This is a genomic window from Bradyrhizobium sp. Tv2a-2, from assembly GCF_000472425.1.
In the GTDB taxonomy this organism is placed as follows: domain Bacteria; phylum Pseudomonadota; class Alphaproteobacteria; order Rhizobiales; family Xanthobacteraceae; genus Bradyrhizobium.
Genome location: NZ_AXAI01000001.1, coordinates 338,026 through 451,042, shown reverse-complemented (window position 1 = coordinate 451,042; position 113,017 = coordinate 338,026). Strand labels below are relative to the sequence as shown.

Annotated in this window: 110 protein-coding genes and 1 tRNA gene (2 of these 111 running past the window's edge); 72 read left to right on the top strand and 39 right to left on the bottom strand. The window is 63.3% G+C overall.

Annotated features, from left to right (window positions below):
• The 5 genes from A3AI_RS0102155 to serA form a co-directional block, all read left to right on the top strand.
• On the top strand, positions 1-194 hold the 3' portion of the coding sequence (locus A3AI_RS0102155) for a glutathione S-transferase family protein (protein WP_024513995.1). Its footprint begins 397 nt before the window's first position; 194 of the gene's 591 nt are visible here — the last part of the coding sequence; its start codon lies off the left edge, out of view; it ends in the stop codon at positions 192-194.
• A 17-nt stretch (positions 195-211) separates the two neighbouring features.
• Positions 212-676 carry a GNAT family N-acetyltransferase gene (locus A3AI_RS0102150; RefSeq protein ID WP_024513994.1) on the top strand — a complete coding sequence of 155 codons (465 nt, stop codon included), beginning with the start codon at positions 212-214 and terminating at the stop codon, positions 674-676.
• 103 nt (positions 677-779) lie between these two features.
• On the top strand, positions 780-1,067 hold the full coding sequence (locus A3AI_RS0102145) for a hypothetical protein (protein ID WP_024513993.1): 288 nt from the start codon (positions 780-782) through the stop codon (positions 1,065-1,067).
• A gap of 122 nt (positions 1,068-1,189) precedes the next feature.
• Entirely contained in the window at positions 1,190-2,362 is a 1,173-nt protein-coding gene (locus A3AI_RS0102140; RefSeq protein ID WP_024513992.1) for a phosphoserine transaminase, read from the top strand.
• 137 nt (positions 2,363-2,499) lie between these two features.
• Complete coding sequence (gene serA, locus A3AI_RS0102135) at positions 2,500-4,089, top strand: phosphoglycerate dehydrogenase (RefSeq protein ID WP_024513991.1); 1,590 nt, start codon at positions 2,500-2,502, stop codon at positions 4,087-4,089.
• A gap of 29 nt (positions 4,090-4,118) precedes the next feature.
• Here the strand turns inward: serA and A3AI_RS0102130 are convergent, their stop codons facing one another.
• Positions 4,119-5,144, bottom strand: a complete 1,026-nt coding sequence (locus A3AI_RS0102130) for an AraC family transcriptional regulator (protein WP_024513990.1) — start codon at positions 5,142-5,144, stop codon at positions 4,119-4,121.
• A 227-nt stretch (positions 5,145-5,371) separates the two neighbouring features.
• Between A3AI_RS0102130 and A3AI_RS0102125 the strand changes: the two genes are divergently transcribed.
• A complete protein-coding gene (locus A3AI_RS0102125; RefSeq protein WP_024513989.1) occupies positions 5,372-6,001 on the top strand; it encodes a response regulator transcription factor in 630 nt (209 codons plus the stop codon).
• A 126-nt stretch (positions 6,002-6,127) separates the two neighbouring features.
• On the opposite strand, the gene A3AI_RS0102120 is transcribed toward A3AI_RS0102125, so the two are convergent.
• Positions 6,128-7,096, bottom strand: coding sequence for an MBL fold metallo-hydrolase (locus A3AI_RS0102120; RefSeq protein ID WP_036047282.1), 969 nt, complete (start codon positions 7,094-7,096; stop codon positions 6,128-6,130).
• Positions 7,097-7,369: 273 nt separating this feature from the next.
• A complete protein-coding gene (locus A3AI_RS0102115; RefSeq protein WP_024513987.1) occupies positions 7,370-8,413 on the bottom strand; it encodes a C-terminal binding protein in 1,044 nt (347 codons plus the stop codon).
• Positions 8,414-8,824: 411 nt separating this feature from the next.
• On the opposite strand from A3AI_RS0102115, the gene A3AI_RS0102105 reads away from it, so the two are divergent.
• Complete coding sequence (locus A3AI_RS0102105) at positions 8,825-10,510, top strand: methyl-accepting chemotaxis protein (RefSeq protein WP_024513986.1); 1,686 nt, start codon at positions 8,825-8,827, stop codon at positions 10,508-10,510.
• Positions 10,511-10,562: 52 nt separating this feature from the next.
• Positions 10,563-12,248 carry a methyl-accepting chemotaxis protein gene (locus A3AI_RS0102100; protein WP_024513985.1) on the top strand — a complete coding sequence of 562 codons (1,686 nt, stop codon included), beginning with the start codon at positions 10,563-10,565 and terminating at the stop codon, positions 12,246-12,248.
• 46 nt (positions 12,249-12,294) lie between these two features.
• On the opposite strand, the gene A3AI_RS0102095 is transcribed toward A3AI_RS0102100, so the two are convergent.
• From A3AI_RS0102095 to A3AI_RS0102085, 3 genes are all read right to left on the bottom strand, one after another.
• Positions 12,295-13,284: a DMT family transporter gene (locus tag A3AI_RS0102095; protein WP_024513984.1), complete on the bottom strand. Its 990-nt coding sequence runs from the start codon at positions 13,282-13,284 to the stop codon at positions 12,295-12,297.
• Positions 13,285-13,325: 41 nt separating this feature from the next.
• Positions 13,326-14,168 (bottom strand): hypothetical protein, encoded by an 843-nt coding sequence (locus A3AI_RS0102090; RefSeq protein WP_024513983.1) that lies wholly within the window; start codon positions 14,166-14,168, stop codon positions 13,326-13,328.
• A 141-nt stretch (positions 14,169-14,309) separates the two neighbouring features.
• Positions 14,310-15,248, bottom strand: coding sequence for a DMT family transporter (locus tag A3AI_RS0102085; RefSeq protein ID WP_024513982.1), 939 nt, complete (start codon positions 15,246-15,248; stop codon positions 14,310-14,312).
• A 596-nt stretch (positions 15,249-15,844) separates the two neighbouring features.
• Between A3AI_RS0102085 and A3AI_RS0102075 the strand changes: the two genes are divergently transcribed.
• The 4 genes from A3AI_RS0102075 (at position 15,845) to A3AI_RS0102060 (ending at position 20,008) form a co-directional block, all read left to right on the top strand.
• Positions 15,845-17,137, top strand: a complete 1,293-nt coding sequence (locus tag A3AI_RS0102075; protein ID WP_024513981.1) for an adenylosuccinate synthase — start codon at positions 15,845-15,847, stop codon at positions 17,135-17,137.
• Between the two features lie 36 nt (positions 17,138-17,173).
• Entirely contained in the window at positions 17,174-18,844 is a 1,671-nt protein-coding gene (locus A3AI_RS0102070; RefSeq protein ID WP_024513980.1) for a hypothetical protein, read from the top strand.
• A 151-nt stretch (positions 18,845-18,995) separates the two neighbouring features.
• Positions 18,996-19,415 (top strand): DUF5413 family protein, encoded by a 420-nt coding sequence (locus A3AI_RS0102065; RefSeq protein ID WP_024513979.1) that lies wholly within the window; start codon positions 18,996-18,998, stop codon positions 19,413-19,415.
• Positions 19,416-19,471: 56 nt separating this feature from the next.
• Positions 19,472-20,008 carry a DUF4112 domain-containing protein gene (locus A3AI_RS0102060; RefSeq protein ID WP_024513978.1) on the top strand — a complete coding sequence of 179 codons (537 nt, stop codon included), beginning with the start codon at positions 19,472-19,474 and terminating at the stop codon, positions 20,006-20,008.
• Between the two features lie 218 nt (positions 20,009-20,226).
• Here A3AI_RS0102060 and A3AI_RS0102055 read toward each other — a convergent pair whose 3' ends face one another.
• The 12 genes from A3AI_RS0102055 to napE form a co-directional block, all read right to left on the bottom strand.
• Complete coding sequence (locus tag A3AI_RS0102055) at positions 20,227-20,514, bottom strand: hypothetical protein (RefSeq protein ID WP_024513977.1); 288 nt, start codon at positions 20,512-20,514, stop codon at positions 20,227-20,229.
• A 212-nt stretch (positions 20,515-20,726) separates the two neighbouring features.
• Positions 20,727-20,891 (bottom strand): DUF3309 family protein, encoded by a 165-nt coding sequence (locus tag A3AI_RS45930; protein ID WP_084800802.1) that lies wholly within the window; start codon positions 20,889-20,891, stop codon positions 20,727-20,729.
• Between the two features lie 298 nt (positions 20,892-21,189).
• Positions 21,190-21,426: a hypothetical protein gene (locus A3AI_RS0102045; RefSeq protein WP_245286808.1), complete on the bottom strand. Its 237-nt coding sequence runs from the start codon at positions 21,424-21,426 to the stop codon at positions 21,190-21,192.
• Between the two features lie 293 nt (positions 21,427-21,719).
• Positions 21,720-22,205 carry a cupin domain-containing protein gene (locus A3AI_RS0102040; RefSeq protein WP_024513975.1) on the bottom strand — a complete coding sequence of 162 codons (486 nt, stop codon included), beginning with the start codon at positions 22,203-22,205 and terminating at the stop codon, positions 21,720-21,722.
• A gap of 400 nt (positions 22,206-22,605) precedes the next feature.
• Positions 22,606-23,016 (bottom strand): peptide-methionine (R)-S-oxide reductase MsrB, encoded by a 411-nt coding sequence (gene msrB, locus A3AI_RS0102035; RefSeq protein ID WP_024513974.1) that lies wholly within the window; start codon positions 23,014-23,016, stop codon positions 22,606-22,608.
• 24 nt (positions 23,017-23,040) lie between these two features.
• Entirely contained in the window at positions 23,041-23,754 is a 714-nt protein-coding gene (gene msrA, locus A3AI_RS0102030) for a peptide-methionine (S)-S-oxide reductase MsrA (protein ID WP_024513973.1), read from the bottom strand.
• A gap of 294 nt (positions 23,755-24,048) precedes the next feature.
• Positions 24,049-25,167, bottom strand: a complete 1,119-nt coding sequence (locus A3AI_RS0102025; RefSeq protein ID WP_024513972.1) for an ATP-dependent DNA helicase — start codon at positions 25,165-25,167, stop codon at positions 24,049-24,051.
• A 97-nt stretch (positions 25,168-25,264) separates the two neighbouring features.
• The gene (locus A3AI_RS0102020) at positions 25,265-25,903 is read right to left on the bottom strand and encodes a NapC/NirT family cytochrome c (RefSeq protein WP_024513971.1); all 639 of its coding nucleotides are present in this window, start codon (positions 25,901-25,903) and stop codon (positions 25,265-25,267) included.
• A complete protein-coding gene (locus tag A3AI_RS0102015) occupies positions 25,900-26,403 on the bottom strand; it encodes a nitrate reductase cytochrome c-type subunit (RefSeq protein ID WP_156927595.1) in 504 nt (167 codons plus the stop codon). Before A3AI_RS0102015 ends, A3AI_RS0102020 begins: the two co-directional genes overlap by 4 nt.
• Entirely contained in the window at positions 26,376-28,880 is a 2,505-nt protein-coding gene (gene napA, locus A3AI_RS0102010; RefSeq protein WP_024513969.1) for a nitrate reductase catalytic subunit NapA, read from the bottom strand. Before napA ends, A3AI_RS0102015 begins: the two co-directional genes overlap by 28 nt.
• 27 nt (positions 28,881-28,907) lie before the next feature.
• Complete coding sequence (locus tag A3AI_RS0102005; protein WP_024513968.1) at positions 28,908-29,225, bottom strand: chaperone NapD; 318 nt, start codon at positions 29,223-29,225, stop codon at positions 28,908-28,910.
• A gap of 24 nt (positions 29,226-29,249) precedes the next feature.
• Positions 29,250-29,414: a periplasmic nitrate reductase, NapE protein gene (gene napE, locus A3AI_RS0102000; protein ID WP_156927616.1), complete on the bottom strand. Its 165-nt coding sequence runs from the start codon at positions 29,412-29,414 to the stop codon at positions 29,250-29,252.
• 242 nt (positions 29,415-29,656) lie between these two features.
• Between napE and A3AI_RS0101995 the strand changes: the two genes are divergently transcribed.
• From A3AI_RS0101995 to A3AI_RS48655, 8 genes are all read left to right on the top strand, one after another.
• A complete protein-coding gene (locus A3AI_RS0101995; protein WP_024513966.1) occupies positions 29,657-30,865 on the top strand; it encodes an LLM class flavin-dependent oxidoreductase in 1,209 nt (402 codons plus the stop codon).
• Between the two features lie 199 nt (positions 30,866-31,064).
• A complete protein-coding gene (locus A3AI_RS0101990; protein ID WP_024513965.1) occupies positions 31,065-32,021 on the top strand; it encodes an aliphatic sulfonate ABC transporter substrate-binding protein in 957 nt (318 codons plus the stop codon).
• A gap of 110 nt (positions 32,022-32,131) precedes the next feature.
• Positions 32,132-33,085 (top strand): sulfonate ABC transporter substrate-binding protein, encoded by a 954-nt coding sequence (locus tag A3AI_RS0101985; protein ID WP_024513964.1) that lies wholly within the window; start codon positions 32,132-32,134, stop codon positions 33,083-33,085.
• A gap of 2 nt (positions 33,086-33,087) precedes the next feature.
• A complete protein-coding gene (ssuD, locus tag A3AI_RS0101980) occupies positions 33,088-34,263 on the top strand; it encodes an FMNH2-dependent alkanesulfonate monooxygenase (RefSeq protein ID WP_156927594.1) in 1,176 nt (391 codons plus the stop codon).
• Positions 34,260-35,066, top strand: a complete 807-nt coding sequence (ssuC, locus tag A3AI_RS0101975; protein WP_024513962.1) for an aliphatic sulfonate ABC transporter permease SsuC — start codon at positions 34,260-34,262, stop codon at positions 35,064-35,066. Before ssuD ends, ssuC begins: the two co-directional genes overlap by 4 nt.
• Positions 35,067-35,074: 8 nt before the next feature.
• Positions 35,075-35,914 carry an ATP-binding cassette domain-containing protein gene (locus A3AI_RS0101970; RefSeq protein ID WP_024513961.1) on the top strand — a complete coding sequence of 280 codons (840 nt, stop codon included), beginning with the start codon at positions 35,075-35,077 and terminating at the stop codon, positions 35,912-35,914.
• Between the two features lie 10 nt (positions 35,915-35,924).
• A complete protein-coding gene (locus A3AI_RS0101965; RefSeq protein WP_024513960.1) occupies positions 35,925-36,503 on the top strand; it encodes a flavin reductase family protein in 579 nt (192 codons plus the stop codon).
• A 91-nt stretch (positions 36,504-36,594) separates the two neighbouring features.
• Positions 36,595-36,750: a hypothetical protein gene (locus tag A3AI_RS48655; protein WP_024513959.1), complete on the top strand. Its 156-nt coding sequence runs from the start codon at positions 36,595-36,597 to the stop codon at positions 36,748-36,750.
• A gap of 107 nt (positions 36,751-36,857) precedes the next feature.
• On the opposite strand, the gene flbD is transcribed toward A3AI_RS48655, so the two are convergent.
• From flbD to A3AI_RS0101920, 8 genes are all read right to left on the bottom strand, one after another.
• Positions 36,858-38,240, bottom strand: a complete 1,383-nt coding sequence (gene flbD / locus A3AI_RS0101955) for a sigma-54-dependent transcriptional regulator FlbD (RefSeq protein ID WP_024513958.1) — start codon at positions 38,238-38,240, stop codon at positions 36,858-36,860.
• Positions 38,241-38,321: 81 nt separating this feature from the next.
• Positions 38,322-38,672: a flagellar motor switch protein FliN gene (gene fliN / locus A3AI_RS0101950; protein ID WP_024513957.1), complete on the bottom strand. Its 351-nt coding sequence runs from the start codon at positions 38,670-38,672 to the stop codon at positions 38,322-38,324.
• 18 nt (positions 38,673-38,690) lie between these two features.
• Positions 38,691-39,302: a FliH/SctL family protein gene (locus A3AI_RS0101945; RefSeq protein WP_024513956.1), complete on the bottom strand. Its 612-nt coding sequence runs from the start codon at positions 39,300-39,302 to the stop codon at positions 38,691-38,693.
• Entirely contained in the window at positions 39,302-40,381 is a 1,080-nt protein-coding gene (gene fliG, locus A3AI_RS0101940; RefSeq protein ID WP_024513955.1) for a flagellar motor switch protein FliG, read from the bottom strand. Before fliG ends, A3AI_RS0101945 begins: the two co-directional genes overlap by 1 nt.
• Positions 40,382-40,387: 6 nt before the next feature.
• Positions 40,388-42,016: a flagellar basal-body MS-ring/collar protein FliF gene (gene fliF / locus A3AI_RS0101935; protein WP_024513954.1), complete on the bottom strand. Its 1,629-nt coding sequence runs from the start codon at positions 42,014-42,016 to the stop codon at positions 40,388-40,390.
• Between the two features lie 315 nt (positions 42,017-42,331).
• Positions 42,332-42,607 (bottom strand): CtrA inhibitor SciP, encoded by a 276-nt coding sequence (sciP, locus tag A3AI_RS0101930; protein ID WP_002714638.1) that lies wholly within the window; start codon positions 42,605-42,607, stop codon positions 42,332-42,334.
• 202 nt (positions 42,608-42,809) lie between these two features.
• On the bottom strand, positions 42,810-43,526 hold the full coding sequence (locus tag A3AI_RS0101925; RefSeq protein ID WP_024513953.1) for a flagellar hook assembly protein FlgD: 717 nt from the start codon (positions 43,524-43,526) through the stop codon (positions 42,810-42,812).
• Between the two features lie 10 nt (positions 43,527-43,536).
• The gene (locus A3AI_RS0101920; RefSeq protein WP_024513952.1) at positions 43,537-45,156 is read right to left on the bottom strand and encodes a flagellar hook-length control protein FliK; all 1,620 of its coding nucleotides are present in this window, start codon (positions 45,154-45,156) and stop codon (positions 43,537-43,539) included.
• A gap of 359 nt (positions 45,157-45,515) precedes the next feature.
• Between A3AI_RS0101920 and mnmA the strand changes: the two genes are divergently transcribed.
• The 6 genes from mnmA (at position 45,516) to A3AI_RS0101890 (ending at position 52,286) form a co-directional block, all read left to right on the top strand.
• Complete coding sequence (gene mnmA / locus A3AI_RS0101915) at positions 45,516-46,700, top strand: tRNA 2-thiouridine(34) synthase MnmA (protein WP_024513951.1); 1,185 nt, start codon at positions 45,516-45,518, stop codon at positions 46,698-46,700.
• 26 nt (positions 46,701-46,726) lie between these two features.
• The gene (locus A3AI_RS0101910) at positions 46,727-47,365 is read left to right on the top strand and encodes a class I SAM-dependent methyltransferase (RefSeq protein ID WP_024513950.1); all 639 of its coding nucleotides are present in this window, start codon (positions 46,727-46,729) and stop codon (positions 47,363-47,365) included.
• Positions 47,365-47,763 carry a hypothetical protein gene (locus tag A3AI_RS0101905; protein ID WP_502685721.1) on the top strand — a complete coding sequence of 133 codons (399 nt, stop codon included), beginning with the start codon at positions 47,365-47,367 and terminating at the stop codon, positions 47,761-47,763. Before A3AI_RS0101910 ends, A3AI_RS0101905 begins: the two co-directional genes overlap by 1 nt.
• A gap of 121 nt (positions 47,764-47,884) precedes the next feature.
• Positions 47,885-47,961: transfer RNA gene (locus A3AI_RS0101900), tRNA-Met, on the top strand.
• A 273-nt stretch (positions 47,962-48,234) separates the two neighbouring features.
• Positions 48,235-50,394 (top strand): AAA family ATPase, encoded by a 2,160-nt coding sequence (locus tag A3AI_RS0101895; protein WP_024513948.1) that lies wholly within the window; start codon positions 48,235-48,237, stop codon positions 50,392-50,394.
• Positions 50,391-52,286, top strand: a complete 1,896-nt coding sequence (locus tag A3AI_RS0101890; RefSeq protein ID WP_024513947.1) for a UvrD-helicase domain-containing protein — start codon at positions 50,391-50,393, stop codon at positions 52,284-52,286. Before A3AI_RS0101895 ends, A3AI_RS0101890 begins: the two co-directional genes overlap by 4 nt.
• 202 nt (positions 52,287-52,488) lie before the next feature.
• Here the strand turns inward: A3AI_RS0101890 and A3AI_RS0101885 are convergent, their stop codons facing one another.
• Positions 52,489-52,758 carry a transcriptional regulator gene (locus tag A3AI_RS0101885; RefSeq protein WP_024513946.1) on the bottom strand — a complete coding sequence of 90 codons (270 nt, stop codon included), beginning with the start codon at positions 52,756-52,758 and terminating at the stop codon, positions 52,489-52,491.
• Positions 52,759-53,102: 344 nt separating this feature from the next.
• On the opposite strand from A3AI_RS0101885, the gene A3AI_RS0101880 reads away from it, so the two are divergent.
• Positions 53,103-53,447, top strand: coding sequence for a hypothetical protein (locus A3AI_RS0101880; protein WP_024513945.1), 345 nt, complete (start codon positions 53,103-53,105; stop codon positions 53,445-53,447).
• A gap of 137 nt (positions 53,448-53,584) precedes the next feature.
• Here A3AI_RS0101880 and A3AI_RS0101875 read toward each other — a convergent pair whose 3' ends face one another.
• The 4 genes from A3AI_RS0101875 to A3AI_RS0101865 form a co-directional block, all read right to left on the bottom strand.
• Positions 53,585-54,436 (bottom strand): ABC transporter substrate-binding protein, encoded by an 852-nt coding sequence (locus A3AI_RS0101875; protein WP_245286807.1) that lies wholly within the window; start codon positions 54,434-54,436, stop codon positions 53,585-53,587.
• Positions 54,402-54,722 carry a hypothetical protein gene (locus tag A3AI_RS49155; RefSeq protein ID WP_245286806.1) on the bottom strand — a complete coding sequence of 107 codons (321 nt, stop codon included), beginning with the start codon at positions 54,720-54,722 and terminating at the stop codon, positions 54,402-54,404. The genes A3AI_RS0101875 and A3AI_RS49155 overlap by 35 nt, the downstream gene beginning before the upstream one ends.
• 65 nt (positions 54,723-54,787) lie before the next feature.
• Entirely contained in the window at positions 54,788-56,089 is a 1,302-nt protein-coding gene (locus A3AI_RS45055; RefSeq protein WP_502685723.1) for a M56 family metallopeptidase, read from the bottom strand.
• 417 nt (positions 56,090-56,506) lie between these two features.
• Positions 56,507-56,881, bottom strand: a complete 375-nt coding sequence (locus A3AI_RS0101865; RefSeq protein ID WP_024513942.1) for a BlaI/MecI/CopY family transcriptional regulator — start codon at positions 56,879-56,881, stop codon at positions 56,507-56,509.
• A gap of 272 nt (positions 56,882-57,153) precedes the next feature.
• Between A3AI_RS0101865 and A3AI_RS0101860 the strand changes: the two genes are divergently transcribed.
• Complete coding sequence (locus A3AI_RS0101860) at positions 57,154-57,894, top strand: GntR family transcriptional regulator (protein WP_024513941.1); 741 nt, start codon at positions 57,154-57,156, stop codon at positions 57,892-57,894.
• A gap of 122 nt (positions 57,895-58,016) precedes the next feature.
• Here A3AI_RS0101860 and A3AI_RS0101855 read toward each other — a convergent pair whose 3' ends face one another.
• Positions 58,017-58,439: a nuclear transport factor 2 family protein gene (locus A3AI_RS0101855; RefSeq protein ID WP_024513940.1), complete on the bottom strand. Its 423-nt coding sequence runs from the start codon at positions 58,437-58,439 to the stop codon at positions 58,017-58,019.
• A gap of 225 nt (positions 58,440-58,664) precedes the next feature.
• Between A3AI_RS0101855 and A3AI_RS0101850 the strand changes: the two genes are divergently transcribed.
• The 5 genes from A3AI_RS0101850 to A3AI_RS0101830 all read left to right on the top strand — a co-directional run bounded on the left by A3AI_RS0101850 (position 58,665) and on the right by A3AI_RS0101830 (position 65,609).
• Positions 58,665-59,840, top strand: coding sequence for an ABC transporter substrate-binding protein (locus A3AI_RS0101850; RefSeq protein WP_024513939.1), 1,176 nt, complete (start codon positions 58,665-58,667; stop codon positions 59,838-59,840).
• A gap of 60 nt (positions 59,841-59,900) precedes the next feature.
• Entirely contained in the window at positions 59,901-60,770 is an 870-nt protein-coding gene (locus A3AI_RS0101845) for a branched-chain amino acid ABC transporter permease (protein ID WP_024513938.1), read from the top strand.
• A 1-nt stretch (position 60,771) separates the two neighbouring features.
• Entirely contained in the window at positions 60,772-63,279 is a 2,508-nt protein-coding gene (locus A3AI_RS0101840) for a branched-chain amino acid ABC transporter ATP-binding protein/permease (RefSeq protein WP_024513937.1), read from the top strand.
• Between the two features lie 2 nt (positions 63,280-63,281).
• Entirely contained in the window at positions 63,282-64,511 is a 1,230-nt protein-coding gene (locus A3AI_RS0101835; protein WP_024513936.1) for an amidohydrolase family protein, read from the top strand.
• 171 nt (positions 64,512-64,682) lie between these two features.
• Positions 64,683-65,609: an N-carbamoyl-D-amino-acid hydrolase gene (locus A3AI_RS0101830; protein WP_024513935.1), complete on the top strand. Its 927-nt coding sequence runs from the start codon at positions 64,683-64,685 to the stop codon at positions 65,607-65,609.
• 10 nt (positions 65,610-65,619) lie between these two features.
• Here A3AI_RS0101830 and A3AI_RS0101825 read toward each other — a convergent pair whose 3' ends face one another.
• Positions 65,620-66,276, bottom strand: a complete 657-nt coding sequence (locus A3AI_RS0101825) for an aspartate/glutamate racemase family protein (RefSeq protein WP_024513934.1) — start codon at positions 66,274-66,276, stop codon at positions 65,620-65,622.
• Positions 66,277-66,431: 155 nt separating this feature from the next.
• On the opposite strand from A3AI_RS0101825, the gene hydA reads away from it, so the two are divergent.
• The 9 genes from hydA (at position 66,432) to A3AI_RS0101780 (ending at position 78,010) form a co-directional block, all read left to right on the top strand.
• Complete coding sequence (hydA, locus tag A3AI_RS0101820) at positions 66,432-67,901, top strand: dihydropyrimidinase (protein WP_024513933.1); 1,470 nt, start codon at positions 66,432-66,434, stop codon at positions 67,899-67,901.
• A 12-nt stretch (positions 67,902-67,913) separates the two neighbouring features.
• A complete protein-coding gene (locus A3AI_RS0101815) occupies positions 67,914-68,888 on the top strand; it encodes an NAD-dependent epimerase/dehydratase family protein (RefSeq protein ID WP_024513932.1) in 975 nt (324 codons plus the stop codon).
• A 1-nt stretch (position 68,889) separates the two neighbouring features.
• Complete coding sequence (locus tag A3AI_RS0101810) at positions 68,890-69,651, top strand: SDR family oxidoreductase (RefSeq protein ID WP_024513931.1); 762 nt, start codon at positions 68,890-68,892, stop codon at positions 69,649-69,651.
• Between the two features lie 166 nt (positions 69,652-69,817).
• A complete protein-coding gene (locus A3AI_RS0101805; RefSeq protein WP_024513930.1) occupies positions 69,818-71,251 on the top strand; it encodes an NAD(P)-binding domain-containing protein in 1,434 nt (477 codons plus the stop codon).
• A 240-nt stretch (positions 71,252-71,491) separates the two neighbouring features.
• The gene (locus A3AI_RS0101800; protein WP_024513929.1) at positions 71,492-73,111 is read left to right on the top strand and encodes an ABC transporter substrate-binding protein; all 1,620 of its coding nucleotides are present in this window, start codon (positions 71,492-71,494) and stop codon (positions 73,109-73,111) included.
• A 27-nt stretch (positions 73,112-73,138) separates the two neighbouring features.
• Complete coding sequence (locus A3AI_RS0101795) at positions 73,139-74,170, top strand: ABC transporter permease (protein ID WP_024513928.1); 1,032 nt, start codon at positions 73,139-73,141, stop codon at positions 74,168-74,170.
• A complete protein-coding gene (locus A3AI_RS0101790; protein WP_024513927.1) occupies positions 74,167-75,027 on the top strand; it encodes an ABC transporter permease in 861 nt (286 codons plus the stop codon). The genes A3AI_RS0101795 and A3AI_RS0101790 overlap by 4 nt, the downstream gene beginning before the upstream one ends.
• Positions 75,024-76,685 (top strand): nickel ABC transporter ATP-binding protein NikE, encoded by a 1,662-nt coding sequence (nikE, locus tag A3AI_RS0101785; RefSeq protein ID WP_024513926.1) that lies wholly within the window; start codon positions 75,024-75,026, stop codon positions 76,683-76,685. The genes A3AI_RS0101790 and nikE overlap by 4 nt, the downstream gene beginning before the upstream one ends.
• A 92-nt stretch (positions 76,686-76,777) precedes the next feature.
• On the top strand, positions 76,778-78,010 hold the full coding sequence (locus A3AI_RS0101780; protein ID WP_024513925.1) for an acetyl-CoA C-acetyltransferase: 1,233 nt from the start codon (positions 76,778-76,780) through the stop codon (positions 78,008-78,010).
• Positions 78,011-78,128: 118 nt separating this feature from the next.
• On the opposite strand, the gene A3AI_RS0101775 is transcribed toward A3AI_RS0101780, so the two are convergent.
• The gene (locus tag A3AI_RS0101775; protein ID WP_024513924.1) at positions 78,129-78,944 is read right to left on the bottom strand and encodes an enoyl-CoA hydratase; all 816 of its coding nucleotides are present in this window, start codon (positions 78,942-78,944) and stop codon (positions 78,129-78,131) included.
• A gap of 218 nt (positions 78,945-79,162) precedes the next feature.
• Here A3AI_RS0101775 and A3AI_RS0101770 point away from each other — a divergent pair, with 218 nt between their 5' ends.
• Positions 79,163-80,362 (top strand): ABC transporter substrate-binding protein, encoded by a 1,200-nt coding sequence (locus A3AI_RS0101770; protein ID WP_024513923.1) that lies wholly within the window; start codon positions 79,163-79,165, stop codon positions 80,360-80,362.
• Between the two features lie 37 nt (positions 80,363-80,399).
• Here A3AI_RS0101770 and A3AI_RS0101765 read toward each other — a convergent pair whose 3' ends face one another.
• Positions 80,400-80,921 (bottom strand): winged helix-turn-helix transcriptional regulator, encoded by a 522-nt coding sequence (locus tag A3AI_RS0101765; protein ID WP_024513922.1) that lies wholly within the window; start codon positions 80,919-80,921, stop codon positions 80,400-80,402.
• Positions 80,922-81,178: 257 nt separating this feature from the next.
• Between A3AI_RS0101765 and A3AI_RS0101760 the strand changes: the two genes are divergently transcribed.
• Complete coding sequence (locus A3AI_RS0101760; RefSeq protein WP_024513921.1) at positions 81,179-81,811, top strand: 2-hydroxychromene-2-carboxylate isomerase; 633 nt, start codon at positions 81,179-81,181, stop codon at positions 81,809-81,811.
• A gap of 54 nt (positions 81,812-81,865) precedes the next feature.
• Positions 81,866-83,065, top strand: a complete 1,200-nt coding sequence (locus tag A3AI_RS0101755) for a CaiB/BaiF CoA transferase family protein (RefSeq protein ID WP_024513920.1) — start codon at positions 81,866-81,868, stop codon at positions 83,063-83,065.
• A gap of 199 nt (positions 83,066-83,264) precedes the next feature.
• Here A3AI_RS0101755 and A3AI_RS0101750 read toward each other — a convergent pair whose 3' ends face one another.
• Positions 83,265-83,957, bottom strand: coding sequence for a glutathione S-transferase family protein (locus A3AI_RS0101750; protein ID WP_024513919.1), 693 nt, complete (start codon positions 83,955-83,957; stop codon positions 83,265-83,267).
• Between the two features lies 1 nt (position 83,958).
• Positions 83,959-84,699 (bottom strand): SDR family NAD(P)-dependent oxidoreductase, encoded by a 741-nt coding sequence (locus A3AI_RS0101745; protein WP_024513918.1) that lies wholly within the window; start codon positions 84,697-84,699, stop codon positions 83,959-83,961.
• A 226-nt stretch (positions 84,700-84,925) separates the two neighbouring features.
• On the opposite strand from A3AI_RS0101745, the gene A3AI_RS0101740 reads away from it, so the two are divergent.
• From A3AI_RS0101740 to pyrC, 8 genes are all read left to right on the top strand, one after another.
• Entirely contained in the window at positions 84,926-86,494 is a 1,569-nt protein-coding gene (locus A3AI_RS0101740) for a class I adenylate-forming enzyme family protein (protein ID WP_024513917.1), read from the top strand.
• A 41-nt stretch (positions 86,495-86,535) separates the two neighbouring features.
• Complete coding sequence (locus tag A3AI_RS0101735; RefSeq protein WP_024513916.1) at positions 86,536-87,273, top strand: SDR family oxidoreductase; 738 nt, start codon at positions 86,536-86,538, stop codon at positions 87,271-87,273.
• A gap of 48 nt (positions 87,274-87,321) precedes the next feature.
• Positions 87,322-88,332, top strand: coding sequence for an NAD(P)H-dependent flavin oxidoreductase (locus A3AI_RS0101730; RefSeq protein ID WP_024513915.1), 1,011 nt, complete (start codon positions 87,322-87,324; stop codon positions 88,330-88,332).
• A 31-nt stretch (positions 88,333-88,363) separates the two neighbouring features.
• On the top strand, positions 88,364-88,993 hold the full coding sequence (locus tag A3AI_RS0101725) for a flavin reductase family protein (protein WP_024513914.1): 630 nt from the start codon (positions 88,364-88,366) through the stop codon (positions 88,991-88,993).
• 119 nt (positions 88,994-89,112) lie between these two features.
• Positions 89,113-89,910 carry an enoyl-CoA hydratase/isomerase family protein gene (locus tag A3AI_RS0101720; RefSeq protein WP_024513913.1) on the top strand — a complete coding sequence of 266 codons (798 nt, stop codon included), beginning with the start codon at positions 89,113-89,115 and terminating at the stop codon, positions 89,908-89,910.
• Between the two features lie 2 nt (positions 89,911-89,912).
• Positions 89,913-91,178 (top strand): CaiB/BaiF CoA transferase family protein, encoded by a 1,266-nt coding sequence (locus A3AI_RS0101715; protein ID WP_024513912.1) that lies wholly within the window; start codon positions 89,913-89,915, stop codon positions 91,176-91,178.
• Between the two features lie 56 nt (positions 91,179-91,234).
• Positions 91,235-91,795, top strand: a complete 561-nt coding sequence (locus A3AI_RS0101710; protein ID WP_024513911.1) for a winged helix-turn-helix transcriptional regulator — start codon at positions 91,235-91,237, stop codon at positions 91,793-91,795.
• Positions 91,796-91,891: 96 nt separating this feature from the next.
• Positions 91,892-92,980 (top strand): dihydroorotase, encoded by a 1,089-nt coding sequence (gene pyrC, locus A3AI_RS0101705; RefSeq protein ID WP_024513910.1) that lies wholly within the window; start codon positions 91,892-91,894, stop codon positions 92,978-92,980.
• A gap of 37 nt (positions 92,981-93,017) precedes the next feature.
• Here pyrC and A3AI_RS0101700 read toward each other — a convergent pair whose 3' ends face one another.
• A complete protein-coding gene (locus A3AI_RS0101700; RefSeq protein WP_245286805.1) occupies positions 93,018-93,938 on the bottom strand; it encodes a helix-turn-helix domain-containing protein in 921 nt (306 codons plus the stop codon).
• Positions 93,939-94,066: 128 nt separating this feature from the next.
• The gene (locus A3AI_RS0101695) at positions 94,067-94,372 is read right to left on the bottom strand and encodes a hypothetical protein (RefSeq protein WP_024513908.1); all 306 of its coding nucleotides are present in this window, start codon (positions 94,370-94,372) and stop codon (positions 94,067-94,069) included.
• Positions 94,373-95,093: 721 nt separating this feature from the next.
• Here A3AI_RS0101695 and A3AI_RS0101685 point away from each other — a divergent pair.
• The 19 genes from A3AI_RS0101685 to yjfF all read left to right on the top strand — a co-directional run.
• Positions 95,094-96,350: a GTP cyclohydrolase II gene (locus A3AI_RS0101685; RefSeq protein ID WP_024513906.1), complete on the top strand. Its 1,257-nt coding sequence runs from the start codon at positions 95,094-95,096 to the stop codon at positions 96,348-96,350.
• Between the two features lie 10 nt (positions 96,351-96,360).
• The gene (locus tag A3AI_RS0101680) at positions 96,361-97,602 is read left to right on the top strand and encodes a DUF1688 family protein (protein WP_036047358.1); all 1,242 of its coding nucleotides are present in this window, start codon (positions 96,361-96,363) and stop codon (positions 97,600-97,602) included.
• Between the two features lie 78 nt (positions 97,603-97,680).
• Positions 97,681-98,004, top strand: a complete 324-nt coding sequence (locus tag A3AI_RS45925) for an ArsR/SmtB family transcription factor (protein WP_024513904.1) — start codon at positions 97,681-97,683, stop codon at positions 98,002-98,004.
• The gene (locus tag A3AI_RS0101670; RefSeq protein WP_024513903.1) at positions 98,001-98,411 is read left to right on the top strand and encodes an SRPBCC family protein; all 411 of its coding nucleotides are present in this window, start codon (positions 98,001-98,003) and stop codon (positions 98,409-98,411) included. The genes A3AI_RS45925 and A3AI_RS0101670 overlap by 4 nt, the downstream gene beginning before the upstream one ends.
• A gap of 73 nt (positions 98,412-98,484) precedes the next feature.
• On the top strand, positions 98,485-98,694 hold the full coding sequence (locus A3AI_RS0101665) for a hypothetical protein (protein WP_024513902.1): 210 nt from the start codon (positions 98,485-98,487) through the stop codon (positions 98,692-98,694).
• A 224-nt stretch (positions 98,695-98,918) separates the two neighbouring features.
• Complete coding sequence (upp, locus tag A3AI_RS0101660; protein WP_024513901.1) at positions 98,919-99,548, top strand: uracil phosphoribosyltransferase; 630 nt, start codon at positions 98,919-98,921, stop codon at positions 99,546-99,548.
• Positions 99,549-99,611: 63 nt separating this feature from the next.
• A complete protein-coding gene (locus A3AI_RS0101655) occupies positions 99,612-100,277 on the top strand; it encodes an HAD family hydrolase (protein ID WP_024513900.1) in 666 nt (221 codons plus the stop codon).
• Positions 100,278-100,286: 9 nt separating this feature from the next.
• A complete protein-coding gene (locus A3AI_RS0101650) occupies positions 100,287-101,240 on the top strand; it encodes a sugar-binding transcriptional regulator (RefSeq protein WP_024513899.1) in 954 nt (317 codons plus the stop codon).
• 149 nt (positions 101,241-101,389) lie between these two features.
• Positions 101,390-102,703: an ABC transporter substrate-binding protein gene (locus A3AI_RS0101645; protein ID WP_024513898.1), complete on the top strand. Its 1,314-nt coding sequence runs from the start codon at positions 101,390-101,392 to the stop codon at positions 102,701-102,703.
• Between the two features lie 99 nt (positions 102,704-102,802).
• Entirely contained in the window at positions 102,803-103,675 is an 873-nt protein-coding gene (locus tag A3AI_RS0101640; protein WP_024513897.1) for a carbohydrate ABC transporter permease, read from the top strand.
• Positions 103,676-103,678: 3 nt separating this feature from the next.
• Positions 103,679-104,509, top strand: coding sequence for a carbohydrate ABC transporter permease (locus A3AI_RS0101635; protein WP_024513896.1), 831 nt, complete (start codon positions 103,679-103,681; stop codon positions 104,507-104,509).
• A 15-nt stretch (positions 104,510-104,524) separates the two neighbouring features.
• A complete protein-coding gene (locus tag A3AI_RS0101630; RefSeq protein ID WP_024513895.1) occupies positions 104,525-105,529 on the top strand; it encodes an ABC transporter ATP-binding protein in 1,005 nt (334 codons plus the stop codon).
• A gap of 13 nt (positions 105,530-105,542) precedes the next feature.
• Positions 105,543-106,316, top strand: coding sequence for an SDR family NAD(P)-dependent oxidoreductase (locus A3AI_RS0101625; protein ID WP_024513894.1), 774 nt, complete (start codon positions 105,543-105,545; stop codon positions 106,314-106,316).
• Positions 106,317-106,344: 28 nt separating this feature from the next.
• Complete coding sequence (locus A3AI_RS0101620; RefSeq protein ID WP_024513893.1) at positions 106,345-107,994, top strand: FGGY-family carbohydrate kinase; 1,650 nt, start codon at positions 106,345-106,347, stop codon at positions 107,992-107,994.
• A 12-nt stretch (positions 107,995-108,006) separates the two neighbouring features.
• Positions 108,007-108,942 carry a carbohydrate kinase family protein gene (locus tag A3AI_RS0101615; RefSeq protein WP_024513892.1) on the top strand — a complete coding sequence of 312 codons (936 nt, stop codon included), beginning with the start codon at positions 108,007-108,009 and terminating at the stop codon, positions 108,940-108,942.
• Positions 108,943-109,210: 268 nt separating this feature from the next.
• Complete coding sequence (gene ytfQ, locus A3AI_RS0101610) at positions 109,211-110,176, top strand: galactofuranose ABC transporter, galactofuranose-binding protein YtfQ (RefSeq protein ID WP_024513891.1); 966 nt, start codon at positions 109,211-109,213, stop codon at positions 110,174-110,176.
• Positions 110,177-110,369: 193 nt separating this feature from the next.
• Positions 110,370-111,905, top strand: a complete 1,536-nt coding sequence (locus tag A3AI_RS0101605) for a sugar ABC transporter ATP-binding protein (protein WP_024513890.1) — start codon at positions 110,370-110,372, stop codon at positions 111,903-111,905.
• The gene (locus tag A3AI_RS0101600) at positions 111,902-112,915 is read left to right on the top strand and encodes an ABC transporter permease (RefSeq protein WP_024513889.1); all 1,014 of its coding nucleotides are present in this window, start codon (positions 111,902-111,904) and stop codon (positions 112,913-112,915) included. Before A3AI_RS0101605 ends, A3AI_RS0101600 begins: the two co-directional genes overlap by 4 nt.
• Positions 112,912-113,017, top strand: partial view of a galactofuranose ABC transporter, permease protein YjfF gene (gene yjfF / locus A3AI_RS0101595; protein WP_024513888.1) — the 5' end (the start) only. Its footprint extends 875 nt past the window's final position; only the first 106 of its 981 coding nucleotides appear in the window; the start codon lies at positions 112,912-112,914; its stop codon lies off the right edge, out of view. The genes A3AI_RS0101600 and yjfF overlap by 4 nt, the downstream gene beginning before the upstream one ends.

Genomic DNA, 113,017 nt, shown 5'->3' with positions numbered 1-113,017 from the left:
CGCTGGATCAGCTCGAGCAGCAGCTCGCGCGCACGCACCATCTCCTGGGCGACGCCTTCTCGCTTGCGGATGTCGCGCTGCTTGCCTACACGCGCCTTGCGCATCAGGGCGGTTTCGATATGGCGCGCTATGGTGCTGTCAGGCGCTGGATCGCTGACAGCGAACGTGTGCTGAAGCTTGCGCCGGTGCGCTGAGGGAAAGTTGGAAGATCATGACCGCAAACGCCATCACCATCCGCCGCGCCCGCCGCGAGGACGTTGACAAGATCGTCGCGATGCTCGCGGACGATGCGCTCGGGAAGACGCGCGAGAGGATCGAGGCGCCGTTGCCGGACAGCTATTTCCAGGCCTTTGCGCGGGTCGATGCCGATCCGAACATCACGCTCGTAGTCGCGGAGGAGGCGAGTGTGGTGGTCGGCTGCCTGCAGCTCTGCATCCTGCCGGGCCTAAGCTCGCAAGGTGCTTCCCGCGGGCTGATCGAGGACGTTCGTGTCGATGGCAGCCGCCGCAGCCGCGGCATCGGCGAGCAGCTGGTGCGCTGGGCCGTCGGTGAGGCGCGTGCACAAGGCTGCAAGCTGGTCGAACTTCTAACCCACCAAACCCGCGTCGACGCCCAGCGCTTCTACGAGCGGCTCGGCTTTGCGCGCAGTCACATCGGCATGACGATCAGGTTTTAGAGGACGGCGGAATTTGTTGAGTGATTGCCTCCGCGAGGTTGTCCACCTCTCTCTTCGGGAGAGGTGAAACCGGAGTTCGCGGCTGCCTTGGAGAACCGAAGCGATGTCGTCGATCCATCCTTTGACGGCGCTGGCCGTCGTGCTCGCCACGGCCGCGACTGATGCGGTCTATGTGATGTTCACGTCCTCGGTCGTGGCGCGCAAGCGCGTTCCGGCGGCGACCTGGAGCAGCATCTGGTATCTGCTCTCGTCCTTTGCGGTGATCAGCTACACGGAAAACTGGATCTATGTGCTGTTCGCAGCGGTCGGTTCCTGGATCGGCGCCTTTGCCTCGATGACGTTCCTGCACCGGCCGGGCGGCGCGACGCCGCCTGGGGCTCCGCCGGAATGATCGCCGCGGATCAATCGCGCGTGAGGAGCGCGAAGTTTCTTGACGATATCAGGCGATTCCCGTAACACCCGCGGCGGGACACCTCCCCCCAACGGGAGGCTTACTATCTGGAAGGGTAGATCATGACTGCAGCGAAGCCCGCTCAGCGGCCGTCCGTGCCGCATTTTTCATCCGGCCCCTGCGCCAAGCGCCCCGGCTGGACCCCCCAAAATCTCAAGGACGCAGCGCTCGGCCGCTCGCATCGTGCCAAGATCGGCAAAAACAAACTCAAGCTTGCGATCGATCTGACCCGTGAAGTGCTGGAAGTGCCGGCCGACTATCGCATCGGCATCGTGCCGGCGTCCGATACCGGCGCCGTCGAAATGTCGCTGTGGTCGCTGCTCGGCGCGCGGCCCGTCACTATGATCGCCTGGGAATCCTTCGGCGAGGGCTGGGTTTCCGACGTCGTCAAGGAGCTGAAGCTCAAGGACGTCACCAAGCTGACCGCGGGTTACGGCGAACTCCCCGATCTCTCCAAGGTCGATCCCGCAAGCGACATCGTCTTCACCTGGAACGGCACCACCTCGGGCGTGCGTGTGCCCAGTGCCGACTGGATCAGGGCGGACCGTCAGGGCCTGACCATTTGCGACGCCACGTCGGCTGCGTTCGCGCAACCGCTCGATTGGGCCAAGCTCGACGTCGTCACCTTCTCCTGGCAGAAGGCGCTGGGCGGCGAGGCCGCGCATGGCATGCTCGTGCTTTCCCCTCGCGCGGTGGAGCGGCTCGAGACCTACAAGCCGGCCTGGCCGCTGCCGAAGATCTTCCGCATGACCAAGGGCGGCAAGATCAACGAGGGCATCTTCGTCGGCGAGACCATCAACACGCCGTCGATGCTGTGCGTCGAGGACTATCTCGATGCGCTGAACTGGGGCAAGTCGATCGGCGGCCTGAAGGCGCTGATCGGCCGCGCCGATGCCAACACCAAGGTGATCGCCGACTGGGTGGCGAAGACGCCGTGGATCGATTTCCTGGCCAAGGACGTATCGATCCGCTCCAATACCTCGGTGTGTCTGAAGTTCACCGATGCCGCGATCACCTCGCTGAACGGCGACGCGCAGTCGGATTTCGTCAAGAAGCTGGTTGCCATGGTCGAGAAGGAAGCCGCGGGCTTCGACTTCGCCCATTACCGCGATGCGCCGGCGGGCCTGCGCATCTGGTGCGGCGCCACCGTTGAAGCAGCCGACGTTGCGCTGCTCACGCAGTGGATCGACTGGGCCTTTGTCGAAGCCAAGGCGCAGCTGGCGAAGGCTGCTTGAAGACAGCGTATCGAGGCCGCAGGTAAGGCGGCCTCGAGAGCGTTATTTCCAGTCATCATCGAACAAAGGTGAACCTGCGGGCGAGGCACGCAGGGCGCGACGTCAATCAAACGCATCGTCCACTGACGGATCACACCATGTCCAAACCCAAAGTTCTCATTTCCGACGCTCTGTCTCCCGCCGCCGTGCAGATCTTCAAAGACCGTGGCGTCGAGGTCGACTTCCAGCCCAATCTCGGCAAGGACAAGGACAAGCTTGCCGAGATCATCGGCGACTATGACGGCCTTGCCATCCGCTCCGCCACCAAGGCGACCGCCAAGATCATCGAGCGCGCCAAGCGGCTCAAGGTGATCGGCCGCGCCGGCATCGGTGTCGACAATGTCGAGATTCCGGCCGCGACCGCCAAGGGCATCATCGTGATGAACACGCCGTTCGGCAATTCCATCACGACCGCCGAGCATGCGGTTACTCTCATGCTGGCGCTGGCGCGCGAGATCCCGCAGGCCGACGCGTCCACACAAGCCGGCAAGTGGGAGAAGAACCGCTTCATGGGCGTCGAGATCACCGGCAAGGTGCTCGGCGTCATCGGCTGCGGCAATATCGGCTCCATCGTTTGCGATCGTGCGCAGGGCCTGCGCATGCGGGTGATCGGTTTCGACCCGTTCCTGTCGCCGGAGCGCGCCAAGGATATCGGCGTGGAGAAGGTCGAGCTTGACGAGCTGTTCAGGCGCGCCGATTTCATCACCCTGCACACCCCGCTCACCGAGAAGACGAAGAATATCATCGACGCATCGGCGATTGCGAAGATGAAGAAGGGCGTGCGCATCATCAACTGTGCCCGCGGCGGCCTGGTCGACGAGCAGGCGCTGGTCGATGCGCTCAACTCCAAGCATGTGGCGGGCGCGGCGTTCGACGTGTTCGTCGACGAGCCCGCGACCAAGAACGTGCTGTTCGGCCACCCCAACGTGATCTGCACGCCGCATCTCGGCGCCTCCACCAACGAGGCGCAGGAGAACGTCGCGCTGCAGATCGCAGAGCAGATGTCGGACTACCTGCTCTCGGGCGCCATCTCCAACGCCATCAACTTCCCCTCGATCACGGCGGAAGAAGCACCGAAGCTGAAGCCGTTCATCGGGCTTGCGGAGAAGCTCGGCTCCTTCGCGGGCCAGCTCACCGAGACCGGTATCAACAAGGTGCAGATCACCTATGAGGGCCATGTCGCGGAGATGAAGATCAAGGCGCTGACCTCGGCGGTGCTGTCCGGTCTGTTGCGACCTATGCTGGGCGAGGTCAACGTCGTCTCCGCGCCGGTCGTCGCGAAAGAGCGCGGCATGGTGGTGGACGAGGTGGTGCGCGCAGCCCAGAGCGACTATGAAAGCCTGATCACCGTCACCGTCGCCACCGAGCGGCAGGAGCGCTCGGTGTCGGGCACGGTCTATCACGACGGCAAGCCGCGCCTCGTCGACGTCAAGGGCATCCGGGTCGACGCCGAGTTCGGCAAGTCGATGATCTACATCACCAACGAGGACAAGCCGGGCTTCATCGGCAGGTTCGCAAGCCTTCTCGGTGACGCCAAGATCAACATTGCGACCTTCCATCTCGGCCGCGTTGCGCCCGGCAGCGACGCCATCGCGCTGGTCGAGGTCGACGGGCCGGTGCCGCCCGACCTGCTGGCCAAGGTGCAGGCGCTGCCGCAGGTCAAGCAGGCCAAAGTGCTGGTCTTCTGATAATCTGAGAGGCGCTGGCGTTCGACCGGTCAGGAGGAGCCACCGCCCGCAAGCGCGAGCGGCTCCGCCGGCCGATGCTCCTTGCGCCATTGCGTGATGCTGCAACCAAAACGTCGGCGAAACCAGCGCGCCATGGCGCTCTGGGCGGAGAAGCCGAGCCGCTCGGCGACGTCCGCGATCGGCGTGGCGGGATTTTCAATCAGCCGCGCGGCAAGCTCGGCGCGCTCGGTATCGACGATCTCGGAAAAGGTCGTGCCGCACTCGGCAAGGCGGCGGTGAATGGTTCGGCGGTCACAGGCGAGGTGCTCGGCGACACGCTCGATCCGGCAGTCGCCGCCGGACAACAGCTCGCGAACCAGTCCGCCCACTTTGGCATCCCAGCGATCGCGCCTCGCATAGAGCGCATCGACACGGCGTTGCACATAACGGGCGAGATCGGGATCGGCGTGCGGGACAGGCTGCTCCATGTCACTGGCGGCGAACACCACGCCGTCGATATCGCGATCGAAGAACACCTCGCAGCCGAAGAACTGGAGGTGAAATTTCCGATCGGCCGGCGGCGAATGCATCAGATGTACCTCCAGCGGCCGCCAGTCGGGTCCGTGCAGCGAGCGGATGACCTGATGCAGCGTCGCGACGACCGCTTCGGTCGCCTGACGCTCGGCGCGGCCGGGGAGCACCGGCGTAACGATCACGGTATTGTCGTGCCGCTCGATCGTCAGCCGCATACCGTCGTGATGGATGGGCAGGAAGCGGGACAGCGTCTCCAGCGCTTTGCCGACCGTCGGTTGCTCGCGGACGATGAGCGCTACGGGACCAAGATCGGCGAGGCCGCCACGCCCGGCCATCCTGAGGCCGAAGCTTTCGACACCCGATTCGGCTGCGGAGATCTCCAGGAGCCGACGTACGTTGGTAACGGCGAGGCGCAGGTCCGGACGCTCGATCGCGGTCAGCGGCAGCTTCGCTTTTCGGAGCATGGCCAGGGGATCAACGCCGACGGACCGAGCAATCTCGGCAAAATGCGTCAAGCAGCCGCTGCGAATCAGATGGGTCATTCGCGCATCCGAAAGCTCTGTCCCGAAATGTAAAAATTTTGTCCCGCCCGGTCAAATCCGGCGGAAGTTTCGGGTGTAGGGATTTCCGAACCGTCGGTGAAATGTGCGCGGTCAAGCGGGTGGTTCGTTCGAGACCCAGATAGGCCGGCGGCTTCTTTTGCAAATCAACTGAGGGCGATCGCCGATCTCAAACCGGTGATCGCCGGTATTTTTAGCTGGATTGAACGATGTCCGGAACGATCATTTCCAGAGGCGAAGTCTATGTCGTCGACGACGACGCAGCCACGCGCGAAGCCCTGTCGCGCGCGTTGCGGGATGCCGGGTACGAGGTGATCCATTTTGCCGACGGCGCCGCACTGTTGACGGAGACCAGGGTCCGCACGCCCGCCTGCATCTTTCTCGACGCCCATGTCGAGGGCAGGCCGCTCGAGCTCCTGAAGAAGCTTCGCATCGAGGATTGCCCCGCACCGATCTTCGTTGCCTCGGCGCAAGCCAATATCCCGCTGGCGGTCGATGCGATAAAAAGCGGCGCCTTCGACTTCGTCAAGAAGCCGTTCTGTGTCAGCGAAATCGTTGCCCGCGTCGATGCAGCGATCGGCGCCCAGATCCATATCGAGAGCCTGGAGGGCATCAAGCAGATCTCGCGGCGCCTGTCGGGCGAGGTCCGCCTCACCAAACGCGAGCGCGATGTGTTTGCGTTCATCGCCATGGGCAAGACCAACAAGGAAACGGCGCGTGAGCTGGGCTTGAGCGCGCGCACCGTCGAAGGTTACCGCGCGACGATCATGCGCAAGGTCGGCGCCAGGAGCGCGACCGATCTCGTGCGCCGCGTGCTCGACAACGGCCGAGGCGACTGAACGCGCGCTGTCGGGCCGCGAGGTGGCGGACTGGTGGAGCTGCCTTCTCCCACGAGGGGCGAGGGCACAACGATTGGCAGCGGGACACCGCGTTTCGGATTTTGCCAGAAAACCTGAGAGCTTGTGTCACACGCCCTCGTAGACGAGCCGCGTGAAAAAGCCGGGATCGATCAGGAACTGACCCCATTTCGCATCGAAGGCGGCGGTCGGTTTGGCGGCGACCGTCTCGTCGCGCGATTTTCCCTGGCCCTTCAGCTTGGCGACATTGTCGCGAATGGCGGCAAGCATGTCGCGATAGTCCTTCATCTCGGCCTTGTTGCTGACTGGCTGTCCGTGGCCGGGAATGATGATCGTATCGTTGCCGGCCATTGCCAGACAGGCGTCGCAGGCGGCGATGGTGCCGTTGATACTGCCGCCGGTGGAATAGTCGATGAACGGATAGATGCCGTTCCAGTAGATGTCGCCGACATGCAGGACGTTAGCCTCGGCGAAGGTGGCAGAGATGTCGCCGTCGGTGTGCGCCGGTCCATGATACTTCAGGTCGATCGTAGCACCATCGAGCTTCAGCTGATGCTCCCTGGCAAACACCTCGCTCGGAAGGGCGGCGCTCGGGGAGGGCAGGAAATTATAGTCCCAGTCCTCGACACGCTGGATGCCGGAAAGGTGCTTCTGGGTATTCTCGTGGGCGATGATCTTGGCGCCAGCCGAATGCACCCATTCGTTGCCATCGGCGTGATCGAAGTGCCAATGCGTATTGACCAGATGCGTGATCGGCTCGTTGCCGAGCCCGTCCAGTGCCTTTGTCAGTTGCGGACGCGATACCGCGATCCCGGCATCGATCAGCACCTTGCCGTCGCTGCCGGTCAGCACGGCGATGTTGCCGCCCGATCCCTCGAGTACGCTGATGTCGTTGCGCAAGCGGTGCGTCTTGATCTGCGCAGTTGCCGCGCTGTCCTTGATCAGGCTGACAATGCCGCGCGCTTCGGCAAAGACCTCGCGCGGCGTCAACCAGCCAGTGACGGCAGAAGCTGCGCCACCGATGCAGCACAGGCAGAAATGGCGGCGCGACAGCAGACTTTTCCCAGACATATCCATGGCATCCTCGCTGTTCGGCTGGAGGCTTCGTCAAGCCCGGCAAATTCAAGTTGGCCGCAGTGTAGCGCGATTGGTTGAAGGTCGTAAGATTAATGGACGTCGCAGCCGCGAACTGCTGCTCTTACCTCGCCCCGCTTGCGCGCGGAGGTCGGATCGCATCGAAGATGCGATGCGGGTGAGGAGGATTCTCCCCGCGCTCGGTCACTTGCGAATTTGCGGGCACAACCCCTCACCCTGACCTCTCCCTGCGAAGAGCGGGGAGAGCGACACCAGCTAACTATTCGGTCCGCGATCCATCGGCACGGGCTGCCAGCGCTGCAGCTTGGTATTTTGCAATACGGCCGGGTTGACGCAGCTTGCCGGCCATAGGCCCTGGAGCACCAGTGACAATTCGTGGCCGACGCGGCGCTTGCGCGCTTCGTCGAAGCGGGCGGAGGCGGACGCCACATGCGCTGTGAGCGTCACGTTCTCCATGCGCAACAGCGGATTGTTGTGCGAGGGCGGCTCCTTCTCCAGCACGTCGAGCGCAGCATGGGCGATCCAGCCCTCCTGCAGCGCCTTGATCAGGGCCTCCTCGTTCACGGTCGCGCCGCGGCCGGTGTTGATGAAGGTGGCGTTCTTCTTCATCTGCCGGAAATGCTCCTCGCCCAGCATGTGATGCACCTCGGGACGAGCCGGCGCATGCATGGAGACGAAATCGGATTGCGACAGCACCTCCGAGAGCGTCGCCGGCAGCACGCCGTGCTCCGAGATCAGCGTCTCCTGGATGAAGGGATCATAGGCCATCAGCCGCAAACCGAACGGCGCGGCGCGCTTGGCCACCGCCCGTGCCACCCGTCCGAAGGAGATGAAGCCGAGCGTCTGCCCCATCAGGCGCGGGATTTTGAGCAGCGCCGGCCGGCCCTCGGACCAGCGGCCCTCACGCACCATTTTGTCCTGCTCGACCAGGCGACGAAAACCGGCCAGCAGCAGCATCATGGCGTGATCGGCGACCTCCTCGATGAAGGTGTCGGGGATGTTGGTCACGGGAATGCCGCGTGCGGTCGCGGCCTTCACGTCGACGGAATCGACGCCGACGCTGCCGAGCGTGATGACCTTGCAATTCTCCAGCGCGTCGATGATGGTCTTGGTGATCGGAAGGCCCTTGGCGTAGATGGCGTCCGCCGTCTTTGCAGCGGCGATGAACTCCGCCTCATTGGCTGGTGCCTCGACAATCTCCGCGCCGATCGGGACCAACGCCTCCATCTCATAGGCATAGCCGCCGCCGGGGACCGTGAAACTCGCAGCCTTCGGCGTCACCACTCTGAATCTTGCCATTCGCTCGCTCCCGATTTGGAGGCCCCGTTTTTCTACGGGCCTGTTCTTGCTCGCCATCAAAGCACGGCTTGAGGAGATCGGGCTAGGCGGTGATCGCGCATGGCATGCCAGCGGCGCGCGCTTGTCCGTGCACCACAAAAGCGTCGTCGCCGGGATCTTCGCCCTCAGGGTGAAAGATGGACGCGGGCAGCGGAGCAACCAGGTCCGCCGCCAACTGCAATCAAAAATTGAGCGCGGCGGATGCGAGAATCGCGGTGGTAGCAGCAGCGCTCCGGGATGGCACAATCGACCGCATTAATACTGAGACTTCGTAACACGACGCTAAGGGATTTCAACGTAACGTGCCCGGCATCTCTCTCTCCTTTTACCGACCTGCCCCCACGTTTTTTTGGAATTGCCGGAGAAGACGCAGTGAAGCTGAACAATCTGAAGATCGCCCCAAAGCTCGGCATTGTGGTTGGGGTCTCCCTGTTTGGCCTTTGCGTCGCCGGTGCGCTTGCGCTCTACCTGGTGCGGCAGGAGATGTTCAACGCGCGCGTCGAGGAAATGCATGCGATCGTCGACATGGCGCGCAGCATGGCGCTGGGACTGCAGAAGGACGTCGAGGCTGGCAAGCTCACCAAGGAGCAGGCGATCGCGCAATTCGGCGCGCGGGCCAATACGCTGAACTACAACAACGGCACCGGCTACCTGTTCGGCAATACGTTTGATGGCGTCACCGTGCTGTCGCCGAAGGCGTCGGAGATCGGCCAGAACCGTGGCGACGTGCTGGTCAATGGCAGGAATGTCGGCAAGGAGTGGCGCGATGGCGTGCTGGCCAAGGGCGAGCACACCATGTTCTATGAGTATGTGAAGCCGGGCCAGGAGAAGCCGATCCGCAAGATCGGCTATTCCGTCGTGATCCCCGGCTGGAACATGTATATCGGCACCGGCGTCTATCTCGACGACCTCGACGCCAAGCTGTCGCCGATCGCCTGGCTGCTCGGGCTTTCCATTCTCGGCATTGCGATCGTCGCCGGCAGTATCGCCTGGATGCTCGGCCGCAGCATCTCCGCTCCTCTGAACCTGCTGGGTACGCGGATGCGGGGACTTGCCGACGGCAAGCTCGACGGCGAAATCCCCGGCGTCGGCCGCGGCGACGAGGTCGGCGCGATGGCGGCGACGGTGCAGATCTTCAAGGACAACGCCGTGCGCGTCCACGAGCTGGAACAGGCCGAGGCCGAGACCCAGAGGCGCGCGGCCGCCGAACGGCGCACGGCGATGGAAAATCTCGCTGCCGATTTCGAGCGCAGCGTCAACGGCATCGTCCGCACTGTCTCGACCGCGGCAGCCGGCATGCAGAGCACCGCGCAGTCGATGACGTCGACCGCCAGCGACGCCAGCACGCGCGCCGCGACCGTGAGCTCGGCCTCGCAGAATGCCTCCAACAATGTCTCGACCGTGGCTGCTGCCGCGGAAGAACTCTCGAGCTCGGTTGCCGAGATTTCCCGCCAGGTCACCCGTTCCTCGGAGATCGCGAGCAAGGCGGTCGGCGATGCCGAGCGCACCAATGCGACCGTCCAGGTGCTGTCGACGGGGGCGGAAAAGATCGGCGAGGTGGTGAAGCTCATCCATTCGATCGCGGCGCAGACCAACCTGCTCGCGCTCAACGCCACCATCGAGGCGGCGCGCGCCGGCGAATCCGGCCGCGGCTTTGCGGTGGTCGCATCCGAAGTGAAGGCGCTCGCCAACCAGACCGCGAAGGCCACCGAGGAAATCTCGGGCCAGGTCGCCGCCATGCAATCCTCGACCAATGATGCCGTCTCCGCGATCAACGGCATCACCCAGACCATTGCTCAGATGAACGAGATCACGGTGAGCATCTCGGCCGCCATCGAAGAGCAGGGCGCGGCGACGCGGGAGATCGCGCGCAACATCCAGTCGGTCGCGGCGGGATCGAACGAGATCAATTCGCATATCGGCGGCGTGACGACGGCTGCGGCTGCGACCGGCACGGCGGCCTCCGACGTGCTCTCCAACGCGCGCGAGCTCGACAACCAGTCCGGCATGCTGCGCAGCGCGGTCGACGGCTTCCTTGCCAAGGTCCGCGCTGCCTGACGACGTTTTGTTGTAAACTTGCTCCAGTCCTGAATTTTCCGGAGATGACCTCGTGAAGCTGAACAACCTGAAGATCGCCCCCAAGCTCGCCATCCTGGTCACGGTGGCCCTGGTCGGCCTCTGCATCTCCGGCGTACTCGCCATCTATATGATGAAGAACGAGATGTACAACGCGCGCGTCGACCAGACCAAGGCGATCGTCAGCGTGGTCCGCACCATGGCGGGCGAGCTGAAGCGCGAGGTCGATGCCGGCGAGATGACCAAGGACCAGGCGATGGCCTTGTTCCGCAAGCTCGGCAACGCCATGAACTACGATAAAGGCTCCGGCTACATCTTCGGTACGAGCTATGACGGCATCACCCAGCTCGCGCCCGATCCGAAGCAGGTCGGCACCAACCGCATGGAGGTGGTGACCAACGGCCGCAAGCTGTCCTGGGAGCTGATGAACGGCACCAAGGCCAACGGGGAGATCCTGCTGTCCTATGAATATGTGAAGCCAGGCCAGGAGACGCCGATCCGCAAGATCGGCTATGCAGTCGCAGTTCCCGGCCTCGACATGTATGTCGGCACCGGCGCCTATCTCGAGGATCTCGACGCCAGGATGTCGCCGATCACCTGGACGCTGGCCCTGTCGATCCTGGCCATCGCCATCGTCTCCGGTGCGGCCGCCTGGCTGATCGGCGGCAGCATCAGCCGTCCGCTGGGCCTGCTCAGCGCCAGGATGCGGGCGCTCGCCGACGGCAAGCGCGACGGCGAGATTCCCGGCGTCGGCCGCGGCGACGAGGTCGGCGCGATGGCGGCGACCGTGCAGATCTTCAAGGACAACGCCGTGCGCGTCCACGAGCTGGAACAGGCCGAGGCCGAGACCCAGAGGCGCGCCGCCGCCGAACGGCGTTCTGCGATGGAGGGCCTCGCCAGCGACTTCGAACGCAGCGTCAACGGCATCGTCCGCTCGGTCTCGACCGCGGCGGCCGGCATGCAGACCACGGCGCAGTCGATGACGTCGACCGCGAGCGACGCCAGCGCGCGGGCCGCGACCGTGAGCTCCGCTTCGCAAAACGCCTCCAACAATGTCGGCACGGTGGCGGCCGCGGCGGAGGAGCTGTCGAGCTCGGTCGCCGAGATTTCCCGCCAGGTCAGCCGCTCCAGCGAGATCGCTAGCAAGGCGGTCGGCGATGCCGAGCGCACCAATGCGACCGTCCAGGTGCTGTCGACGGGTGCGGAAAAGATCGGCGAGGTGGTGAAGCTCATTCACTCGATCGCGGCGCAGACCAACCTGCTCGCGCTCAACGCCACCATCGAGGCGGCGCGCGCCGGCGAATCCGGCCGCGGCTTTGCGGTGGTCGCCTCCGAAGTGAAGGCGCTGGCCAACCAGACCGCGAAGGCGACCGAAGAGATTTCCGCCCAGGTCGCCGCGATGCAGTCGTCGACCAGCGACGCTGTCGCCGCCATCAACGGCATCACCCAGACCATCGCCCAGATGAGCGAGATCACGGTGAGCATCTCGGCCGCCATCGAAGAGCAGGGCGCGGCGACGCAGGAGATCGCGCGTAACATCCAGTCGGTCGCGGCAGGATCAAACGAGATCAATTCGCATATCGGCGGCGTGACGACGGCTGCGGCTGCGACCGGCACGGCGGCCTCCGACGTGCTCTCCAACGCGCGCGAACTCGACAACCAGTCCGGCATGCTGCGCAGCGCGGTCGACGGCTTCCTCGCCAAGGTCCGCGCCGCCTGATCCCGATCAAATCTGAGACGAAAGCGCGGCTTCGGCCGCGCTTTTTTTATGCCTTCGCGCCACCCTGGCGCGAGGCGATGACGACGCCCGCGAGCACCAGCGCATAGCCGATCAGGTGAAATGGCCGCAGCGCCTCGCCGAGCAGGACGATCGCCATGACCGAGCCGAACACCGGCACCAGGTGAAAGAACGGCGCGGCCCGGTTCGGCCCGATCAGGGCGATGCCACGGTTGAAGAAGAGATAGGCGAGCGTCGAGGGAAAGATCACGACATAGGCGAGCGTCGCAAGCGACAGCGCATCTGGCTTCAGGGTGAAGCCCGCGAGGGATTCCCAGATCGCGAATGGCAGCAGCATGGCCGCGCCGCAGCCGGTGGTGAATGAGATCAGCGACAATTGATGCGTCACCGGCCGCCGGGTCATCAGCGCCGAATAGAGGCCGAAGGAGAACAGCGAGCTTGCGAACATCAGGTCGCCGCGGTTGAGGCGGATGCCGAGCAGTGCGGAAAAATCGCCGCGCAGGATGATGGTGAGCACGCCGAGCAGCGAGAGCATGATGCCGGCGCCTTGCGCGCGCGTCAGCCGCACGCCGAACAGCACCAGCGCCCACAGCGCGACGAACAGGGGGCCGGCAGACTGGATCAGCAGCGCATTCAGCGCCTCCGTGTATTGCATGGCCCAATAGGAGATGGCGTTGTTGTAGGCAAACCCGGTCGCCGACAACAGCAGCATCAGCGGCAGGTTCTTGCGCAGAACCGGCCAGTCGCGCCGCAGATGATCCTTCGCGAATGGCAGCAGGATCAGGAATACGCCGATCCAGCGGATGCAGGACGTCATCAGCGGCGGCACATGGCCCGCGACATAGCGCGCGAGCACGATATTGCCGGCCCAGAACAGCGAGGCCAGGCTGAGCAGGAGATAAGGCTGGTTGTTGAGCCAGCTGAGCGGGGAGTGATGCTTGGATTCGACGGACAATGTGGCGATATTTTGCGCTGGAACGGCCCGCCGCAGCAAGGCGGCGTGGCGTATTGGTGCCATGCTCTCCGTCGTCCCGCGAATGCGGGGCGACGGGAGAGGCGCTACTTCTGCGGCCCCGACAGCGGGATGTCGCGCTCGGCGCGGAAGACGTTGCTGTAGAGATTGGCGATCCACTGCCTGCCTGCAGAGGTGACGTTGAGATAGCCGATCGCCTTCCGCACATGTGGCGCGACGCTGTTCCAATAGAATTGCGGGTAGAGATTGACGACGTCGGCCGGCGAGGAATAGCCGAGCTGGCGGTTCAGCCCGGTCTCCTCGAACTCGTAATAGAGCGCGTTGGCCTTGCGGATGTAGTGCGGATCGCCCAATTGCCCGATCAGGTCGGCGGCGCGCAGCAATGCGGCCTCCTCGTCCCAATGTTCTTCCTCGCCGGGATGAGCGGGAAAGCGCGTGCCCTCGATGGCGCGCGCGATGCGCCGCTTGTCGAGATCCGCGATGCCTTCGACGCGCGCCATCGCAAACATCTTGGAGCGGTCGACGTGATAGGGCAGGAGTGCTGCGTCGGACGCGCCGCGCGGCAGCGTGATCTTGCGGCCCGAAGCGTCCACCAGATAGCCGTCCGCATCGTCGTCCGGCAGCAGCCCGCGCACATAGCCGATGTCATGGGTCAGGCAGGCGATGATCACATGCGCATAATCTTCCGCCAGCATATGGTGGCGCAGCGCGCGGCCGCGCATGATATCGTGACCGGCCAGCGTGACCAGCATGGTGTGCTCGACGTTGTGATAGAGCGCGTCGGAATTGCCGATGCACTCGATGGCGATGCGGGCGATCGAGGGCACCATCTCGGCGAGATGCGCCTGCGAGGAGCCGAACCTACGGCGCATGTAGCTGCCCAGGAATTCGCCGAGCGACTCGGCTGCAAGCTCCGGAACCGTCATCATGGCGAGTGACCCCGAACTTCGCTTTCGGCGGGCAGGATCGTGCTCAAGCAATGCGCCCGCGATCACCGGCAGGATAGCGTCGCGTTATGACATAATCGTTGCGCCGGTCGGGCGCACTCTCCTACCGCCGCGCAAGCTGTCTCACGCAAACTGCTTGCGGGCGGCGACGAAGACGCCGGTCAGGACCAGCGCAAAGCCGACGATGTGGAACAACTGCGGGTGCTCGCCCAGAAACACGATCGCCATCACCGAGCCGAACACCGGCACGACATGGAAGAAGGGCGCTGCGCGGTTGGCGCCGATCAGCTGAACGCCGCGGTTGAAGCAGAGGTAAGCCACGACCGAGGGAAACACCGCGACGTAGAACAGGCTCAACAGGTTCGGCCCATCGAGAGCCATCAGCGGGCGCGTACATAGTTCCCAGATCTCGAGAGGAATGAGCACAGCAGCGCCGGCACCGAAGGTGAAGGCGGCAAAGGAGAGGCCGTGGATCGGCGGCCGCTTCAAGGTCAGCACCGAATAGAGAGCGAAGATGATGAGCGCGACGGTGAAGATCAGATCGCCCTTGTTGAAGTTGATCGCAGACAGCGTGGTGACGTCGCCGTGCAGGAGGATCACCAGCACGCCCGCGAGCGACAGCAGGACGCCGAAAGCCTGCGGCAGCGTCAGCCGGACCCGGAGCAGAATCAGCGACCATACCGCGACGATCAGGGGCGCCGCCGACTGCAGCAGCAGCGTGTTCAGCGCCTGGGTATATTCGAGCGACCAATATTGCAGGGTGTTGAAGGCGCCGATGCCGGTGATGGAGATCACGATCATCAGCGGCAGGCGCGCGCGGATCATCGGCCAGTCGCGCACCAGGTGCTTCCATGCAAAGGGCAGGATCAGCAGGAAGGCGAAGGACCAGCGCAGGAAGGACAGCGTCACCGGCGGGATGTGCCCGGCGGCGAGCCGGCCGACAATGGCGTTGCCGGCCCAGCACAGCGCGGTGATGCTGAGCAGGATATAGGGCTGGTTGGCGAGCCAGAAGTGCGACGCGACGGGGGCGGTGGCGCGCGAGGTTTGCTCGGAGGCGGTCATTTCACTGGAGCGGGTCAATTGACGGCTCACTTGCCGGAGCCTTGTTTCCACGACGCCGCAGCCAACCGGCCGCGCATCGACTGCCCGGCCGGCTTGTTGACCCGGCCCATTTCAAAGACACGGATTCTCCGGCCGCAGCAATGGTGCTGGACGCATCGCGACCATGCGAAGGGACGTTTCAGGTGCCTCGACGTGGCCGCCGGTCATGGAACCGGCGAACGGCCACGGGCCGCCTCGGGCTCATGTGGCGGTCTGATTGGCGGACGCCCCGTGTGCCCGGAGGCCGGGCCGCCATTGGCTGGCTTAGACTTTCAGTCACCGCCATCTTGCGGACATAGATTTTACGGGGATATCAAAGGCTTGGGACGGTCCCAGAGGGCCCATAAAACCCCCTTCTTGCTTGCGTCGCCTGCCTGCTTCCTTTATCCGGGTGTCTGCCTCCCGGGCAAAGCGGCGGTCGATGCCGCGTGCCTTAAAGGGCAGGGGACGATCAAGGTGCCCGACCTCAAGAAAAAGCGGCAAGGGCCGGCTCTTTCAGGGAAAAATCGTCGGCGCATAAGCGATGTTACAAAAGTTACAAAAGGAAGTGTCCGCGCATGGCCAATGTTGTCGTCGTCGGCGCCCAGTGGGGCGACGAAGGGAAGGGCAAGATCGTCGACTGGTTGTCGGAGCAGGCCGACATCGTCGTGCGCTTCCAGGGCGGCCACAATGCCGGTCACACCCTCGTTATCAACGGCGAGACCTACAAGCTTGCGCTCTTGCCATCCGGCGTGCTGCGGCCCTCGAAGCTTGCGGTGATCGGCAATGGCGTGGTGTTCGATCCGCAGGCTTTCCTCGATGAAGTCGAGAAGCTGAAGGCGCAAGGCGTCGCGGTGAGCCCCAACAATCTGCGCATCGCCGAGAACGTCACCCTGATTCTGCCGCTGCACCGTGAGCTGGACGCGCTGCGCGAATCCTCCAATGCGGGAACGGCGATCGGCACCACCCGCCGCGGCATCGGCCCGGCCTATGAGGACAAGGTCGGCCGCCGTGCCATCCGCCTGATGGATCTTGCCGACCTCGACACGCTGCCGGCCAAGATCGACCGCCTGCTCGCCCATCACAATGCGCTCCGGCGCGGGCTCAATCTGCCGGAGTTCGACGGCAAGGCCATCCTGCGCGACCTCTCCGCGATGGCGCCGAAGCTTTTGCCCTATGCCGAGACGGTGTGGCGGCTGCTCGACATCAAGAAGCGCGAGGGTAAGCGCATCCTGTTCGAGGGTGCGCAGGGCGCGCTGCTCGACGTCGACCACGGCACCTACCCTTACGTCACCTCCTCCAACACGGTGGCGGCGCAGGCGGCGACCGGCACCGGCATGGGCCCGGGCGGCGTCGGCTATGTGCTCGGCATCTGCAAGGCCTATACGACCCGCGTCGGCCAGGGTCCGTTCCCGACCGAGCTCTTGAACGAGGTCGGCGAGGAGATCGGACGCCGCGGCAAGGAGTTCGGCGTCAACACCGGGCGCAAGCGGCGCACCGGCTGGTTCGACGCGGTGCTGGTGCGTCAGACGGTCAGGACCTGCGGCATCAACGGTCTCGCGCTCACCAAGCTCGACATTCTCGATGGTTTCGACACCATCGAGGTCTGTACCGGCTACAGGCTCGACGGGAAGGAGATCGACCATCTGCCGGCCGGCGAGGGGGCGCAGGCTCGCGTGGAGCCGATCTACGAGACAATCGAGGGCTGGAAGCAGCCGACCGCCAAGGCGCGCTCCTGGGCGGACCTGCCGGCCCAAGCCATCAAATATGTCCGGCGGGTCGAGGAATTGGTGGGTTGCCCAATTGCCCTGCTTTCCACCAGCCCCGAACGCGAGGATACTATCCTCGTGCAAAATCCGTTCGAGGCTTAATGAGATATTACCGGGACGTGCATATAGCAAACCAAAATGGCTGATTACTACCCGCTCATTGCCCGCGCGATCGCCGGACTGGACCCCAGTGCTCCCGGCGAGAGCCGTCGTGCGCTCTATGAGCGGGCTCGCGCTGCCCTGATCGCACAGTTGCGCAGCGTCGATCCTCCCTTGAGCGAATCGGAGATCACCCGCGAGCGGCTGTCCCTGGAAGAAGCAGTCCGCAAGGTCGAATCGGAAGCCGCCCAGCGTGCCCGCGATGCCACGCGCGCCAGCGGCGGCGGGGCTGGCTCCGTTGCCGCCCCGCGCGCCGGCGATGCGCTGCGTCGATCCGCGCCGCCGCGCCCTGCGGACGGCTCGGTGCCTGGTGGTGCACAGCAAGCGCCCAGCCCGGTGGCGCCCCGGGCGCGTCCGGCTGCGCCGCCCCCGGGCCCCTCGTCACGGAACGACCGGCCGCCCCTCATAACCGACGCTCCGCCGGCACCGGATCAAGGTACCCGGCTGCAGCGCAGTCCGCGCTCCGAGCCTCCTCCGCCGCCACCGTTTCCGGGCCGTGACCGGGCGCCCATGCCGCAGGCCGGCGCGCCGGAGGAGCCCCCGTTGCCGCCGCCCGGCCGTGACCGCGGTGGGCCGCCGCGCCGTGGCGCCGACACCAACGGCCCGCCGCCGGCCCCCGTGCGCGGCTTCCGCGACATCACAGCCGATACCGACGATCTCGGCCGCGCCGCCGCCCAAGCGAGCCGAGCTGCGCGCAAAACCTACGCCAATGTGCCATCGCCGGAGTTCGAGCGCATCGAGCCGAGCCTCGACGATCGCGGCGCGGAGGCGGACGAGCCTTATTCCTACGACGAGTCAATCGAGGAAGCCGATCGCTACGCGCCGCAGGCCGCCGGTCCGCGTCCGCGCATCGCGACCGACCGCGAGCCGACCAAGCGCGTGCGTTCAGGCTCGATGTTTCCGTTCAAGAGCGCGATTGCCATCGGCATCGTCTTGATCCTGGTCGGCGCGGGCATCCTCTGGGGCAAGACGGCGGTGACCACGGTCGCCGGCATGTTCAAGTCCGCCCCCTCGGTGGAGGCGCCGAAGGACACGGCGGCCACCCCGGTGACCAAGCCGAAGATCGCCGATCGCGTCGGCCAGCCATCGTCGTCCGAGCAGGTCGCGCCGGTCGCGCAGAGGGTCGTGCTTTATGACGAGGATCCGTCCGATCCCAAGGGCAAGCAATATGTCGGCACCGTGGTCTGGCGCACCGAGCCCGTGAAGGGGTCGAGCGGCCAGGCGGCCGATATCGCGGTGCGCGCCGACATCGAGGTGCCCGACCGCAAGTTCAAGATGACGATGTCGTTCCGCCGCAACACCGACTCGTCACTTCCTGCAAGCCACACCGCCGAGCTCACCTTCATCCTGCCGCCCGACTTCGCCGGCGGTGGCGTCGCCAACGTGCCCGGCATCCTGATGAAGTCGAACGAGCAGGCGCGCGGCACGCCGCTTGCGGGCCTCGCGGTGAAGGTCACCGACGGCTTCTTCCTGGTTGGTCTCTCCAATGTCGATGCCGACCGCTCGCGCAACATCCAGCTGTTGAAAGAGCGCTCCTGGTTCGACGTGCCGCTGGTCTATGCCAACCAGCGCCGCGCCATCATCGCGATCGAGAAAGGTCCCCCCGGCGAGCGTGCCTTCGAGGACGCGTTCGCGGCCTGGGGGGAGTGAGGGGCTTCGTGCATCGCGCTCCGTCGGGCCCGTGTCGAGCCCGGCCATGACGATGAGACGACAGCCAACCTCATCGCCACCCTTCCAGCGATTTTTGTCATGGCCTGACACCGTCCTGCTATAACCGCTGTCGGAGGACCAAGGGACCGCAATGAGACGCTATGTGATCTTCGCTGCGATCGGGCCGTTTTTCGGCGGGTTCTGGCTGTTGCTGACCACCACGATGATGTCCGGCTATCTGAGCGGTGCGAGCTTCGCCGAGGTCGGCAAGCTGTTCGCCGTGTTCTTCAAGACGCTGCAATACAGCTATCTGTTCGGCATCCTGCCGGCGCTGATGTTAGGCGCGGTCGACGACATCTTGTGGCACGTCAAACGCATCGTGCCGCTCTTGCGTGTGCTGCTGGTCGGGCTGGTCGGTTTTGGCGCCGCGGAGTTGATGTATGGCTCGCGCGGCCCGGACAGCGGCGCGCTGCAATTTGTGATGTACGGCCTGGTCGGCTTCATCCCGGCCACCTTGTCGTCGTTCCTGGCACATCGATATTCCGACGTGCAGGAGGCGGCGGCTGCGTGAGCCGGTCCGCCGCTATGTGCGACGCAACTTGTGCCGTGCCGAGGCGTTAGTCTGGAATGACGATGCAGGATGACGACGTCAGATTCCGAAGCCGTGCCGACAGGCCGCGGACCTCGCGCGCGACCTTCTCCCATGCGGAGGCGCGCGGACCGGTCATCGACCAGGAGGGACGCGAGATTCCCGCTGACGCGTTGCGCCGGTCGGGTGCGTTTCAGTTCGATTTCACCGCCGCCAACCCATTCGGCGATCTCAGCCGCGAGCAGCGGCTGCAGCGGCTCGAGATGATCGCAAAACTGCTCGACATTGCCTTCATCCTGCCGGGCACCAAGATCCGCTATGGCGTCGACGGTATCATCGGCCTGATCCCCGTGGTCGGCGATATCATCGCCGCCGCTTTGTCGCTCTGGGTGGTGCGCGAGGCGCGGGCGCTGGGCGCGCCCTGGCATCTCACCGCACGCATGCTCGGCAATGTCGCAGTCCAGGGCGTGGTCGGCGCGGTGCCGGTCGCAGGCGACGCCTTCGACGTGTTGTTCCGCGCCAACATGCGCAATGCGCGGCTGCTGCGCCGTTGGCTTGAGCGGCAGCCTCATTGAGCCGAGTGCCTGGCTCCCTCACCCGCTCTGCGGGGGAGGGGCTTATCTCCAAGCACCGAACTCCCGGAAAGTCCCCCTCTCTTGGATCGCTCCTAACAATGCGATCCGGCCTATGCCCGCAAGCGGGGCGAGGGCCGAGCGCGCGGCACCATCCTGCCCAAAAGAAAAAGCGCCCCGGGACCCATGTCCGAGGGCGCTGCCTGAAGACCGGACCTTGATTACGCGGCGTCCTTGTCCCCGTCGGCGGTGACGCGCTCGCGGCGCGGCAGCGGGAAGGCCTCGCTCTCATAGAGCGAGCGGATGCCGCTCTGGTCGAAGCGGGCCTCCTCGACCTGCAGGTAAGCACCGTTCAGCGAATCCGCCGGCAACTCCTCGATAGCGAAGCGGACGGCTTCGGCCGCAGTGCCAAATCGCCGATAGGTAAAGCCCGCCCGTTTCTTCTTGCGAATGGCGGCGGGAAAAAGTTCGGCGGCGGTGTTGAAGTTGAACGGACGCATAGGACGCATGGTCGAGGACCTCTTCTCTCTTCTTGGCGCTAGCGCGAGTGTGGGATTTGGGCGTCGGTCGAACCGTAACCAGCGGCCGTACCGTGCACGTGATCTTCACTGCCTAATATAGGCTTTCTTGACAGAATTGCGAATCCTGAAAATTCAATTCGTGAATCGGGATTCGGCTCGTTAAATCCTGAAAAACTGATATTTTTCAGGTATTTAGAGGATCAGATCTTGCCCAGCAGCACCAGCACCAGCAAAACCACCAAAATTACCCCGCCGAGCCCGATGCCGGAATGGCCGAGCCCGTAGCCGTAGCCCCCGAAACGGCCGCTCAAGCCGCCGAACAGATAGATGATCACCAGGATGATCAGGATCAGCCCAAGGGACATCGTACCCTCCCTGCCAGGCGGCCGCAAACAGCCCATCCGCCGCGCTGATGGGAGCAACAAAGCACATTATTGCGGGCGGTTCCACGCGAGAAGCTCTTTATGAGGCATCGTCGATGGGAATGCCGTGCGCTGCCATGCCCCCGCATCGGAAAGCGCGTGGTCATTACGAAACTGTTGATCGGGGAAACGGGGCTTCAAAAACCGGCTGCACGGCCGTAGGGCATCAATGCTCGCAAGAGCTCGGGCTGCCGGGGATTTCGTACGATGTGATTTCAAACGATGGAAGATCGTTGAACCGTCATCTCAACCCTTCGATCAGCACCTTCAAACCTGGCGCATCGCCCCCAATCAGCAATGAAACGCCAAGCTCTGCCAAGTGGTGCGGCAATTCGCAATCGGTACGGGCATTCATATCGCGGACGAACAACGCGACCGCGTTCTTGAGATCGCCTCGATCGAGATAATCGAAGGCCCGCTGCTTGCACCGTTCGACGTATTTGTCGCGCGGCATGTCAGTTATCAGGGAACGTTCCATCCTCGCCCTCCCCAGCCGATGCTCCCGGTGAAGGCAGGTTGAAACGGACGGATTGATCCGTCTGTTCGAAAAGCGACCAACAGACGCTTTTTCAGCGGCAGTGTGGGAATCACAACACAGAGCGCGCATCGCGACCGCGCTGGGCGCTCGCTACAATGACACGGATCGTGCGGGATCAACCCTCAGGCTCATCGGCCGCGGCTTTGAGTATAGATGAAATTCGCCGAGCGCCGATCCTGAACTCGCCGCACGCAACAGGAGCGATGCATGCGGTGCGCAGACTGCACGCCTGGCTAAATGCCAAAGATCGAGCCGTTTAATATCGCCGTGGACATCCACAATCTCAGCGCGTGCCTCGCCGGCATCCTGACGAGTATCCGCTTGAGCTTGTTGACGGCCCGGATGACTAAATTGAATCCGATCGGATTGGTCTGGCGGCAGAAGGCGACCTTCTTCACATAGCCTTCGACGTGCCATCTGGCATGCGCGCCGCCGCGGAAAAAGATCACGTCACCGACGCCATAGCGCTTCGGCGGCGTGCCGTCGCTCTCGATGACGATCGATCCTTCGAGGATCATGATGGTCTCGTCGACATCGTAGTACCAGTTGAACTTGCCCTCGGTGCAGGACCAGATCACCGTTGTAGCGGCTCCGTCCGCGCTGACCGACAGCCGGTGCGACCGGGCCTCGGGATTACCGTCTATGATCCAGGATTGCTTGATCGGCGACGGCTTAAGATCGACGTTACAATGTCCAGTTTCAATAAGTGGCAGTGGCATTCTCGCCTCAATGATTTGAAAACGAATTTGCAGGCCAAGCATCCGCTAATTGGTCGGCGATTTTCAACTCCCTTTGTTGATTGCACCCTGCGACATGATGAGGCGGACCAGGATGTGAACGCAGTGCGATCGGCACGCCGGCTGCTCGCAAAACGAGCAAGTTCCGCGGAGCATTCGTGCTGGCAGCCCGCTCAGTGGCCAAAGCAGGGTTAACGGTAAGGTTGAATTGACTGGCCCGTCGGGGTCGTCCGGCGACCTCGAAATCCAAGTTCCACGCGGGCTCACACCACAGCTGACCCCAAACCCAAGTCATGTTTGCCCGACTTACGTAAATCAAAAATGCGCAACCGGGGTACCCCGGTTGCGGGAGGAGGTCTGCTGGGATCGCGGCAGCGAAGGCCTACCGCGGCTTGAGCTTCAGCGCCGCCGAGTTGATGCAATAGCGCAAGCCCGTCGGACCCGGTCCGTCATTGAAGACGTGGCCGAGATGGCCGCTGCATTTGGAGCACAGCACCTCGGTGCGGCTCATGCCATGGCTGAAGTCGGCTTCCTCGTCGACGTGGCTCTCGGCGGCCGGCTGCGTGAAGCTCGGCCAGCCGCAACCGGAATCGAACTTGGCGTCGGAATCGAACAGCTCCTGGCCGCAGCCGGCGCAGGCATAGCTGCCCGGCCGGTGCTCATGCTCATATTCGCCGGAGAACGGCCGCTCGGTCGCTTTCTCGCGCAGCACCGCATATTGCATCGGCGTCAGTTCGCGCCGCCACTGTTCTTCGCTCTTGGTCATCTTGTTGGTGGTCTTGGTATCAGACATGAAATCTCCCTTGAGCGCCTGGTGCTAGTTCGAAACGCTTCGTACCAGCGTCGGCTTCTCTTGATAGTTTGCCGCGAACAGCTTCTTCAGATTTTCGATCTTCGGCAGGTCATTATACGCAATATAGGGTTGGCTCGGGTGAAGCGTCAGGTAGTCCTGATGATAGCTTTCCGCCGGGTAGAAAGCTTCCAGCGAGCCGACCTTGGTCACGATCGGCTTGGGGTAGACCTTGGCACCGTCGAGCTGCACGATGTAGGCGTCCGCGACCTTCTTCTGCGCATCGGAGGTCGTGAAGATCGCCGAGCGATATTGCGTGCCGGAGTCCGGGCCCTGGCGGTTCAACTGGGTCGGGTCGTGCGCGACCGAGAAGAAGATCTGCAGGATCTTGCCATAGGAAATCTTCTGCGGATCGTATTTGACCTGGACGGATTCGGCATGCCCGGTGGTCCCGGTCGAGACCAGCTCGTACTGGGCGTTGGCCTTGCTGCCGCCGGAATAACCGGACACCGCGCTGACCACGCCGGCCGTGTGCTGGAACACGCCCTGTACGCCCCAGAAGCAGCCGCCGGACAGCACCACGGTCTGGATGCCGTCGGCAGCGGGAACATCGGACGCCGGCGGCGGGATCACTACCGCATCCTCGGCGGCCTTGAGCGGCGCGAGCGCGAAGGCTGCGGCCGCCAGCGCACCTGCGGCGGCAACAAGGAGCGAAAAACGGCTGAAGGGGCGGTTCCGCATGGCATGTCCTCTTTGAGGCAATGAGGTTCGAGCTTAGGCCGAAGGGCCCGCGCTGGATAGCCACGCGTGCCTTCCCCGGATGCTCCCAAGATACGGAAACTCCTCGGCCGTTGTTACAGGCTGGGTCACACGAGTCCGTGAAATGTGAACGTCACCATGCGGCCTCGGTCATTCCGGGGCGTCTCGCAGAGGCGAACCCGCTACCTTGAGATTCTCAGGTGCGCAATTGCGCACCGTAGTTCGATGCTAATGCATCGCCCCGGAATGACGGTCATCAATCACGACGGTTATCAATCACACCACGATGGACAGCCGCTTCGCCGCCCGCGTGATCCCCGTGTACAGCCACCGTGCACGGCTGTCCTGGAACGCAAAGCTCTCGTCGAACAGCACGACGTCGTCCCATTGCGAGCCCTGCGACTTGTGCACGGTCAGCACATAGCCGTAGTCGAACTCGTCGTAGGGCTTGCGCTGCTCCCACGGGATCGCCTCGACACCGCCCTCGAAGCAGTCCTGGCGTACGGAGACTTTTGTCACCTTGTGGCCAAAATCCTCATCCGGCATCACCCGCATGGTCATGATGCGCGACGTCTTCGATCGTCCTGGCGTACGCGAGCGCACCCGCCAGAGGCCGCCGTTGAACAGGCCCTTCTTGCGGTTGTTGCGCAGGCACACCAGCTTGTCGCCGCCGACCGGCAGGGGATCCTCGATGTTCTGCCGCTGCCGCATCCGCATGTTGTAGGCGCGGCGGGTGTTGTTGCGGCCGACCAGCACCTGGTCCGCCTGCATCACGCGGTCCGGATCCAGTCCGCTGCGTGGAATGACCTCGCTGTCGCCGAAGCTGCCGTATTCGAGCCGCCGGCCCTCGCGCACATCCATCGACATCCGCACGATCGGATCGTCCTGCGCCTGGCGGTGCACCTCGGTCAGCATGGCGTCCGGCTCATCCGCGGTGAAGAAGCCGCCGCCCTGGATCGGTGGCAATTGCGCGGGGTCGCCGAGCACGAGCAGGGGGCACTCGAAGGAGAGCAGATCGCGCCCCATGTCGGCATCGACCATGGAGCATTCATCGATCACGATCAGCTTCGCTTTCGAGGCCGGCGCGTCGTCCCAGAGTTCAAAACTCGGCTGCTCCTCGCCGCTCTCCCGCGCGCGGTAGATCAGCGAATGGATGGTGGAGGCACTGTCGCAGCCCTTGTTGCGCATCACGAGTGCGGCCTTGCCGGTGAAGGCTGCGAACTTCACCTCGCCATCAACACCTTCCGCAATGTGCCGGGCGAGTGTGGTCTTGCCGGTGCCGGCAAAACCGAACAGGCGGAACACCTGCGGCGTGCCGGCCCGGCCGGGTTTCGCCTTGAGCCAGTCGGCAACGGCTTTCAGCGCGGAATCCTGGTGCGGAGAGAAAGTGGTCATGGTCCAGCGGGAATCGGCGCTGCCCCGGGCAGCGCGGACCGAGAACCTAGCCATTCGCGCGCATGACGCAAGCGGCTCGTTTCGGACCTATTGCCCGCTACTGCCAGCCTGGGACACCCCGCATGTCCGGGAGGTGGTGGGCGATGCCCTTGTGGCAGTCGATGCAGGTCTTCTCGCCCGGGAAGAGATAGCGCTCATGCGCGGCCGCGGCGCGCGGCGACTGCTTGGTGATGTCCATGGACTGTGCGCTGTGGCAGTTGCGGCATTCCAGGGAATCATTGGCTTTGAAACGCGCCCATTCATGCTCGGCGAGCTCCAGCCGTTTGTCGAGGAACTTGTCGCGGTTGTCGATGGAGCCGAACAGATGGCCCCAGACCTCCTTGGAGGCCTGCATCTTGCGCGCGATCTTGTCGGTCCAGTTGTGCGGGACGTGGCAGTCCGGGCAGCTTGCGCGCACGCCGGAGCGGTTGGTGAAATGGATAGTCGATTTCAGCTCCGCGAACACGTTGTCGCGCATCTCGTGGCAGGAGGTGCAGAACTTTTCGGTATTGGTCAATTCCAGCGCGGTGTTGAAGCCCCCCCAGAAGATCACGCCCGCGGCGAAGCCGGCAAGCACCAGGATGCCGAGCCCGAAGATCGAGCTCGGGCGCAGCAGCACGTCGAGCAGCTCCAGCGTAAAATTCCAGACGCGCGGCAAGAATCCCTGTCGGGGGTCCTGCTTGTCGGTCGTGGTCATCGGCGCCTACCCGGGTTTGCGCGACTGAGCAGCGTGTCGATGTCGGTGAAGTCGTTGCTCACGGGCGGAGTAACGACGCTTTGCGGCACGTGGCATTCGGTACAGAAGAAACGCCGGGGCGAGATCGAAGCGAGGAACTGGCCGTCACGGTCCATGAAGTGGGTGATCGAGACCATCGGCGCCTGCGACTCGGCCGTGCGCGCCCGCGCATGGCAGGACAGGCATTTGTTGCCGTTGATGTCGATCTGGTAGCCGTCGATGGAGTGCGGAATCACCGGCGGTTGTTCCGGATAGTTGCGCGCCTCCCGCTCTGCGGTGTTGCGGGTCGGCATCATCGGGTCCGCCGCGCCTTCGTCGTTGAGCGGGATCGAGCCGCGCAACGCGGAATAGAGCGGCTCCTCCGCGAGCGCGCCGGTGCCGGCCGCGATTGCGGCGGCGAGAAGGGCAAGTGCGATTTTCCTGATCATGGCTGTCACACCTTCTCGATCCGCACGGCGCATTTCTTGAAGTCAGTCTGCAGCGAGATCGGGTCGGTGGCGTCCAGCGTCACCTTGTTGATGAGTTTTGATTCATCGAACCAGGGCACGAAGACCAGCCCGCGCGGCGGCTTGTCGCGTCCGCGCGTCTCGAGCCGGGCGCGGATGTAGCCGCGGCGGGAGATCACTTTCACCTCGTCGCCGCGCCGCATTTTCGCCTCCTGCGCATCATCAGGATGCATGAAGCAGACGGCTTCCGGAAACGCCCGGTAGAGCTCCGGCACGCGGCGGGTCATGGTGCCCGAATGCCAGTGCTCGAGCACGCGGCCGGTGGAGAGCCAATACGGGTATTCCTTGTCGGGCGATTCCGCCGGCGGCTCGTAGGGCAGCGCGAAGATGCGCGCCTTGCCGTCGGGATAGCCGTAGAACTGGACGCCCGCGCCCGTTTTCACGTATGGGTCGGATCCCTCGCGGAAGCGCCAGCGCGTTTCCCGGCCGTTGACCACAGGCCAGCGCAGGCCGCGCTCGTGATGATAGCTCTCGAAAGGTGCGAGGTCGTGGCCATGGCCGCGGCCGAACGAGGCATATTCCTCGAACAGGCCCTTCTGCACATAGAAACCGAAAGCCTTGGACTCGTCGTTGGCATAGCCTTCGTCGATGTCGGAGAGCGGGAATTTGTCGACAACGCCGTTCTTGTAGAGCACGTCATACAGCGTCTTTCCGCGGTACTCCGGCTTCTTCGCGATCAATTCCTCGGGCCACACCTCCTCGATCTTGAAGCGCTTGGAGAACTCCATGAGCTGCCAGAGATCCGAGCGCGCCTCGCCTGGCGCGGTGACGAGCTGGTGCCAGAATTGCGTGCGCCGCTCGGCGTTGCCGTAGGCGCCTTCCTTCTCCACCCACATCGCGGTCGGCAGCACGAGGTCGGCGCCGAGAGCGGTCACCGTCGGATAGGCATCGCTGACGACGATGAAATTGTCGGGGTTGCGGAAGCCCGGATAGGTCTCCTCGTTGATGTTCGGACCGGCCTGCAGGTTGTTGTTGACCTGCACCCAATAGGCGTTGAGCAGGCCGTCCTTCAGCATCCGGCTTTGCAGCACCGCGTGATAGCCGGGCTTGTCGGGGATAGTTCCTTCAGGCAGCTGCCAGATATGCTCGGCCTTGTCGCGATGCTCCTTGTTGGTCACCACCATGTCGGCGGGCAGGCGGTGTGAGAAGGTGCCGACCTCGCGCGCGGTGCCGCAGGCCGACGGCTGTCCAGTCAGCGAGAACGGGCTGTTGCCGGCCTCGGAGATCTTCCCGGTCAACAGATGAATGTTGTAGACGAGGTTGTTGCACCAGACGCCGCGGGTGTGCTGGTTGAAGCCCATGGTCCAGAAACTGACCACCTTCCGCTTCGGATCGGCGTAGAGCTCGGCCAGCGCCTCAAGGCGATTGAGCGGCGCGCCCGACATCTTCGCTGCCTTCTCCAGCGTGTAGTCGGAAACGAATTTGACGTATTCGTCGTAGCTCATGTCGGTCGAATCGTTGGCCTTGGCGCGGCCGCTCGCCTTTTTCTCCAGGGGATTGTCGGGCCGCAAGCCATAACCGATGTCGGTCTGCCCGCGCCTGAACACCGTATGTGCGTTGACGAAATCCTTGTTCACCCGGCCGGTCGTGATGATGTGATTGGCGATGGCGTTGAGGATGAAAAGATCCGCGTGCGGGTTGAAGACGATTCCGATGTCGGCGAGGTCGAAGGAGCGGTGCTCGAAGGTCGAGAGCACGGCTACGCGGACATGGGGAGCAGAAAGCCGGCGATCGGCCACCCGCGTCCACAGGATCGGGTGCATCTCCGCCATGTTTGAGCCCCACAGCACGAAGGCGTCGGTGGCCTCGATGTCGTCATAGCAGCCGGCCGGCTCGTCGATGCCGAAGGTGCGCATCATGCCGGCAACCGCAGAGGCCATGCAGTGGCGCGCATTGGGGTCGATATTGTTGGAGCGAAGGCCGGCCTTGAACAGCTTTGAGGCGGCATAGCCCTCCCAGATCGTCCATTGGCCCGAGCCGAACATGCCGACGCCGGAGGGGCCGCGCTTCTTCAGCGCCGCCTTGAATTTGTCGGCCATGATGTCGAAGGCCTCATCCCACGAGACGGGCGTGAACTCGCCGTTCTTGTCGTATCTGCCGCCCGCCTTGCGCAGCATGGGCTGCGTCAGCCGGTCATGGCCGTACATGATCTTGGACAGGAAATAGCCCTTGACGCAGTTGAGGCCGCGATTGACCTCGGCCTTGATGTCACCATGGGTGGCGACCACGCGGTTGTCCTTGGTGGCGACCATCACGCTGCAGCCGGTGCCGCAGAAGCGGCAGGCCGCCTTGTCCCATTTCAATTCGCTCTCGTCGCGCTCGGTCACGAGATTGGCGGCGAGCGATGGTGCTGGCATGCCCGCGGCAGCGGCCGCGACGGAGGCCGCCTGCAGCTTCAGCATCTGGCGGCGGTCGAGCGTAGCTTCGGTCATCAGCGTTCTCCCGGTCCTGAGCACATCTCAGGCGGCATCGATGGCGTGAAAGACGAGCGCAGCGGCCAACACATGTGGCAGCAGCGCTATGGTGTTGAGCGTGGAGCCGAGGCTGCCGGCGTCGGGTGCATCGACCACGGCGACGAGCTTGCCTCTGATATCGCGTCCGTGGATCTCGCAGCCGGGCAGGGTGAGGATCGCGGCCTCGACCTCGTCAAGCCGCTCGGGGCGGGCCTGCACCAGGATGCTGGCGATCTCGCCGCCGGGCGGCGCGATCACGCGTTCGGCGGTGAGCACGCGTCCGGTGATCAGGGTTCTGCGATCGATGGCATGAGGATGGGCCATGGTGATGGTCCTTGTCGCAATTCGCTAGTGCGGAGGAGGCGGGCCCGGAGGGCCGGCGATCATCTGGTAGATCCAGACGGCGAGCCCGTAGCTGCCGACAGACGCGACCGCGAGCGCGGGCATCAGCACCGCCGTGAGGAAGAGGAATGCAAAGATTTCCATGCGGCGGCGGTGCGAGCGCCCGCGCATGTCATTGTCAGCGACCGACACGTGTCTCTCGAGGTTTTCCAGGGATTGAGACGGCATCCGGGCCGTTGCCTGGTTCCAGCCTAGCCGGCGCGGTCGGGCTTTTGATTGATTTGGATCAAGCCGTTCTATCGCTGCGGGTTTTTCGGTGAGTTCTCCCGCGGCGCGGAATTGGCCTGCCATGGACTTGGTCAGGCCGTCGGTTAGTATGCTCGCAACAACAAAAGCGAGAAGCGGGAGGCCCTATGAAGTTCGGGATTTTCTACGAGTTGCAATTGCCGCGGCCATGGGTCGCGGGCGACGAGTTGAGGCTCTACCAGGACGCGCTGACGCAGCTCGAGACCGCCGACCGCCTCGGTTACGACTATGCGTGGGTGGTGGAGCATCATTTCCTCGAGGAATATTCCCACTCGCCCTCGCCGGAATCATTTCTCGGCGCGGCAAGCCAGCGCACGAAGGACATCCGGCTTGGCCACGGCATCCTGCAGCTCACCACCAATCATCCGGCGCGCGTCGCCGAGCGCGTGGCGGTGCTCGATCTCTTGAGCCGCGGCCGTTGCGAATTCGGCATGGGCGAGAGCGCCTCCATCACCGAGCTCGAGCCGTTCGGCCGCAACATGGAAACCAAGCGCGAGGTGTTCGAGGAGGCGGTGCGCGCGATCTTTCCGATGTTCAAGGACGGCGGAACCGAGCACCACGGCAGATATTTCGACATTCCCTTGCGCAACGTGGTGCCCAAGCCCGTGCAGAAACCGCATCCTCCGCTCTGGATGGCCTGTTCGCAGCTGCCGACCATCGAGCGCGCGGGCCAGAACGGCTTCGGTGCCCTCGGCTTCCAGTTCGTGAGCGCCGATGCCGCGCACGCCTGGGTGCATGCCTATTACAACGCAATGACCAGACGGCTGAAGAAGCTCGCGGATTACGAAATCAATCCGAACATGGCGCTGGTGTCGTTCTTCATGTGCGCCAAGACCGATGAAGAGGCGCGCCGCCGCGCTGATGGCGCCACCTTCTTCCAATTCGCGCTGCGCTATTACGGCGCCGCGCAAAATCGCCAGCGTCCGGCTCCTGGCACGGTCAACATGTGGGACGAGTACAACAAGTGGAAGCGCGACAATCCCGAGGCGCAGGAGGCGGCGCTGCGCGGCGGTCTGATCGGTTCGCCCGAGACCATCGCGAAAAAGCTGCGACGTTTCCGCACCTCGCATATCGACCAGGTCATCCTGCTCAACCAGGCCGGCAAGAACAGCCACGAGCATATCTGCGAGTCGCTGGAATTGTTCGCACGCGAGGTGATGCCGGAGTTCAAGCAGGATCCCGAGCATGAGGCGTGGAAGGCGGGCGTGATGAGCGGCGACATCCAGCTCGAGGAGATCGACACCCAGGCCTTCACCGACCGCTACGGCAAGCTCGCGGTCAGTGTCGCGCCCGCGCCGAAGCTCGCAGCGGGGTAATAAGCTTTTCACTTTTGCGTGGTGGAAGATTTTCGCTGCGCGCGGTCGATTAACGAAAACAAACGCGATGCCGGATGCCCGCAGCAGAGTGCGGGCGTCGCTATTTTTGCGCGGTGCTCGACAGCTTTTCGCGCCCGCACCATCATCTCTGTCATGACACGAGCGCGGCCGTTCCGCGCGCGGTGCGTTGGAGACGGATATGAGGCGTCGGGAATTCTTGCAGCTGTCAGCGGCCGGCGCGGCCGCGGCCATGTTTTCGGGCCGCTCGAGCGCGCAGGAGGTGCCCAGGGAAATCCGCATCGGCACCCAGAAGGGTGGCTACTTCTCGGCGGTGCGGCAGCGTCAGACGCTCGAAAACACCTTTCGGCCGCTCGGCATCGACGTCAAATGGATCGATTTCCAGTTCGGTCCGCCACTGCTCGAGGCGATCAATGTCGGCAGCGTCGATTTCGGCTATGTCGGCGATACCCCCCCGATCTTCGCGCAGGCCGCATCCGCCCGTATCCGCTATGTCGCCGCGGTGAGGCAGGAAGGCAAAACGCAGGCGATCATCGTGCCCAGAGATTCGTCGATCCAGACGGTTACGGATTTGAAAGGCAAGCGTGTCGCCTTCGGCAAGGGCTCGAGTGCCCACAATCTGCTCGTTGCGGCGCTGGAGAAAGCGGGCCTCGCGTGGAGCGACATCGCGCCCACGCCGCTCGCGCCCGCGGATGCCACGGCAGCCTTCATCAAGGGCTCGGTCGATGCCTGGTCGATCTGGGACCCATATCTGGCGCTGGCGGAATTGAAGCAAAACGCCCGCATCATCGTCTCCGGCAAGGACATTCACACCGTGAATTCGTTCTTCATCGCTGGCAGCGATTTAGTCGAAAAATATCCCGCGCTGACTGCGAGACTGAGCGACGTGTTTGCCTCCGAGGGGGCGTGGGCCGAGCAACACCATGAGGAAGTCGCGCAAGCGCAAGCCGAGGCGACCGGGGTCGACATCGACGCCGTCAGGCGCTTCGTCGACCGCTCGACCTATCGAGTCACTCCGGTCGACGACGAGGTCATCCACACCCAGCAGGCGGTCGCCGACCGCTTTGCGCGGCTCGGCCTGATCCCCAAGCCCGTGAAGGTGGCCGATATCGTCTGGAAGTGGACGCCGGGCAGTTAAGCCGGGCCCGTTTCGTCAAGGATGAAAAGCTTTTCGAATCTAATTGGAAGGCGCCCCGCCGCCGTCCTGCTAGTCACCCCCCGAGCTCCGCGTAACGCGAGGACTACATCATGAAGCATCTCGTCAGCAGCTGGATTGCACGCGCAGTGCTTTCGGTCAGTCTGGTTGCCGCAACCGTCAGCGCCTCCTATGGCGAGGACAAGACCATTCGCATCGGCTTCCAGAAATACGGCAAGCTGGTGCTCCTGAAGGGTCGCGGCACGCTGGAAGAGAAACTGAAGCCGCTCGGCTACAACGTGGTCTGGACCGAATTCCCCTCCGGCCCGCCGCTCCTGGAAGCGATGAATGTCGGCTCGATCGATTTCGGCATCACCGGTGAGACGCCGCCGATCTTTGCGCAGGCCGCCGGCGCGCCGCTCGTCTATCTCGCCTATGATCCGCCGGCGCCGCAGGGCGAGGCGATCCTGGTGCCGAAGGATTCTCCGCTGAAGTCGGTCGCCGACCTCCGCGGCAAGAAGGTCGCCTTCAACAAGGGCTCCAACGTTCATTATCTGCTGGTGCGGGCGCTGGAGAATGCCGGGCTGAAATACACCGACATCCAGCCGGTGTATCTCGCGCCCGCCGATGCGCTCGCTGCGTTCTCGCGCGGCTCGGTCGATGCCTGGGTGATCTGGGACCCCTATGAGGCCGCGGCCGAAGCCTCCACCGGTGCGCGCATCCTCACCGACGGCACCAACATCGTCGCCAACTACCAGTTCTATTTCTCGTCGAAGAAATTCCTCGCCGAGAACGCCAAGGCGGTCGATGTCGTGCTTGACGCGCTCAACGAGACCGACGACTGGGTCAAGGACCATATCGACGAGACCGCAAACCTGCTGAGCCCGTCGGTCGGTCTGCCGGCACCGGTGCTGGCCGTGTCGCTGAAGCGCGAGGCCTATGGCATCCGCCCGATCACCGACGAGGTGATCGCAAGCCAGCAGCGCATTGCCGACACGTTCTTCTCGCTCGGGCTTGTGCCCAAGGCCATCACCGTTTCCGATCTTCAGCGTAAGCAGGGTTCATGATCATGCCGAAATCCAGCGCCAACATTCTCTGGTTCCTGCCGACCCACGGTGACGGCCGCTATCTCGGCACCACCGCCGGCGGCCGCGAGGTCAACTTCAACTATCTGCGCCAGATCGCGCAGGCCGCTGACCAACTCGGCTACTACGGCGTGCTGTTGCCGACCGGGCGGAGCTGCGAGGACTCATGGGTCGTCGCCTCCAGCGTCGCCCCCTTCACGGAACGGCTGCGCTATCTCGTGGCGGTGCGCCCCGGTCTGCAATCGCCGAGCGTCGCAGCGCGGATGACCGCGACGCTCGACCGCATCTCCAACGGTCGGCTGCTGATCAATGTCGTCACCGGGGGCGACCCGGTCGAGAACAAGGGCGACGGCATCTTCATGTCGCATGACGAGCGCTATGAGGTCACGCGCGAGTTTCTCGAAGTCTATAACGACCTGCTCGCGGGCAAGACCGTCAATTTCGAAGGCAAGCATATCCGCATCGAGGATGGCCGCCTGTTGTTCAGTCCGCTGCAGTCGCCGCGCCCACCGCTCTATTTCGGCGGTTCGTCCGATGCCGGCGTCGATGTGGCTGTCGACACCGTCGATAAATACCTGACCTGGGGCGAGCCGCCGGCGCAGGTCGCGGAGAAAGTCGCGCGCGTGAAGGCTGCTGCCGAAAAACGCGGCCGCAAGCTTTCCTTCGGCATCCGCCTGCACGTAATCGTGCGCGAGACCAATGCGGAAGCCTGGACCGCCGCCGACGATCTGATCAAACATGTCACCGACGAAACCGTGGCCTCAGCACAAAAGATCTTCTCGCGGATGGATTCGGTCGGGCAGAAGCGCATGGCGCAGCTGCATGGCGGCCGGCGCGACAAGCTCGAGATCAGTCCCAATCTCTGGGCCGGCGTAGGCCTCGTGCGCGGCGGCGCCGGCACCGCGCTGGTCGGCGACCCCGAGACGGTCGCGGCGCGGATCAGGGAGTACCAGGATATCGGCATCGATACCTTTATCATGTCGGGCTATCCGCATCTGGAAGAGGCCTATCGCTTTGCCGAGCTGGTGTTCCCGCTTTTGAAGCTGGAAGAGGGCGGCAACGTCACACGGCTGCGCGTCAATACCGGCCCGTTCGGCGAGACCATCGGCAACGAATATCGGCCCAACGAAGATCGGCCCAAGCAGGTAGCTGAATCATGAGCCTGATCGACAGCCTCCCGCGCGTTCGCACGCTCCGCCTGCCGAAGGCCGACGGCCTCATGCAGTGGATCGTGCCGCTTGCGATCCTCGCGCTCTGGCAGGCCGCCTGCAGCGCCGGCCTGGTGCCGGCGCGCGTGCTGCCCGCGCCGAGCGATGTGGCGCTGGCGGGCTGGAAGCTCGCGCGCTCCGGTGAACTCTTCATCAACATGTGGGTCAGCTTCTGGCGCGCCGGCATCGGCTTTCTGATCGGCGGCAGCATCGGCTTTGCCTTTGGGCTCGCCAACGGCCTGTCGGAGCTTTCGAACAAGCTCAGCGACACCACGCTGCAGATGGTGCGCAACGTGCCGCATCTGGCGCTGATCCCGCTCGTCATCCTCTGGTTCGGCATCGACGAAACCGCCAAACTGTTCCTGGTCGCATTGGGCGTGTTCTTCCCCGTCTATATCAACACGCTGCATGGCATCCGCACCGTCGATCCGCAGCTGATCGAGATGGGCCGCATCTACGGCATGTCCGACCGCGAGCTCTTCAGCCGGGTGATCTTCCCAGGTGCGCTGCCCTCGATCTTTGTCGGCTTGCGTTTCGCGCTCGGCATCATGTGGCTGACCTTGATCGTGGCGGAGACCATCGCCGCGTCCTCGGGCCTCGGCTACATGGCGATGCAGGCGCGCGAGTTCATGCAGATCGACGTCGTCGTGCTCTCGATCCTGATCTACGCCCTGCTCGGCAAGCTCGCCGACAGCTTCTCGCGCCTGCTGGAGCGGCTGACGCTCGCCTGGCATCCCGCCTTCCAGAAACATTGAGACGCCCCATGCAGGAAGCCCTTCATTTCCGTGCCGACGCCGAAGCGCTCGAGAGCGTCCATTTTGTCGAGCAGGCGAGGGCGCTGCGCCGGCAGCCGGATGCACCGCATCGCGGCCTCGGCTTGACCATCCGCGGACTCAAGAAATCCTTCGGCGACCACGAGGTGCTGCGCGGCATCGATCTGCATATTCCAGCCGGCCAGTTCGTCGCCGTTGTCGGCCGCAGCGGCTGCGGCAAGAGCACGCTGCTTCGGCTGATCGCCGGCCTCGAAAAGATCGATGGCGGGACCATCTCCTTCGGCGAGGCTGCGAAGCCCGATGACATCCGCGTGATGTTCCAGGAGCCGCGGCTGCTGCCCTGGGCCCGCGTGCTTGACAATGTCGAGGTTGGCCTTGGCCGCGCGCGCAAGTCGGCCGACGCCAGGGCCAGGGCGGAAGAAGCGCTTGCCGAGGTCGGTCTGGCCGAGAAGCGCTCGCAATGGCCGTCCGTGCTGTCGGGCGGGCAAAAGCAGCGCGTGGCACTGGCCCGCGCACTGGTCGGTCACCCAAAAGTGCTCGCTTTTGATGAGCCGCTCGGCGCGCTGGATGCACTGACCCGCATCTCGATGCAGCGGCTCCTGGAGCGGGTCTGGCGCGACCAGGGCTTTACGGCCATTCTGGTAACGCATGACGTCTCTGAAACAGTGGCACTGGCCGACCGCGTGCTGGTGATTGAAAATGGAGAAATCGCGCACGATATCGATGTGACGCTCCATCGCCCGCGGCAGCGCGGCTCGGTGGAACTCGCGCGGCTCGAAGGCGCGATCCTCCGGGAGCTCCTGAAGGGTGGCGAGGAGCTGGCAATTTAGTGAGAGAGCAATGAGTCCCGCTGAGATCATCCAGTTCGACCGTGAGGTCTCCTCCGCCGGTTTTCGCGACGCGATGCGTCATCTGGTCGGCGCGGTCACCGTCATCACGGTCGGGCGCGGCGACGATGTCAGCGGCATGACCGTGACCTCGATGTCCTCGCTTTCGGTCGATCCGCCCTCGCTGATTGTCAGCGTCAATCGGTCGGCCTCCTCATGGCCGTTGCTCAAGACCTATGGCGTCTTCGGGGTGAATATCCTCTCGGCCGACCAGCGTGACGTCGCTGAGCGCTTTTCCGGCAAAGGCGGGCTGAAGGGCGCCGAGCGATTTGCCGGAGCTGAGTGGACAGCGCGACCGTCGGGCGCGCCGCTACTGGTCGGCGCACTGGCCGCAATCGATTGCGAAGTCGAGGAGGTCATCGAGCGCCACTCCCATGGCATTGTGATCGGCCGCGTGCGTGCGGTGCAACTGCAGCCGGCTGACGCTGCGCTTGCCTATTGGCACGGCGACTATCTCGCCATCGACCGCGACGAGGATATCGCGCGGCTGGCGGAGGTGAGCGTGCCGTCTGCGCGCGCACGCAAGGTTTGACTTACACCGCTCCCCGCCGGGGAGAGGTGAACGGCCCTGGCCTTTTCCCCCGCTCCGCCCTAAAACGCGCCATGAACTCCAGGCGGAGACCATGAAGCGCATCGCGACATACGCCCTCTACGTCATCGGTACGCTCGCGATCCTCTACCTCGCGCTTTATGCCTACGCCGTCTTCAAAGGCCGCACGCTGCAGCCCGGCGACCCCATCCACATCTTCCGCAATCCGGATGCACCGGATTATTCGTGAGGTGGAGCGGCAATTGCGGATCACCAAGTGATTTGCCCGCCGGGCATGATCCGTTGGTAAAATGGCCGGGACGAGCCCGGCCATCGCAACACTCGATCCGAATCCAGCTATCCCATCATCGGCATGCGCGGATATTCGCCTGTCGTGTTCGGCGGCGGGATCGGTACCCCGACGTCGGCGTATTCGTTGAGCTTGTTGCGCAGTGTGCGGATCGAGATGCCCAGGATATTGGCCGCATGGGTGCGGTTGCCGAGGCAGTGCTTGAGCGTTTCCAGGATCAGGTCGCGCTCCACGTCGGCGACCGTGCGGCCCACCAGCGCACGCGTCACCTGCTCGGCGGCAAGCGTGGCATGCGCCACGGCCGGCGCCGTCTTGGCGATGTCGAGCCGGTCGCCGTCGGGGGTGAGGATCGCGTCAGGTCCGATCTCGTCGCCCAGCGCCATCAAGACGGCGCGGTGCATGGTGTTTTCGAGCTCGCGGACGTTGCCCTGCCAGCGGTTGACGGTGAGCACCCGCCGTGCCTCGGCCGAGATCGGCCGCACCGGCACGCCGTTGGCGTCGGCATATTTCTTGGCAAAATGCTGGGCGAGCTCGAGGATGTCGGCCGGACGCTCCCGCAACGGCGGGATCTTCAGATTCACGACATTGAGGCGGAACAGCAAGTCCTCGCGGAAGGTGCCTTCGCGCACGGCGTCCGCCAGGTTGCGGTTGGAGGTCGCGATGATGCGGATGTCGACCGGCACCGGACGCGTGCCGCCGACGCGGTCGATCACACGCTCCTGGATGGCGCGCAACAGCTTGGATTGCAGCCGCACGTCCATCTCGGAGATTTCGTCGAGCAGGAGCGTGCCGCCGGTCGCTTCCTCGAACTTGCCGATGCGGCGGGCGACCGCGCCGGTGAAGGCGCCCTTCTCATGGCCGAACAGCTCGGACTCCAGCAGATGCTCGGGGATCGCGGCGCAGTTGATGGAGATGAACGGGCGCTTGGCGCGGGCGGAGCGGGAATGCACGTAGCGCGCCAGCACTTCCTTGCCCGTGCCGGATTCGCCGGTGATCATCACCGAGGCCTCGGAGCCGGCGATCTGCTGGGCGAGCTTGATCACCCGCGCCATCGCATCGTCGCGGTAGACGAGGTCGCGTGCATCGTTGGCCACCGCTGCGAGGATTGCCGCGATCAGCTCGGGCTCGGGCGGAAGCGGGATATATTCCTTGGCGCCGGCATGGATCGCCGCGACCGCAGCGCGGGCGTCGGTGGTGATGCCGCAGGCGACGATCGGCACATGGATGTGCTCGACCTCCAGCCGCATCACGAGGTCGCGGATGTCGAGCCCGACATCGACCAGCAGGAGGTCGGCGCCCTTGCCGCCGCGCAAGACTCGCATCGCGAGTTCATGGTCCTCGGCGTGGGTGACGGTCGCGCCATTGTCCATGGCGATCTTGGTGGCGGTCGTGAGCTGGCCCTTCAACGTGCCAACAATGAGAAGCCGCATGTTAGTCTCCTATACGTCTGTTTGCGTCGTCCACGACGCGGGTCCCGTTATTTGCCCCACCCCAAATGTGCTCCGCTGCGCTTACGTGCGTTCTGCGTTGATGATTTCCGTCATGGTCACGCCGAGCTTGTCCTCCACCAGCACCACCTCGCCGCGCGCCACCAGGCGATTATTGACATAGATATCGATCGCCTCGCCGACGCGGCGGTCGAGCTCGAGCACGGTGCCGGGCCCGAGCTTCAGGAGATCGCCGACCTCCATCTTGGAGCGGCCGAGCACGGCCGAAACCTGCACCGGCACGTCGAAGACGGCCTCGAGATCGGCGGCAATGCGGGCGGCCTGTTCGTCCTCGCTGTAGGCGATGTCGCTGGTTGGCGGCGCATCCGCCGCGTTGAGGTCGGGGAGGGGGACCTGGGTGTCGGTGTCGCTCATTTTCTAATCCGCCTCCTGCTATTTCCTGGACGCGACATGGCGCCCGACAAGTTCACTGATCTTGGCGTCGATGGCGCCGCGCTCCAGCACGACGCCGCCGTCGGCCCATTCGATCCGGCAGTCGCCGGTCGCGATCTCGGGCTCGGCGAGAATGACGAGCCGTCCCTGGAAGCCGCTTTGCTTGGCCATCTTCTCGATCCGCTCATGGGCGGATTCGTAGAGGCCGTCATTGATGCGGACGACCAGATGCGGGGTCGAGACGAGATGCGAGAAACAGTCGCGCACCAGTCCCTCGATCTCGGCAAGCGGCTCGGCCGCGATCAGTTCGCTGCAGAGCTTGCGGGCGACCGCGATCGCGACGTCGACGGCTTCGGTCTCCATCCGCCGCTCGATGCCGGCAAAGTCCTTGGCAAGCCCTTGCAGGCTGATCTTGACCTCTTCCAGCGCCAGCGCCGAGCGGCGGTCGCTCTCGGCCTTGGCCTCGCGCTGTCCCGCCTCGAAGCCGTCGCGATGGGCGCGGGCTTCCGCCGCTGCGACCTTTTGCGCAACCTCGGCGGCGCTCGCGGCGCGCTCGCGCCGGTCGGGGGCGGAGAAGTCGGTGTCGAACAGGAATTTCGCGGGTGCTGCCATCAGTACACCAGCTCGTCGTCGGCGCGATTTTTGGTCAGCATGATCTCGCCCTTGGCGGCGAGATCCTTGGCGAGGTTGACGAGCAGGGCCTGCGCCTCGTCGACGTCGCGCAGCCGCACCGGCCCCATCGCGCCCATGTCGTCCTGCAGCATCTTGGCGGCGCGCGAGGACATGTTGCCGAAGAAGAAGTTGCGGACCTCTTCGTTGGCGCTCTTGAGTGCGACGCCGAGCTTGTCCTTGTCGACGTTGCGCATCAACGTCTGCGCCGACCCCGAGTCGAGCTTGATCAGGTCGTCGAAGGTGAACATCAACGCCTTGATGCGCTCGGCGGACTCCCGGTTTTCGTCTTCCAGTGCGGTGATGAAGCGGGTCTCGGTCTGGCGGTCGAAATTGTTGAAGATTTCCGCCATCACCTCATGGGCGTCGCGGCGGCGGGTCTGCGACAGGTTGGACATGAACTCCACCCGCAGCGTCTGCTCGACTCGCTCGATCACCTCTTTCTGCACGGCCTCCATCTTCAGCATGCGGCCGACCACGTCGAGCGCCATGTCCTCAGGGAGAATGGCGAGCACGCGCGCTGCATGCTCCGGCTTCAGCTTCGACAGCACCACGGCGATCGTTTGCGGATATTCGTTCTTCAGATAGTTGGCCAGCACCTCTTCCTGGACGTTGGAGAGCTTCTCCCACATGTTCCGCCCGGCAGGGCCGCGGATCTCGTCCATGATGCCGGAGACGCGGTCGGACGGCAGGTATTGCTGCAGCAGGCGCTCCGTGGCGTCGAAATTGCCCATCAGCGCGCCGGAAGCAGACATGCGCGAGACGAATTCCAGGAGCATGTTCTCAACGGTGTCGGCCTCGACCGTGCCCAGCGTCGACATTTCCATCGACAGCTCGCGCACCTCGTCATCATCGAGCAGCTGCCAGATCCTGCCGCCATATTGCTCGCCGAGCGCCAGCATCAGCATCGCCGCGCGCTTGGGCCCGGGAATCTTTGCCTTCGGCTTGCCGCTCTGGCGCTGCGCGAGGTTCGCGATGACGCTGGTGATGTCGTTGGAGTTTGCGGTCTGCGGGACGCTCATGGGAAATCACTCGGCCGGTTCGCTGAGCCATTGACGGACAATGGCGACGGTTTCGTTGGGATTGCGGTCGGCCAGCTCGCCCACGCGATGCACGGACTGGGCGTGCACCTGGCCCTGCACTTGGGCGACATCGAGCAGCTGGGCGGTTCCGGGACCGCCGGGGATCAAGGCCTGCCCCGTCGCGGGCGTGGAAGCGGCAGCGGCGGGCTCCGGCAGCGCCGGGGCGGGCGCGACAAGTGCTGCCATCTCTTCGGAGGCGAGGATGCGCTTGACCAGCGGCCGCACCACCATGAACAGCACCACGAGACCGAGCACCATCATGACGCCGAGCTCGATGACATACATGACGTCATCCTTGGTGAACTGCAGCATGCCAAGGATGCCGGTCGGCTGCTCGATCGGGGTGATAGCGGGGCCTTCAGCGAATTTCAGGTTGACGACCTCGACCTGGTCGCCGCGCTTCTGGTCGAAGCCGATCGCCGAGCGCACCAGGGCAGCGATGCGGTCCAGCTCGTCCTTGGCGCGCTCCTTGTAGATGAGCTCGCCCTTTTCGCCCTTGGTGTAGCTGCCGTCGACCAGGACCGCGACCGAGATGCGGTTGACCCGGCCGGCTTCGGTCACCTCGGTCTTGGTGGTGCGGGAGATCTCGTAATTGTTGGTCTCCTCGGTCTTCTTGCTTTGGTCGCGCGTCGCCTGCTGGTTGTTGTTGTTCTGCTGGGCGCCGGGCAGCTCGTTGTTGACGGTGACCTGGCCGTTATTGTCGGTCGTGGCCGCGGATTCTTCGCGGGTCTGGCTCGAGCGCAGCACGCGCCCCTCGGGATCGAACTTGTCGGAGGTCTGGGTGATCTTGTTGTAATCGAAATCCGCCGAGAGCTGGACGCGGGCGCGGCCCTGGCCGACCACCGAGGAGACGATGTCCTCGACCTGCTTGCGCATCCTTTTCTCGAACGCCGCGCGCCGCTCGTCACCGACCTGCTGGTCGGCGTCGGAGGAGGCGCCGTCGGCGAGCAGCTGGCCCGATTCGTCCACGATCGAGACTCGCTGCGGCTTCAGGCCGGAGACGGAGGAGGCGACGAGGTGGCGGATGGCCCGGATCTGCTGCGGCTCCAGCGCGCCGCGCACCCGCACCACGATCGACGCCGAGGGCTCGGGCGTCTCGCGCGAGAACAGCGGCCGCTCCGGCAGCACGAGGTGCACACGCGCGGCCTGGATGCGGTCGATGGAGGCGATGGTGCGGGACAACTCGCCCTCGAGCGCCCGCAGATGGTTGATGTTCTGGACAAAGCTCGTGGTGCCGAGCGCGTCCGACTTGTCGAAGATCTCGTAGCCGACGCCGCCGCCCTTGGGCAGCCCGCCTTCGGCGAGCTTCATGCGCAGCCGGGTCACCTTGTCCTTGGGGACCAGGATGACGCTGCCTTCGTTGCGCAATTCGTATGGGACGCCCTGGCGTTCCAGATCCTTGATGATGCTGGAGGAGTCCTCCAGGCTCAGATCGGTGAAAAGAGTGGTCATCTGCGGTGTCGTGACGCGCATGATGACGAACGCGAAGAAGCCGATGAGCGCGGCAGTCACCGCAATCATCGCCATCAAACGCGCAGCACCCAGACCTTTAAGGAAGTCTACCAGACCCTTCAAAACCCACCCGCCCCAGTTACCTGTCGACTGCTGGAGCGGATCGACATTCGAGCGGTCTCCGCGCTGGAGGCCTGTCGCGAATGGCGAAGCTCCGTCAGAAGCTTCCAATTGCCAGTGGCCGTCTCTCGTCACCTTCGCGGAGGCTCCCCGCGAATGGCAGATTCGAGCCACTGGGCAATTATTGCCTAGGCTATGGTTTCTATCTGGTTAACGAAGGTTAAGGGTCGTGGCTTTCTCGTGCTTTCCTTGGGACATGAAAAAAATCGGCCTCGCAGGACGAGGCCGATTTTTCTCAAATTCGATGAGTCTCGCCGCTTACTGGCGATATTGCTGAATGCGGGTGGTGCGAAGGCCGGCCAGGCCATGCTGATCGATCGAGAACTGCCAGGAGAGGAACTCGTCGACGGTCAGGGTGTAGCGGCTGCAGGCCTCTTCGAGGGAGAGCAGGCCACCGCGAACGGCCGCAACGACTTCGGCCTTGCGGCGGATCACCCAACGTTTGGTCCCGGGCGCGGGCAGGTCCGCAATGGTCAGCGGGCTGCCGTCGGGCCCGATGACGTATTTCACCCTCGGGCGATGGGGTTCTGTCATGGCGTACTCACAAACTCTCAACCACTGAACTCACGCTACAAACGTACGCTCAGCGGCTTAAAATTTGCCTAAGCCCAAGGCTTCAATGAGATTCTCCTTCGACAGAACCGTGATTTCGCGATTTCGGGCCCCGATCGGGGTCGCGGTGCGGGAAAATATCAACCAACTGTTAACGTCTTGGCCGCCTGCTGCCCGCCGGCCGCTAGCCCGAGATGCCCTTGATCTGATTGACGGTGTAGGTCTGGCCGTTGATGGTCAGCATCGGCGGCGTTTGGGTGAGATCGACCGAGGTGACGACGCCCTCGGTATTGGTATTGATCGCGACCGAGTTGCCGGAGCTGTCGACCGCGGTGGCGGTCAGCTTGTACTGGCCGTCGGGCCACTGCGTACCGTCATTGCCCGTGCCGTTCCATTGGAAGGGCTGACTGTTGCCCGCGCTCGCCGGGACAGTGCCGGTGAAGACGGTCTGGCCGGCACTGTTGGAGACCGTGAGGGTCACGTTGCAATTGCTGGGGACGTCGAGATCCCAGGTCGCCGGCGAGCTGCTGCCGTTCAATGTCGAGATCGAGCCGCTGACCAATGCCGTCTTGCCGACGAAGCCCAGCGCCTGCGTCGATTGCGCGGTCTGCTGCAGCGACACCAGCGTCGCGAGCGAGGAGTTGGTGTTCAACTGCTGCTGAACGCCGGCGAACTCGACGAGCTGCTGGGTGAACTGGTTGGTATCCAGCGGGTCCAGCGGGTTCTGATTCTGCAATTGCGTCGTCAGGAGCTGCAGGAAGCTCTGGAAGTTGCCGGCGATCTGCTGCGACGCCAGCGCGTTGGTGTCGGATGCAGACGAGCTGGATGATGAGGAGGAGGATTGGGGCGTGGTACCCGAAACGATCGGGCTTGCGTTGGTTGCTGCGCCAGGCGTCGCCATGTCTCTCTCCTCAAACCCTGATGTCGACGCCGCCGCTCGATCCGAGCATGCGGCCGTATGATTGGCCCGCGACCGCGGCAGGCATGTTTGTCTCGTCGTTGATGATCAGCTGCTGCGCATTGCCTGACGTCTGGTTGCCGTTGTTCTGGCCGGACGAAGACTGGTCGCGCAGGCTGAACTGCAGGCCGCCGCTGTCGGTCTTCAGGCCGGCATTGTTGAGGGCCTGCTGCAGCTGCGGCGCGTCCTGCTTCAGCATGGACAGCGTTTCCGGCTTCTCCACGATCAGATGCGAGGTGACCTGGCCGCTGCGGCTGACGTCGATACGGACGTCGATGCGGCCAAGATCGGCCGGATCGAGCCGCACCTCGAAGCGCGTCTTGCCGCTCTGCGCGGAGGCCGCGATCTCGACCGCCAATCCGCTCAACGGCACGGCTACGCCGGCGGTTGCGACGGCGACGGTCGGCGTGGTCGCGGCCGCCTGGGTGGCCGCCGAGATCTGCTGCGGCAACGCTGCGGCCTGCATGCTCGGATCGGGCGTCGTGGCTTGCGATGTGGTGGCCGCCGCAAGGGCGGTCTGGTCGTGAGCAGCGGGCGAGGCGGTGTTGGTCGAGGGCGAGCCATCCGGCTTGCCGCCGTTCACCGCATTTGCCAGCGCCGCATTGGCATCCTGCGTGGTTGCGCTTGCGGGTTGCGCGGCGGCATTGCCGTTGGTCGGCTGGGCCGTGCCCGATCCTGTGGTCGCCGTTGCCGCGGTGGGATCGGTGCTCGTAGCTGCGGACGTCTTCGCCTGCGCCGCTGCCTTGGATGCGGCGCCCTTGGTGGTGAGCTGCGACGACATGACGCCATTGGCTGCGATGCCGAGTTCGGCTGTCTCCGCGGCGTCGCTGTCGGCGGCTTGCTCGCCGGTCGTTGTGGTCGCCGTGCCCTGGGCCTGACCCTTTGCCGTTGTCGCCGCGCCGGTTGCCGGCGTGCCGGCGCCCGTCGCGGCGGTGTTGGCCTGGCCGACCAGCGCAGCAACAGTCGAAGAGCTCGTGGCGATGCCGGTGGTTGCGATCGCAAGTGGCGTGGTCGAATCGCCGCCCTGTGCGGAGGTGGCAGAATTGTTCGTCGCGCTGGTGTTCACGATGACTGCCGCGACCGGGGTCGGCGTCTGAGCCGCTGCACCTGTCGCATTTTGCGCGGTAGCGTCGGTCTGCGCCGTGGTGTCGTCGGAGGACTTGCTGGACGACTTGCCGGTCGACTTGCCGTCACCGGTCTGGCCGCTTCCGGATTTCGTGGTCGAAGAGGCCGTGTTGCCGATGCCGGACGGATTGCTGCCGGAGGCATCGGCATTGCTCTGCTGACCGGAGGTGGCGGCGTTGTCGGAATTGGAACTGGTTTGCGTGTCGGATGAGGTTGAATTGCTTGAACTGCTCGTCTGGGACTGCGGTTGCGTGCTCGCAGGAGCCTGCGGGGGCGCGGCCGGTTGCGGGGCAGGAGTTTGGGCGCTGTACGCGTCGGCGGACGAAGTGCTGTCGATCAGCGAGGCAAAGCTGTCGGCGCCAACCGAGGTCGACGGATCGGGACGGACTGGTTTCGTCTGCGCGGTGAGCGGCGCGCTTGCTGCTGTATCGAACGTAACGCTGACCACGGCTAGTTCCTCGCGAAAAGCTCCGTGGCATAAGTGAGCAAGGAGCGGGCCAGTCGGCCTGAGAAAAAATAATCAGATATTTCAAGTACTTGGAGATGCGGCTTGAAACCATCATCCCCGCCTTTTCTGCCGCCCGGCAAGAATTGCCCTAATGTCTGCGAGCTGTGATTGCCTCGCGGGGATACGGCCTATATTAGAGACAGGCCTCCCAGCCGTTTCCGTTTCAAGCCCCTTGTTCGGAACCGCCAAAGGGGGGTCCCGACCCTTTAAAATGGGCCTTATTCGCAAATTGGCTTTTTGATCGCGGCCGGCCGCTTGGCAAGCGCACCTTCCCCGATCGCTAGTGTGACCCGCGACCCATGCTCAACAGTCTCGACCTCGAAGGCCGTCCGCAGGACACCAGGATCGTCGTCGCCATGTCCGGCGGCGTCGATTCATCGACCACGGCTGCGCTGTTGAAGGCAGAGGGCTACGACGTCGTCGGCATCACGCTGCAGCTTTACGACCATGGTGCGGCCACCCATCGCAAGGGTGCCTGCTGTGCCGGCCAGGACATTCACGACGCGCGCAACGTCGCCGAGCGGATCGGGATCCCGCATTATGTGCTGGACTATGAGGACCGCTTCAAGGAATCGGTGATCGACGTCTTCGCCGAAAGCTACGCGTCCGGAGAGACGCCGGTACCGTGCATCGAATGCAACCGCGCGATCAAGTTTCGCGACCTGCTCGAGACCGCACGCGAGCTCGGCGCGTCGGCGCTTGCGACCGGTCATTATGTCGCCTCGCGGCGTCTCGCCGACGGCGCGCGCGCGCTGGTTTGTGCGGCGGATGCTGAGCGTGACCAGAGCTATTTCCTGTTCGCGACCACGCGCGAGCAGCTTCAATATTTGCGCTTTCCGCTCGGCGACATGACCAAGCAGGAGACGCGCGATCTCGCGCGGCGCTTCGGCCTCGCGGTCGCCGACAAGCACGACAGTCAGGACATCTGCTTCGTGCCGACCGGGCGCTATACAGATATCATCACGCGGCTCCGGCCGAATGCGATGGATCCGGGCGACATCGTCGACGTCGATGGCAATGTGCTCGGCCGCCACCAGGGCATTGCGCATTTCACCGTCGGCCAGCGCAAGGGGCTCGGGATCGCGGCGGGCAGCCCGCTCTATGTCATCAAGCTCGATGCTTCGAGCCACCGCGTGGTGGTCGGTCCGCGCGAAGCCCTGCGGATGGATCGCATCACGCTGCGCGACGTCAACTGGATCGGCGACGGCGACATCGACCGCGCGATTGCCGGTGGGCTCGAGGTTTTCGTGCGGGTGCGCTCGACGCGCGCGCCGCAGCCGGCGTGGCTGCGCGGCAGCGACGGCCGCTACGAGGTCGAACTGGTGGCCGGTGAAGAGGGCGTCTCGCCCGGACAGGCCTGTGTGTTCTACGATGCGACATCGGGCCAGGCACGGGTGCTGGGCGGCGGCTTCATCCAGAGCGCGGCGAGGCGGACCACAGCGTCATCGTCGGCGCGGCCGCTGGTCGATGCAATGCGCGGCTAAGGAAGCGTTCCGGGGGCGTTGAGAGGATGGCTGCGGATATCGACCGCGCAGGGGTCGAAAAGGCCTATGAGCGCTGGGCGCCGGTCTATGATCTGGTATTCGGCAAGGTTTTCGATCAGGGCCGGCAATCGACGATTGCGGAAGCCGATCGCATCGGCGGGCGCATTCTCGATGTCGGTGTCGGCACCGGGCTGTCGCTGTCGGATTATTCGCGCACCACGCGGATCTGCGGCGTCGATATTTCCGAGCCGATGCTGCGCAAAGCGCAAGCCCGCGTGCGCGCGCTCGGCCTTTCCAATGTCGAGACGCTGGCGGTGATGGACGCCAAGAACCTCGCCTTCGGCGACGGCTCGTTCGATGCGGTGGTGGCTCAATATGTCATCACGGCGGTGCCAGACCCGGAGGCGACGCTTGATGATTTCGTCCGTGTTCTGAAGCCGGGTGGCGAGCTGATTCTGGTCAATCACATCGGTGCCGAGAGTGGGCTCCGCCGTCTCTCCGAACTCGCCTTTGCGCCGCTCGCGCGACGCCTCGGCTGGCGGCCTGAATTTCCCTGGCAGCGTCTGGTGGACTGGGCGGTCAGGCACGGTGGGGTCACCCTTGCCGAGCGCCGCCCGATGCCGCCGTTGGGACATTTCTCGCTAATCCGCTACCGCAAAACGTGATGTGGGGCTGGGAACTGGCGCGCGGTCAGCGTCGTTCTTCCTGCATGCAGATGAAATCCATCCTGACTTTTTCTGCGATACTGGCGGCGCTTGGCGCCGTGCATGCGCAGGCCCCACCGGCACCGGCAACGCCGATGGCCGAAACCGCAGCTCCGGAACCGCAACGCCCGGCGGACTGCTCTTCCATGAAACCGCGCGGCCCGAACGCCTCGGAGGGCACGACGGTCGGCGAGGCCAATGAGGCGCTAGGCGACAAGCTCGCAAAGTCGAACGGCGTTTTGTGCCCGCCAGCCGGCGTCGACCCGGAAATGCGTGCGCCGACGCCGGAGACCGGCAACACTCCGGTGATCCCGCCGCCCGGCAGCCCTGGCGGCAACCCCAACGTCCAGCCGAAATAGGCCGGTTCTCACAGGGACTTGGCCGGCCGGCTCGGCTTGCTTGACAGGCGCCGGACCACCTCCTTATATGCCGCGCGTTCGCGCTGCCGGCGTCATCATCAGCCCTCGGCGAACGCTCCGTGGCGGGGTAGCTCAGCTGGTTAGAGCACGGGAATCATAATCCTGGGGTCGGGGGTTCGAGTCCCTCCCCCGCTACCAAATCCAGCGTAACTCCTTGATTTCCCACACTTGGCCGATCGATGTTTCGACGCGAGGGATGTCTCATTGATACATCCGGGGAGCTCGGTCAATCAATCGCACTTCAACTGCAGGTCAGGCCTTCCTATACGCGCGAGGTCTTCCGAGTAGAACTTCAACGCCACAGCGGAGGCACGCGTTGGATGCTAAGACGCGGGCTTCGCTCCGGTATCTACTAAAGGTTGTGCGAGGGGGGTAGACTAGCTAGGATGAAGAATTGCCGGGGGGCACGCCTTGCATATCAAATTTGTAGAAATCGCCAATTTCAGAAAGCTATTGTCCACTCGCGTTGATCTCTCGGAGACGACAACGCTCTTCGTCGGCGCAAACAACAGCGGTAAGTCCTCCGCAATGCTGGCGTTGCGGCGGCTTCTCGTTCCCCAACGTTGCCCCTTCGAGCTTCACGATCTTACGCTCTGCCATTGGCCATCGATTGATGCCGTCGGACAAAGCTGGATCAGCGCCAACGAGGCAAATGAAATCATTAGCCTGGATACCACGCCGTGGGAGTCTCTGCTGCCCACTTTGGACCTATGGCTCGACGTGGCCCCCGGTGAAATGCATCGGGTTCGCGACATGATTCCGACCCTCGATTGGGAGGGGGGAGCACTCGGTGTCCGCTTACGCTATGAGCCGGATGATCTTACGGCTCTGTACAAGGACTTCCTTGCGGCCGTAGCCGAAGCTGACAGCCTAAGGGAAACTGCGTCAGCACAACAGGCCGCAGTGCAATCGGAGAGCAATGTCGATCCCGCCCAGCCGCCAAAGCTTACTCTCTGGCCGTCGACCTTGATCGACTATCTGAGCCGTCGCCTCACGCGGCATTTCACGCTTCGGGCTTACACTTTGGACCCATCGCAGCTCAAGTCACCAGTTAAGTCTCAAGCTCAACTCCAACCACTGACGGCCTCATCCTTACCCATAGATGGCGATCCGCTAAAAGGGCTGATTCGCGTTCATGATATTCCGGCTCAGCGCGGCTTCGGCGAGGAGACAGCGAAGGACGACGATGACGGCGCTTCGTCTGGTCCGGCGGGAAGCCGACTATCGGATCAGCTTCGCAGCTACTACTCAAAGCATCTTGATCCGGCCAAAGGCCCGGACGCCAAAGACCTCGGCGCCCTGCAAGCGATCGAGGCGGCACAGGATGCATTTGATCAACGTTTGACCGAGAGCTTCGCTGAAGCGTTCCGAGAAGTTGAGGGCATGGGCTATCCGGGTGTCAGCGATCCGCGTCCGAAGGTCTCGACCCGCTTGAAAGCGATCGACGGACTAAATCACGCGGCCGCCGTCACGTTCATGGTCGATGTCACCAGTGTCGGGGGGGAGGTCACGCCCCTGCTGCGCCTTCCCGAGAACAACAACGGATTGGGTTACCAGAACCTGATCTCGATGATCTTTCGGCTCATGAGCTTTCGGGATGCCTGGATGCGCGTGGGTAAGGCATCGAAGACGATCGTCAGCACACATTCAAGCCACGTCGCTCACGAAATCCCGTTCGCTAATCTCCGCTATTTCAGGCGCCTTCCCGCGGGCATGGCAGCGCGAATACCGGTTTCGATGGTGATCAACCTCCAAGAGGTTTTTGGAACGAAGAACGAGACTCAGCGCTTTGTCACGCGTTATCTTCGAGCCCACCACGCCGATTTGTTTTTCGCTGATGCGGCCATTCTGGTCGAAGGACCAGCCGAACGTATGCTGTTGCCGAATTTAATCCGCAACAACTATGAGCGGTTGAATCAGAGCTACGTAACGCTGTTGGAGATCGGCGGCAGTCATGCCCACCGTCTAAAGCCGCTGATCGACTGTCTTGGTCTGTTAACACTCATCATTACCGATCTGGACTCGGTGGATGCCACTGGAAGTTCGGCGCAGCCGCAAAGGGGAGCCGACCAAACGACGAACAATGACACGTTGAAGACATGGGTGCCGAAGCTTCCGAATGTCGACGCGCTAATGGATGCCGATGAGAAGGCCAAGATATCGGAGAATTCAGACGATCAGCTCTTTGCAGTTCGCACCGCCTATCAAACTCCCGTGCAAGTGAAGCTTTTGGATGCGTCGAAGGCCGAGACCGCGCAGCCGTACACTTTTGAGGATGCGCTCGCCTTCGAAAATATCGAGTTCTTCGCAAAGCTGGAAGGCGGCGGGCTTGTCCGAAAATTCCGCGAAGCGATTCTTAAGGGTGGCGATGCCGGAGCCGTCGGCAAAGGTATGTTCGATGCCCTTCGGACCGGCAAAAAGGCGGAGTTTGCACTCGAAGTAATTGATGCCAAAGACTTCGATACGATCAGGGTGCCGTCCTACGTTGCAGAAGGGCTCGCGTGGCTTCAGTCACGACTTGAAAAGAAACAGGTCGATATCCTTCCGGAAAACGGGGGCGCGAAGGCATGACGGACGCGATCGACGATGACAAGATAGATGCGGATGCCGACGCGACTATTCGGGTTTGCCTCAATCTATCAGCGCCCAAAAGCTTTTTCCTCTATGCCGGCGCCGGATCGGGAAAGACGCGCTCCCTCGTCGAAGCAATTCGGCACGTCTGTCGACATCAAGGTAATGTCCTTTCTAAGACTGGCCAGAAGGTTGGCGTGATCACCTACACGAACGCGGCCTGCGACGAAATCAAACAAAGGCTTGAGTTTGATCCGAGAGTGCAAGTCTCTACAATCCACGCATTCGCTTGGTTTTTGATAAGCGGCTATGACAACGATATCCGTAAGTGGGTTGCAGGCAATCTGAGGGAAGACATTTCTGAACTCGAGCAGCAACAGTTGAAGGGACGGGCTGGGTCGAAAGCGGCGTCGGATAGAGCTCGTGCGATCGAGAACAAACGGCGCCGCCTATCAAATCTCGATAGTATCAAGCGCTTTGTTTACAGTCCGACAGGCGACAACCGGACGCGCGATTCCCTCAATCATGCTGAGGTGATCGCCATGACGTCGGAGTTTCTAACTACGAAGCCCGGCTTGCGTCAATTAGTGACGACACGTTTTCCGATCCTGCTCATAGACGAGAGTCAGGACACGGCTCGGCCATTCATGGAGGCTATCCTCAACGTTCAGTCCGGGTACGTGGACACGTTTTGCCTCGGTCTCTTTGGCGACACGATGCAGCGAATCTATGCGGACGGCAAAGAGCGGCTGGCCGAAGCAATCCCTGCCGGATGGGCCCGTCCGCGAAAGATTGTGAACCATCGCTGTCCGGTCAGAGTCGTAACTCTAATAAACAAGGTTCGTGAAGACGATGACCGACAGGAGCAGCGTCCGCGGAGCGACGCGAAGACAGGGGTCATCCGACTATTTCTTACGCCTGAGACTGTTACCGATCCCTCCAAGCTCGAAGCAGACGTCGCGAAGCGGATGGCAATTGTAACCGGCGACGACAATTGGGCCGCTGGGAACGACAAGATAAAAACGCTTGCGCTGGAGCATATGATGTCAGCCCGGCGCTTCGGCTTTGAGGCATTTTTTGCACCCTTGTATGGTTTTGATCGCATGCGGACCAGCCTCCTTGAAGGCACTGGAGGCGGCATCGGGTTCTTAATCCGCGAACTGCTGCCTTTGGCAAAAGCACTGGCCGCAAATGACCGCTTTGCTATTGCGGCTTCGGCTCGGAGAACTTCACCGATCCTCGATCGCGATCGGCTTCAGGCAGCGGGACAGGACCAGCGCCAGCTGCTCGACCAGGCTAAGACTGCTTGTGATGGCCTGCGAACGTTGCTGTTCGATGGGCCTTCACCGTCCTTACGGTCAGTTCTGGAGTATGTCGCTGAAACTGATCTCTTTACGATCCCGGACGTTTTGCTCCCGTTCTCTACCTCTGACGATGAGATGAGCGACATGCCGTCCGCCGATGACGAGGAAGGGGAGGACGCAAAAACCGAAACTGGCGCATGGCGTCTCGCTCTTGAGGCACCTTTTGACCAAGTTGAAAAATACGATCACTACGTGCGAGGAATCTCGCAATTCGACACACATCAAGGAGTAAAAGGACTTGAATTTCCACGTGTGATGGTGGTCATGAGCGACGAAGAAGCTCGCGGATTTATGTTCAGTTACGGCAAGCTTATGGGAATCAAGCCAAAGACAAAAGGCGACTTGGAAAACGAGGCCGCGGGGAGAGAAACTTCCATCGATCGTACGCGCCGTTTGTTTTACGTGACATTCAGCCGCGCTAAGGAAAGTCTTGCCATCGTATATTACTCCGACAACGCCAAGAGTGCCCGCGAGCAATTGATAGCGCGTGGATGGTTTTCCAATGACGAAATTGAACTCGTCGCATAACCTCTTCGATCAGGCGTCCATTAGCGGCGCCGGCCGTTTTTTCCGATGGTATTGCCAGCACTTTCTCCGACCGTGACGGGGAACGTGTTCCCGGGATGCCCGTCGGCGCCGTCATTCTAGCCTAGCCGCGTTACTCTAGGGTACCCGCGACGGCATCTCTTCGAACTCAACGGGGTCGAAACACAGCGGCGCTGTTTTCTGCTCATCGCGGCTTCGCGCGAAGCCGCACGCCTGCGCCGGTCCGGTCGCTCGCGAAGGTGAACTCGATGTCGCATTCGCCTTCGAGATATTGCCGCAGTGTATCCAGCACGGCTTTGCGGCGCGGGTCGAGCCGGTCCGAGGGCGCGGCCGTCTCGAAGGTTGCGATTGCCTTCCGCGACACGCCCGCCTTCGGCCCCAGCTCGGTCTGGCTTAATCCGGGCAGCGCGCGCGCTGCTCGAAGCAAGGAAGGGGTCAGCAGGTTGTCGTCCATCGAGCCGTTGCTTCTGTAGGGCAGAATGTATCAGTTCTTCTGTCGGGGCTTCCGATGAGGCGAACCGTCACGCCTACGTTTCCCGCCGGGACGGCAGATACCTGTTTAGAGCGCGCTTGCCGGCTTGCCTGAGGCCGGGATCCAAGACAGCGTTTCGGATAACCCGGCGGGCGGCTGACCAGAGGGTCGCCGTCCGCCGGGCAGCCCGAATTGCGAGCTGGCATTGTGGCCGCGCCTGCAGGCCTGGCGGTCGAGCCGGTCCGCGATGAAGCCGATTTTGTGGAGCGCCGTGCGTTTCAGGACACGGCCGTTCTTCGATCAACATCACGCCGGACAACGAGTCCATGTTGGATCAACATCATCTGCCACGCGGTGAGGCGATCATCATCTTTGTGGCGCCGCCTTGGGGTGCCGCGCTCGATGAGGTCGAGGGACTTGATCTGCGCCGTATCGAACCTCAGATCACAGAGATCATCGCGCGGGTCGGCCAAGCGTATCCTGATCGCCAAATTCTGTTTGCAATTCAGGTCTACGAGAAGGTGAATGCGGAATCTTTGACCGAGGGGCGCACCAGGCTCGATTGGTCGATGCTCAAAAATCTACGACTTCGATGTTGCGGGGCGAAATCACGGCATTCTGCTCGGAACCAAAGGGTGGACACCCTGACGAGTTCGTCGAAGGCGGTTTGATGCTGTGCAAGGGGTGCCAAGGTCCGCTGGGGCCATTCGCGTCATTTTTGCCCGTACCCCAGATGTCCGCTATTCCCGCGCGATAGCCGACATGCGGACGATCGCTGAATTTCGTCGGTATAGGCCAACACCAGACCTCAGTCGATCACTCGGTCCGCACCAGTGAGCAGCGTTGGCGGAATGATCACACCAAGTGCCCTGGCCGTCTTAAGGTTGATAGCCAGAACGAGTTCAGTCGGCTGTTCCACAGGTACTTCCGTCACTTTGGCGCCTCGCAAGAGCTTCGCGACCAGACGAGCGCATTGACGAAAAACTGCGCTGAGACGGGGACCATAGGCAATCAGGCCGCCTGCCTCAACCTCTTCAGGCCATTGCAAAATGGCTGGCAGGCGATTCAGATCGAAGCGGTCACGGATCAGCGAACGAAGTGAGCCCCCCAGTAAAGGTGACGCCAAGACATTGACCGCCTCGACCGACGTCGCCTTCATGGCATCTACCGCCCGGATGACTTCCCCCTCAGACTGTGCGGCGTACGGAACGATCTCGATGCCGAACGCTAGAGCAGCACTTTCAAGAGCGTCGATGTTTCGTATTGGCTCGTGATCGGCAAATACAGCTATTTTTCGAGCTGCGGGGAGTGCCTCATGTAACAGCTCCAACCGCTTTACATCGAGCTGAAATGCGAAAATGGCGACACCGGTTGTGTTGCCATCGGGATGAGACATGGAGGCGACGAGCTTGCTGCCGAGCAAGTCATCTGCAAGCGCAACGATTGGAATGCGTTGAGTAGCTTTTTGTGCAGCGCGTGCTCCGTCGGCTCCGAATACCACGAGTACGTCCGGCCGCGCTTTGGTTAGTTCAACGGCGACCTCTTCGTAAGAAGCAGGGGCTACGCCAATGCCGCGACTATCAATCTCAAGGTTGTGGCCTTCCACAAATCCAGTTTCGCCAAGTTCATCGAGAAAGACTTGTGACGCCGCAGTTGCCAAGATTGCAATGCGATATCGCCCCCCGGTCAGTTGCGCGGAAGCTGCCAGCGGCCACGCCGCCGCCCCAGCAAAACCTCTGAGAAATTGCCGTCGCCTCATGCCCGCCCTCAAAATCGATGGGACCGCATTCTAGGCTCAATAGAACTTTGCGGAAGGGGTCAAAATTGGTCTGAGCAGCACCGATTTTCTTGGTGCGCGACAGAGTCTGTTGTGGGTCAATCACGTCATCTTTGGTCAGTTCGCTGGATGTCTGCTTATGCCCTGACAGCGGCGGAATAGCAGACATCCCTCAACTGCCGCTTGAGGCCAATTACGGACTCATGCGCCGCAGCAATTCGGGCCTGGCTCCCTTTAGAATTTGGTCCACTCCTCGATCGGCAACTCCACAAACACCAGCCAGCCGGTGCTCGTAACGCGCGCGTAGGCTGCCACAACTTCTTGATTGTTCATGTCGCGGGCGATGCGGGCCGACCCCATCGAAGCTGTCGTGCGCGCCTCCCGCACCTGGTCGAGGGATGACAAATCCCGCAGAGACTTGCCGACGCCGAAATCCGGATGCGCGATGATACGGCCCTCGGCATTAACGACATAGGCGACGCCTCGATCGCCGACCCTGGTGTGTTGCACGATCTCCCACATTGACTTGAGATTGAGTTCGACGACGCTCACGCCAGCGTCGCTCCGCCCACCGGCAAGCGCCAAAGTCATGTAAGGCTCCGACTCGCGACGCATATAAACTGGGCCGTAGTAGATTTTTCTGGCGACCGTTTCGGTGAATTTCGCTTCCTTCGAGTAGTCAGTGCCGCTGCCAACCACGTCCAGAGCCAGACGCGATACCTTGAGATATTCCTTGCCATGGGAATCGAGTAGCGACAGCTCGGTGATGGGAGGAGCCTGGCGCAGAAGCCGCAGCGCGTCGAACCGACGCTGATCGATAGAACCTGCCGTCGTCGGTAGTTGCGTGATCCACCCGACCTGGTTCTGAATCTCCTTAATGAACTGAGCAAGCTTGTCGGCGATGCCCTCGGCCTGCATTTGGATAATTTGGCTACGCAGGGCCCTGACGTCGGACTGGCCATTGGCCCGGAGCAATTGAGGTTCTACGGATATTTCCTGGGACGAAGACTTGCCGATAAAGTCGACCTTAGGGGGAGCGACTTCGGCCGCACAAACAGCGAAGCCAGCGCCGAGGCTGGCCAAGGCAAGCGCCCACGTCTGAGCGTGCTTGGTTTTCTTCCGCAGCATATTTTGGATCCTATGCTCCAGGAAAGATTTCGATCCGTAGCTGGCCATTGTCATGGAGTAACTTGCTGACCGCCTTTCACCGACGGTGATCAGTGTCTCGCTATACCGTGCAACAGGGTAGCCGAGGCTCAGGACCCGGACATCACAATCGATTTCAATTGCCAAGCGGAGCCGCCGCAGTTGCCACCAGAGCAGGGGATTCCAAGGCACGAAGGCGAGAAGGCAGAAGGCGATTGTCAGCAGTTGGGTGTCGTACGCGCCGAGATGAGACTGTTCATGCGCGATCACCAATTCTTGCTCGTCGGGAGGTAATTTTGTCAGCCAACGCGGCACGACAATACGGGGACGTAAAAAGCCAACAACGGCGGGGCCGCAGTCCTCCGATATGTAGACGGCCGTCCCGGCCATATGACCACGTTCCCAACGACGTCGGCTCCACGACAAATGGGCGACACCGGCGAGGATAACCAGCGAAAGAGCAATGGAAGCCATAGGCCAGGCCCAGTCCAGTAGCGTGGATACTCCGTCAGATAACGGGATTTGATCGGTGCCGATGACAGGCAACGCGAACAGCGACGGTTCGCTTGCCGTCGTTGGCGGGGGCGGGAGTACTTCGGAAGATGTCGCCCGATCGGCACGCGTCGCTTCCGGGATCTGCACCGACGCCTTGAAAGGGATGAAGACGATCGCGAGAGAAGCAACCATACACGTGGCCCACAGCCAACGCGCCGGCCTTTGTCGAATCCTCGCCGACCGCTCGAGCGCGAGGGCGGCCAAGCCCATCAGCAAGCTCACTACAAAGGAATAAAGCATCCAGGACAACATCTAGGTCTCCCTGGTGTCCGACTTGCTTTCCAGAAGCTTGCGCATGTTTCGGATCTGCTTTTCACTGAGCCTCTGATCCGAAACCAGATGGACGAAGAGTAATTCGGCCGATCCCTTGAATAGCTTGCGTGTCAGGTACCGCAGGGCACTTTTTTGCGCGGCAGTTTGCTTTACGGCGGCGAAATATCGATGGCCACGGCCCTCCGGCGCTCGGCTCACATATCCCTTGCCTTCGAGCGTCCGGAGGATCGTTAGCACGGTCGTGTACGCCAGTTCGTCTCTGAGTGCCGCTCGAACTTCCGCGACAAGAGACGGCCCGCGCTCCCAAAGCACCTCCATGACGTCGATTTCTCGATCCGTGAACTGGACGTCCATCCAATCGTTCCTACTAGATACATAGTAGATAATGTTGCGTTCCGTGTTAAATGTCAACGATGAGTATAGTAGTAAGCTCAAAAGAGGTGCGCTAAGGGGCTGGCGAGCCCTCAGGGCTCAAGTCCGCTTCGGGTCGATTCTGTTGACGATGTGTCTGCGACACGCAGGCTGGGATCGCGGACTCCCTGGAGTCACGCCCCCTTGACGCAAGGGGCGCACCTGCTCTTGTCTGATGCAAACTACCAGCGCCCACAGTCCCCAAAGTAGCCGCCATGGCGAAGACCTCGAAGCCGTCCGCCGACCGCACTGGCCAGATCTATCGTGCGCTGCGTCACGCGATCATGGAGCAGGCGCTGTCGCCTGGCGCCAAGCTGCCGGAAGACGCGATCGGCGAGCGCTTCGGCGCCAGCCGCACCATCGTCCGGCACGCGCTCGGCCAGCTCGCGGCCGAAGGGCTGGTGGAGCTGCGGCGCAACCGCGGCGCGGTGGTCGCGATGCCGGCCTGGGAAGAGGCTCGCGATATTTTCGACATTCGCCTCGGCCTGGAGCGGCTGGTGATGGCGCGGCTCGCCGGTCGCCTGGACCAGAAGCAGATCGCGCAATTGAAGGCGCATGTCGCCGAGGAGGAGCGGGCGCGCGGCGCCAACGAGCCATTGTCGATCAGGCTTGCCACGGAATTCCACATTGTGCTGGCCAACATGACGGGAAGTCCCGTGATCGCCCGCTATGTCAGCGAAATCTCGTCCCGCTGCGGCCTGATCCTGGCGCTCTACAGCCGGCCGCATTCCTCCGAATGTGCGGTGAGCGAGCATCGCGCTGTGATCGATGCGCTCGTCGCAGGCGATGTCGACACGGCGGTCGTGGTCATGGAGAGCCATCTCGAAGCGGTGGCGAACCGCGCGCTCATCATGCCTTCGACGCGGAAGAGCCTCGAGCTCAGCGATATCCTCGACAGCTATGCCGACGCGACGCCGTCGGTACGCGTTGCGGCGGCAAAGCCGCGGAAGCGCTAAAGCGCGATGAGATTGGGTGGGTTCGTCATCGCGCTTTAGGTTTACGATTGCGCATGATCGTTTCGGAAAATCGCTAGACGCTTTTCCGGATCATGCTTTAGGCGGACGGGATCTGCAGCTTCTCAAGCCTCGATGCCGTTGCGGACCAGGATGCGCTCGGCACTGTCGTTCCAGACGTCCATGCGCACGATCCTGCCGCCACGAACGACAAAGCGGTCGATGTAGCGATTGTCCTTGAACGGGGTGCCGTCCGGCCATTCGCCATAGAGCGTGCCGATGCTGTAAACGATGGTCTCCTCGCCGCCCGTCACGACGTCGAACCGCTCTATCGCCTTCTTCACCCAGCGGTAACGCTTGGCATTGAAGCCGATGCTGCCGCTCGGATGATCGAACGAGCGTCCGCCGGTGAAGGTCAGCTTGAAATCGGCGGCGATGTAGCTCGCCGCGCGCTCGGCATCGGGCTTCATGGATGCGTCAAGAAAAGCGCGGACAATCGCGACGTCGTCGGACGTCTGCGCGGAAGGGGCGGGGGCTGCGGCCGGCATGGCGATTCATCCTTCACGATTCCGGCCTTGAGCATGCGGCGGGACAAGCGGGAGGGAAAGCAAAAATCGCATGCATGATTGCATACAATTTCATCACGTTTCGTACGCGAGAATTTGTGTATCCGATCACAGCTCTCTTAAATCATTGAAATTACGTGATCTTCTGATTTTTCCTTCTTGGCACGGTGCTTGCCACAGCAGCGTCGCCCAAAAGGAGGATCCCCAATGCCAGTTACCTTGCGATCCCTGTCGCGGCGCGCGCTCCTGGTCGGCGCGGCAGTCGCGTTTTCGATGCCGGCGTTCGCCGAGGACACCATCAAATTCGGCCTGGTTGCGGCCATGTCCGGCCAGTCGGCCAAGTCGGGCGAGGCCATCATGCGCGGCCTTTCGCTCGCGATGGACGAGATCAATGCCAAGGGTGGCGTGCTCGGGAAGAAGCTCGAGCTGGTGGTCCGTGACGATGAGAGCAATCCGGCCAGGGGCGTGGTTGCCGCGCGCGAGCTGGTTCAGCGCGAGAAGGTCGCGGCGCTGTTTGGCGGCCTGGATACGCCGGTATCGATGGCGATCGTGCCCTTCGCCAATCAGAGCAGGGTGCCGTTCATGGGCGTGTGGGCGGCGGGCACGGCCATCACGCGCAATGGCGCCTCCGACAATTACGTCTTTCGCGTCTCCGCTGTCGACGCGCTGGTCGACCGCGCGCTGGTCGACTACGCTATCAAGAAAAACGCCATCAAGAAACCCGGGATGATCCTGATCAACAATTCCTGGGGCGAGTCGAACGAAGGCGGCCTGAAGGCGGCGCTGACCGACAAGGGCCTGCCCTTTGCCGGGATCGAGAAATTCCAGGATGCGGATGTCGATGTCGTTCCGCAGCTCACGCGCCTCAAGGATGAAGGCGCCGACGCGCTGTTCCTGGTCGCCAATGTCGCGCCGTCCTCGCAGGTCGTGAAGTCGCTGGATCGCATGGGCTGGAACGTGCCGATCATCTCGCATTGGGGCCCTGCCGGCGGTCGCTTCACCGAGCTTGCGGGCCCGAGCGCGGCGAACGTGCATTTCATCCAGACCTTCAGCTTCGCCGGCAAGATGTCGCCCAAGGCCGAAGCAGTGTTCGAGGCGCTGAAGAAGAAATATCCGGAAGTAAAGACACTCGCCGATGTGACGCCGGCGGTCGGCATCGCCAATGCCTATGATGCGATGCATCTGACAGCGATGGCGGTCGAAAAGGCCGGCTCGACTGATGGCACCAAAATCCGCGACGGCTTCTATGCGATCGACCGCTATGACGGCCTGATCAAGGCATATGACAAGCCGTTCTCGGAACAGAACCACGACGCGCTGAGTTCGGGCGATTACATCTTTACCCATTTCATCGAAGGCGAGATCGTGCCGCTCACCAACTAGCCTTTCGCGGGGTGCGACGTCGGCCGCACCCCGCATCAGCTCCAGGAAGCGGCCTCGATGCTGTTGTTCTCAGCAATCGTCAGCGGCATTGCCGTTGGCAGTATGTACGGCCTGATCGCGCTCGGGTACCACGTCACCTACGTGGTCTCGAGCACGGTCAACTTCGCGCAAGGATCCTGCGTGATGCTGGGAGCCGTGCTCGGCTATGTCCTGGGGATCCGCCTGGGCCTGCCGATGCCGCTCGCGATCGTCCTTTCCATTCTGCTCTGCGGCCTGTTCGGCCTCGTCGTCGAGCGCCTGCTGGTCCGGCCGTTCGCCGAACGCGGATCGAGCGCGTGGCTGATGGCGACGGTTGCGGGTGGCATCGTCGTCGACAACGTCGTGCTCTTCACATTCGGCAAGGAGCCGCGCGGTTTTCCGTCATTCCTCGCCGCGAAGCCGATCGAAATCTTCGGCATGGGCGTCTTTCCGCTGCAGATCGTGATCCCGCTGGTCGGGCTTGGTCTTGCCGTGATCCTGCAGTTCGCGTTTCAGCGGACCGCAAAGGGCAAGGCGATGCTGGCCGTCGTGCAGAACAAGCGCGCGGCGCAATTGATGGGCATCAATGTTCGCCGCGCCGTCGCGCTCTCCTTCGCGTTGTCGACAGCGCTGGCGGGATTGGCGGGCATCCTGATCGCGCCCTTGTTCAGCGTACAGTCGGATATGGGCACGCTGTTCGGCATCAAGGCTTTTGCAGCGGCGATCCTTGGCGGCATTGGCTCGGCCTGGGGTGTGATGCTGGCCGGCATCCTCTACGGCCTGATCGAGGCACTGGTCACCTCGTTTGCCGGATCGAGCTATACCCAGATCGTGGCCTTCGCCGTCGTCATCGCCGCCCTGGCCATTCGCCCGAACGGACTGCTCGGCCGTGCCGGAACGCGAAAGGTCTAGCATGGCGCCGAAGCGAATGCCGCCATCGACTGGGACGCTGGCGATTGTCATCATCGCGGCTGCCGCGATCGCGGTCGCGCTGGCGTCGGAAAGCTACACCCAGTTCGTGCTGGCGCTCGTCGCGCTGACGACGATCGTGGGCGTCGGGCTGAACGTCCTTCTCGGCTTGAGCGGGCAGGTCTCGCTCGGCCATGTCGGCTTCTATGCGATCGGCGCCTATGTGTCGGCCATCCTGCTCGGTAAGGGTATCAGTTTCTGGCTGGCGCTGCCACTCGCGGGCGCGCTGGCCGGTTGCATCGGCATCTTGCTCGCGTTGCCGGCATTGCGTGTGGCGGGACCTTATCTCGCGATGATCACCATCGCCTTTGCCTTCATTGTCCAGCATGGGACGATCGAATGGAAGTCGCTCACTGGCGGCCAGAACGGGCTGATGGGATTTGCGGCGCCGTCCTTCATCGGACTGCCGTTCGCGGAGCGGGAGAGCGCAATCCTCTCGGTGCTGCTCGCCGCCGCATCGCTGTTCCTGTTCCGGCGCCTCTCGTTGAGCGGATGGGGCCGGGCGATGGTCGCGGTGCGCGACAGCGAGACCGCGGCGCGATCGATCGGGCTCAATCCCGTCGCCATCAAGACTGCGTCCTTTGCCATCTCTGCCGCCTTTGCCGGTCTCGCCGGCGCTGTGTATTCGCCGTTGATGATGTTCGTCGCGCCTGACTCCTTTCCGTTCTCGCAATCGATCCTGTTCCTGCTCGCGGTAATGGTCGGAGGCGCCGGCGCGCAATTCGGGCCGGCGGTCGGAGCAGCGATCACTGTGCTGCTGCCCGAATTGTTGTCGCAACTGGCCGAATACCGGCTGTTGTTCGTCGGTGCGTTGCTGTTGGCTGTGCTGTGGGCCGCTCCATCGGGCGTTATGGGCCTGTTGGCTCGTTTTGTGCCGAGGCGGGAGCGCAAGCCTGATGCGGCGCCTGTAGACATCGATTTGCGCGCTTTTCTCGGACGCGGCGGTGCCACGGAGGAGCTGATCGTCAAGGGTGTTGGTATTTCCTTCGGCGGCGTGAAAGCCGCAACCAATGTCAGCTTTGTCGCTCATCCCGGCCGCATCACCAGCCTGATCGGGCCGAACGGCGCCGGCAAATCCACCGTTCTCAATGTGATCGGCGGCTTCTATCAGCCCGACAGAGGTAGCGTGACGCGCGGCGGCGTCGAGCTCGCGGGCCTGCCTGCCTGGCGCGTCGCGCGCAACGGCATCGCCAGGACCTATCAGACCACGCAATTGTTCGGCGCCATGACCGTGCTGGATAACATCTTGATCGCACTTCGCGGCGGGCGGCTCGGACATCCGCTCAGCGCGCTGGCTGGGGCGGCTGACGAAGACATCGCACGCGCACTGCTCGCCTTCGCCGGCTATGGCGGCCGCACCGATCTTGAAGCGCGTTATCTCGCCCATGTCGATCTTCGCCTGGTCGAGATTGCGCGCGCGCTGGCGACGCGACCGCGCGTGCTGCTGCTCGACGAGCCGGCGGCGGGGCTCTTGCGATCCGACAAGAACGAGCTCGGTGAGCTTCTCAAGAAGATCGCCACAAGCGGCATCGCCGTGATCCTGGTCGAGCATGACATGCAGCTCGTAATGACGGTCTCCGACCATATCGTGGTGCTCGACGCTGGCGAGGTGATCGCGTCCGGCGGGCCCGCCCAGATTCGTAGCAATCCTGCCGTGCTCAAAGCCTATCTCGGCGCGAGCGACATGCAGGCGCGCCCGCGTCCGGTTCCCTGGACGGCACCACCGGGCGAGGTTGTGCTCTCGTCCCTCAAGCTCGATGCCGGATACGGCGCGGCGCCAGTGCTGGAGAACGTCTCGCTCTCGGTACGCGCCGGTGAGATGGTCGCGCTGCTGGGCGCCAACGGCGCCGGCAAGTCAACCGCGATGCAGGCGATGACCGGGCTTTTGCGTCCCGTCGAGGGGTCGATCATTCTCAACGACGAACGCATCGACAGTCTTCCGGCCTATTTGATCGCGGCGCGCGGACTGGCGCTGGTGCCGGAAGGACGGCAGATGTTCACCGAACTCAGCGTGCTCGACAATATGCTGCTCGGCGCCTACACGCGTCCCGACGCCGATCTGCGCGCCGAGGCCGAAGCGCTGTTGCGCCGCTTCCCGCGGCTGCGCGATCGCATCGACACGCGGGCGGGGCTCTTGTCCGGCGGTGAACAGCAAATGGTTGCGATCGCGCGCGCGTTGATGGCCAAGCCTAAAATCCTGCTGCTCGACGAGCCCTCGCTTGGGCTTGCTCCGGCGATGATCAGCGAATTGTTCGCGGTGCTTGCCGATCTTCGCGACGAAGGCGTCACCATCCTGCTGGTCGACCAGATGGCGACGCTTGCGCTTAAAGTGGCCGACCGCGGCTATGTCCTGCAATCGGGCAGGATCGTGCAGGAGGATTCGGCTGCGGCGCTGGCGCACGATCCGGCGCTGGAGGCCGCCTATCTCGGCAGACTGGAGACAGTTGAGTAGCGATGGTTGACGATTTCATCCTGCGCCATGCGAGGATTGCCGGACGCGGCAACGATCCCTTCGATATTGCGATCAGCAACGGCATCATCGCCGAGATCGCGCCCCACATCGCCTCGGACTTGCGCAGTGAGGATGCCGTCGGCTGCCTCGTGCTGCCGGGCTTTGTCGACAGCCATATCCATCTCGACAAATCCTGCATTCTCGACCGCTGCCGCATCGAGCAGGGTACCTTGCAGGAGGCGATCAGCCAGGTTGCCGCGGCCAAGCGCGACTTCACCGAAGAGGATGTTTATGCACGCGCGTCGCGCACGCTAGAGAAGGCAATTCCGCAAGGCACGACCGCGATGCGGACCCATGTCGAGGTCGATGCCCGCATCGGCCTTACCAGCTTCAACGCCGTCCGGAAGCTGAAGGACGACTATGCCTGGGCGATCGACCTCGAGCTTTGTGTTTTTCCGCAGGAGGGCCTGATCAACGATCCCGGAACGGAGGAGGCGCTGGTCGCGGCCTGCGAGCAGGGCGCTGATTTGATCGGTGGCTGTCCGTATGCCGACAACGACCGCACCCAGCATATCGACCGCATCTTCACGCTGGCGCGGTGCTACGATATCGACATCGACTTCCATCTCGATTTCGATCTCGATCCGTCCTGGACCGACATGAAAGAGGTGTGCCGCCAGGCCGACGCTCATCGCTATGGTGGCCGCGTTGCGATCGGCCACGTCACCAAATTATCGGCGATGCCGAGAGGCGAATTCGAGATCTGGGCGCGACGGCTCGCCGATGCCGGTGTCGCTGTCACGGTGTTGCCATCGACCGATCTGTTCCTGACCGGCCGCGGTCACGATCACGATATTCCCCGTGGTGTTACTCATGCTCATAGACTCTCGGCTCACGGCGTGACCTGCTCGCTTGCGACCAACAATGTGCTGAACCCGTTCACTCCGTTCGGCGACTGCTCGCTGATCCGGATTGCCAATCTCTACGCCAATGTGGCCCAGCTCGGCGATGCACCGGCACTCTGTTCCTGCTTCGACATGGTGACGAGAGGGCCTGCGTCGCTGATGAACCTCAGTCACTACGGCATCGAAATCGGAAATCCCGCCGATCTCGTCTTGCTTGATTGCACCGAGGCGGCCTCAGCGGTAGCGGAGATTGTGCAGCCATTATCCGGATACAAGCGGGGCCACCGTAGCTTCACCCGTGCGCGGCCGTTGCTGCACCGGCCATAGCGGTTGCGTTGCCGGATGTCACCCGTTGCATGGCTCCTCACATAGCCTGCATTTGACTTCTGCGACATCTGAATTTTATCTGTGCTTTGCCAATGCGATCGACGCGGCAAGCCGAGCTGCACGATTCTTCGGCAACCGAAGCCGCGCGTTTCATCAAGGAGAGCGACCGCCATGCGCCAGATCAACGTAGCAGCCGCCCAGATGGGGCCGATCCAGCGCGCCGAGGGTCGCGAAGTCGTCGTCAAGCGCATGCTGGCGCTGATGGATGAAGCCAAGGGCAAAGGCGCAGATCTCATCGTCTATCCGGAACTCGCCCTTACGACGTTCTTCCCGCGCTGGTATGTCGAGGATCAGGCACAAGTCGACGCCTGGTTCGAGCACGACATGCCGAACGACGCAGTGCGTCCCCTGTTCGAGCGCGCGGCAAAATATGAGATGGCGATGAACCTCGGCTATGCCGAGCTCACGCCCGACGGCCATCATTTCAACACGGCGATCCTGACCGATCGCAGCGGCAAGATCATCGGCAAATACCGCAAGATCCATTTGCCGGGACATGCCGAGTTCGATCCGGAGCGCGCCTTCCAGCACCTGGAGAAGCGCTATTTCGAGCCGGGCGATCTCGGCTTTCCAGTGTGGCGCAATCTCGGCGGCATCTTCGGCATGGCGGTCTGTAACGATCGGCGCTGGCCGGAGACCTATCGCGTGATGGGCCTGCAGGGTGTCGAGATGGTGCTGATCGGCTACAACACACCGTCAGTCAATTCGCAGAAGAGCGAGGAGGGCCCGGAGAAGCGGCTGTTTCACAACCGCCTCTCGGTGCAGGCCGGCGCCTACCAGAACTCCTGCTGGGTAGTCGCGGTGGCCAAGGCCGGCGTCGAGGACGGCTTCCCGCTGATCGGCGGCAGCCTGATCGTCAATCCCGACGGCGAGATCGTGGCCGAAGCCAAAACCGAGCGCGACGAGCTGGTCCTGCACGCTTGCGACCTCGATGCCACCGTTTTCGGCAAGAAGACGATCTTCGATTTCGCCCGCCACCGCCGCATCGAGCATTATGGCCTGATCACCAGCCGCACCGGCGCGATCCCGCCGCCGTGATTCGGATAGGTCAGGCGAACCGCACCGCGCCAAGCGCCATGGTGACCGCGGCTTGGGTTGGATCGATCGCGGGAATGCCGAGCGCTTCCTCAAGCATCTTGCGGTGACGAGCCATGCCGGCACAGCCCATCACGATGGCGCCCGCGCCATCTTCCTCCTTCAGCGCCCGCCCCACCGAGATCATCCTCGCAAGTGTGCCTTCGCCTGACGCGGTTTCCGCGACGCTCATGTCCAGCGGACGCTCGCCGGCGAGGCGGTCCATCAAGCCCATCTGGCGCAGATACCGAAGATGACGGCGGATCGAGCGCTGCGCGATGGCGATGACGCCAAAGGTCTCCGCGCGGGTCAGTGCCGTCAGCACGCCGCATTCGGCGATGCCGAGCACGGGCCGCGTGGTCGCCTCGCGGCAGACGTGCAGGCCGGGATCGCTGTAGCAGGCAATCACGAAGGCTGCCGACGAATGATCGCTCGCAACGAACTGCCGCAGCGGCATCGCAACGCCGTCGACATCAGCCTGGCTCTCGACACCGTACGGGCCCTCTGCGAGAGTTTCGCACACGATCTCCGGACCATCTTCAAACATCAGCGGCTTCAGCGCCTCCGCGATCCCCGCCGTGACCACGCGGTTCGAATTTGGGTTGATGACCATGATGCGCGGCCGGGACATGGGAGGTTCCTGCTTCATCTGTGTTGACGGCGCGAAAAAGAAGCAATCACTATGCCATGGGCAGCATGAAGGGGTCTTGCGCCCAGCGCAAGAGTGCCGCTACGAGGCGAGCGGATTTGCGCAGCCGATCCAGAGTTACCGTCACGGAGACTGTCATGACCGAGCCCGCCTACGATCTGATCATCCGGGGAGGGCGCGTCGCCACCACCACCGATACGTTCGAGGCCGATGTCGCTGTTGCGGGCGAGACCATCGCCGCGATCGGCCGCGGGCTCGGCCCCGCCAAGCTCGAAATTGACGCGCGCGGCAAGCTGGTGCTTCCGGGTGGCGTCGACAGTCATTGCCATATCGAGCAGCTCTCCGCTGCAGGCATCATGAATGCCGATACCTTTGAAAGTGCCACCACCTCGGCAGCGTTCGGCGGTACCACCTCCGTCATCTCCTTTGCGGCCCAGCATGTCGGCATGCAGTTGCCGCAGGTGCTGGAGGAATACCATGCGCTCGCGCGCAAGGGCGCCGTGATCGATTACGCCTTCCACATGATCATCGCCGATCCGACCAGGGAGACGCTGGAACGGGACCTGCCGGAATTGATCCGCAAGGGTCACGGCTCGATCAAGATCTTCATGACCTATGACCGGCTCAAGATCGATGACGAGCCCCTGCTCGATATCCTCGTGGCGGCGCGCGAGGGCGGTGCGATGCTGTGCGCGCATGCCGAGAACCACGGCATCATTTCCTGGATGGTGAAACGCCTGCTTGCCCGCGGTTACACCGATCCGAAATACCACGCTATCAGCCATGCGCGCTTCTCCGAGGCCGAGGCCTTCAACCGCCTGATCGGCATGGCGGCGCTGGTCGACCAGCCGATCATGATCTTCCATGTCTCGACGGCCGAAGGCGCCAAGGTGATCCGCGACGCGCGCGGCGAGGGATTGAAGGTGTTCGCCGAGACCTGCCCGCAATATCTGTTCCTGACTGCCGACGACCTCGACAAGCCGGGCGTGGAAGGCGTGAAATGGATGTGCAGCCCGCCGCCGCGGCGCGCCGCCGACCAGGAGGCGCTGTGGCAGGCGCTGAGGCTCGGCGATCTCCAGACCATTTCGTCGGATCACGCGCCATATCGTTTCGACGAGACCGGCAAGCTGCGCGCGGGGCCGACGCCGAATTTCAAGCAGGTCGCCAACGGCCTGCCGGGCCTGGAGATGCGACTGCCGCTGCTGTTCGACGCCATGGTATCGAAGGGGCGGCTCGGCCTGGAAAAGTTTGTCGAGCTCACCGCGACGGCACCGGCGAAGATCTACAATCTGCATCCGCGCAAGGGCTCGATTGCCGTCGGCGCCGAGGCCGACATCGCGATCTGGGATCCCGGTCGCCGCGTCACCATCTGCGACGAGATGATGCATGATCGTGCAGGCTACACGCCTTTCGCCGGCCGGACTTTGCAGGGCTGGCCGGTGACCGTGTTGTCGCGCGGCCGCGTCATCGTCGAGGGCGGGAAATTGTCTGCGCCGCCTGGCTCCGGCCGTTTCCTCGCTCGAAGTGGTGGCGAGGCGGCGAAGCCGACGGGACGGCTCGTGGCCGACATGGATCCGGAGCAGAATTTTGGCGCGAAACTGCTGTAGGCGGGTTTCGCGATGAGGGTCGTGATCTTCGGCGGCGCGGGCTTCGTCGGCCTCAACATTGCCCGCTTGCTGCTCGAGCGCGGACACGGGGTGACACTGTTCGATCGCGCGGAGCTGCCGCCAATGGCGCGACGGGTCTTTGCGCCGCATGCCGAGCGGTTGCGCGTGCTGCAGGGTGATGTCACAGACGCTGCCGGGGTCGCAGCCGCGATCGGCGATGGATGCGATGCGATCGTGTTGGCGGCTGCGATCACCGCGGGACCCGCGCGCGACGCCGCTGAGCCGGGGCGTATCCTCGCGGTCAACTTGCTGGCTCAGGTGCCGGTGCTTGAGGCTGCGCGGCATGCCAGGGTGCGACGAGTGATCAACCTGTCGTCGGCGGCAGCCTATGGCACCAGTGGCCAGCACTATCCGTTGCTTGAGGAGACGACACCCTGCGAGCCGCAATCGCTTTATGCGATCACCAAATTTGCGTCGGAGCGTGTGACGGCGCGGCTCGCTGATCTCTGGCAGAGCGATGTCGTCAGCGTTCGGCTGTCGGGCGTGTTCGGGCCGTTCGAGCGTCCCGGCGGCGTGCGTGACACACCGTCGCCGCAGGCCTTGATTGTCGATTGCCTGGCGCGCGGCGTCCCGGCGCTGCTCGACGATCAGGGAATGCGCGACTGGGTCTATGCGACTGATGTCGCTGAAGCTGTCGCATTGCTGATCGCGGCCGTAAAGCCGCGCCACACCCTCTACAATATCTCGAGCGGCGTATCCTTCACCGCGGAAGCCTGGGGACAGGCGTTGGCGGCGCTCCGGCCCGGCTTTGTCTGTCGCATCGCCGGTCCTGACGAGAAGGCGACAGTGACCGTTCATGGACCAGCGCGTGCGCCGTTGGCGGTCGCGCGGCTGCGAGATGAATTCGGTTGGCGCGCGCGCTTCGATTGTGAGGTATCAGCCGCGGATATGTGCCACTGGTTGCGTGATCATCACGACGGAGTTTGAGATGAAACTGGCGGGACGGGTGGCGATCATCACCGGCGGCGGCTCCGGCATTGGCCGGGCCGGCGCGGCGCTGTTCGCGCGCGAAGGCGCTTTTGCTGCGCTGGTCGATCGCGACGGCAATGGCGTTGCGGAGACCTTGGCCATGCTGCGCGAAAGCGGCGGCGAGGGCAGCATTCACGTCGGCGATGTCGGTGACGCGGATTTCGCGCGGCTTACCGTCGAGGGCGTTGCCGCAAGCCGCGGCCGGCTCGATGTGCTGATGACAGCTGCCGGCTTCTCTTGCGGCGGCACGGTGGTCGACACTGACCCTGCCGATTGGGACGCCGTATTCCGCGCCAATGTCGGCGGCACCTGGCTCTGGGCACGTGCGGCAGTGCCGATCATGCAACGCCAGCGCAAAGGGGCGATCATCACGCTGGCGTCGCAACTGGCGATCGCGGGCGGCAAGGGCAACAGCGCCTATATCGCCGCCAAGGGCGCCATCATCGGCCTGACCCGTACCATGGCGGTCGATTTTGCGACCGACGGCATCCGCGTCAATGCGCTCGCGCCGGGCGCGATCGACACGCCGCTCTTGCGCCACAGTTTTGCCCGCCATGCCGATCCGGACGCGGTGCGAGAGGCTTCGCTGCAACGCCACGCCATGAAACGTTTCGGCCGGGCCGAGGAGATCGCGGCCGCGGCGCTTTACCTCGCCAGCGACGACTCATCCTTCACCACCGGCGTCGTTCTGCCGGTCGATGGCGGCTGGCTGGCCGCCTGATCAATGCCGGGCCCTCGACAAATTGGTATTTTGGTCCCTGGCTTGCTTTGCTAAGGTTCGGGGGCCGGGTCCAGACAAGTGGAGAGAGCGTGAGCGGAATCGATCCCGTTGGTCGCGGCGCCTGCTTTTGGTTCAAACCTAACATGAGCGTGTCCCGGAGCGCCGCATGAGCGACGGCCTTGCTGCGCTCGCCGACCACATACAGGCCGATCTAGCGAAGATCGCCCATCCGGGCATGCCTTGGCTGACGCCTGTGACGGCGCCCGATGGCCGGCCCGCGCTCGACGTGTTGATTGTTGGCGCGGGCCAGTCGGGCCTTGCCATCGCCTTTGCGCTGCGCCGCTCGCAGGTCACCAATATTCTTGTGGTCGACAAGGCCGAGGAGGGCCGCGAGGGTCCCTGGCTGACCTACGCCCGCATGCCGACGCTGCGCAGCCCCAAGGACTATACCGGGCCTGATCTCGATGTGCCGAGCCTGACCTACCAGTCCTGGCATGAGGCGAAATTCGGCGAGGCAAGCTGGCGTGATCTCAACCTGATCTCGCGCGAATGCTGGGCGGACTACCTGCTGTGGTACCGCGGGGTGCTGGATCTTCCGGTGCGCAACGGTTGCGAGGTGAACGACGTCACACCGGCGGCGAATGGACTTATCAAGGCCACGGTGAAGTGCGCGCAGGGCGAGGAGACGCTCTACGCGCGCAAGGTCGTGCTTGCGACCGGCCAGGAGGGAATGGGCGATTGGATCATTCCGGAGCCGCTCCGTCATCTGCCGGCCTCGCGTTGCGTCAACTCCGCCGCACCGGTCGACCTCGAGAAGCTTCGCGGCCAGCGCGTCGCCGTGATCGGCGCCGGCGCCTCGGCCTTCGACAACGCGGCGATGGCGCTGGAAGCAGGCGCTGCCACGGTCGACCTGCTCTGCAGGCGTGCCGAGATCCAGCTGGTGCAGCCCTACCGCTGGCTGACCTTTCGCGGTTTCTTGAGGCATTTTTCCGAGCTCGACGATTCCTGGCGCTGGCGCTTCATGCGCGCCGTCCTCGAATTGCGCGAGGGCTTTCCGCAAGCAACCTACGACCGCTGCGCTCGCCATGCCGCCTTTCATCTCCATCAGGGCGCGCCGGTCGAGGCCGCGCGCGAAACGGCGGATGGAGTTCTGCTGCAAACGCCGCGCCGCGACATCGCCGCCGATTTCGTTATCTGCGCCACCGGCATCGCCATGGACTTTGCCGGCCGCCCGGAGCTATCGCGCTGCGCCCATAACATCGCGCGCTGGGCCGATCGCTACACGCCGCCGCCGGAGGAGCGCAGCGCGCGCCTCGGCGCCTTTCCCTACCTGGCGGACGACTATTCTCTGGTCGAACGCGGCGCTGGAGAGACGCCCTGGATAACGGACATTCACGTCTTTGCCATCGCCTCGACCATGAGTTTCGGTCCGTCCGGCTCATCGATCAACGCCATGACCACCGCGGTGCCGAAACTCGTGCACGGCATCACCCGTGGTCTGTTTCGCGCCGACATCGCCAAGCATTGGGCGGCCTTCAAGGCCTATGACGTCCCGCAGGCGGTGATACGGACCCCGGAGCTTGCTGACGGTGGTGCATGATGGAGCGTTTCCGGCCCGTGCTTTCGGGGATTGTCTTGCCGCAACAAAGCATGCCTCACTGCGCTTTGTTGGCACATGATTTGCTGCGATTGTTGGCCTGCTCAGCGGAAATGCGCGCATGATCGCTACAACGGGAACCGATTTGCCGAAATTGTCATACCGAGACGACAACAGGTGAAGCGCCGATGGTCCGCTTTTGGGACAATCGTGCTCTTGCCTCCTAACCAAGGGACCGAAGCGATGTCTTTGCTCATTTCCAGGCGTTTATTTCCGGCAGCGGCCGCGCTGCTCGCAGTGACGCTGGCCGCGCCTGCAGCCCGAGCGCAGAGCCGGGCCGAAACGCTGCGCTACGTGACCGGCGCGAGCGTCAACACGCTCGACCCTAACATTCCGGGATCGACCCGCGAGGCTTTTGCACTGAGCATGAGCTCCTACGATCGCCTGGTGTCGTTCGGCCGCAAGCAGCTCAATGGCAAATGGGTGTTCGATCTCGACACCATCACCGGCGAGCTCGCGGAATCCTATGCCGTGAGTTCCGATGGCTTGAAGATCACCTTCAAGCTGCGCCCGGATGCTAAATTCCACGACGGCACACCGGTCACGGCGGAAGACGTAAAATGGTCGCTCGACCGTTGCGTCACCGCACCGGTGCTTGGCAAGGCGCAGCTGCTCACGGGCTCGCTGACCAGCGCCGATCAGTTCAAGGTAATCGATCCCCTGACCTTCGAGGTCACGTTGCCGCGCCCTGACAAGCTGGCGCTGCCCAATCTCGCGACGGTCTACCCGATCATCATCAATTCCAAACTGGCCAAGGCGCATGCCACCGCTGACGATCCCTGGGCGTTGAACTGGACCAAGGAGAACGAGGCCGGCAGCGGCGCCTATATCGTCGAGACCTTCAAGCCCGGCGAGCAGGCGATCGCCAAGCGCAACGAGGCCTGGAATCGCGGTTCCCCCGACAAGCCCGCCTCCTTCAAGCGTCTGATCATCCAGTCGGTGCCGGAGCCGGCGACGCGGGCCAATCTGGTCGAGCGCGGCGACGCCGACCTCGTCATCGACCTGCAGGCCAGCGACGTGCAGGCGCTCGAGGGCAAGGGCAAGCTGAAGGTGATTTCGACGCCGCAATACAACGCGGTCACTTTCATCTCCATGAACAACAAGATCCCGCCGTTCGACAACGTCAATGTCCGCCGCGCGATCGCCTATGCGCTGCCCTATGACGACATGTTCAAGGCCGCGTTGTTCAGCCGCGGCTCACCGATGTTCGGCGCGACCTGGACCGACGGCAAGCCGCCGAGCGGGGCCTATCCTATTCCACAGCCGGTGAAGTTCGACCTCGACAAGGCGAGAGGCTACCTGAAGGACGCCGGCCTGCCGGAAGGCTTCTCCACCACGTTCAGCTTCAATGTCGGCCAGGCCTCCTCCGCCGAGCCGATGGCTGCGCTGGTGAAGGAATCGCTGGAGAAGATCGGGATCAAGGTCGATATCCAAAAGCTGCCGGACGCCCAGATGTCGACGGCGATCAACGAGAAGAAGCTGCCGTTCTTCACCGAGGGCATCGTCGCCTGGCTGCCGTCGACCGACTATTTCTATCGCAACTTCTACACCGGCAATCAGCGTTGGAACTATTCCTCGACCGACAACGCCGAGCTCGAGAAGATCGCGCAGGCCGCGCGCTTCGAGCCCGACAAGGCGAAGTACGAGGCGGCGGGCAAGGAGCTCAATGCCATCCACTTCGACCAGATGCTGCAGATTCCGCTCTGGCAGCCGGCGCAGGATGCGGTGATGGCACCCAACCTCGACGGCTATGTCTATCAGTTCACCCGCCAGGTGGATTACCGTAACCTCAGTCGCAAATAGGCGGCGACGGAGCAAGACGCGAAAACCATGGGCATGATCGGCGCAACGCTCATCCGGGCCGGGCAACGTTTTCTTTCCTCGCTGCCGGCACTGTTCGGCGTCCTGGTCTTCACCTTCCTGCTGATGCGCGTCTTGCCCGGCGATCCCGCGGTGTTCTTCGCCTCCGGCCCCAATGCCGGCAAGGAGGAGATCGAGGTGATCCGCAAGCAGCTTGGGCTCGACAAGCCAATGCCAGAGCAGCTTGCGATCTATCTCTATGATGTCGGCCGCGGCAATCTTGGCCGCTCCATGATGACGGGCCAACCCGTGGAGAAGGACCTGAAGGAGCGGCTGCCGGCCTCGCTCGAACTGACGCTGACCGCCCTTCTGATCGCGCTGATCTCGGCGGTGCCGCTCGGCGTCGTGGCGGCGCTGCGGCCGAACTCGCTGATCGATCACGGCGTGCGGCTGTTCTGCTCGCTTGGCGTCTGCGTGCCGACTTTTGTCTCCGGCCTGCTGCTGATCTACGTGTTTTACTATCTGCTCGGGCTTGCGCCTGACCCGACCGGACGCGTCGATATCTTCACCACGCCGCCGCCCGCGAGAACAGGATTCCTCCTCATCGACTTCCTGCTCGCAGGCGACCTTGATGGCTGGTGGGCCGCGGTTCGCCAGCTGATGCTGCCGGCCTTCACCATGGCGCTGTTCGTAATCGCGCCGCTTGCGCGCATCACCCGAGCCTCGATGCTGGTGTCGCTGGGGAGCGAATTCGTGCGCACCGCCCGTTCAGTCGGCCTGTCGCGCTGGCGCATCGTGGTCACCTATGCATTGCGCAACGCGATCCTGCCGGTGATCACCATCGCCGGCATCGTGTTCTCCACGATGCTGGGCGCTAATGTGCTGGTGGAAAAAGTCTTCTCTTGGCCCGGCGTTGCGTCCTACGCGCTCGATGCGCTTCTCGTGTCCGACTACGCACCGGTGCAGGGCTTCGTGCTGCTGATGGCTTCTGTCTTCGTCGTGGTCAATCTTCTGGTCGATGTCCTCTATGGCATCGCCGATCCCAGGGCGACCGTCGCATGAGCAGCATGGATGCGTCCTCCACGCTTCGTCACACCATATGGGTGCTGCGCGGCAATCTGGTGACCGCGGTTGCCGCTGCCGGCGCGCTATTCCTTTTGCTGGTCGCGATCTTCGGGCCGGCCCTGGTGCCTTACGATCCAGTCGCCTCCGACGTGCCGCAGGCGTTGCAGCCGCCGAGCGCGTTACATTGGGCCGGCACCGACCAGCTCGGCCGCGACGTTTTCAGCCGTCTCATCGTGGCGGCTCGTCTCGACCTTGCGATAGCGATTACGGCGGTTGGTATCTCCTTCGCGATCGGAGCGGTGATTGGCTCGCTGTGCGGCTATGTCGGCGGGAGGCTCGATCGCGCGGTCGGCCGCTTCGTCGACGTCGTGATGGCCTTTCCGCTGTTCGTGCTCGCCATGGCGATGGTGGCAGCGCTGGGCAATCGGGTCGAGAACATCGTCATCGCCACCGCGATCATCAACCTGCCGTTTTACATCCGCTTTTCGCGCGCCGAGGTCAACATCCGCCGCAATCTCGGCTGGGTCGAGGCCGCACGCGCCTGCGGCGACAGCCATGTCTCGGTTGTGCTGCGGTTTCTGCTGCCCAATGTGCTGCCGGCGATGGCAGTGCAGATATCGCTCAATCTCGGCTGGGCGATCCTCAACGCTGCCGGTCTGTCCTTCATCGGCCTTGGCGTGAAGCCGCCGACACCCGAATGGGGGATCATGGTCGCCGAGGGCGCGCGCTTCATCTCGACCGGGCGCTGGTGGCTAGTGGCCTTTCCGGGGCTCGCGTTGATGTTCGCCGTGCTCTGCTTCAATCTTCTCGGTGACGGGTTGCGCGACATCCTCGACCCGCGGATGCGCACATGAGCGCGCCGCTGCTCAGCATCGAGGATCTGAACGTCACCTTCTCGACTCGGCGCGGTCTGGTGCAAGCCGTGCGCGGCGTATCGCTGTCGCTGCAACCGGGCGAGATGCTCGGCCTCGTCGGCGAGAGCGGCTCCGGCAAGTCGGTCACCGGCTTTGCCGTCACGCGGCTCCTCGACAAGGCCGGCCGCATCGCGAATGGCCGCATCCTGTACAAGGGCCAGGACATCACGCGGGCTTCGGCTGCGGATTTCCGCAATCTGCACGGTGCGGCCATGGCGATGATCTTTCAGAACCCGCGGGCCGCGCTCAATCCGATCCGCGCTGTCGGCCAGCAGATCGCCGACGCCATTCTCGCGCACAAGCGCATCTCGAGCCAGGAGGCGCGGGAGGCGGCGCTCAACCTGCTTCGCGCCGTGCAGATCCGCGATCCGGAGCGGCGCATGAACGCCTATCCGCACGAGCTATCCGGCGGCATGTGCCAGCGTGTCATGATCGCGATTGCGATCTCCTGCAATCCGCAGTTTCTGATCGCCGACGAGCCGACCACCGGGCTCGACGTCACCACCCAGAAGGTGGTGATGGACCTGCTCGCCAGCATCGCCGCCGAACGCGGCATGGCGACCATCCTGATCACCCATGATCTCGGACTTGCAGCCCGCTATTGCAGCCGCGTGGTGGTGATGGAGCAGGGGCGACTGGTCGAGGAAGCCGCGCCGTTGACGCTGTTTCACGCGCCTCAGCATCCCTACACCAGACGGCTGGTCGCGGCGTCTCCGACCGCTACCTCGCGCGTTACTGATCTGGTGCCTGACGGTGAACTAAAGCCCTCGATCGAGGTCAAGGACGGGTCGCCACCGGCGCATGGCACCCCGCCGCTGCTCGATGTGCAGCGCATCGTCAAACGCTTCGACGACGGGACGGCCGCGGTGACGGATTTCTCCATGACCATGACCGCGGGTGAGAGCGTCGGCCTCGTCGGAGAATCCGGCTCGGGAAAAAGCACGACGTCGCGCATGATCTGCCGGCTGATTGATCCGAGCGAGGGCGAGATCCTGTTCGACGGTTATTCCATCAGCAAGATACCGGCGCGCGATTTCCATCGCTCGCCGTCGCGCAAGGACATCCAGATCGTCTTTCAGGATCCGAACGACAGCCTCAACCCGCGCTTCACCGCCTTCGACTGCATCGCGCATCCGCTTCTGCGGCTGCTGCGCATGCGCTCCGGCGACGCCTTGCGCCAGCGCGTCGAGGAATGTGCGCATCGTGTCGGCCTGCCGAAGGAGCTGTTGTCGCGATTTCCACACCAGCTTTCCGGCGGCCAGAAGGCGCGCGTCGGCATTGCCCGCGCCATCGCCTGCAGCCCGCGGCTCTTGGTGCTGGACGAGCCGACCGCGGCACTTGACGTCTCGGTGCAGGCGGTGGTGCTCCAGCTGCTCGACCGGCTGCGCCGCGAGGACAATCTCGCCTTCCTGTTTGTCAGCCATGATCTCAACGTCGTACGCATGATGTGCGACCGTACCATCGTGCTGCGCGCCGGCGGCATCGTCGAGCAGGGCGAAAGCCGAGCGCTGTTTGCCAATCCGCGCACCGACTACACTCGCGAGCTGGTCGACGCCGTTCCGCATATCGGTGCGCCCGCTGCGCTCGTTCCGGCCTGAATCAAGCCTGATGACATCGTCGTCTGCACGGTCTAAAGCTTCCTCTCGAACGCTTCGAACAAGAACACGGCTTTCGCGGAAGGAAACACGCCATGGTTGACGCGCTGATCATCGACGCCTGCAGGACGCCTCGCGGCATCGGCAAGGCTGGCAAGGGCGCATTGTCGGGAATTCATCCGCAGCAGCTCGGCGCGACGGTGCTGCGCGCGCTCGCCGATCGCACCGGTATCAATACCGCCGATGTCGACGACATCGTCTGGGGTACCAGCGCCCAGATCGCGCAGCAGGGCGGCGATCTCGGCCGCATGGCAGCACTTGATGCCGGCTATGACGTGCGCGCCAGCGCAGTGACTCTCGATCGCTTCTGCGGCTCCAGCATCACCAGCGTCAACATGGCGGCAGCCTCGATCATGTCGGGCGCCGAGGACCTCGTGATTGCCGGCGGCACCGAGATGATGTCGATGGAAGGACGCCGCGGGCAGGGCCCCATGATGATGGACTCCGGCAATTTGCGCCTGCGTGCGCGGCATCCGCAATCGCACCAGGGCGTGTGCGCGGACGCGATTGCGACCATGGAAGGCATCACCAGGCGGGATGTCGATGCGCTCGGACTGGAGAGCCAGAAGCGGGCGGCGAATGCCATGAAGAACGGGCATTTCGACAAGAGCCTGGTCGCGGTTCATCGCGAGGACGGCTCGCTCGCACTGGATCGCGAGGAATACCCGCGCCCGCAGACCACGATGGAAGGGCTTTCTGAACTCAAGCCCGCGTTCACGGCCGTTGCGGATTATCCGCTTGACGACAAGGGCACGACCTATCGCAACCTCATCCTGCAAAAGCATCCCGGCCTCGACATCAACTTCGTCCATCACGCCGGCAATTCGTCTGGAGTTGTCGACGGCGCTGCCGCAATCCTTTTGGCTTCGCCGGCTTACGCAAAGGCCCACAGCCTGAAGCCGCGGGCACGCGTGGTCGCGATGGCGAATATGGGGGATTCCCCGACCTTGATGCTGAACGCGCCTGTTCCGGCCACGCGCAAGGTGCTGGCCAAGGCCGGGCTCTCGCTGGATGACATCGACCTGTTCGAGATCAACGAGGCCTTCGCGGTGGTCGCCGAGAAATACATCCGCGACCTCAAGCTCGACCGCGACAAGGTCAATGTGAATGGCGGCTCGATTGCGCTGGGTCATCCGATCGGTGCCACCGGCTCTATCCTGATCGGTACCATCCTGGACGAGTTGGAACGGCGGGATTTGAGGCGCGGGCTCGTAACGATGTGCGCCGCCGGCGGCATGGCCCCGGCGATCATCATCGAGCGCGTCTGAGCTGGCGCGGCGCGTAGCTAAAGCATGATCCGGAAAAGTGTGTAGCGGTTTTCCGAAGAGATCATGCTCAATCAAAGACCTAAAGCGCGATGACGGTTCAACCAAATCTCATCGCGCTTTAGCCGCCGGTGAAGGTCGGCTTGCGCTTCTCGACAAAGGCGCGCACCGCTTCCTTGTGATCGGCGGTGCGTGCGGCCTGCACCAGGTTTTCCGCTTCCTGGTCCATCGAAGCGAGCAGGTCCGAGGTCAGGGCCTGGTCGAGATTGTCCTTGATGCGGCCGAAGGCGAAGGTCGGGCCGTCGGCGAGCTGCCGTGCGAGCGCAAAGGCCGTGTCGCGCAACTCGTTGTCGGGAACGACGCGATTGACGAGGCCGAGAGCCTCGCAACGCCGCGCATCGATCCGCTCCGACAAGAACATCAGCTCTCGGGCCCGCGCGGTGCCGGCAAGGCGGGTCAAGAGCCAGGCGATGCCGTAATCGCCGGTCAGGCCGATGCGGGCATAACCGGTCGACATGATCGCGGACTCCGCGGCGATCCTGATATCGCAGGCGAGCGCGATCGCCATGCCGGCGCCGGCGGCCGGTCCCGGAAGCGCGGCAATGGTCGGCTTGCGCAACCCGACCAGCGCACCCGTCAACGTCCGCTGTTTTGTTCTGAGATTGGCGACGCGCTCCTCCAACGGTATCTCGGCCTTCGGTGCGCCGTTGCCCATGCCCTTGACATCGCCGCCGGCGCAGAAGGCCGTTCCGGCGCCCGTGATCAGGATCGCGCCGACGCTTGCGTCCTCGCCACACTGCTTGATCATCCGCCGCAGCGCCGGTGTGAGCCGGTCCGACAACGCATTCCGCGCCTCGGGGCGATTGAGCGTGATGGTCGCGACCCGCTCGCTGATGTCGCAAAGCAGTTCGTCCGTGCCGGTGTCGATGGTTTGCATGGCCTTCTTGCTCCTGTCTCGCCAAGCCTCGGAATATTTCCTAAAGATACCAAAATAGAACTGATAAATCGAGCAAATGAGTACGCATGACAGGTCGTACGAGATCACTATAGCTTGACAAGTTCAAAAATAGAACTGTAGTTTCGACGCGCAATAAGCAGGAGGCGTCGCGGCTGGCCGGCTGGCGGTCCCGATCCGACAAAATGGAGGAGAGCTCGATGATGAGAGCGCTGATGCTTGCGTGCGCGCTGAGCGGCATGGTGGTGACATCCGCGGTTGCGGGCGACACGCCGGGCGTGACGTCGACCGAGATCAAGATCGGCGGTATCTTTGCGTTCAGTGGCCCGGCCTCTGCGTTCGGGTTGGTCGGCAAGGCGATGCTCGCCTATGTGCAGTCGATCAACGACCGCGGCGGGATCAACGGCCGCAAGGTCAACTACATCGCCTATGACGACGCCTACAGTCCCCCCAAATCGGTTGAGCAAGCGCGGAAGCTGGTCGAGAGCGACGAGGTCGCATTCATGTTCAGCGAGCATGGAACGCCCGGCAACTCGGCGACTGCGAAATATCTGCTGAGCAAGAAAGTGCCGTCCATTGGCATCGTAACGGGATCGAGCAAGTTCACCGATGTCCAGAATTACCCGCTGACGACGACAAGCATCGTGAGCTACGATACGGAAGGGAAGATCTACGCCAGATATCTGACCAGGACGCTGCCGAACGCGAAATACGCGATCCTTTTTCAGAACGACGACCTCGGCAAGGACTATGTCAACGCGTTCAAGAGCGTGCTTAAAAACGATTTCGACAGGAGGGTTGCAGCCGTCTCGTACGAGGTCAGCGATCCCACGGTCGATTCGCAAGTGGTCACCCTGAAAAGCAGCGGTGCCGAAGCGCTACTGGTGGCGGGGACGCCGAAATTCGCGGCACAGGCGATCCGCAAAGCGCATGAGCTCGGCTGGACGCCGCTCATTATCTTGAATTATCCATCGGCCTCGGTCGGTGCCACTCTGAAGCCGGCGGGCCTGGATGTGTCGACTGGCGTCATTGTCGGCAGCATCACGATAGACCCTGCGGATTCGCAGTGGGATCAGAACGAGGGTGCAAAAAGTTATCGCGCCTTCGTCGACAAATACCTGCCCGGCATCGATATCTCAGAGAACAATTACCTGTACGGCTACACCCAGGCCATGCTGCTCGAGAGGCTGCTCAGGCAGTGTGGCGATGACCTGTCGCGCGCCAACATCATCAAGCAGGCGAGGTCGTTGCACGATGTAGCATTGCCCACGCTGTTGCCGGGTATCACCGTCAACACGTCGGACAAGGTCAACATGAATTACACCCAGATGCGGCTGCAGCGCTGGACCGGCGACCATTGGGACTTGTTCAGCGAGGTGCTGGACGCGTCATCGGAGTGAGTCGCGCGCCGCCAGCGGCGGCGCGAACAACTTCGGCTCAGGCCGCCGCGGCGCGCTTTCTGGCCTTCGGCTTGGCCTCGCTCTCCGCGGGGCGCCTGTCGGGCCGAGGCCGCGCGCCGGGGCCGGGGCGCGTGGTGACTTCCTTCGCCGCCAGAGGCTCGCCGCATTCGGAGCAGACCATCACCGGATCGAACACCTTGCCGCATTTCTTGTGCTCATGCAGCAGCGGCCGGCCACGCTCGTCGACCATGTGAGTGTCGCCCCAATGCACGATCGCCATCATGATCGGGTAGAGATCGAGGCCCTTCTGGGTCAGGATATATTCATGACGCTTCGGCGATTCCTGGTAAGGAATGCGGCGGAGGATGCCGGTCCGGACCAGCTTCTTGAGCCGTTCCGCAAGCAGATGGCGGGTGATGCCGAGCGCCGACTGGAACCCCTCGAAGCGCCTGGTGCGCAGAAAACATTCGCGCAGGATCAGAAGCGTCCAGCGGTCGCCGATGACGCCTATGGTGCGGGCCACCGAGCAGGGCTCTTCCTCAAGGGCATCCCATCTCATCACATTTTCTCCAGTCACCCCGCCCAAGTCCCGAATTGCGCGGCGGTCATGTCATCATTCTAAATAGGTACTGTAGCTTTCACAACCACTTCCAGGGTCGCGCGGAGCGGAAATGCAGGGCTGCTCTGCTGCTCTGCCCGGCGGCCGACGCCCCGACTCGCATTGACAGTTCAATTTTAGAACTATAGAAATGGCTTGCTGGGAGCGCGGCGGCCCGGCCCGCAAAGAGTTCGATCCACGTCCGGGAGGAGAAGCCGGTGGCAAAGCCCCTGAAGGTTGAATTCCAGTTCGACTTCGGTAGTCCGAATGCCTATCTGGCGGAATGCGCGATTCCCCCAATTGAGCGGCGCACCGGGGTCAAGTTCGACTATGTCCCGGTCCTGCTCGGCGGCATCTACAAGCTGACCGGCAACATGTCGCCGGCCGAGTCGCTGCGCGACATCAAGAACAAGCCGGAATACCAGGCGCTGGAGACGCAGCGCTTCATCCGCCGCCACGACGTCACGCGCTTTCGCTCAAATCCGTTCTTTCCCGTCAACACGTTGATGCTGATGCGTGGCGCAGTTGCCGCCCAGTTCGAGGGCGTGTTCGAACCGTATTTCCGCGCCGCCTATCACCATATGTGGGAAGAGCCGAAAAAGATGGATGATGTCGAGGTGTTCAAGGCGGCGTTCAAGTCGTCCGGTGTCGATATCGAGCGGCTGATGGCGCGGGCCCAGCAGGACGACGTCAAGAAGCGGCTGCTCGACCTGACCAATGACGCGGTGGCGCGCGGCGCTTTCGGCTCGCCGACATTTTTCGTTGGCAAGGAGATGTTCTTCGGCAAGGATCAGCTGCGGGACGTCGAGGAGGAGATCGTGAGGCAGACAAGCCTGGCGAAGGCCGGCTGAGGTACGGGCTCACAGCAAGCCTCGCACCAAAACAATGATAGCAAGGAGAGCGTTATGCCCGGTCCACTCAATGGCGTTCGCGTGCTTGACCTCACGGGCGTGGTCTCCGGCCCGTTCGCAACCATGTTCATGGCCGACCAGGGCGCCGATGTCCTGAAGATCGAGCCGGTCTCCGGCGATATCACCCGGCGCAGCCGGGCGACCATCGACAAGAAGGGAGAGTTCTCGGCACTGTTCATCTCCTCCAATCGCGGCAAACGCTCGCTTGCCATCGATGTCAAGAGTGCTTCGGGTCGCGAGGTGCTAGCCAAGCTCGTGGCGAAAGCCGACGTGCTGGTGCAGAATTTCCGGCCCGGCACCATGGAGCGGCTTGGCCTTGGAGTCGAGGAGCTGCGCGCCCGCCATCCGCGGCTGATCTATGTCTCGATCAGCGGTGTCGGTGAAACCGGGCCCTATGTGAAGAAGCGGGTCTACGATCCCATCATTCAGGGGCTGTCGGGCTTTGCCGATATCCAGTCGCAGCCGGTCACCAACCGCCCGCAGATGATCCGTACCATCGTTTGCGACAAGACCACCGCCGTGATGACGGCACAGGCTGTGGCGGCTGCGCTCTACGCCAGGGAGAAGACCGGGCAGGGCGATCATATCCAGCTTGCGATGCTGGATGTGATGATCTCCTATCTGTGGCCGGAAGGCATGATGCAATACACCGTGGTTGGCGCCGAGGCAACGGCCACCGATCCCAACGATCGCCCGGATCTCGTCTTCAAAACCAGTGATGGCTATATCACCGCTGGCACCATCTCCGATTCCGAATGGCAGGGCTTTTGCCGTGCGACCGGCGATCCGGAACTCGCCAACGACGCGCGCTTTGCAACGCCGGGTGGCCGCAGCATCAATGCTACCGCGCGAATCAACAAGATGCAGGAATATATCAGCCAGCACAGCACGGCCGAGTGGCTGGAGCGGCTGGACGCGGCCGATGTGCCCTGCGCACCGATCCTGCGCCGCTCCGAGATCATCCATAACGAGCAAGTGGTCGCGCGCGGGATCATCACCGAGATCGACCAACCCAGCGTCGGCAAGGTGCGCCAACCCAAGCCTGCCGCGCGCTTCGAGCTGAACGAAGCCGCTATCGGCGGCCCAGCCCCGCGCATCGGCGAGCACACGCGCGAGGTGCTGAGCGAGCTCGGCTATGATGACGCCGCGATCAACCGGATGGTCGAAGAAAAGGCCGTGCGCCTTGCGGGCTGAAGCCGCATCATTCGTGTTTGAGAGGCTCCCGCAGATGAGGTCCAGCTCTTCCCGGCTGGGAGTGGTCGGATCGCGCGGCGATCCGGGTGAGGGGCAGCACCGCCAATGAGCGACCGTAACGCCTCGGCCGATTAGCTCCGCAAATCGGCCTCTCTCTCCAGGAGAGGTGTGAACTGCGGCCGCGGCAAGGTCCGGCGAATCAATCGCCCGCTAAACGCGGCTTGGCCGGTGGCGGCACGATCGGCGCGAGTGGCACGTTGGCTTCCTGGCCTCGCAGATAGGCCGGCCGCTCGCGGATGCGATCGCGGTAGGGATGGGCGTTGTCGCAGATGCCGACGCCGTAAGCGATGGCCCAGTCGAGGCAAGTCGTCAAAAGGATGTCGGCGCTGGTGAACTGGTCGCCCATGAGAAAAGTGCGGCCGTCCGCTAGCGCCGCTTCGACATGCCGCAGCTGTTCGCGGAAATACTCGGCGGCCTTGGCGACCACGTCGGGCGCGATGCCATAGATCGGACCGAGCGCGTCCGCGCGATGCCGCCGCATGACATAGAGACTCGTCGAATCGAGTTCGGCCACGATGAAGAAGCACCATTCGAGCCAGGCGGCGTAGTCGCGTTGCCTCTCGGGGATCAGCTGCCGCCCCTCCGTTGAATAGGTCCGTGAAAGATAGGCAACGATCGCCGCGCTCTCGCCGATGCAGAAATCGCCGTCCTGCAGCAGGGGAACCTTTTGCCGTGGGTTGAGCCTGGTGTATTCCGCCGTCTTGGTCTCGCCGGTCCGCGGGCCGATCGGCTTGACCTTGTAGGGCAGGTCGAGCTCGTACATCGCCCAGTGCGCGCGAATAGTGCGGCTGGTGCCGACGCCCCACAGCGTCAGGTCAGGCGTGTCGCCCATGTCACCATGTCTCCACCGCGGGTCGGAGATCGAGCTCGTGGGTCCAGCCGTCCTTCGGCTGCTGGTGCACGAACCAATAGGCGTCGGCAATGGTCTCCGTCTTGACCAGGCTTCCGGGCGCGATGTCCTCTGCCTCGATGCCGCGCATCGCCTTGAAGCGTGCACGAATGGCATCGCTGTCAACCGCTGCATCGATGATGAGATGCGCGACGTGGATGTTGTTCGGGCCCAGTTCGCGGGCCATTGCCTGTGCCACGGCGCGCAGTCCGAACTTTGCCGCAGCAAAGGCCGCAAATCCCTTGCCGCCGCGCAACGACGCAGTCGCGCCGGTGAAGAGGATCGTTCCGCGGCCCCGCGGCGCCATCACGCGCGCCGCCTCGCGGCCGACCAGGAAGCCGGCGTAGCACGCGAGCTCCCAGGCCTTGAAGAACAGCTTTTCCGTGGTGTCGAGCAGCGGCTTGTTGACGTTCGATCCGGCGTTGAAGAGGCAAACCTCGATCGGTCCGATCTCCTTTTCGACGCGAGCGAACAAGGCCTGGACTTCCGCCTCTTGCCGGGCGTCCACGCTGAAAGCGTAGGCCTCGTGATCGGCGGCTCTCAACTCGTCGATGAGCTGTTGTGATTTGGCGGCCTCGCGGCGGCAGATGCAGACGGCATAGCCGCCTTTGGCAAAACGGCGCGCGACAGCAGCTCCGATCGCGTCCCCGGCTCCGACAAGAATGGCTACGCCGCGACTGGCCATCGGTCTCTCCCATAGAGTTCTGTTTTAGTACTTTATTGATAGGACGAGTATCGGGTGTTGTAAACAGAAATTCCTTCCAGCGGGCGGCGTGATAACGGTCAGTTTATCGCCTTTCATCCGCATTCTCTTCCTCGAGACTCGATCGGTGCTTGACTAGTTCTAAAAAAGAACTTTAAGTGGGACGCAACAAGTGGCGGGTGGGAGCGGTATTCAAAGGAGGTAAGCGGTGGCGGATTCTTCGCAAACGATCGATGTCGACGAACTCGGGGCCACGCTGCCACGGCGCCTGCATCTGGCCGCGGAGCGGTACATTGCCGAAACGCCCGAGCGCATCGCGCTGACGGAAGACAGTCACTCCTGGACCTATGGCGAACTCGGTCGCTACATCGGCGAGATCGCCAATCATCTCACGACGCTTGGAATCAGGGCCGGCGACCGCATGATTATCGTCAGCGAAAACTGCATCGCGCTGGCGGGGCTCCTCTTGGCCGCGAGCCGGATCGATGCCTGGGCGATCGTGGCAAACCCGCGTCTTGCGGCGCGAGAAATCGACCAAATCCGACAGCACAGCGGTGCGCGCCGGGTTTTCCTGACGAGCAGCGTGTCCAAGGAGGCCGCGGCGCACGCCACGCGGCTTGGCGCGGAAACCCGGCAGATCGGCCCGCTGAAAGACATCGCAGTCAGTGCGCTGAACGCGGATACGGTGCCCGAACCCGTCGAGGACGATCCGGCAAGGCAAATCGCCGTCCTGATCTACACGTCGGGAACGACAGGTACCCCAAAGGGCGTGATGCTGTCACATGAAAACCTGCTGATCAGCGCTGCGATCACGGCGCACTTTCGCAAAATGGGTCCGGAGGACAAGCTCTACGTGGTGTTGCCGATCTCGCACATTGTCGGCATTTCGCTCCTCCTCATGACGCTGATGGTCGGCGGTGCCGTGCGGCTTGTCAGCAAATACGATCCGGCCGCACTGGCGAAGGCCATGAAGGATGAGGGCATCACCATCCTCAACGGCGTGCCCGCCACCTATCAGCGCTTGCTCGAATACAAGACCCTCGCGGGCCTGAAGCAACTCGACCGCGGGGCGCTGCGGCTGATCGCGGTCGCAGGCGCGCCGCTCGATCTTGACCTGAAATCGCGCGTCGAGGCCGAGCTCGGGCTGCCGCTGTCCAATGGTTACGGCATCACCGAATGCTCGCCCGGCATTTCAGGCGTGCGATTCGATGCGCCACGTTCGGACAACACGGTCGGGACACTGCTGTCGGGCGTGGAAGCGCGGGTGCGGACGATCGACGGGCTGCCGCTGCGGCCGGGCGAAATCGGCGAGCTTCATGTGCGCGGCCGCAATGTCATGCGCGGCTATTATCGCGCGCCGGATCTCACGGCAAAAGTCATCGACAGCGAGGGCTGGTTCAACACCGGTGATCTCGCCCGCTTCGATGACGATCGCCTCTATATCGTCGGCCGTACCAAGGAGATGATCATCCGCTCCGGGTTCAATGTTTATCCCGCGGAGATCGAGGCGGTGCTGAACACACATAAGGATGTCGTCCAGTCGGCCGTCGTCGGACGTCCCGTGGATGGCAATGAGGAGGTTATTGCCTTCGTGCAGGTGATCAAGGGCGCGCGCACCAGAGGTGCCGACCTGATGGACTATGTCAGGGACCAGCTCGCGCCCTACAAGCGGCCCTCGGACATCATCGTGCTCGATGCATTGCCGGCAACCTCGACCGGAAAAATCCTCAAGCATCAGCTCGCACAATCCTTGAAAGCGCAGGAGAAGATCGCCTGATCCCCACAGGGAGGGCGCCATTTCAACCAACGGAGGACATCTTGTCCAAGAGAAACGCAACCGTAGCCGTGATCGGCGCCGGTGATTTTATCGGCGGCGAGATCGCCAAGAAGTTTGCTGCCGAGGGCTTTACGGTGTTTGCCGGTCGCCGCAATGGCGCCAAGCTCGAGCCGCTGGTGAAGGCGATCGAGGAGGCGGGTGGCGAAATTCACGCCCGCTCGCTCGACGCGCGCAAGGAGGAGGAGATCATCTCCTTCCTCAATGACGCCGACAAGCACGCGCCGCTCGAGGTCTGCATCTTCAACATCGGCGCCAACGTCAATTTTCCGATCCTGGAGACGACCGAGCGTGTGTTCCGGAAAGTGTGGGAAATGGCTTGCTACTCCGGCTTCCTCGCCGGGCGAGAGGCCGCAAGGTTGATGCTGCCGCGGGGCAAGGGCAACATCTTCTTCACCGGCGCCACCGCATCCCTGCGCGGCGGCATCGGTTACGCGGCGTTTGCCAGTGCGAAGTTTGGTCTGCGAGCGGTCGCGCAGGCCGCGGCTCGCGAACTGGGACCACAAAATATCCACGTCGCCCATCTCATCATTGATTCCGGCGTCGATACCGAATGGGTGCGGCAGCGGCGGCTGGAAGCGTTGGGGCCGAACGCGCTCGACAACCCGGATCTGCTGATGCCGCCGGCATCCGTCGCCGAATCCTATTGGCAGCTTTATCAGCAGCCGCGGACCGCCTGGACGTTTGAATTGGAGATCCGTCCCTTTGGCGAGAAGTGGTGATCGCCCACTCCTTCCCAGTTCGTCCCCGCGTATCGACAGGAGCAATTCGTGAAGACAGCTATCACTGAACTCTTCGGCATCGAACATCCGATCATCCAGGGCGGTATGCACTATGTCGGCTTCGCGGAGCTGGCCTCGGCTGTATCGAACGCCGGCGGCCTCGGCATCATCACCGGCCTCACGCAAAAAACACCGGAGCTGCTCGCGAAGGAAATCGCGCGCTGTCGCGACATGACGGACAGGCCGTTCGGTGTCAATCTGACCTTCCTGCCGACGCTGAGTTCGCCGCCCTATCCGGAATATATCGCCGCGATCAGGGAGGGCGGGGTCAAGATCGTCGAAACCGCCGGTCGCAGCCCGGAGCAATACATGCCGGCGTTGAAGTCGGCCGGCATCAAGGTGATCCACAAATGCACCTCGGTGCGGCATTCACTCAAAGCGGAAAAGATCGGGTGTGATGCCGTGAGCGTCGACGGATTCGAATGCGGCGGCCATCCCGGTGAGGATGACATGCCGAACATGATCCTGTTGCCGCGCGCCGCCGAGGAGTTGAGGGTGCCATTCGTCGCGTCCGGCGGCATGGCCGATGCCAGAAGCCTCGTTGCCGCGCTAGCGCTCGGTGCTGCCGGCATCAACATGGGCACGCGTTTCATTGCGACCAAGGAGGCGCCGGTCCATGACAACGTCAAGAACGCGATCGTGGCCGCCACCGAGCTCGATACACGGCTCGTGATGCGCGCGCTTCGCAACACCGAGCGCGTGCTGACCAACAAGGGCGTCGAACGGCTGGTCGAGATTGAGCGCGAGAAAGGCAACGCGCTCAAGATCGACGACATTCTGAACGAGGTCGCCGGCGTCTATCCCAAGGTCATGGTGGACGGCGACATGGACGCCGGCGCCTGGAGCTGCGGCATGGTGGTCGGCCTGATCAACGACGTGCCGACGGTGAAGGAGCTGATCGACCGCACCATGCGCGACGCCGAGCGCATCATCCGGCAGCGTCTGACCGGATTCCTGGATGCGAGCCCGGCCAAGGAGAAGGCGCTTGCGGTAGCCTGAGGGCCGGTAGCGCGGGCGCGGAGAGGGACGCATGCAATTTGATTTTGGCGAGATGGCGCCGCTTGAACGGTACAAGCTTTTGCTTGCAACCGTGTTGCCGCGACCCATCGCGTGGATCACGACACGCGACCCGAATGGCTCGGTCAACGCGGCGCCATTCTCCTTCTTCAACGTCTTCGGCAGCGATCCCGCAACCGTCGGCGTCGGCATCGGCAGCAAGGGGCCGGGCGAGCCCAAGGACACCCGCGCCAACATCCGCCTGAACGAAGAGTTCGTGGTCAACCTGGTGTCGTTTCAGTTGGCCGAAGAGATGCGCATCACGTCCATCGCCTTTCCGCGAGGCGTCGAGGAGCCGAAAGAGGCCGGGCTTGCGCTTGCGCCCAGCGCGCGGGTCAGCGTGCCGCGCATTGCCGCAGCACCGGTGTCGATGGAATGCAGCTTCATGCAGGAGGTGCGGCTAGGTTCGTTCAGCCTGATGCTGGGCAGAATCCTGTTCGTGCACGTCCGGGATGATGCGGTGAGAGACGCCGAAAAGCTCTACATCGATGCTGAAAAGCTGGACCTGATCGGCCGTATGGAAGGCGGCTGGTACACCAGGACCCAGGATCGCTTCGAAATGCCGGCAATCGCTTTGGCAGATTGGAAGGGCAGGGGTTCCTGAGCCACGGGCCGCGCTTGCGATCCCGCCCGACATCGTGACTTGCAAAATGAAAGTGACGCGCTACAGTGTCTGGGAAAGACGCGCCCGGCGTCACTAACCAGCACAGATGGGAGGTCCGCTTGTCCGAGAATGCGCTGATTCAGCGAGAGCACCGCGGCAATGTTGCCGTGCTGACCATGGTCTATCGGCCTTATAACCTGCTCGGGCCAAAACTCATCAATGCGATCGTCGCGGAGGTCGAGGCCGCGCGGGAAGCGGGTAGCCGCGCCATCGTGATCCGCAGCGGGTTGCGGCATTTCTCGGCCGGCGCCGATCTCGACATTTTCGACCAGCGCGTCGCTGCGGGCAGCGTCGACCAGAGCAATGAGGGCCGTCGCCTGAACGGCGTCGAGTTCCTGCGCTTCATGGAGCTGTTGCCGATCCCTCTGATCGCGAGCGTGCACGGCGTCTGTCTCGGCGGCGGGCTCGAGCTGGCGCTGGCGTGCGACTACATCATTGCGGCGTCATCGGCGAAGGTCGGCTCGGTGGAGGCGACGCTCGGCCTGCATCCGCTGCTCGGCGGCATCCAGCGCCAGGTACAGCGCATTGGTGCGGCGCGCGCCAAGGAAATGTCGATGCTGGCGCGGCGATACGACGCGCCGACCCTGGAGAAATGGGGCCTGATCAATCTCACGGTGCCGGAAGAGCAGTTGCAGAGCACGACCCTGTCGATCGCGGAGGAATTCGCGCAGGGGCCGACGCTGGCGCATGCTGCGACCAAGGAGCTGGTTCATATCGCGGTCAATGACGGCGTTGGTGCGGCCGACGAAGCCATGGCACGTGTACAGGCGCCGATCTGGGCCTCGGAAGACCTGAAAGCGGGCCTTGCGTCCTTCCGCAAGAACGGTCCGGGCCTAGCCAAATTCGCGGGACGTTGACCATGAGCGGCCCCCTCAACGGACTTCGTGTCGTCGACTTCTCCCGCGTGCTCGCCGGCCCGCTTTGCGCCCGAACCTTGCAGGATCTCGGCGCCGAGGTCGTCAAGATCGAGCCGCCGAGCCCTGATGTCTCGCGCTTCGCTTTTCCCTCGACCGACGGCATGTCGGGCTACTACGCGCAGCAGAATGCGGGCAAACGCAATGTCAGCATCAACCTCAATCTGCCCGGCGCCTATGAGCTGGTGCTCAAGCTGTGTGACACGGCCGATATCGTGGTTGAAAATTTCCGCGCCGGTACGCTCGGCTTCTTCGGCCTCGATTACGAGACGCTGGCGAAGCGCAATCCGCGCCTGATTTACGCGTCCATCACCGGTTACGGTCAAAGCGGTCCATGGCGCAGCCGCATGGCCTATGCGCCCACGGTGCAGGCCGAGGCTGGCTTCACCGCAAACAGCATTCGTCACTATGGCGGTGCGCTCGCCGAGGCTCGCACGGACGCCCTGTCGCATGCGGACGTCTACGCCGGCTTGCAGGCGGTGATCGCGATCCTCTCCGCGCTCAACAGCCGGCAAATAACCGGACGCGGGCAATATGTCGATGTCGCGATGGCGGCGACGCTGCTCGCGGTCAATGAGCGCGCCCATGTCGATCTCTCCGACGACGACATCGGCGCCGAGCCCGCGATCCTCGGCGCCACTGACTGCTCCTTCTTCACCGGGCCAGGCGGCGAGTTCTTCACCGTCGCCACCAGCATCGTCGGCAGCCGCACCTTCCCGTCCTGGCTGCGCGCGATGCGGCGCGCCGATCTGCTGGACGATCCGCGCTTCTCGAGTGCGGCGGCACGGCGGCTCAATTTCGGTGCGTTGCATCAGATAATCCAGTCCTGGATTTTGACCTTCCCCGACATGGCCACGCTTGATGCGCAGTTCGACGAGGCCAAGATCGCCATGGGCGAGATCCGTTCCCTGAAGGAGCTCGCGGCCTCGCCCTGGAGCGATTATTGGGGCGCGGTCCAGCAAGTGCCGGATCGCAACGGCGGCGAGTACCGGTTGCCCGGCCGCCCCTGGCATTTTTCCGCGGAAGAGCTGACGCCGATCGGAACGCCCGCCTTCCAGGGCGAGCACAATTTCGAGGTTTTCGGCGAGCTTGGCATCCCCGAGGCGGAACTGATGCGGCTTGCCGACGCGGGTGTTCTGGTCACGCATCCGCGTGCACGGGACCCGCAGGCTGCGCTCAAGCCGCCGCCGCAGCCGGGGCAGGCGGCCTGAGCGGCCGTCTCCGCGCTGGACATACGGGGATCCGGTTCGGTTATAGTGGCCGGGTCATGAAGAGAGCCAAGCCGGTCACCGATAGGAAAAGCGGTCGTGTCGCCAACGCGCAATGCTCGATGGCGCGTGCAATGGCGGTTGTCGGCGACCGCTGGTCGATCCTCATTCTGCGCGAGGCCTATTACGGCACCAGGCGCTTCGACGAATTCGAGTATTATATCGGTGTGGCGCCGAACATCCTGAGCAACCGGCTCAAGCGATTTGTCGATGCCGGCATCATGAAGCGCGTGCCGTTGCCCGAGCACTCCTCGCGCTACGACTATGTCCTCACCGACAAGGGACGCGATTTCTTTCCGGCCTATCTCGCCTTGAAGAAATGGGGCGACGACTGGCTCGCCGAGCCGGCAGGACCGCAGGTGGTGTTCCGCGAGGTTGAGGCCGGCCGCGCGATCGAGTACCCGAAGCTGCTGACAAGCGGCGGCAAGCCGCTGCGTCTCGAAGATGTTGAGGCCGTCGCGGGTTCCGGCGCCGTCGCCTTCAACCGCAAGCGGTTCGGCGCCAGGAGCGATACGGCCCCGGCCCCGCGATCGCGCGGCTCGCGTCAGGGACGCAAATAAGCCGGCGCTGTCGCATAACGCCAGGGAAGCGACGAATTTGGGTGATTTCATCGCCGGAATCGCGGTAATGCGGGCTGCGAGCGAAGAGGCCGTGCGATGAGCGTTACCGAACTGTTTGACAAGGCTGCCGCAGGCAAGCGGGTGGACCGGATCACGATCCGGCGCCCTGACGATTTCCATGTGCATTTGCGCGACGGCGCGATGCTCAAGGCGGTGCTGCCGTTCACTGCCGCGCAGTTCGCGCGCGGCGTCATCATGCCGAACCTCGTGCCACCGGTCACGCGCGTGGCCGGCGCGATTGCCTATCGCGAGCGGATCCTTGCCGCGCGACCCGAGGGCGTGGATTTCCGGCCGCTGATGACTTGTTATCTCACCGACGCGACCGCGCCGGATGAGATCGAGAAGGGCTTTTCCGAGGGCGCCTGGGTCGCGGCCAAGCTCTATCCCGCGGGCGCCACCACCAACGCCCATTACGGCGTCACCGATATCCCGGGGCTCGCGCCGGTGCTGGAGCGCATGGAGAAGATCGGCATGCCGGTTCTGATCCATGGCGAAGCAACCGATCCGGCCGTCGACATTTTCGACCGCGAGGCCGTCTTCATGGAGCAAAGCCTCTTGCCGCTGTTGAAGCGGCATGCGGGGTTGAAGGTGGTGGTCGAGCATGTCACCACGGCCGAGACCGTCGACATCGTCCGCGCCCATGCGTCGCGCGCCGCGGGTACGATCACCCCGCATCATCTTGTCATCAACCGCACCTCGATCTTCCAGGGCGGCTTGCGTCCGCATCTTTATTGTTTGCCTGTCGCCAAGCGCGAGCGGCATCGCCTCGCGCTGCGCAAGGCGGTGACCTCGGGTGATGCGTGCTTCTTCATTGGCACCGATACCGCGCCGCATCGGCGGACGGCGAAGGAAGCCGAGTGCTGCTCGGCCGGTGTGTTCGGCGGCGCCACCGCGCTGCAGACCTATGTGCAGGTGTTCGACGAGGAGGGCACGCTCGATCGTTTCGAGGCCTTTGCGTCGGTCAACGGTGCGCGGTTCTACGGGATCGAACTCAACCGCGGAACAATCGTGCTGGAGCGGCGCGAGTCGCCTGTTATGGCCGCGGTCGCTGTGGAGGATACCGAGGTCGTGGTGTTCCAGGGCGGCGAGACGCTGCCGTGGTCGGTCGGGGAGGTCTCGCCATGACGGGCGGCCGCGACGATCGCGACGACGCCAAGCCGAATTAAGCCAACGCTTTTCGCGCGCCGGGCGCGATGATCCCGGATCGCTCGACGATCATGCGCAGCTGCGCCGCAGCCTCGCGGCCCTTGTGGGCGCGGCGCCAGAGCTTTTCGACCAGCTGTTCATAGAGACGCACCGGCTCCTCGTCCGCGGTCAGCATTGCTACGCCGGTGCGGATGTTCGGGAGGTCGCCGCCAAGTCGGAATGGACTCAAGCCGAGCAGGGTGCGCTCCGAGGTGCGGAACAGCTGGAAGGTGATGTTGGGCAGCGTCTCCTCGATCAGGCCGATCTGCACGCCCATCGGCTCCGACTCGATCAGCTTGATCAGGTGTTCGACTTCGGCGCGCGCGGCTTGCCTGCGCGCGACCACCTCCTCGCCCTGCAAATCGAAGCGGCCGACCAGGCCAAGCTTCAGCCAGCGCTCGATCTCGGGCTGGCTCACGAAGTTGACGACACTGAGATGCCGGCGCTTGCGCGCCTCCTTGCGTTCATCGAGCACGGCGATGATTGCGTCGATCTCGGCCTCGTATGCGCTGGGCCCGTCGATCGAAGAGGGCGCCGCCTCGATCAGCGTCTGCTTCAGGTGCTTTGCATAATTGTCTGAAGTCAGCAGGTAGGACAGCGGCGGGAAGTGGGCGACGACCTGCTCGGACTTCTGCTCGATCTGCCGCATTCGCTCGAAATAGCTGGTTGCCTTCGCATAGTACTCGACACCGAGGCCGAGCAGCGAGCCCACGGAGGTTTCGAGCACGCCCGCAAGACGCTCGAGCGTCTCGATCTTGACGACCTCGCCGGCCTCGATGCGATAGACGGCCGCGCGCGAGACGCCGAGCCGCTCGGCCACTTGCTCGGCCGCAAGTCCCCGGCCCATCCGATAGGCGCGCAGCCTCCCGCCGATCTCGGCGAAGCGGTCAGCTATCATGCAGAGGCCTTCTGTCTCAAACATGTCTAATATTTGAGACAGGCCTATATGATTTGACGCGACCAGGGAAGCGTAAACATGCGCAAGAGGCGAAGTCCGGTGGAAATCGCCTATCCGCGCTTGTCGGATCAGACCAATTCGACGCCAGCGATCCTGTTCAATGCATCGATCTGCCGATCCGGCGACAGAGTGATCGCCTCCTCGGCATCGCGCACGATTTCAATCAGCCGGTGGAAGGTCGCGTCCGCGACGCCCGCCGGGAGCGGCTCCTCGTCAAAGGAGTCGATGAAGGGATCGATGATCGATGACAGCAGACGATAGATTGCGCGGTGATCCGGATCGGCCTGCGCGAGTTCGTTGGTCTTTTGCTGAAGGGTGACGTAGGTCCGAAGACCCGGGTGCTGATGTGTCAGCCAGTTATGTAACTCAACCATGTTGTTTCCTCTTCGGAACGCGAGAAGAAACAATTATTTATATGCCGAAAATCAGGGAAACGCAAGTGGTTTCGGTCACTTCCAGGGCGCTCTGAGCAGGACGGCCGAACCGCCTCAAAGAAGCTGCGAACCACTTGATGTCACCGGTCTGACGGTAAAGTGTCACATCAGCTTGCCGACAGGGAGCTTATCGAAGACATCAATTTTCGCCACATCCGGCGCAGTAAGCGCATCGTCTGTATCGGCTGCGATTGCGAGCGGATGGTGGTAGCTGGACTACGTGCCATCGGCTGCCACCGGCTCGCCGTCAGCGCGCGATATGCGGGCCAGCAAGCTCGGCAAGCAGGCGAGGCGCGCGAGCGGTGATGTGTCTCGGCTTACACGCAATCGAACCCCTTCCGCAGGGAGGCCTTGAATGTCGCTTTGTCCCGGATGCCCCGCTGGTCAACCAGACGTGATGCCAGCCAATGCCGCTTTCACTCTTGAGCGCGAGCAAAGCGGTCGCCTTTCAGCGGCCTGAGCTCCCCTTGTAATAAGATCTGAGAATTGTATATAAATTGATACAGCGCGGATTGTAGGGGTTTTGCTACATATTGCTACATATAGAGTCGATAATGGTTCCGAAGCAGGCTTGGGCTGAGAGCCCGGCCCTCGGCATCAGCACAGCGATGAGCCAGGCCCGTCGGACAGGCGGGCCGTTGGCTTTTTGGGACACCTGGTCATGAGCAGTTCGAACCGCACCGACCATATCCGCCTCACCTCCCATCCGGAGCCGGGCGGAAAGCCGGTCTTCCCGATTCACTGGGGAGCCGCGGATGCGCGTGCGCGCGGGCCGATCATCGGCACGGTGTCGCGGCCGCAGGATCGCAATGTGATCGGCAGCCATGGCGGCTCCTATGCGGTGTACCGCGCGCTCGCGGTCTCCGCCGGCGCGCTCGATCCCATCCGTCGTCCTGATCTCACCAACACCTTTCCGGCCGCGACCATCGGGCCATTCCCGCAGTGGAGTGAGCCGTCGCGCATCGTCGCGCTCGATCCCTGGGGCCATCTGGTCGCCGAGAATTTCCGCACCGAGATCGCCGAGGGCACGGACATCCGGCCGAGCATCGCCGTGACGCGGGCGCGGCTCGACTTGCCGGAAATCCGCGACGCGATGGCGGCGAAGCGGCTGAAGCCGGATGGCACGGTCGTGCATGCCAATGGCAGCGTCTCGGTGGTGAAGATCGCGATCGATCCGGTCTGGTATCTGCCCGGTGTCGCCCAGCGCTTCGGCACCAGCGAGACCAAGCTGCGACGCACGCTGTTCGAGCAGACCGCCGGCATGTTCCCCGAACTCGTGACACGGCCGGACATGCAGGTGTTCCTGCCGCCGATCGGCGGCACCACGGTCTATCTGTTCGGCGACGTCGCCAAGCTGCCGGACCATCGCACCAGGATCACCTGCCGCGTGCATGATGAATGCAACGGCTCCGACGTGTTCGGCTCCGACATCTGCACCTGCCGTCCCTACCTCATTCATGGCATCGAGGAATGCGCGCGAGGCGCGCAGGAGGGCGGGCTCGGCCTCGTCGTCTACAATCGCAAGGAAGGCCGCGCGCTCGGCGAGGTTACGAAATTCCTGGTCTACAACGCGCGCAAGCGCCAGGAGGACGGCGACGCGGCGGCCGCCTATTTCGAGCGTACCGAATGCGTTGCCGGCGTCCAGGACGCGCGCTTCCAGCAATTGATGCCGGATGTAATCCACTGGCTCGGCTTGAAGCGGATCGATCGCTTCCTGTCGATGAGCGACATGAAATATGACGCGCTGACCGGGCAGGGCATCGACATTGTCGAGCGCGTGCCGCTCCCGCTGGAATTGATCCCGGCCGACGCCCATGTCGAAATCGCCGCCAAGAAGGCGGCCGGCTATTTCTCGACCGAGGTGCCGGCGGCAAAGGATCTGACGGATACGGTCGGCCGCTCGCTCGAGAAGTATTGATCCCGTGAGCGTGCCGGCGGCGGCTACACAGCATCAGGCGCTTGCGCTTCTCTCGGCAGAAGCGGTTCGTGAACGCGCGGGCAGGATGCTCGACATCGGTCTGCGCGGCGGCCTTGCGCATTTCACCATCGATCTCGACCGCATGGATGCCGTTGCGGACGCCGTGCTTGCGGTGACGCGCAAAGCCTATTCGACACTGGATATTCCGTTTCATGCGCGCTGGCGGCATTTTGTCATCGGCGGGGCTGATCGTTGGGCCGTGAAGGCGGAAGCCGCATCGTGGCCCGATCGCGCAGCTCGGGCCCGCGCCGAGTTCGATCTCGCCATTGTCAGCGTGCTCCTGGATGCGGGCGCCGGCCCCACCTGGCGCTACCGCGATGACGTGACGGGACAGAGCATCGGCCGTTCAGAAGGGTTGGCGCTCGCAAGCCTCGACATGTTTGCAAGCGGGGCTTTCTCAGCTGAGGCGCGCGATCCGTTCCGGGTCGATGCCGATGTGATCGCGAGCTTGCCGCTTGCGCGTTTGCAAGCCGGCTTTCAGGTCACCGACGCCAATCCGATGGTTGGCCTCGCTGGTCGCGCCGATCTGCTGCGGCGTCTCGGTCGGCTGCTGGCTGCGCGGCCCGATGTATTTGCGTTGGCCGACCGGCCGCGGCCTGGCGGCCTGTTCGACCGTCTCGCGGCGCACGCGAGGAAGGGCGTCATCGCAGCGCCCGCCATTCTCGCGGAAGTTCTGCAACAACTCGGCCCGATCTGGCCGTCGCGGCTTTCGCTTGCCGGCATTCCGCTCGGGGATTGCTGGCGGCATCCGGCCCTCAAAATGGGCGATGCGACCGACGGCCTCGTGCCGTTGCACAAGCTTTCGCAATGGCTGAGCTACTCGCTGATCGAGCCGCTGCAACGCGCGGGCCTTGAGGTCACTGACATCGACGGCCTGACCGGCCTCGCCGAATATCGCAATGGGGGCCTCTTCGTGGACCTTGACGTGCTGCGCCTGCGTGACCCTGAGGATAAAGAGCGCGCGCATGAAGTCGACTCGACGCTGGTTGTCGAGTGGCGCGCGCTGACGGTCGCCCTGCTGGATTTGCTGGCGACGCGCATTCGCACGCGGCTCGATCGCAGTGCCGAGGAGTTGCCGCTCGCAAGCATTCTCGAAGGCGGCACCTGGGCCGCGGGCCGCGCCGCCGCCTTCGCACGTCGCGCCGACGGCGCGCCACCGCTGAAGGTCATCAGCGACGGCACTGTGTTTTAGGCCGCCCAAAATTCCCCTTGACTAACGCATAACTGGATAGTTATACGTTTATCTATAACCAACAGGTTATGGATTTCGATGCCGAACACCCACGACGTGCTGTTTCGGACGCTAGCCGATCCGACACGGCGCGCCATCTTCGAGCAATTATGCCGCGAAGGCGAGCAGACGGTCGGGGCTCTCACGGCCCGCGCCGGCGTTTCGCAGCCAGCGGTGTCGAAGCATCTCGGTGTGCTCAAGCAGGCCGGGCTTGTACGCGATCGTCACGAAGGCCGACAGACGCACTACAGCGCGCAGCTCAATGCTCTCGCCCCGCTGCTCGATTGGACTAGCCAAATCGCCGGTTTCTGGGAGCGCCGGTTCGATCACCTCGAAGATCTGCTGAGAAGGATGGATCAATGAGTCAATCTGCGACTGAAACACGTTCCGTCATCGTCGAACGCGAGATGCCGTTTCCACCGGAGAAAATCTGGCGCGCACTGACGCAACCGCATTTGATCGAGGAGTGGCTGATGAAGAGCGACTTCAAGCCGGTCGTAAACCATCAATTCAGCTTTCGCGCCGATTGGGGCTCCGTCGATTGCAAGATCCTGGAAATCGAGCCGGACAAGACGCTGTCTTACACCTGGGACGCCTATGGACTCGAAAGCGTGGTGACCTGGACTCTGACCCCGACCAGCACGGGGACCCATTTGCGCATGGAGCAGTCGGGCTTCCGCCCCGATCAGCAGCAGGCCTATCAGGGTGCCAGGTTCGGATGGCAGAAGTTCTTCGCAAACCTGGAGCAGGTTCTGACGCGGGCGGATTGATGCCGGCACGTTCAAACCCGACCAGGCCCAATCACACGATATCGCCGATACAGAATGGAGCACGGATCAAGTCATGAACGGTGTCACCACCCGTCTTGTTTGCCGCTGGATTCATATCGTCTGCAGCATACCGATCATCGGCTATGTCTACAGTCCGCTTGAGGTGATACCCAACTACGCTCCTCCGACGCGATTTGTCTTCCTTCCCGTGATGATCCTGTCGGGGCTCTGGATGTGGAAGGGGCACCTATTGGGGCGCCTCGTTACCAAGAGACTGGCCTAAAGCGCGATGAGATTTGGTTGAACCGTCATCGCGCTTTAGGTCTTTGATTGAGCATGATCTTTTCGGAAAACCGCTACACACTTTTCCGGATCATGCTTTAGCTGCTAAAGCGTTTGTCTGCGGGGATCTCCAGGGGGGCATTGCCTCCCTGCGCCAGCCATTCTTGAATGGACGCCTGAGTCGCGCGACAACCAGATCGACCAACAGTGTCGAGCGGGGGCTTCATGCAAGGCGTTACCATCGTCGATCATCCATTGGTGCAGCACAAGCTGTCGCTGATCCGGGACAAATCGATTTCGACCAAGTCATTCCGCGAACTCCTCAAGGAAATCGGGATGCTCCTGTGCTACGAGGTGACGCGCGATCTACCGCTCACCGAGGTCGAGGTCGAGACGCCGCTGGCACGCATGCAGTCGGCCAGGATTGCCGGCAAGAAGCTGGTGTTCGTGCCGGTGCTGCGGGCAGGGGCGACCTTTGTCGACGGCATGATGGACTTGGTGCCGACCGCGCGCGTCGCGCATATCGGCCTCTATCGCGAGCCCGTCAGCTTTGCCGCGGTGGAGTATTTCTTCAAATCGCCGTCCGATCTCGGTGAGCGGCTTGCGATCGTGGTGACACCTGTGGTGGCGACTGCCAACACGTCGGTCGCCGCGATCGACCGGCTGAAGGAGCGCGGCGCAAAGGATATCCGCCTTGTCTGCCTGATCGCTGCGCCTGAGGGCCTCGAACGCGTTCGCGGGCTGCATCCCGACGTGCCGGTCTGGACCGCGGCGATTGACGAAGGGCTCGATGAGAACGGCTTCATTCTTCCCGGCCTCGGCGATGCCGGTGACCGCGCCTACGGCACGCGATAGGGCATTGGAGCCCCGAACTGCTGAGCTATTGCTCACGGCTTGGGCATATGATCCTATCAGCGGATGATATCAGCCCGTTCCAAACCCGATCTGGTGATCTTCGACTGCGACGGCGTTCTCGTGGACAGCGAGGTGCTGAGCTGTCAGTGCTTGTCGGAGGTGCTCGGTGAGCGCGGCATTTCGCTCAGCGAAGATGAGGCAGTCGAGTTGTTTCTCGGCCGCAGCACGGCTGCTTTGCGGAGCTATTACAGGGATGACCGTCGCTTCGTTCCTGAAACCTTCTTGGCTGAGCTGAAGTCTCGCGTGCTGCAGCGCTTCAGTGAGCAACTAAAGCCTATTCCGGGAATCGAAGCCTTGGTGTCGCGTCTGGAGTCACCATCCTGTGTCGCGTCGTCCAGCGATCTCGACCGGGTCTCGCAATCGCTCGCCTTGACCGGCCTAGCACCCCTGTTCGGCGAGCGGCTCTACACGGCGCAGATGGTTGAACGAGGCAAGCCGGCGCCGGATCTCTTTCTCTATGCTGCGGCGCAGATGCGTGCAGCGCCGGAACTGACCCTTGTCATAGAGGACAGCGTCAGTGGCGTCACCGCGGCGAAGGCTGCCGGCATGGCCGTATGGGGCTTCGTCGGTGGCAGTCACTATCGCGCACGCGACGGACGCGCCATGCTATATGAAGCGGGCGCCGACCGGGTGTTTGAGCGGATGGCCGACTTCTGGAACGAAGGATAGCGCGTTTTCATGGCCGCGCCCGACAATGAGAAATCCCGGCTGGACGACGCGGCGCGCGCTGGCTGGCTCTATTTCATTGCCGGCCACACCCAGGACGAGATCGCCAAAATGCTGCAGGTCTCGCGCGCTTCCGCGCAGCGGCTGGTGTCATTGTGCCTCGCCGAGCGGCTCATCACCTTTCGCCTCGAGCATCCTATTGCAGCCTGCATGGAGCTTGCAGCGACCCTCAAAAGCCGCTTCGATCTCATGCATTGCGAGGTGGTTCCGTCCGATCCAGCGTCGCCGAATGCGGCGGCCGGTATTGCGGAGCGTTGCGCCAATCTGCTCGATCTGACCCTGCGCTCGGAAACGCCTGTGATTGTCGCGCTGGGCACGGGACGCGCGGTGCGCGCGGCCGTCGAACGTGTCATGCCGATCGAGCGGCCCAACCATCAGATCGTGTCGCTGGTCGGCAACATCTCGGCGGATGGCTCGGCCAGTTTCTTCGATACCGTGGGACGCCTCGCTGACCGAACCGGGGCGCGCCACTATCCCATGCCGCTGCCCTTTCTCATGTCGTCGGAAGACGAGCGCAACCGCATGGTTCGGATCGAGCCGATTGCCAAGGTGAAGGCGATTGCCGCGAAGGCCGATCTGCGCCTGGTCGGCATCGGCCAAATGGACCAGAAGGCACAGGTCCATGTCGACGGCTTCGTCACCCGCGAAGAGCTGTTCGAGATGATGAGGCTTGGCGCGGTCGGAGAAGTGACCGGCTGGGCCTATGACGCCAAGGGTCGCCTCATCAAGGGTGGAACCAACAAGCGCCTCACCAGCATTCCGCCGCAAATGCCGGCGCAGACCACGACGATTGCCGCCGCGCTCGGCCAGGCCAAGGTGCCGGCGATCCGCGCGGCACTCGCCGGGCGCCTGGTCAACGGTCTCATCACCGACGAGGCGACGGCGCGTGCCGTGCTGGATCGCTAGATCCCTACGCTTCTGCAGCATAGAGGAATTTCGTCTCGGGCCTGCCCGACGCCGGACGTGTTCGCGCTCGGCTTGACAACCCCGGACGTCGGTGTGAACATACGCCCAACGCGTGGGCATATGCTCAAACGCGACCATGGGAGGTTACCGTGAAAAACGTCCTTGGCGCCCTCCTGGGCGCAGCTGCGCTTTTGTCTTCGGCCCCCTCGCTCGCTGAGACCACCCTGACCATCGCCACCGTCAACAACGGCGACATGATCCGGATGCAGGGGCTGACCAGCGAGTTCACCGCGAAAAATCCCGATATCGTCGTCAAATGGGTGACGCTCGAGGAGAACGTCCTGCGCCAGCGCGTCACAACCGACATCGCCACCAAGGGCGGGCAATTCGACGTGCTGACCATCGGCACCTATGAGGTGCCGATCTGGGCCAAGAAGAACTGGCTGGTGCCGCTCGATAATCTCGGCGCCGATTATGATGTCGCCGACCTCTTGCCCAAGATCAGGGACGCGGTGTCCGTCTCCGGCAAGCTCTATGCCGCACCGTTCTACGGCGAGAGCTCAATGACCATGTACCGGACCGACCTGTTCCAGAAGGCCGGGCTCACCATGCCCGACAAGCCGACCTGGGATTTCGTGATCTCGGCCGCCAAGAAGCTGACCGACAAGGAGGCTGGCGTCTATGGCATCTGCCTGCGCGGCAAGGCCGGCTGGGGCGAGAACATGGCGTTGCTGACCGCGATGGCCAATTCATATGGGGCGCGCTGGTTCGACGAGAAGTGGGAGCCGCAGTTCGACAAGCCCGAATGGAAGAAGACGCTTGCGACCTATGTCGACCTGATGAAGGAGGCCGGGCCTCCCGGTGCAAGCTCCAACGGCTTCAATGAGAACCTCGCGCTGTTCAATGCCGGCAAATGCGCGATGTGGATCGATGCCACGGTCGCCGCATCCTTCGTGACCAATCCGAAGGACTCCAGGGTCGCGGACAAGGTCGGCTTCGCGCTGGCGCCCAACACCGGCCTTGGCAAGAATGCCAACTGGCTCTGGGCCTGGAATCTGGCGATTCCCGCCGGCTCGAAGAAGGTCGAAGCGGCGGAAAAGTTCATCGCCTGGGCCACCAGCAAGGACTACACCAAGCTGGTTGCGTCCAAGGAGGGCTGGGCCAATGTGCCGCCGGGCACGCGCACCTCGCTCTACGAGAACCCTAACTATCTGAAGGTCGCGCCCTTCGCCAAGCCGACGCTCGCCTCGATCGACGCAGCCGATCCGAACAAGCCGACCGTGCAGCCGGTGCCGTATGTCGGCGTGCAATACGCGGCGATCCCCGAATTCCAGGGCATTGGCACCGCGGTCGGCCAGCAATTCTCGGCAGCGCTGTCCGGCTCGACCAGCGTGGATGCGGCACTTGCGGCGGCGCAATCCTCGACCGAACGGGAAATGAAGCGCGCCGGCTATATCAAATAGGCGCGCGATTCCAGCTCACTCTCCCGAGCCAAACCTCGCGGCCATCCTTCAAACTCTCCCGGGGTGGCCGCCCTTTCTTCGCATCCCTTGGAGGTGTGGATGGCCACCAGACAGACGCAATTGCTCGCGCGCACGCTGCTGACGCCTGCAGTCGCGCTGCTGTTCGTCTGGATGATCGTGCCGTTGGCGCTCACCATCTATTTTTCCACGCTGCACTACAATCTGCTTGACGGAGATACGCAGCAATTCGTCGGCCTCGAAAATTTCCGTTATTTTCTGACCGATCCCGCCTTCCTTGCGTCCTTGCAGAACACGCTTGTCCTGGTCGGCTCGGTGCTGGGACTGACCATTTTGCTCGGCATTCCGCTGGCGCTGTTGCTCGACCAGCCGGTCATCGGCCGCAGCTTCGTCCGGCTGATGGTGATCGCGCCGTTCTTCGTCATGCCGACGGTGAGCGCGCTGGTCTGGAAGAACTTGCTGATGCATCCGGTATCGGGCCTGTTCGCCTGGATCGCCAAATCGTTTGGCCTGACCCCGATCGACTGGTTCAATGACGCGCCGCTGTTTGCGATCATCCTGATCGTCACCTGGCAATGGCTGCCGTTCGCGACGCTGATCCTGCTCACCGCGCTGCAATCGCTTGACGAGGAGCAGAAGGAGGCGGCCGAGATGGACGGCGCGCGAGCGCTGTCGACCTTCGTCTACATCACTCTGCCGCACCTGGCTCGTCCCATCACCGTGGTGATCCTGATCGAGACCATCTTCCTGCTCACGGTGTTCGCCGAGATCTTCGTGACCACCGGCGGCGGCCCGGGACTGCAGACCACCAACATCGCCTTCCTGATCTACTCGCAGGCGCTCATCCAATATGACATTGGCAGCGCCTCCGCAGGCGGCCTCGTCGCCGTGGTCATCGCCAACATCGTGGCCTTCTTCCTGGTCAGGATCGTCGGCCGGAATCTGGAGGCGTAAGGCATGGCACGCATGGCAACCAACCGGCGTGTGGCGATCTCGACCGTCGGGGCCTGGCTCGCCGGCTTCCTCATCTTCTTCCCAATTCTCTGGATGGTGCTCACGAGCTTCAAGACCGAGCTCGAAGCCTTTGCGATTCCACCTTCTTTCCTGTTCTTCCACTGGACCACGGAAAACTATGCGACCGTCCAGGAGCGCAGCGATTACATCCATCACGCGCTCAATTCCATCATCATCGCCGGTGGCTCGACTCTGATCGCGCTTCTGATCGCGATCCCCGCAGCTTGGTCGATGGCCTTCTCACCGACCAAGCGCACCAAGGACGTGCTGCTCTGGATGCTCTCGACCAAGATGATGCCACCGGTCGGCGTGCTCGTCCCGATCTACCTGATCTGGCGCGATTTCGGCCTGCTCGATTCGCTGACCGGCCTCGTCATCATCCTTTGCCTCGGCAATCTGCCGATCGTGATCTGGATGCTCTTCACCTATTTCAAGGAAATTCCGAAGGACATCCTCGAAGCCGCCCGCATGGACGGTGCTACCATCGGCCGCGAGCTGATCTACGTGCTGACGCCCATGGCGATACCGGGGCTCGCATCGACGCTGCTGCTCAATCTGATCCTCGCCTGGAACGAGGCGTTCTGGACGCTCAACCTGTCGACGCTAAACGCCGCGCCGCTCACCGTTTTCATCGCCTCCTATTCGTCACCGGAAGGGTTGTTCTGGGCGAAGCTGTCGGCGGCTTCGACCTTGGCCATCGCTCCGATCCTCGTGCTTGGCTGGTTCAGTCAGCGGCAGCTCGTCCGCGGCCTGACCTTCGGTGCCGTGAAGTAGAAGGGCTTTCGATCCATGGGTCAGATCACGCTGCAGGATGTCCAGAAATCCTTCGGGCCGGTGCACATCATCAAGGGCGCCAATCTCGATATCTCCGACGGCTCCTTTGTCGTTTTCGTCGGTCCCTCCGGCTGCGGCAAGACAACACTGTTGCGGCTGATCGCGGGGCTTGAGGATGTTACCGGCGGCAGCATCCTGATCGACGGCAAGAATGTCGTCGACGTTCCGCCAGCCAAGCGCGGGCTGTCGATGGTGTTCCAGTCCTACGCGCTTTATCCGCATATGAGCGTGCGCGGCAACATCGCCTTCGGCCTGAAGATGGCGGGCCTGCCGAAGGCGGAGATCAACCGCAAGGTCGAAGCGGCGGCCGCCACCCTCAACCTCACGCCCTATCTCGACCGCAAGCCGCGCGAGCTGTCCGGCGGGCAGCGCCAGCGCGTTGCGATCGGCCGCGCCATCGTGCGTGAACCCAAGGCCTTCCTGTTCGACGAGCCGCTGTCCAATCTCGATGCCGCGCTGCGTGTGCAGATGCGACTGGAGGTGACGCGCCTTCAGAAGCAGCTCGCGACCACCGCGATCTACGTCACCCACGACCAGGTCGAGGCCATGACCATGGCGGACAAGATCGTCGTCCTCAATGCCGGCCGGATCGAGCAATATGGCACGCCGCTCGAGCTCTATGAGAAGCCTGCCAATTTGTTCGTCGCCGGCTTCATCGGCTCGCCCAAGATGAATTTTGTCAACGGCGCGGCCGCCGCGAAATATGGCGCGGCGACCATCGGCGTCCGTCCCGAGCATCTCAGAATCGCACGCGATGGCGAGGGCTGGCCGGGCAAGATTGCGGTGGCCGAGCATCTCGGCAGCGACACCTTTCTCTATGTCGATGCCGGAGCGCTCGGAACGCTCACCGCGCGCCATGTCGGCGAGCTCGACCTGAGCGCCGGCGATGACATCGTGCTGTCGCCGGATCCTTCGCGCATCCACCGCTTCGACAAGGATGGCAACGCGCTTCGTAGCTAGCAGGACAACAAAGATGTATCTTGAGAAATTCAAATTGCCCGGCAAGACCGCGATCGTGACCGGCGGCGGCCAGGGGATTGGGCTGGCCTGCGCCGAGGCGCTGGCGGAGGCCGGCGCGCGCGTCATCATCGCCGATCGGGATGCCGCGGTGGCGAAGACGGCGAGCGCCGAGCTGACCAACAAGGGCTACATCGTCGAGACGGCGCTGATGGACGTGACGGATTCCCGCCGCGTCTCCGAGGTCGCCGACGATCTCGTCGCGCGCTATGGCAAGGTCGACGTCCTCGTCAACAATGCCGGCATTGCGCGCAGCGAGACACCCGCCGAAACCGTGACCGACGAGCACTGGCTGAACGTGATCGACGTCAATCTCAACGGCACCTTCTGGTGCTGCCGCGCCTTCGGCAAGCACATGCTGGCGGCGAAGACGGGAACCATTGTCAATGTCGGCTCGATGTCGGGCTTCATCGTCAACAAGCCGCAGGAGCAGTGCTACTACAACGCCTCCAAGGCCGCGGTGCACCATCTGACCAAGTCGCTCGCCGCCGAATGGGGCGCGCGCGGTGTCCGGGTCAACGCGGTGGCGCCAACCTATATCGAGACGCCATTGAATGCCTTCGTGAAAAGCAATCCCCGCATGTACGACGCCTGGATCGGCGGGACGCCGATGGCCCGGCTCGGCCAGGTGGAGGAGATTGCCTCCGTGGTGTTGTTCCTTGCCTCCGATGCCGCGAGCCTGATGACGGGCAGCATCGTTGTTGTCGATGGCGGCTACACTTGCTGGTAAGCTCGCGTCAAAACTGACGGGAGCGACCATGCGCCAGGCCTTTATCGGCATCGATGTCGGCACGTCCAGCACGCGGGCAGGCATCTTCGACGAGCAGGGGAACCTGCTCGCAACGGCGCGGCATCCGATCCGGACATGGCAGGAGGCCGGGGACATTGTCGAGCAATCTTCAGCCGACATCTGGAACGCCTGCGCGTCGTCCGTCCGAGCTGCCATGGCGGAAGCTGCACTGTCGCCTGACACCGTCAAGGGCATCGGTTTCGACGCCACCTGTTCACTGGTCGTGCTCGACCCAAGCGGCGCGCCGCTCACGGTCAGCGCCTCCGGCGACAACGAGCGTGACGTCATCGTCTGGATGGACCATCGTGCTGTCCCCGAGGCGCGGCTGGTCAACGAGACGCAGGACGAGGTGCTGTGCTATGTCGGCGGCTCCATCTCGCCCGAGATGGAGATCCCGAAGCTGCTCTGGCTCAAGCGCCATCTGCGCCAAAGCTTCGACAATGCTGGACACTTCTTCGATCTCGCCGATTATCTCTCTTTCCGCGCAACGGGATCGCCGGCGCGCTCGACCTGCACGGTCACCTGCAAATGGAATTATCTCGCCCATGAGAAGCGCTGGAGCGCGCCGTATTTTCAGCGCGTCGGGCTGCAGGAGTTCGTCGCCGAGGACTACCGCCGCATCGGCACCGACATTGTCGCACCCGGTACGTCGCTCGGCTCGGGCCTGACCGAGCAGGCCGCGCGGGACTTCGGCTTGAATCCAGCAACGCCGGTCGGAGCTTCCCTGATCGACGCGCATGCCGGCGGGGTCGGTGCCATCGGTGGCCGGGATCCGTCGGGTGCGATGGTCGATGCCTGCGAGCGCCTGGCCTACATCATGGGAACGTCCGCCTGCATCATGGCGACCACGGCGGCGCCGTCTTTCGTCCCCGGGGTCTGGGGGCCCTATTATTCCGGCATGGTGCCCGGCTTCTGGCTGAACGAAGGCGGCCAGTCGGCGGCGGGCGCCGCGATTGATCATTTGATCCGCTCGCACCCCGGCCACGCCGAGGCAAGCCAGGCCGCGCGGCGCGACGGACTCGACATCATCGGCTTCCTGGAAAAACGCATCCTTGCGCGCGCCAAGAGTGCGAGCGAAGCCGCGCTCCTTGCGCGCGACCTGCACGTCCTGCCGGAATTCCTTGGCAACCGCTCGCCCTACGCCGATCCGGATTCGCGCGCCGTCATCGCCGGCCTCGATCTGGACGCCGACCTTGGCGCGATGGAGCGGCTGTTCCTCGCCGGGCTGTGCGGGCTCGCCTACGGCCTTGCGGATGTCATCGATGCCTTCAAGGCCCATGGTGTTCGGAGCAACATGATCGTGATCGGCGGCGGCGCCGGCCGCAGTCCGCTGGTGCGGCAGATCATGGCGGATACGACGGGGCTTGCGGTCGCGCTGCCGCAGACCCAGGAGCCGGTCCTGCTCGGGGCAGCCATGCTGGGCGCAGTCGCCGCGGGCGCCTTTGCCTCGCTCGGCGAGACCATGGCGGCGATGTCGGCGCTCGGCCGCCAGACCGAGCCGACCGCACCGGGCCTCGCCGCATTTCATCGCAAGAAGCGGGAGGTCTACGAACTCTTGCGTCAACTGGATCGCAGCAGTCGCGAGGCGATGCGCGGCTTCGATGTCAACCGCGCCTGAAAGGCGAAGAGCATGATCTTGAGTTGTGGCGACGCCTTGATCGACTTTGTCCCGGTGGCAGCGACGGATGGAGGCGAGGCGGTGCGGCCAATGGTCGGCGGCTCCTGCCTCAACGTCGCCGTCGGCCTCGCCAGGCTTGACGTTCCAACTGGCTTCGTTGGCGGGATCGCGAATGACCTGTTCGGCCGCATGATCGTGCAACACGCGCAGGCCTCCACAGTCGACCTCGGCTTCGCAACGCGCAGCGATGATCAAACCACGCTCGCCTTTGTCCGCATCATCGGCGGTGAGTCGCAATACGCCTTTTACGACGCCCAAACTGCCTCACGCGAATGGACCTATCGGCGCGGCAGCATCCCCTTTGCAACGATCGAGGCCGTTCACGTGGGATCGACCACGCTGGTCAACCAGAGCGGGGCCGCGGAGACTGCCGCGCTGATTGCGGATGCAAGGCGGACAAGCACGATATCCTTCGACCCGAATTGCAGGCCCAATCTGGTGAAGGACAAGGCGTCCTATCTCGATCGGATGCAGGCCTTCGCCGCGAGCGCCGATATTGTCAGGATGTCGGATGTCGATTTCAGCTACCTCTATGGCAACGACGCCTATGCGGCTCGCGCCGAAGCGCTGTTCGCCCAAGGTGCGACGCTGTTCGTCGTCACCCGCGGCACCGATGGCGCCGAGGCCTGGCACCGCAAGGCCGGCTTCATCAAGGCCGGGGCTCCAGCCATCAAGGTCGTCGATACGATCGGCGCCGGTGACAGTTTTCAGGCCGCGCTGCTCGCTGCGCTGCACCGGCAGAGCCGGATTGCCAAAGGCACACTTGAAGAAGCCACCGCCGACGAACTGCGCCGCGCGCTGACCTTTGCCTGCCGCTGCGCTGCGCTCACCTGCACGCGCATGGGCGCCGACCCGCCCCGCAGCGCCGAAATGGCCTGGACGACGTAAGGGTGGCGCGACACCGTCGGAAGGATGTCGGAGATCGCCTTCGCCATTGCATCGGCGGTGGGCGGTCGATCGCGCATGCAGTACGCGCGATCGGGGTGGCTTGACAGTCAGGGGCAGGATGAAAAAAAGGAACTCAATAGTCAAATAATATGACTAGTCGCGGCTTATCTTCCATGAAATAGTGCGCGCGCTGTCCCGAATGGGAAGCCCGAAGGTGCCATAACACCAGAAAATGGCGCTCGGATAATGTTTTGGGAGAACGCGCCTCATGACCCTCAAAGCCCTCTTTGCGGCCACCGCTACCGCCGCCGTGATGTTCTCGCTGCCAGCCGGCGCCGCTCAGCTCACCGTCGGCTTTTCCCAGATCGGATCGGAATCCGGCTGGCGCGCCGCCGAAACCTCGGTCTCCAAGCAGGAAGCCGCCAAGCGCCAGGTGAATCTGAAGATCGCCGACGCGCAGCAGAAGCAGGAAAACCAGATCAAGGCGATCCGTTCGTTCATCGCCCAGGGGGTCGACGCGATCTTCCTCGCACCCGTGGTCGCCAGCGGTTGGGAAGCGGTGTTGAAGGAGGCCAAGGAAGCCAAGATCCCGGTCGTGCTGCTCGACCGCGACATCGATCCCTCCGGCAAGGACCTCTATCTGACGGCCGTGACCTCGGACAGCGTGCATGAGGGCGAGGTCGCCGGCGAGTGGCTGGCGAAGACCGTCGGCGACAAGTCCTGCAGCATCGTCGAGCTGCAAGGCACCGTCGGCGCCAGCGTCGCCACCAACCGCAAGAAAGGGTTTGACGATGTCGTCGCCAAGCATCCGAACCTGAAGGTGGTGCGCAGCCAGACCGGCGACTTCACCCGCGCCAAGGGCAAGGAAGTGATGGAGAGCTTCATCAAGGCGGAAGGTGGCGGCAAGTCGATCTGCGCGGTCTACGCCCATAACGACGACATGATGGTCGGCGCCATCCAGGCCATGAAGGAAGCCGGTCTCAAGCCGGGCAAGGATATCCTGACCGTCTCCATCGACGCAGTGCCGGACATCTTCAAGGCCATGGCCGCCGGCGAAGCCAACGCCACCGTCGAGCTGACGCCGAACATGGCCGGTCCCGCGCTCGACGCCATCATCGCCTCCAAGGACAAGGGCACGGTGCCGCCGAAGTGGATCCAGACCGAGTCCAAGCTCTACACCGCTGCTGACGATCCGCAGAAGATCTACGACAGCAAGAAGGGACTCGGATACTGAGCCCTGTGGTCTGGCAACACTCTCGCGATCGTCCCGGCGAAAGCCGGGACCATAACCAGAGGATTTGGTTATGCGGACGGTGTCTGCCATTGTGCTCGTCTGAAAGATTCCGCGATATGGGTCCCGGCCATCGCCGGGACGACCAAAAGGCGCCCGCAATGCAATGCGGGCGCCGGCTGGAGTGACGTTTGCGATGCAAAAAGGTCCCGACCCCGCGCCATTGCTTGACGTGCGTGGGCTTGCCAAGAGTTTTGGTGCGTTGCGCGCGCTGCAGGATGTCGACTTCACGCTTCGTGCCGGCGAGATTCATGCGCTGCTCGGCGAGAACGGCGCCGGCAAATCCACGCTTATCAAGGTCGTCACAGGAGTATTCGCCCGCGATGCCGGCATCGTCCGCCTTGATGGTGCCGAGATCGCGCCGCGCTCGGCCAAGGCTGCGCTCGATTGCGGCATTGCTACCGTCTATCAGGAAGTGAACCTGCTGCCGAACCTCTCGGTCGCCCAAAATCTCTTTCTCGGCCGACAGCCGACGCGGCTTGGCGTGGTACGTCAGGCCGAGATGCGCCGCCGCGCCACTGCGCTGTTGCAGGAATTTGGCCTTCACATCGATGTCGCGGCGCCGCTTGGCAATTATTCGGTCGCGGTGCAGCACGTCACCGCGATTGCCCGCGCGGTCGATCTCTCCGCGCGCGTCCTGATCCTGGACGAGCCGACGGCGAGTCTCGACCGCCATGAGGTGGAGATTCTGTTTCGCGTCATGCGCCAGCTTGCGTTGCGCGGCATCGGCATCGTGTTTGTCAGTCATTTTCTCGACCAGGTCTATGAAATCTCCGATCGTATCACCGTGCTGCGCAACGGTCGGCTGATCGGCGAGCGGGAGACCGCCTCGCTGCCACGCATCGAGCTGATCCGGATGATGCTCGGCCGCGAGCTTGCCGAGACGACCGGCGAGCGCGTCGCGGCGCCTGCGCATGGCGCCGGCGAGGCCTGTGTCAGCTTCGAAGGTTACGGCAAGGCCGGCACCATCGCGCCGTTCGATTTGACACTGCATCATGGCGAAGTTGTCGGGCTTGCGGGCTTGCTCGGCTCGGGCCGCACCGAGACGGCGCGCCTGGTGTTCGGTGCCGAACGCGCTGACAGCGGCGAGGTCAAAGTGGAGGGACGCGCGGCGCGGCTGCACTCGCCGCGCGACGCGGTCGCCTACGGCTTCGGTTATTGTCCCGAGGAGCGCAAGACCGACGGTATCATCGCCGACCTCACCGTGCGCGAGAACATCGTGCTCGCCCTGCAGGCCAGGCGCGGGCTGCACCGTCCGCTGTCGCGCGGCGAGCAGGACGAGATCGCCAAGCGATTCATTGAGCTGCTGGACATCCGCCCGCCAGATCCGGAACGCCCCATTGGCCTGTTGTCCGGCGGAAACCAGCAGAAGGTGCTGCTGGCCCGCTGGCTTGCGACCTCGCCGCGGCTCCTGGTGCTCGACGAGCCGACCCGCGGCATCGATGTCGGCGCGCATGCCGAAATCATCCGCCTGATCCGCGAGTTCTGCGACAAGGGGCTTGCGCTGCTCGTCATCTCTTCCGAGCTCGACGAGATCGTGACCTATTCGGACCGTGTGGTGGTGCTGCGCGACCGCGTTCATGTTGAGCAGTTGCAAGGCGACGCGATCGACGTCACCAACATTCTCGCCGCCATCGCCGCCGACGGCGCGGCCCGCGGGGCTGCATCATGATGGCCCGCCTGCCGCGCCATGGACTGGCCCAGATCCTTGCGCTCGTCATGATTCTCGCCGTGGATCGCATGGTGTCGCCGCAGTTCTTCGACCTGCGCATGCAGGACGGGCGCCTGTTCGGCAGCGTCATCGACGTGCTCAACCGCGGCGCGCCGGTGGTGCTGCTTTCGCTCGGCATGGTGCTGGTGATTGCCACCCGCGGCATCGATCTCTCGGTCGGCGCGGTGATGGCGATCGCGGGTGCGATTGCCGCCTCGCTTGCCGATAGCCATTCGCTGCCACTGGTGCTCGCCGCGGCGCTTGGCACGGGCCTGATCTGCGGTCTTTGGAACGGCTTCCTTGTCGCCGTGCTCGGCATCCAGCCGATCATCGCCACGTTGATCCTGATGGTCGCAGGGAGAGGTATCGCCCAGCTGATCACCGAGGGGCGCATCGTCACCTTTACTTCGCCCGATCTCGGCTGGTTCGGCGCCGGCGCCATCCTCGGTTTCCCTGCGCCTGTCGTCATCGCCGCGGGGATGCTGGGTCTGACAGTTGCGGTCGTGCGCGGTTCAGCGCTCGGCCTCCTGATCGAGGCGACAGGCGGCAATGCGCGCGCGAGCGAACTCGCAGGCGTCGGCACACGGCTCATGATCCTTGCGGTCTATGCCTGGTGCGGGCTGTGCGCAGCGCTTGCGGGCATCATCTCCGCGGCCGACATCATGGGCGCGGATGCCAACAATGCCGGCCTCTGGCTCGAACTCGATGCCATCCTTGCCGTGGTCATCGGCGGCACCTCGCTGTTCGGCGGCCGCTTCAGTCTTTTGCTCGCGGTCGTCGGCGCCCTGATCATCCAGGCGATGAACACGGGCATTCTTCTGTCGGGCTATCCGCCGGAGCTCAATCTGCTGGTGAAAGCGGTCGTAGTGCTCGCGGTGCTGCTCCTGCAGTCGCCGCGGCTGGCGGGTCTCGCCGGTCTTGCGGCGCGTTTGCGCGGGGCCAGATTGCGGTTGAAGGGGGCGAAGGCATGAAGGGCCTGCCTCCTGTTGTCATCACAGCAATCGTCCTGGTCGCAGGCTTTGCGATCTGCGCGACGCAATATCCCAACATCGCCTCGACCCGCGTCGTCGGCA

Bases quoted from the DNA above. Each gene is read 5' to 3' on its own strand.
- msrB (WP_024513974.1), bottom strand. From the start codon at position 23,016: ATGTCTGATACCAAGACCACCAACAAGATGACCAAGAGCGAAGAACAG.
- A3AI_RS0102075 (WP_024513981.1), top strand. From the start codon at position 15,845: ATGGCCAATGTTGTCGTCGTCGGCGCCCAGTGGGGCGACGAAGGGAAG.
- A3AI_RS0102095 (WP_024513984.1), bottom strand. From the start codon at position 13,284: ATGGCACCAATACGCCACGCCGCCTTGCTGCGGCGGGCCGTTCCAGCG.
- sciP (WP_002714638.1), bottom strand. From the start codon at position 42,607: ATGACAGAACCCCATCGCCCGAGGGTGAAATACGTCATCGGGCCCGAC.
- A3AI_RS0101670 (WP_024513903.1), top strand. From the start codon at position 98,001: ATGAGTCAATCTGCGACTGAAACACGTTCCGTCATCGTCGAACGCGAG.
- A3AI_RS0101790 (WP_024513927.1), top strand. From the start codon at position 74,167: ATGAGCAGCATGGATGCGTCCTCCACGCTTCGTCACACCATATGGGTG.
- A3AI_RS0102125 (WP_024513989.1), top strand. From the start codon at position 5,372: ATGTCCGGAACGATCATTTCCAGAGGCGAAGTCTATGTCGTCGACGAC.
- A3AI_RS48655 (WP_024513959.1), top strand. From the start codon at position 36,595: ATGAAGCGCATCGCGACATACGCCCTCTACGTCATCGGTACGCTCGCG.
- ytfQ (WP_024513891.1), top strand. From the start codon at position 109,211: ATGACCCTCAAAGCCCTCTTTGCGGCCACCGCTACCGCCGCCGTGATG.
- A3AI_RS0101855 (WP_024513940.1), bottom strand. From the start codon at position 58,439: ATGCCGGCCGCAGCCCCCGCCCCTTCCGCGCAGACGTCCGACGACGTC.
- fliG (WP_024513955.1), bottom strand. From the start codon at position 40,381: ATGAGCGTCCCGCAGACCGCAAACTCCAACGACATCACCAGCGTCATC.
- A3AI_RS0102055 (WP_024513977.1), bottom strand. From the start codon at position 20,514: ATGCGTCCTATGCGTCCGTTCAACTTCAACACCGCCGCCGAACTTTTT.
- A3AI_RS0102065 (WP_024513979.1), top strand. From the start codon at position 18,996: ATGAGACGCTATGTGATCTTCGCTGCGATCGGGCCGTTTTTCGGCGGG.
- A3AI_RS0102045 (WP_245286808.1), bottom strand. From the start codon at position 21,426: ATGGAACGTTCCCTGATAACTGACATGCCGCGCGACAAATACGTCGAA.
- A3AI_RS0101825 (WP_024513934.1), bottom strand. From the start codon at position 66,276: ATGTCCCGGCCGCGCATCATGGTCATCAACCCAAATTCGAACCGCGTG.
- hydA (WP_024513933.1), top strand. From the start codon at position 66,432: ATGACCGAGCCCGCCTACGATCTGATCATCCGGGGAGGGCGCGTCGCC.
- A3AI_RS45930 (WP_084800802.1), bottom strand. From the start codon at position 20,891: ATGTCCCTTGGGCTGATCCTGATCATCCTGGTGATCATCTATCTGTTC.
- A3AI_RS0101830 (WP_024513935.1), top strand. From the start codon at position 64,683: ATGCGCCAGATCAACGTAGCAGCCGCCCAGATGGGGCCGATCCAGCGC.
- A3AI_RS0101655 (WP_024513900.1), top strand. From the start codon at position 99,612: ATGATATCAGCCCGTTCCAAACCCGATCTGGTGATCTTCGACTGCGAC.
- A3AI_RS0101860 (WP_024513941.1), top strand. From the start codon at position 57,154: ATGGCGAAGACCTCGAAGCCGTCCGCCGACCGCACTGGCCAGATCTAT.
- A3AI_RS0101750 (WP_024513919.1), bottom strand. From the start codon at position 83,957: ATGGGCGACACGCCTGACCTGACGCTGTGGGGCGTCGGCACCAGCCGC.
- A3AI_RS0102060 (WP_024513978.1), top strand. From the start codon at position 19,472: ATGACGATGCAGGATGACGACGTCAGATTCCGAAGCCGTGCCGACAGG.
- msrA (WP_024513973.1), bottom strand. From the start codon at position 23,754: ATGCGGAACCGCCCCTTCAGCCGTTTTTCGCTCCTTGTTGCCGCCGCA.
- A3AI_RS0101840 (WP_024513937.1), top strand. From the start codon at position 60,772: ATGGCGCCGAAGCGAATGCCGCCATCGACTGGGACGCTGGCGATTGTC.
- A3AI_RS0102020 (WP_024513971.1), bottom strand. From the start codon at position 25,903: ATGACCACGACCGACAAGCAGGACCCCCGACAGGGATTCTTGCCGCGC.
- A3AI_RS0101695 (WP_024513908.1), bottom strand. From the start codon at position 94,372: ATGGTTGAGTTACATAACTGGCTGACACATCAGCACCCGGGTCTTCGG.
- flbD (WP_024513958.1), bottom strand. From the start codon at position 38,240: ATGCGGCTTCTCATTGTTGGCACGTTGAAGGGCCAGCTCACGACCGCC.
- A3AI_RS0101965 (WP_024513960.1), top strand. From the start codon at position 35,925: ATGAGTCCCGCTGAGATCATCCAGTTCGACCGTGAGGTCTCCTCCGCC.
- A3AI_RS0102090 (WP_024513983.1), bottom strand. From the start codon at position 14,168: ATGATGACGGTTCCGGAGCTTGCAGCCGAGTCGCTCGGCGAATTCCTG.
- A3AI_RS0101865 (WP_024513942.1), bottom strand. From the start codon at position 56,881: ATGGACGTCCAGTTCACGGATCGAGAAATCGACGTCATGGAGGTGCTT.
- A3AI_RS0101850 (WP_024513939.1), top strand. From the start codon at position 58,665: ATGCCAGTTACCTTGCGATCCCTGTCGCGGCGCGCGCTCCTGGTCGGC.
- A3AI_RS0101885 (WP_024513946.1), bottom strand. From the start codon at position 52,758: ATGGACGACAACCTGCTGACCCCTTCCTTGCTTCGAGCAGCGCGCGCG.
- A3AI_RS0102015 (WP_156927595.1), bottom strand. From the start codon at position 26,403: ATGCGCCGTGCGGATCGAGAAGGTGTGACAGCCATGATCAGGAAAATC.
- A3AI_RS0101665 (WP_024513902.1), top strand. From the start codon at position 98,485: ATGAACGGTGTCACCACCCGTCTTGTTTGCCGCTGGATTCATATCGTC.
- serA (WP_024513991.1), top strand. From the start codon at position 2,500: ATGTCCAAACCCAAAGTTCTCATTTCCGACGCTCTGTCTCCCGCCGCC.
- A3AI_RS0101780 (WP_024513925.1), top strand. From the start codon at position 76,778: ATGGTTGACGCGCTGATCATCGACGCCTGCAGGACGCCTCGCGGCATC.
- napE (WP_156927616.1), bottom strand. From the start codon at position 29,414: ATGCGCGGGCGCTCGCACCGCCGCCGCATGGAAATCTTTGCATTCCTC.
- A3AI_RS0101615 (WP_024513892.1), top strand. From the start codon at position 108,007: ATGATCTTGAGTTGTGGCGACGCCTTGATCGACTTTGTCCCGGTGGCA.
- A3AI_RS0102140 (WP_024513992.1), top strand. From the start codon at position 1,190: ATGACTGCAGCGAAGCCCGCTCAGCGGCCGTCCGTGCCGCATTTTTCA.
- A3AI_RS0102070 (WP_024513980.1), top strand. From the start codon at position 17,174: ATGGCTGATTACTACCCGCTCATTGCCCGCGCGATCGCCGGACTGGAC.
- ssuC (WP_024513962.1), top strand. From the start codon at position 34,260: ATGAGCCTGATCGACAGCCTCCCGCGCGTTCGCACGCTCCGCCTGCCG.
- A3AI_RS0101970 (WP_024513961.1), top strand. From the start codon at position 35,075: ATGCAGGAAGCCCTTCATTTCCGTGCCGACGCCGAAGCGCTCGAGAGC.
- A3AI_RS0101985 (WP_024513964.1), top strand. From the start codon at position 32,132: ATGAAGCATCTCGTCAGCAGCTGGATTGCACGCGCAGTGCTTTCGGTC.
- A3AI_RS0101990 (WP_024513965.1), top strand. From the start codon at position 31,065: ATGAGGCGTCGGGAATTCTTGCAGCTGTCAGCGGCCGGCGCGGCCGCG.
- A3AI_RS0101800 (WP_024513929.1), top strand. From the start codon at position 71,492: ATGTCTTTGCTCATTTCCAGGCGTTTATTTCCGGCAGCGGCCGCGCTG.
- A3AI_RS0101635 (WP_024513896.1), top strand. From the start codon at position 103,679: ATGGCACGCATGGCAACCAACCGGCGTGTGGCGATCTCGACCGTCGGG.
- A3AI_RS0101945 (WP_024513956.1), bottom strand. From the start codon at position 39,302: ATGGCAGCACCCGCGAAATTCCTGTTCGACACCGACTTCTCCGCCCCC.
- A3AI_RS0101755 (WP_024513920.1), top strand. From the start codon at position 81,866: ATGCCCGGTCCACTCAATGGCGTTCGCGTGCTTGACCTCACGGGCGTG.
- A3AI_RS0101725 (WP_024513914.1), top strand. From the start codon at position 88,364: ATGCAATTTGATTTTGGCGAGATGGCGCCGCTTGAACGGTACAAGCTT.
- ssuD (WP_156927594.1), top strand. From the start codon at position 33,088: ATGCCGAAATCCAGCGCCAACATTCTCTGGTTCCTGCCGACCCACGGT.
- A3AI_RS0101605 (WP_024513890.1), top strand. From the start codon at position 110,370: ATGCAAAAAGGTCCCGACCCCGCGCCATTGCTTGACGTGCGTGGGCTT.
- A3AI_RS0101715 (WP_024513912.1), top strand. From the start codon at position 89,913: ATGAGCGGCCCCCTCAACGGACTTCGTGTCGTCGACTTCTCCCGCGTG.
- A3AI_RS0101600 (WP_024513889.1), top strand. From the start codon at position 111,902: ATGATGGCCCGCCTGCCGCGCCATGGACTGGCCCAGATCCTTGCGCTC.
- A3AI_RS0101795 (WP_024513928.1), top strand. From the start codon at position 73,139: ATGGGCATGATCGGCGCAACGCTCATCCGGGCCGGGCAACGTTTTCTT.
- napA (WP_024513969.1), bottom strand. From the start codon at position 28,880: ATGACCGAAGCTACGCTCGACCGCCGCCAGATGCTGAAGCTGCAGGCG.
- A3AI_RS45055 (WP_502685723.1), bottom strand. From the start codon at position 56,089: ATGGCCGGGACGGCCGTCTACATATCGGAGGACTGCGGCCCCGCCGTT.
- A3AI_RS0101745 (WP_024513918.1), bottom strand. From the start codon at position 84,699: ATGGCCAGTCGCGGCGTAGCCATTCTTGTCGGAGCCGGGGACGCGATC.
- A3AI_RS0101630 (WP_024513895.1), top strand. From the start codon at position 104,525: ATGGGTCAGATCACGCTGCAGGATGTCCAGAAATCCTTCGGGCCGGTG.
- A3AI_RS0101925 (WP_024513953.1), bottom strand. From the start codon at position 43,526: ATGGCGACGCCTGGCGCAGCAACCAACGCAAGCCCGATCGTTTCGGGT.
- A3AI_RS0102130 (WP_024513990.1), bottom strand. From the start codon at position 5,144: ATGACCCATCTGATTCGCAGCGGCTGCTTGACGCATTTTGCCGAGATT.
- A3AI_RS0101815 (WP_024513932.1), top strand. From the start codon at position 67,914: ATGAGGGTCGTGATCTTCGGCGGCGCGGGCTTCGTCGGCCTCAACATT.
- A3AI_RS45925 (WP_024513904.1), top strand. From the start codon at position 97,681: ATGCCGAACACCCACGACGTGCTGTTTCGGACGCTAGCCGATCCGACA.
- A3AI_RS0101890 (WP_024513947.1), top strand. From the start codon at position 50,391: ATGACGGACGCGATCGACGATGACAAGATAGATGCGGATGCCGACGCG.
- fliN (WP_024513957.1), bottom strand. From the start codon at position 38,672: ATGAGCGACACCGACACCCAGGTCCCCCTCCCCGACCTCAACGCGGCG.
- A3AI_RS0101710 (WP_024513911.1), top strand. From the start codon at position 91,235: ATGAAGAGAGCCAAGCCGGTCACCGATAGGAAAAGCGGTCGTGTCGCC.
- A3AI_RS49155 (WP_245286806.1), bottom strand. From the start codon at position 54,722: ATGTCTGCTATTCCGCCGCTGTCAGGGCATAAGCAGACATCCAGCGAA.
- A3AI_RS0101700 (WP_245286805.1), bottom strand. From the start codon at position 93,938: ATGATAGCTGACCGCTTCGCCGAGATCGGCGGGAGGCTGCGCGCCTAT.
- mnmA (WP_024513951.1), top strand. From the start codon at position 45,516: ATGCTCAACAGTCTCGACCTCGAAGGCCGTCCGCAGGACACCAGGATC.
- A3AI_RS0101805 (WP_024513930.1), top strand. From the start codon at position 69,818: ATGAGCGACGGCCTTGCTGCGCTCGCCGACCACATACAGGCCGATCTA.
- A3AI_RS0101810 (WP_024513931.1), top strand. From the start codon at position 68,890: ATGAAACTGGCGGGACGGGTGGCGATCATCACCGGCGGCGGCTCCGGC.
- A3AI_RS0102005 (WP_024513968.1), bottom strand. From the start codon at position 29,225: ATGGCCCATCCTCATGCCATCGATCGCAGAACCCTGATCACCGGACGC.
- A3AI_RS0102085 (WP_024513982.1), bottom strand. From the start codon at position 15,248: ATGACCGCCTCCGAGCAAACCTCGCGCGCCACCGCCCCCGTCGCGTCG.
- pyrC (WP_024513910.1), top strand. From the start codon at position 91,892: ATGAGCGTTACCGAACTGTTTGACAAGGCTGCCGCAGGCAAGCGGGTG.
- A3AI_RS0102025 (WP_024513972.1), bottom strand. From the start codon at position 25,167: ATGACCACTTTCTCTCCGCACCAGGATTCCGCGCTGAAAGCCGTTGCC.
- upp (WP_024513901.1), top strand. From the start codon at position 98,919: ATGCAAGGCGTTACCATCGTCGATCATCCATTGGTGCAGCACAAGCTG.
- A3AI_RS0101650 (WP_024513899.1), top strand. From the start codon at position 100,287: ATGGCCGCGCCCGACAATGAGAAATCCCGGCTGGACGACGCGGCGCGC.
- A3AI_RS0101775 (WP_024513924.1), bottom strand. From the start codon at position 78,944: ATGCAAACCATCGACACCGGCACGGACGAACTGCTTTGCGACATCAGC.
- A3AI_RS0102040 (WP_024513975.1), bottom strand. From the start codon at position 22,205: ATGCCACTGCCACTTATTGAAACTGGACATTGTAACGTCGATCTTAAG.
- A3AI_RS0101640 (WP_024513897.1), top strand. From the start codon at position 102,803: ATGGCCACCAGACAGACGCAATTGCTCGCGCGCACGCTGCTGACGCCT.
- A3AI_RS0101770 (WP_024513923.1), top strand. From the start codon at position 79,163: ATGATGAGAGCGCTGATGCTTGCGTGCGCGCTGAGCGGCATGGTGGTG.
- A3AI_RS0101880 (WP_024513945.1), top strand. From the start codon at position 53,103: ATGTTGGATCAACATCATCTGCCACGCGGTGAGGCGATCATCATCTTT.
- A3AI_RS0101910 (WP_024513950.1), top strand. From the start codon at position 46,727: ATGGCTGCGGATATCGACCGCGCAGGGGTCGAAAAGGCCTATGAGCGC.
- A3AI_RS0101625 (WP_024513894.1), top strand. From the start codon at position 105,543: ATGTATCTTGAGAAATTCAAATTGCCCGGCAAGACCGCGATCGTGACC.
- A3AI_RS0101905 (WP_502685721.1), top strand. From the start codon at position 47,365: ATGTGGGGCTGGGAACTGGCGCGCGGTCAGCGTCGTTCTTCCTGCATG.
- A3AI_RS0102120 (WP_036047282.1), bottom strand. From the start codon at position 7,096: ATGGATATGTCTGGGAAAAGTCTGCTGTCGCGCCGCCATTTCTGCCTG.
- A3AI_RS0101835 (WP_024513936.1), top strand. From the start codon at position 63,282: ATGGTTGACGATTTCATCCTGCGCCATGCGAGGATTGCCGGACGCGGC.
- A3AI_RS0101765 (WP_024513922.1), bottom strand. From the start codon at position 80,921: ATGAGATGGGATGCCCTTGAGGAAGAGCCCTGCTCGGTGGCCCGCACC.
- A3AI_RS0102150 (WP_024513994.1), top strand. From the start codon at position 212: ATGACCGCAAACGCCATCACCATCCGCCGCGCCCGCCGCGAGGACGTT.
- A3AI_RS0102115 (WP_024513987.1), bottom strand. From the start codon at position 8,413: ATGGCAAGATTCAGAGTGGTGACGCCGAAGGCTGCGAGTTTCACGGTC.
- nikE (WP_024513926.1), top strand. From the start codon at position 75,024: ATGAGCGCGCCGCTGCTCAGCATCGAGGATCTGAACGTCACCTTCTCG.
- A3AI_RS0101995 (WP_024513966.1), top strand. From the start codon at position 29,657: ATGAAGTTCGGGATTTTCTACGAGTTGCAATTGCCGCGGCCATGGGTC.
- A3AI_RS0101685 (WP_024513906.1), top strand. From the start codon at position 95,094: ATGAGCAGTTCGAACCGCACCGACCATATCCGCCTCACCTCCCATCCG.
- A3AI_RS0102145 (WP_024513993.1), top strand. From the start codon at position 780: ATGTCGTCGATCCATCCTTTGACGGCGCTGGCCGTCGTGCTCGCCACG.
- A3AI_RS0101620 (WP_024513893.1), top strand. From the start codon at position 106,345: ATGCGCCAGGCCTTTATCGGCATCGATGTCGGCACGTCCAGCACGCGG.